Annotated in this window: 107 protein-coding genes and 1 riboswitch (1 of these 108 only partly in view); of the genes, 54 read left to right on the plus strand and 53 right to left on the minus strand. The window is 62.5% G+C overall.

The window, feature by feature from the left end; all coding sequences use genetic code 11:
• On the plus strand, positions 1 to 413 hold a 413-nt coding region (locus LNV08_RS03755; protein WP_263532331.1), incomplete at its 5' end, for a DUF488 family protein.
• A gap of 3 nt (positions 414 to 416) precedes the next feature.
• The gene (locus tag LNV08_RS03760; RefSeq protein WP_263532332.1) at positions 417 to 1,013 is read left to right on the plus strand and encodes a DUF4326 domain-containing protein; all 597 of its coding nucleotides are present in this window, start codon (positions 417 to 419) and stop codon (positions 1,011 to 1,013) included.
• 527 nt (positions 1,014 to 1,540) lie between these two features.
• On the opposite strand, the gene LNV08_RS03765 is transcribed toward LNV08_RS03760, so the two are convergent.
• Complete coding sequence (locus LNV08_RS03765) at positions 1,541 to 1,831, minus strand: hypothetical protein (protein ID WP_263532333.1); 291 nt, start codon at positions 1,829 to 1,831, stop codon at positions 1,541 to 1,543.
• 196 nt (positions 1,832 to 2,027) lie between these two features.
• On the opposite strand from LNV08_RS03765, the gene urtA reads away from it, so the two are divergent.
• From urtA to urtE, 5 genes are all read left to right on the plus strand, one after another.
• Positions 2,028 to 3,299 carry an urea ABC transporter substrate-binding protein gene (urtA, locus tag LNV08_RS03770; protein WP_263532945.1) on the plus strand — a complete coding sequence of 424 codons (1,272 nt, stop codon included), beginning with the start codon at positions 2,028 to 2,030 and terminating at the stop codon, positions 3,297 to 3,299.
• A 28-nt stretch (positions 3,300 to 3,327) separates the two neighbouring features.
• A complete protein-coding gene (gene urtB / locus LNV08_RS03775) occupies positions 3,328 to 4,926 on the plus strand; it encodes an urea ABC transporter permease subunit UrtB (protein WP_414858676.1) in 1,599 nt (532 codons plus the stop codon).
• A gap of 185 nt (positions 4,927 to 5,111) precedes the next feature.
• A complete protein-coding gene (urtC, locus tag LNV08_RS03780; protein ID WP_263532334.1) occupies positions 5,112 to 6,212 on the plus strand; it encodes an urea ABC transporter permease subunit UrtC in 1,101 nt (366 codons plus the stop codon).
• Positions 6,209 to 7,078, plus strand: a complete 870-nt coding sequence (gene urtD, locus LNV08_RS03785; RefSeq protein ID WP_263532335.1) for an urea ABC transporter ATP-binding protein UrtD — start codon at positions 6,209 to 6,211, stop codon at positions 7,076 to 7,078. Before urtC ends, urtD begins: the two co-directional genes overlap by 4 nt.
• Positions 7,079 to 7,083: 5 nt before the next feature.
• The gene (gene urtE / locus LNV08_RS03790) at positions 7,084 to 7,788 is read left to right on the plus strand and encodes an urea ABC transporter ATP-binding subunit UrtE (protein ID WP_263532336.1); all 705 of its coding nucleotides are present in this window, start codon (positions 7,084 to 7,086) and stop codon (positions 7,786 to 7,788) included.
• 20 nt (positions 7,789 to 7,808) lie between these two features.
• Here urtE and LNV08_RS03795 read toward each other — a convergent pair whose 3' ends face one another.
• Positions 7,809 to 8,687 (minus strand): urease accessory protein UreD, encoded by an 879-nt coding sequence (locus LNV08_RS03795; protein WP_263532337.1) that lies wholly within the window; start codon positions 8,685 to 8,687, stop codon positions 7,809 to 7,811.
• Positions 8,688 to 8,925: 238 nt separating this feature from the next.
• Between LNV08_RS03795 and LNV08_RS03800 the strand changes: the two genes are divergently transcribed.
• Complete coding sequence (locus LNV08_RS03800) at positions 8,926 to 10,287, plus strand: alpha/beta hydrolase family protein (protein WP_263532338.1); 1,362 nt, start codon at positions 8,926 to 8,928, stop codon at positions 10,285 to 10,287.
• 54 nt (positions 10,288 to 10,341) lie between these two features.
• Here the strand turns inward: LNV08_RS03800 and LNV08_RS03805 are convergent, their stop codons facing one another.
• On the minus strand, positions 10,342 to 11,145 hold the full coding sequence (locus LNV08_RS03805) for an SGNH/GDSL hydrolase family protein (RefSeq protein ID WP_263532339.1): 804 nt from the start codon (positions 11,143 to 11,145) through the stop codon (positions 10,342 to 10,344).
• 197 nt (positions 11,146 to 11,342) lie between these two features.
• Here LNV08_RS03805 and LNV08_RS03810 point away from each other — a divergent pair, with 197 nt between their 5' ends.
• Both LNV08_RS03810 and LNV08_RS03815 read left to right on the plus strand, forming a co-directional pair.
• Entirely contained in the window at positions 11,343 to 12,101 is a 759-nt protein-coding gene (locus tag LNV08_RS03810; RefSeq protein WP_263532340.1) for a tRNA-uridine aminocarboxypropyltransferase, read from the plus strand.
• Between the two features lie 166 nt (positions 12,102 to 12,267).
• On the plus strand, positions 12,268 to 15,003 hold the full coding sequence (locus LNV08_RS03815; protein WP_263532341.1) for a LuxR C-terminal-related transcriptional regulator: 2,736 nt from the start codon (positions 12,268 to 12,270) through the stop codon (positions 15,001 to 15,003).
• Positions 15,004 to 15,055: 52 nt separating this feature from the next.
• Here the strand turns inward: LNV08_RS03815 and LNV08_RS03820 are convergent, their stop codons facing one another.
• Positions 15,056 to 16,354, minus strand: coding sequence for a leucine-rich repeat-containing protein kinase family protein (locus LNV08_RS03820; RefSeq protein ID WP_263532342.1), 1,299 nt, complete (start codon positions 16,352 to 16,354; stop codon positions 15,056 to 15,058).
• A 193-nt stretch (positions 16,355 to 16,547) separates the two neighbouring features.
• On the opposite strand from LNV08_RS03820, the gene LNV08_RS03825 reads away from it, so the two are divergent.
• The 12 genes from LNV08_RS03825 (at position 16,548) to LNV08_RS03880 (ending at position 27,545) form a co-directional block, all read left to right on the plus strand.
• Entirely contained in the window at positions 16,548 to 17,618 is a 1,071-nt protein-coding gene (locus LNV08_RS03825) for an AraC family transcriptional regulator (RefSeq protein ID WP_263532343.1), read from the plus strand.
• Between the two features lie 294 nt (positions 17,619 to 17,912).
• Positions 17,913 to 18,548 (plus strand): DUF6160 family protein, encoded by a 636-nt coding sequence (locus LNV08_RS03830; protein ID WP_263532344.1) that lies wholly within the window; start codon positions 17,913 to 17,915, stop codon positions 18,546 to 18,548.
• 102 nt (positions 18,549 to 18,650) lie between these two features.
• The gene (locus tag LNV08_RS03835; protein WP_263532345.1) at positions 18,651 to 19,187 is read left to right on the plus strand and encodes a DUF6160 family protein; all 537 of its coding nucleotides are present in this window, start codon (positions 18,651 to 18,653) and stop codon (positions 19,185 to 19,187) included.
• Positions 19,184 to 20,026, plus strand: coding sequence for a hypothetical protein (locus LNV08_RS03840; protein ID WP_263532346.1), 843 nt, complete (start codon positions 19,184 to 19,186; stop codon positions 20,024 to 20,026). The genes LNV08_RS03835 and LNV08_RS03840 overlap by 4 nt, the downstream gene beginning before the upstream one ends.
• Before the next feature lie 5 nt (positions 20,027 to 20,031).
• Positions 20,032 to 20,958: a hypothetical protein gene (locus tag LNV08_RS03845; protein ID WP_263532347.1), complete on the plus strand. Its 927-nt coding sequence runs from the start codon at positions 20,032 to 20,034 to the stop codon at positions 20,956 to 20,958.
• A 33-nt stretch (positions 20,959 to 20,991) separates the two neighbouring features.
• The gene (locus LNV08_RS03850; protein WP_263532348.1) at positions 20,992 to 21,426 is read left to right on the plus strand and encodes a hypothetical protein; all 435 of its coding nucleotides are present in this window, start codon (positions 20,992 to 20,994) and stop codon (positions 21,424 to 21,426) included.
• A gap of 27 nt (positions 21,427 to 21,453) precedes the next feature.
• Positions 21,454 to 22,221: a C39 family peptidase gene (locus LNV08_RS03855; RefSeq protein WP_263532349.1), complete on the plus strand. Its 768-nt coding sequence runs from the start codon at positions 21,454 to 21,456 to the stop codon at positions 22,219 to 22,221.
• Positions 22,222 to 22,223: 2 nt separating this feature from the next.
• Positions 22,224 to 23,231, plus strand: coding sequence for a transporter (locus LNV08_RS03860; RefSeq protein ID WP_263532350.1), 1,008 nt, complete (start codon positions 22,224 to 22,226; stop codon positions 23,229 to 23,231).
• Between the two features lie 7 nt (positions 23,232 to 23,238).
• A complete protein-coding gene (locus LNV08_RS03865; protein ID WP_263532351.1) occupies positions 23,239 to 24,867 on the plus strand; it encodes an OmpP1/FadL family transporter in 1,629 nt (542 codons plus the stop codon).
• 42 nt (positions 24,868 to 24,909) lie between these two features.
• Entirely contained in the window at positions 24,910 to 25,470 is a 561-nt protein-coding gene (locus tag LNV08_RS03870; protein ID WP_263532352.1) for a DUF2059 domain-containing protein, read from the plus strand.
• A gap of 54 nt (positions 25,471 to 25,524) precedes the next feature.
• Positions 25,525 to 26,616: a carbohydrate kinase gene (locus tag LNV08_RS03875; protein ID WP_263532353.1), complete on the plus strand. Its 1,092-nt coding sequence runs from the start codon at positions 25,525 to 25,527 to the stop codon at positions 26,614 to 26,616.
• Positions 26,617 to 26,621: 5 nt separating this feature from the next.
• Complete coding sequence (locus LNV08_RS03880) at positions 26,622 to 27,545, plus strand: pseudouridine-5'-phosphate glycosidase (RefSeq protein WP_263532354.1); 924 nt, start codon at positions 26,622 to 26,624, stop codon at positions 27,543 to 27,545.
• A 17-nt stretch (positions 27,546 to 27,562) separates the two neighbouring features.
• On the opposite strand, the gene LNV08_RS03885 is transcribed toward LNV08_RS03880, so the two are convergent.
• A complete protein-coding gene (locus tag LNV08_RS03885; protein WP_263532355.1) occupies positions 27,563 to 28,105 on the minus strand; it encodes an MOSC domain-containing protein in 543 nt (180 codons plus the stop codon).
• 131 nt (positions 28,106 to 28,236) lie between these two features.
• Here LNV08_RS03885 and LNV08_RS03890 point away from each other — a divergent pair, with 131 nt between their 5' ends.
• Positions 28,237 to 29,487 carry an efflux RND transporter periplasmic adaptor subunit gene (locus LNV08_RS03890; protein ID WP_263532356.1) on the plus strand — a complete coding sequence of 417 codons (1,251 nt, stop codon included), beginning with the start codon at positions 28,237 to 28,239 and terminating at the stop codon, positions 29,485 to 29,487.
• A complete protein-coding gene (locus LNV08_RS03895) occupies positions 29,484 to 32,573 on the plus strand; it encodes an efflux RND transporter permease subunit (RefSeq protein ID WP_263532357.1) in 3,090 nt (1,029 codons plus the stop codon). The genes LNV08_RS03890 and LNV08_RS03895 overlap by 4 nt, the downstream gene beginning before the upstream one ends.
• On the opposite strand, the gene LNV08_RS03900 is transcribed toward LNV08_RS03895, so the two are convergent.
• The 4 genes from LNV08_RS03900 to LNV08_RS03915 are packed head-to-tail and all read right to left on the minus strand — an operon-like array spanning position 32,570 to position 36,277.
• A complete protein-coding gene (locus tag LNV08_RS03900; protein ID WP_263532358.1) occupies positions 32,570 to 33,370 on the minus strand; it encodes a ChbG/HpnK family deacetylase in 801 nt (266 codons plus the stop codon). The two genes, LNV08_RS03895 and LNV08_RS03900, sit on opposite strands and share 4 nt — an antisense overlap.
• A complete protein-coding gene (locus LNV08_RS03905) occupies positions 33,367 to 33,756 on the minus strand; it encodes a GtrA family protein (protein WP_263532359.1) in 390 nt (129 codons plus the stop codon). Before LNV08_RS03905 ends, LNV08_RS03900 begins: the two co-directional genes overlap by 4 nt.
• Positions 33,753 to 34,793: a glycosyltransferase family 2 protein gene (locus tag LNV08_RS03910; protein ID WP_263532360.1), complete on the minus strand. Its 1,041-nt coding sequence runs from the start codon at positions 34,791 to 34,793 to the stop codon at positions 33,753 to 33,755. The genes LNV08_RS03905 and LNV08_RS03910 overlap by 4 nt, the downstream gene beginning before the upstream one ends.
• Before the next feature lie 5 nt (positions 34,794 to 34,798).
• Positions 34,799 to 36,277, minus strand: a complete 1,479-nt coding sequence (locus LNV08_RS03915) for an ArnT family glycosyltransferase (RefSeq protein ID WP_263532361.1) — start codon at positions 36,275 to 36,277, stop codon at positions 34,799 to 34,801.
• Positions 36,278 to 36,545: 268 nt separating this feature from the next.
• Between LNV08_RS03915 and LNV08_RS03920 the strand changes: the two genes are divergently transcribed.
• On the plus strand, positions 36,546 to 37,412 hold the full coding sequence (locus LNV08_RS03920) for a hypothetical protein (protein WP_263532362.1): 867 nt from the start codon (positions 36,546 to 36,548) through the stop codon (positions 37,410 to 37,412).
• Between the two features lie 44 nt (positions 37,413 to 37,456).
• Entirely contained in the window at positions 37,457 to 38,572 is a 1,116-nt protein-coding gene (locus tag LNV08_RS03925) for a helix-turn-helix domain-containing protein (protein WP_263532363.1), read from the plus strand.
• 115 nt (positions 38,573 to 38,687) lie between these two features.
• Here LNV08_RS03925 and LNV08_RS03930 read toward each other — a convergent pair whose 3' ends face one another.
• Both LNV08_RS03930 and hemE read right to left on the minus strand, forming a co-directional pair.
• Entirely contained in the window at positions 38,688 to 40,805 is a 2,118-nt protein-coding gene (locus tag LNV08_RS03930; RefSeq protein ID WP_263532947.1) for a primosomal protein N', read from the minus strand.
• Positions 40,806 to 41,192: 387 nt separating this feature from the next.
• A complete protein-coding gene (gene hemE, locus LNV08_RS03935; protein WP_263532364.1) occupies positions 41,193 to 42,278 on the minus strand; it encodes a uroporphyrinogen decarboxylase in 1,086 nt (361 codons plus the stop codon).
• Between the two features lie 151 nt (positions 42,279 to 42,429).
• Between hemE and LNV08_RS03940 the strand changes: the two genes are divergently transcribed.
• The 4 genes from LNV08_RS03940 (at position 42,430) to LNV08_RS03955 (ending at position 45,458) form a co-directional block, all read left to right on the plus strand.
• Positions 42,430 to 43,248: a DNA ligase gene (locus LNV08_RS03940; RefSeq protein WP_263532365.1), complete on the plus strand. Its 819-nt coding sequence runs from the start codon at positions 42,430 to 42,432 to the stop codon at positions 43,246 to 43,248.
• 139 nt (positions 43,249 to 43,387) lie between these two features.
• Positions 43,388 to 44,008, plus strand: a complete 621-nt coding sequence (locus LNV08_RS03945; RefSeq protein ID WP_263532366.1) for a LemA family protein — start codon at positions 43,388 to 43,390, stop codon at positions 44,006 to 44,008.
• Between the two features lie 8 nt (positions 44,009 to 44,016).
• Positions 44,017 to 44,928, plus strand: a complete 912-nt coding sequence (locus LNV08_RS03950) for a TPM domain-containing protein (RefSeq protein ID WP_263532367.1) — start codon at positions 44,017 to 44,019, stop codon at positions 44,926 to 44,928.
• A gap of 2 nt (positions 44,929 to 44,930) precedes the next feature.
• The gene (locus tag LNV08_RS03955) at positions 44,931 to 45,458 is read left to right on the plus strand and encodes a TPM domain-containing protein (RefSeq protein WP_263532368.1); all 528 of its coding nucleotides are present in this window, start codon (positions 44,931 to 44,933) and stop codon (positions 45,456 to 45,458) included.
• Between the two features lie 16 nt (positions 45,459 to 45,474).
• Here the strand turns inward: LNV08_RS03955 and ppk2 are convergent, their stop codons facing one another.
• The 14 genes from ppk2 to LNV08_RS04025 form a co-directional block, all read right to left on the minus strand.
• Positions 45,475 to 46,293, minus strand: a complete 819-nt coding sequence (gene ppk2, locus LNV08_RS03960; RefSeq protein ID WP_263532369.1) for a polyphosphate kinase 2 — start codon at positions 46,291 to 46,293, stop codon at positions 45,475 to 45,477.
• Between the two features lie 65 nt (positions 46,294 to 46,358).
• Positions 46,359 to 47,216: a D-hexose-6-phosphate mutarotase gene (locus LNV08_RS03965; protein WP_263532370.1), complete on the minus strand. Its 858-nt coding sequence runs from the start codon at positions 47,214 to 47,216 to the stop codon at positions 46,359 to 46,361.
• 118 nt (positions 47,217 to 47,334) lie between these two features.
• Entirely contained in the window at positions 47,335 to 47,751 is a 417-nt protein-coding gene (locus tag LNV08_RS03970) for a F0F1 ATP synthase subunit epsilon (protein WP_263532371.1), read from the minus strand.
• 70 nt (positions 47,752 to 47,821) lie between these two features.
• Positions 47,822 to 49,246: a F0F1 ATP synthase subunit beta gene (gene atpD / locus LNV08_RS03975; protein WP_263532948.1), complete on the minus strand. Its 1,425-nt coding sequence runs from the start codon at positions 49,244 to 49,246 to the stop codon at positions 47,822 to 47,824.
• Between the two features lie 50 nt (positions 49,247 to 49,296).
• Positions 49,297 to 50,181 (minus strand): F0F1 ATP synthase subunit gamma, encoded by an 885-nt coding sequence (gene atpG, locus LNV08_RS03980; RefSeq protein WP_263532372.1) that lies wholly within the window; start codon positions 50,179 to 50,181, stop codon positions 49,297 to 49,299.
• 52 nt (positions 50,182 to 50,233) lie between these two features.
• On the minus strand, positions 50,234 to 51,787 hold the full coding sequence (gene atpA, locus LNV08_RS03985; protein WP_263532373.1) for a F0F1 ATP synthase subunit alpha: 1,554 nt from the start codon (positions 51,785 to 51,787) through the stop codon (positions 50,234 to 50,236).
• Positions 51,788 to 51,872: 85 nt separating this feature from the next.
• Positions 51,873 to 52,406 carry a F0F1 ATP synthase subunit delta gene (locus tag LNV08_RS03990; protein ID WP_263532374.1) on the minus strand — a complete coding sequence of 178 codons (534 nt, stop codon included), beginning with the start codon at positions 52,404 to 52,406 and terminating at the stop codon, positions 51,873 to 51,875.
• A gap of 2 nt (positions 52,407 to 52,408) precedes the next feature.
• Complete coding sequence (locus LNV08_RS03995) at positions 52,409 to 52,879, minus strand: F0F1 ATP synthase subunit B (protein ID WP_263532375.1); 471 nt, start codon at positions 52,877 to 52,879, stop codon at positions 52,409 to 52,411.
• Positions 52,880 to 52,921: 42 nt separating this feature from the next.
• Positions 52,922 to 53,167, minus strand: a complete 246-nt coding sequence (atpE, locus tag LNV08_RS04000) for a F0F1 ATP synthase subunit C (protein WP_263532376.1) — start codon at positions 53,165 to 53,167, stop codon at positions 52,922 to 52,924.
• A 79-nt stretch (positions 53,168 to 53,246) separates the two neighbouring features.
• Positions 53,247 to 54,143 (minus strand): F0F1 ATP synthase subunit A, encoded by an 897-nt coding sequence (gene atpB / locus LNV08_RS04005; protein WP_263532377.1) that lies wholly within the window; start codon positions 54,141 to 54,143, stop codon positions 53,247 to 53,249.
• Positions 54,144 to 54,168: 25 nt separating this feature from the next.
• On the minus strand, positions 54,169 to 54,732 hold the full coding sequence (locus tag LNV08_RS04010) for an ATP synthase subunit I (protein WP_263532378.1): 564 nt from the start codon (positions 54,730 to 54,732) through the stop codon (positions 54,169 to 54,171).
• A gap of 95 nt (positions 54,733 to 54,827) precedes the next feature.
• Complete coding sequence (locus LNV08_RS04015) at positions 54,828 to 55,742, minus strand: SMP-30/gluconolactonase/LRE family protein (protein WP_263532379.1); 915 nt, start codon at positions 55,740 to 55,742, stop codon at positions 54,828 to 54,830.
• A gap of 86 nt (positions 55,743 to 55,828) precedes the next feature.
• Complete coding sequence (locus LNV08_RS04020) at positions 55,829 to 56,320, minus strand: GNAT family N-acetyltransferase (protein ID WP_263532380.1); 492 nt, start codon at positions 56,318 to 56,320, stop codon at positions 55,829 to 55,831.
• Between the two features lie 46 nt (positions 56,321 to 56,366).
• Entirely contained in the window at positions 56,367 to 57,065 is a 699-nt protein-coding gene (locus tag LNV08_RS04025) for a cytochrome b/b6 domain-containing protein (RefSeq protein WP_263532381.1), read from the minus strand.
• A gap of 147 nt (positions 57,066 to 57,212) precedes the next feature.
• Here LNV08_RS04025 and LNV08_RS04030 point away from each other — a divergent pair, with 147 nt between their 5' ends.
• Positions 57,213 to 57,671 (plus strand): c-type cytochrome, encoded by a 459-nt coding sequence (locus tag LNV08_RS04030; protein ID WP_263532382.1) that lies wholly within the window; start codon positions 57,213 to 57,215, stop codon positions 57,669 to 57,671.
• Positions 57,672 to 57,698: 27 nt separating this feature from the next.
• On the opposite strand, the gene LNV08_RS04035 is transcribed toward LNV08_RS04030, so the two are convergent.
• The 7 genes from LNV08_RS04035 to LNV08_RS04065 form a co-directional block, all read right to left on the minus strand.
• The gene (locus LNV08_RS04035) at positions 57,699 to 58,331 is read right to left on the minus strand and encodes a glutathione S-transferase family protein (protein WP_263532949.1); all 633 of its coding nucleotides are present in this window, start codon (positions 58,329 to 58,331) and stop codon (positions 57,699 to 57,701) included.
• A 150-nt stretch (positions 58,332 to 58,481) separates the two neighbouring features.
• Positions 58,482 to 59,228: an alanyl-tRNA editing protein gene (locus LNV08_RS04040; protein WP_263532383.1), complete on the minus strand. Its 747-nt coding sequence runs from the start codon at positions 59,226 to 59,228 to the stop codon at positions 58,482 to 58,484.
• A 13-nt stretch (positions 59,229 to 59,241) separates the two neighbouring features.
• Positions 59,242 to 59,976 (minus strand): VOC family protein, encoded by a 735-nt coding sequence (locus tag LNV08_RS04045; protein ID WP_263532384.1) that lies wholly within the window; start codon positions 59,974 to 59,976, stop codon positions 59,242 to 59,244.
• Positions 59,973 to 60,824: a PhzF family phenazine biosynthesis protein gene (locus LNV08_RS04050; protein WP_263532950.1), complete on the minus strand. Its 852-nt coding sequence runs from the start codon at positions 60,822 to 60,824 to the stop codon at positions 59,973 to 59,975. The genes LNV08_RS04045 and LNV08_RS04050 overlap by 4 nt, the downstream gene beginning before the upstream one ends.
• Before the next feature lie 2 nt (positions 60,825 to 60,826).
• The gene (locus tag LNV08_RS04055; RefSeq protein WP_263532385.1) at positions 60,827 to 62,038 is read right to left on the minus strand and encodes a PLP-dependent aminotransferase family protein; all 1,212 of its coding nucleotides are present in this window, start codon (positions 62,036 to 62,038) and stop codon (positions 60,827 to 60,829) included.
• Between the two features lie 38 nt (positions 62,039 to 62,076).
• Complete coding sequence (locus LNV08_RS04060; protein ID WP_263532386.1) at positions 62,077 to 62,787, minus strand: aspartate/glutamate racemase family protein; 711 nt, start codon at positions 62,785 to 62,787, stop codon at positions 62,077 to 62,079.
• Between the two features lie 3 nt (positions 62,788 to 62,790).
• Positions 62,791 to 63,408 (minus strand): LysE family translocator, encoded by a 618-nt coding sequence (locus tag LNV08_RS04065; protein ID WP_263532387.1) that lies wholly within the window; start codon positions 63,406 to 63,408, stop codon positions 62,791 to 62,793.
• A 157-nt stretch (positions 63,409 to 63,565) separates the two neighbouring features.
• Here LNV08_RS04065 and LNV08_RS04070 point away from each other — a divergent pair, with 157 nt between their 5' ends.
• From LNV08_RS04070 to LNV08_RS04080, 3 genes are read left to right on the plus strand one after another with little or no spacing between them, the layout of a single operon-like run.
• Complete coding sequence (locus LNV08_RS04070) at positions 63,566 to 64,969, plus strand: PLP-dependent aminotransferase family protein (RefSeq protein WP_263532388.1); 1,404 nt, start codon at positions 63,566 to 63,568, stop codon at positions 64,967 to 64,969.
• Positions 64,970 to 65,021: 52 nt separating this feature from the next.
• Positions 65,022 to 65,651 carry a response regulator gene (locus LNV08_RS04075; RefSeq protein WP_263532389.1) on the plus strand — a complete coding sequence of 210 codons (630 nt, stop codon included), beginning with the start codon at positions 65,022 to 65,024 and terminating at the stop codon, positions 65,649 to 65,651.
• Positions 65,648 to 66,418, plus strand: a complete 771-nt coding sequence (locus tag LNV08_RS04080) for a fumarylacetoacetate hydrolase family protein (RefSeq protein ID WP_263532390.1) — start codon at positions 65,648 to 65,650, stop codon at positions 66,416 to 66,418. Before LNV08_RS04075 ends, LNV08_RS04080 begins: the two co-directional genes overlap by 4 nt.
• Before the next feature lie 36 nt (positions 66,419 to 66,454).
• On the opposite strand, the gene LNV08_RS04085 is transcribed toward LNV08_RS04080, so the two are convergent.
• The 3 genes from LNV08_RS04085 to LNV08_RS04095 all read right to left on the minus strand — a co-directional run bounded on the left by LNV08_RS04085 (position 66,455) and on the right by LNV08_RS04095 (position 69,939).
• Positions 66,455 to 68,356, minus strand: a complete 1,902-nt coding sequence (locus LNV08_RS04085; protein ID WP_263532391.1) for an ATP-binding cassette domain-containing protein — start codon at positions 68,354 to 68,356, stop codon at positions 66,455 to 66,457.
• 148 nt (positions 68,357 to 68,504) lie between these two features.
• On the minus strand, positions 68,505 to 68,825 hold the full coding sequence (locus LNV08_RS04090) for a hypothetical protein (protein WP_263532392.1): 321 nt from the start codon (positions 68,823 to 68,825) through the stop codon (positions 68,505 to 68,507).
• 160 nt (positions 68,826 to 68,985) lie between these two features.
• Positions 68,986 to 69,939 carry a helix-turn-helix domain-containing protein gene (locus LNV08_RS04095; RefSeq protein ID WP_263532393.1) on the minus strand — a complete coding sequence of 318 codons (954 nt, stop codon included), beginning with the start codon at positions 69,937 to 69,939 and terminating at the stop codon, positions 68,986 to 68,988.
• On the opposite strand from LNV08_RS04095, the gene LNV08_RS04100 reads away from it, so the two are divergent.
• Positions 69,938 to 71,341, plus strand: coding sequence for a cytochrome P450 (locus tag LNV08_RS04100; protein WP_263532394.1), 1,404 nt, complete (start codon positions 69,938 to 69,940; stop codon positions 71,339 to 71,341). The genes LNV08_RS04095 and LNV08_RS04100 overlap by 2 nt on opposite strands.
• Here the strand turns inward: LNV08_RS04100 and fghA are convergent.
• From fghA to LNV08_RS04120, 4 genes are read right to left on the minus strand one after another with little or no spacing between them, the layout of a single operon-like run.
• Positions 71,295 to 72,140: an S-formylglutathione hydrolase gene (gene fghA, locus LNV08_RS04105; RefSeq protein WP_263532395.1), complete on the minus strand. Its 846-nt coding sequence runs from the start codon at positions 72,138 to 72,140 to the stop codon at positions 71,295 to 71,297. The two genes, LNV08_RS04100 and fghA, sit on opposite strands and share 47 nt — an antisense overlap.
• A gap of 2 nt (positions 72,141 to 72,142) precedes the next feature.
• Positions 72,143 to 73,249, minus strand: coding sequence for an S-(hydroxymethyl)glutathione dehydrogenase/class III alcohol dehydrogenase (locus LNV08_RS04110; protein WP_263532951.1), 1,107 nt, complete (start codon positions 73,247 to 73,249; stop codon positions 72,143 to 72,145).
• On the minus strand, positions 73,249 to 74,211 hold the full coding sequence (gene gshB / locus LNV08_RS04115) for a glutathione synthase (RefSeq protein ID WP_263532396.1): 963 nt from the start codon (positions 74,209 to 74,211) through the stop codon (positions 73,249 to 73,251). The genes LNV08_RS04110 and gshB overlap by 1 nt, the downstream gene beginning before the upstream one ends.
• Before the next feature lie 14 nt (positions 74,212 to 74,225).
• On the minus strand, positions 74,226 to 75,392 hold the full coding sequence (locus LNV08_RS04120) for a benzoate/H(+) symporter BenE family transporter (RefSeq protein WP_263532397.1): 1,167 nt from the start codon (positions 75,390 to 75,392) through the stop codon (positions 74,226 to 74,228).
• Positions 75,393 to 75,481: 89 nt separating this feature from the next.
• Here LNV08_RS04120 and LNV08_RS04125 point away from each other — a divergent pair, with 89 nt between their 5' ends.
• Positions 75,482 to 76,267, plus strand: a complete 786-nt coding sequence (locus tag LNV08_RS04125; protein WP_263532398.1) for a class II glutamine amidotransferase — start codon at positions 75,482 to 75,484, stop codon at positions 76,265 to 76,267.
• A 15-nt stretch (positions 76,268 to 76,282) separates the two neighbouring features.
• Here the strand turns inward: LNV08_RS04125 and LNV08_RS04130 are convergent, their stop codons facing one another.
• The gene (locus tag LNV08_RS04130; protein WP_263532399.1) at positions 76,283 to 78,133 is read right to left on the minus strand and encodes a potassium transporter Kup; all 1,851 of its coding nucleotides are present in this window, start codon (positions 78,131 to 78,133) and stop codon (positions 76,283 to 76,285) included.
• A 152-nt stretch (positions 78,134 to 78,285) separates the two neighbouring features.
• Complete coding sequence (gene gshA / locus LNV08_RS04135) at positions 78,286 to 79,560, minus strand: glutamate--cysteine ligase (RefSeq protein ID WP_263532400.1); 1,275 nt, start codon at positions 79,558 to 79,560, stop codon at positions 78,286 to 78,288.
• Positions 79,561 to 79,684: 124 nt separating this feature from the next.
• On the opposite strand from gshA, the gene LNV08_RS04140 reads away from it, so the two are divergent.
• A complete protein-coding gene (locus LNV08_RS04140; RefSeq protein WP_263532401.1) occupies positions 79,685 to 80,086 on the plus strand; it encodes a response regulator transcription factor in 402 nt (133 codons plus the stop codon).
• Positions 80,087 to 80,181: 95 nt separating this feature from the next.
• Here LNV08_RS04140 and amt read toward each other — a convergent pair whose 3' ends face one another.
• From amt to LNV08_RS04155, 3 genes are read right to left on the minus strand one after another with little or no spacing between them, the layout of a single operon-like run.
• Positions 80,182 to 81,714 (minus strand): ammonium transporter, encoded by a 1,533-nt coding sequence (gene amt, locus LNV08_RS04145; protein WP_263532402.1) that lies wholly within the window; start codon positions 81,712 to 81,714, stop codon positions 80,182 to 80,184.
• Positions 81,715 to 81,740: 26 nt separating this feature from the next.
• Positions 81,741 to 82,079 carry a P-II family nitrogen regulator gene (gene glnK / locus LNV08_RS04150; protein WP_263532403.1) on the minus strand — a complete coding sequence of 113 codons (339 nt, stop codon included), beginning with the start codon at positions 82,077 to 82,079 and terminating at the stop codon, positions 81,741 to 81,743.
• Positions 82,080 to 82,115: 36 nt separating this feature from the next.
• The gene (locus LNV08_RS04155; RefSeq protein WP_263532404.1) at positions 82,116 to 82,868 is read right to left on the minus strand and encodes a TorF family putative porin; all 753 of its coding nucleotides are present in this window, start codon (positions 82,866 to 82,868) and stop codon (positions 82,116 to 82,118) included.
• 256 nt (positions 82,869 to 83,124) lie between these two features.
• Here LNV08_RS04155 and LNV08_RS04160 point away from each other — a divergent pair, with 256 nt between their 5' ends.
• Entirely contained in the window at positions 83,125 to 84,636 is a 1,512-nt protein-coding gene (locus LNV08_RS04160) for a YifB family Mg chelatase-like AAA ATPase (protein ID WP_263532405.1), read from the plus strand.
• Positions 84,637 to 84,737: 101 nt separating this feature from the next.
• Here the strand turns inward: LNV08_RS04160 and LNV08_RS04165 are convergent, their stop codons facing one another.
• Both LNV08_RS04165 and metH read right to left on the minus strand, forming a co-directional pair.
• Positions 84,738 to 85,109, minus strand: coding sequence for a hypothetical protein (locus LNV08_RS04165; RefSeq protein ID WP_263532406.1), 372 nt, complete (start codon positions 85,107 to 85,109; stop codon positions 84,738 to 84,740).
• A 4-nt stretch (positions 85,110 to 85,113) separates the two neighbouring features.
• The gene (metH, locus tag LNV08_RS04170; protein WP_263532407.1) at positions 85,114 to 87,858 is read right to left on the minus strand and encodes a methionine synthase; all 2,745 of its coding nucleotides are present in this window, start codon (positions 87,856 to 87,858) and stop codon (positions 85,114 to 85,116) included.
• Between the two features lie 54 nt (positions 87,859 to 87,912).
• Positions 87,913 to 88,031: riboswitch (S-adenosyl-L-homocysteine riboswitch) on the minus strand.
• 84 nt (positions 88,032 to 88,115) lie between these two features.
• Between metH and LNV08_RS04175 the strand changes: the two genes are divergently transcribed.
• Positions 88,116 to 89,309 carry a hypothetical protein gene (locus LNV08_RS04175; RefSeq protein ID WP_263532408.1) on the plus strand — a complete coding sequence of 398 codons (1,194 nt, stop codon included), beginning with the start codon at positions 88,116 to 88,118 and terminating at the stop codon, positions 89,307 to 89,309.
• Here LNV08_RS04175 and LNV08_RS04180 read toward each other — a convergent pair whose 3' ends face one another.
• The 4 genes from LNV08_RS04180 to LNV08_RS04195 all read right to left on the minus strand — a co-directional run bounded on the left by LNV08_RS04180 (position 89,310) and on the right by LNV08_RS04195 (position 92,980).
• A complete protein-coding gene (locus tag LNV08_RS04180; protein WP_263532409.1) occupies positions 89,310 to 90,368 on the minus strand; it encodes a homocysteine S-methyltransferase family protein in 1,059 nt (352 codons plus the stop codon).
• Positions 90,369 to 90,476: 108 nt separating this feature from the next.
• Positions 90,477 to 91,238 carry a ProQ/FinO family protein gene (locus LNV08_RS04185; protein ID WP_263532410.1) on the minus strand — a complete coding sequence of 254 codons (762 nt, stop codon included), beginning with the start codon at positions 91,236 to 91,238 and terminating at the stop codon, positions 90,477 to 90,479.
• 69 nt (positions 91,239 to 91,307) lie between these two features.
• Positions 91,308 to 91,988: a DUF4197 domain-containing protein gene (locus LNV08_RS04190; protein ID WP_414858677.1), complete on the minus strand. Its 681-nt coding sequence runs from the start codon at positions 91,986 to 91,988 to the stop codon at positions 91,308 to 91,310.
• A 26-nt stretch (positions 91,989 to 92,014) separates the two neighbouring features.
• Positions 92,015 to 92,980 carry a fumarylacetoacetate hydrolase family protein gene (locus tag LNV08_RS04195; protein ID WP_263532411.1) on the minus strand — a complete coding sequence of 322 codons (966 nt, stop codon included), beginning with the start codon at positions 92,978 to 92,980 and terminating at the stop codon, positions 92,015 to 92,017.
• Positions 92,981 to 93,146: 166 nt separating this feature from the next.
• Here LNV08_RS04195 and LNV08_RS04200 point away from each other — a divergent pair, with 166 nt between their 5' ends.
• From LNV08_RS04200 to glcF, 10 genes are all read left to right on the plus strand, one after another.
• The gene (locus tag LNV08_RS04200) at positions 93,147 to 94,046 is read left to right on the plus strand and encodes a DUF3108 domain-containing protein (protein WP_263532412.1); all 900 of its coding nucleotides are present in this window, start codon (positions 93,147 to 93,149) and stop codon (positions 94,044 to 94,046) included.
• A gap of 167 nt (positions 94,047 to 94,213) precedes the next feature.
• The gene (locus LNV08_RS04205; RefSeq protein ID WP_263532413.1) at positions 94,214 to 94,507 is read left to right on the plus strand and encodes a DUF3567 domain-containing protein; all 294 of its coding nucleotides are present in this window, start codon (positions 94,214 to 94,216) and stop codon (positions 94,505 to 94,507) included.
• A 110-nt stretch (positions 94,508 to 94,617) separates the two neighbouring features.
• Positions 94,618 to 96,918, plus strand: a complete 2,301-nt coding sequence (locus tag LNV08_RS04210; RefSeq protein WP_263532414.1) for an ATP-binding protein — start codon at positions 94,618 to 94,620, stop codon at positions 96,916 to 96,918.
• A 59-nt stretch (positions 96,919 to 96,977) separates the two neighbouring features.
• A complete protein-coding gene (locus tag LNV08_RS04215) occupies positions 96,978 to 97,481 on the plus strand; it encodes a TIGR02281 family clan AA aspartic protease (RefSeq protein ID WP_263532415.1) in 504 nt (167 codons plus the stop codon).
• Positions 97,478 to 98,431 (plus strand): TraB/GumN family protein, encoded by a 954-nt coding sequence (locus LNV08_RS04220; protein WP_263532416.1) that lies wholly within the window; start codon positions 97,478 to 97,480, stop codon positions 98,429 to 98,431. The genes LNV08_RS04215 and LNV08_RS04220 overlap by 4 nt, the downstream gene beginning before the upstream one ends.
• A 74-nt stretch (positions 98,432 to 98,505) precedes the next feature.
• The gene (locus LNV08_RS04225; RefSeq protein WP_263532417.1) at positions 98,506 to 99,270 is read left to right on the plus strand and encodes a PhaM family polyhydroxyalkanoate granule multifunctional regulatory protein; all 765 of its coding nucleotides are present in this window, start codon (positions 98,506 to 98,508) and stop codon (positions 99,268 to 99,270) included.
• A gap of 79 nt (positions 99,271 to 99,349) precedes the next feature.
• On the plus strand, positions 99,350 to 100,849 hold the full coding sequence (locus tag LNV08_RS04230; RefSeq protein ID WP_263532418.1) for an FAD-linked oxidase C-terminal domain-containing protein: 1,500 nt from the start codon (positions 99,350 to 99,352) through the stop codon (positions 100,847 to 100,849).
• A gap of 3 nt (positions 100,850 to 100,852) precedes the next feature.
• On the plus strand, positions 100,853 to 101,935 hold the full coding sequence (gene glcE, locus LNV08_RS04235; RefSeq protein ID WP_263532420.1) for a glycolate oxidase subunit GlcE: 1,083 nt from the start codon (positions 100,853 to 100,855) through the stop codon (positions 101,933 to 101,935).
• A complete protein-coding gene (locus tag LNV08_RS04240; RefSeq protein ID WP_263532421.1) occupies positions 101,922 to 102,614 on the plus strand; it encodes a class I SAM-dependent methyltransferase in 693 nt (230 codons plus the stop codon). The genes glcE and LNV08_RS04240 overlap by 14 nt, the downstream gene beginning before the upstream one ends.
• Positions 102,614 to 103,870 carry a glycolate oxidase subunit GlcF gene (gene glcF, locus LNV08_RS04245; RefSeq protein ID WP_263532422.1) on the plus strand — a complete coding sequence of 419 codons (1,257 nt, stop codon included), beginning with the start codon at positions 102,614 to 102,616 and terminating at the stop codon, positions 103,868 to 103,870. Before LNV08_RS04240 ends, glcF begins: the two co-directional genes overlap by 1 nt.
• Positions 103,871 to 104,071: 201 nt before the next feature.
• Here glcF and pssA read toward each other — a convergent pair whose 3' ends face one another.
• Together pssA and LNV08_RS04255 are read right to left on the minus strand one after the other, a co-directional pair.
• Positions 104,072 to 104,689, minus strand: a complete 618-nt coding sequence (gene pssA, locus LNV08_RS04250) for a CDP-diacylglycerol--serine O-phosphatidyltransferase (protein WP_263532423.1) — start codon at positions 104,687 to 104,689, stop codon at positions 104,072 to 104,074.
• 74 nt (positions 104,690 to 104,763) lie between these two features.
• Entirely contained in the window at positions 104,764 to 105,603 is an 840-nt protein-coding gene (locus LNV08_RS04255; RefSeq protein ID WP_263532424.1) for a Crp/Fnr family transcriptional regulator, read from the minus strand.
• A 371-nt stretch (positions 105,604 to 105,974) separates the two neighbouring features.
• On the opposite strand from LNV08_RS04255, the gene LNV08_RS04260 reads away from it, so the two are divergent.
• The 5 genes from LNV08_RS04260 (at position 105,975) to LNV08_RS04280 (ending at position 111,561) form a co-directional block, all read left to right on the plus strand.
• Complete coding sequence (locus LNV08_RS04260; protein WP_263532425.1) at positions 105,975 to 107,594, plus strand: PAS domain S-box protein; 1,620 nt, start codon at positions 105,975 to 105,977, stop codon at positions 107,592 to 107,594.
• Positions 107,591 to 108,271 (plus strand): response regulator, encoded by a 681-nt coding sequence (locus tag LNV08_RS04265; RefSeq protein WP_263532426.1) that lies wholly within the window; start codon positions 107,591 to 107,593, stop codon positions 108,269 to 108,271. Before LNV08_RS04260 ends, LNV08_RS04265 begins: the two co-directional genes overlap by 4 nt.
• A gap of 566 nt (positions 108,272 to 108,837) precedes the next feature.
• Positions 108,838 to 109,671 (plus strand): PEP-CTERM sorting domain-containing protein, encoded by an 834-nt coding sequence (locus tag LNV08_RS04270; RefSeq protein WP_263532427.1) that lies wholly within the window; start codon positions 108,838 to 108,840, stop codon positions 109,669 to 109,671.
• Positions 109,672 to 110,000: 329 nt separating this feature from the next.
• Complete coding sequence (locus tag LNV08_RS04275) at positions 110,001 to 110,660, plus strand: alpha/beta hydrolase (RefSeq protein WP_263532428.1); 660 nt, start codon at positions 110,001 to 110,003, stop codon at positions 110,658 to 110,660.
• Positions 110,661 to 110,748: 88 nt separating this feature from the next.
• Entirely contained in the window at positions 110,749 to 111,561 is an 813-nt protein-coding gene (locus tag LNV08_RS04280; RefSeq protein WP_263532429.1) for a substrate-binding periplasmic protein, read from the plus strand.
• Positions 111,562 to 111,570: 9 nt separating this feature from the next.
• On the opposite strand, the gene LNV08_RS04285 is transcribed toward LNV08_RS04280, so the two are convergent.
• Positions 111,571 to 112,016, minus strand: the 3' portion of a protein-coding gene (locus tag LNV08_RS04285; RefSeq protein WP_263532430.1) for a neutral zinc metallopeptidase. 445 nt of this gene lie beyond the right edge of the window; only the last 446 of its 891 coding nucleotides appear in the window; its start codon lies off the right edge, out of view; the stop codon is at positions 111,571 to 111,573.

Consider the following 112,016-nt stretch of genomic DNA (forward strand, 5'->3'; position numbering starts at 1 on the left):
CTCAGAAGCCTGCTGAACTTTTTTTCACTTTACTCAAACAGAGTGGGGTGCAACGCCTAGTAGACACGAGGCTCAACAATACTGGTCAACTTGCGGGATTTAGCAAACGCGATGACCTTAATTATTTCTGTAGAGAAATAGCCAATATTTCTTATATTCACTGGGAGGAGTCTGCCCCGCAAGAGGATGCACTCAAGGCCTTCAAAGGCAAAAATATATCGTGGGAGGTATATGCTGCCGAGTACGTTTCTACGCTTCAAAAAAGAAAAATTGAATTATCTTCAACTGCAGTACTTGGGGAGGGATCGTGCTTACTTTGCAGTGAAGCAAAGCCACATCATTGTCATCGAAGTTTGCTGGCCAAATATTTGACAGAAAGCAGTCACAAGCAATACAGGGTGATTCATTTGTAATCTATGGATATTATTTTTGCCGCCTCGCTGGGTATTAGACGCTTTGCGATTGCGCAATGCTTGAATTCCCTTGAGCCCAGAAACCCAGAGCATAACTACTCTTTTTTTAGTGGGAACGAAAGCCTTCGTGACGAAATGCGCTCTCGATGGCCAGACTCCGCTGAGGTCCAGATAAAGGGCAAGGCAGACATGCAAAAAAAGCTAAGGGATGCCGCGCATTTGGTACTAATGTGGGATGGTGAGGGGCTCACGGATGTTCTTTTTGAAGCTCGGTACGAGAAGATTCCCACCAAGCTTTTTTCATGCAAAGTAACCCGAATAGTCAACAAGAAATTGACTGACAAATATGACCTCTATATAGGGCGTGGATCGCTATGGGGAAATCCATTTGTGATATCCAGGGATGATGGTCCAGACAGAATGGAAGTCATTGAGCAGTATAAAAGTTATTTTTTACAGAAGCTGGCGACTGACCCCGCGTTTAAGAGAGGGGTGCTTGGATTGCGGGGGTTGCGTTTGGCTTGCCATTGCAAGCCAGATGCGTGTCACGGTGATGTTATTGCCGAGTATCTCGACGGCCCGGACTCGGTAAGTGATTAGCAAGTCTAATAAGGAGGGAAGGCGGGGCCATGCCTCAAAATACCTCCTCAGTTCGACTCTATTTTCCATGGGATAGCTTTAAAAGCCTGAGGGACTTTGGCTAGATGGGATTCAGAGCGAAATTTTTTACGTATAGGCTTCAACTGAGCCTCAATGCATCGACACACGGGGCTCTTGCGCGCAGCGCAGCACTCATCGAGGCGACGCGCAGCGAGCCGTGTTCTTTGGAATTCCCCTTCTGCATGGGCGAAGAGCGCAGAATTTGGCGGGCGTCGCGCAGCGACCTCAAAGACTGACTTCGCGCCCCCTGTCTGAACGGAGCGTAGCGCAGTGAGTTGGGCGCGGCCCGGCAAATTTGAGCACCGAGCGGACCCGCAGGGCCATGCGGCAGGGGCGCTTTCTTTGCCCTCTTTCTTGTGCGCACAAGAAAGAGGGTCGGCCGCCGGGCCGAACACCCGGCATCGTGCTGAATGAGCAATACACACGAAGCCAGCCCCGAAAACCGAGCCTGGCTCTGGACCGGACCATCAGTTCTCCGCAATCTTGCCGCCCTTCAGCACCACATCGCCACTCGCCTTGACGTCCACGGCCTCACTGGCCTCGAAGCTCAGCCTGCGTCCCTTGATGACGATGCTGCCGTCTTTCTTCATCAGCAAGCTCGCCTGACCCACCACCAGCTCCAGCGAATCGCCCGCCTCAATGCGCAGCTTCTTGCCGACCTGAATACTCAAGTCCTTGCCCACCGTCAAACGGTCTTGACCGTCGATCACGACAAGGCGATCAAGGGGCGGCGGCATGGCGGCTCGATCTCTGGACATGGCGAGGCTCCTCATCGTTAGCTTTGACTGGTGAAGGATAGCGGACGGACGGAACGCAGCCCGTGTACGCCATTCGCCGTATATCCCGTTCAGGCAGCGCTGCCTACATTGAGGACGTCCGCAATGCGATCGATTGCGGCAAGCCTGCCCCCCCCAACACCGACCAGACCCCCTTCCCAGGAGCACATCGACCATGATGCAACGCCGCAACTTCTCCCTCAAGACCTTGGCCGTCGCCAGCGCCGTCGCCGGCCTGAGCTTCACGGGCCTCAACGCGCAAGCCGCCGACACCATCAAGGTGGGCGTGCTGCACAGCCTGTCCGGCACGATGGCGATCTCGGAGACCGTCCTCAAGGACACCGTCTTGATGGCCATTGACGAAATCAATGCCAAGGGCGGCGTGCTGGGCAAAAAGCTCGAGCCCGTGGTCGTGGACCCCGCCTCTAACTGGCCGCTGTTCGCCGAGAAGACCAAGCAGCTGCTGACCCAAGACAAGGTGGCCGTGATCTTCGGCTGCTGGACCTCCGTGTCGCGCAAATCGGCGCTGCCGGTGCTGGAAGAACTCAACGGCCTGCTGTTCTACCCGGTGCAGTACGAAGGTGAAGAGCTGAGCAAGAACGTGTTCTACACCGGCGCCGCGCCCAACCAGCAGGCCATCCCTGCCGTCGACTACCTGATGAGCAAGGACGGCGGCGCGGCCAAGCGCTGGGTGCTGCTGGGCACCGACTATGTCTACCCCCGCACGACCAACAAGATCCTGCGCGCCTACCTGAACAGCAAGGGCGTGAAGGATTCGGACATCGACGAGAAGTACACCCCGTTCGGCCACAGCGATTACCAGACCATCGTCGCCGACATCAAGAAGTTCTCCGCCGGTGGCAAGACCGCCGTGGTGTCCACCATCAACGGCGACTCCAACGTGCCCTTCTACAAAGAGCTGGGCAATGCCGGCCTGAAGGCCAAGGATGTGCCGGTGGTGGCCTTCTCGGTCGGCGAGGAAGAGCTGCGCGGCGTGGACACGAAACCACTGGTCGGCCACCTGGCCGCCTGGAACTATTTCATGTCGCTGAAGAACCCGGCCAATGCCGACTTCATCAGCAAATGGACCGCCTACGCCAAGGCCAAGAACTTGCCCGGCCACAAGGACCGGCCGCTGACCAATGACCCGATGGAGGCCACTTACATCGGCATCAATATGTGGAAGCAGGCGGTTGAAAAAGCCAAGAGCACCGATGTGGACAAGGTCATCGCCGCCATGGCTGGCCAGACCTTCACCGCACCCAGCGGCATCACTTCCAAGATGGACGAGAAGAACCACCATCTGCACAAGTCGGTGTTCATCGGCGAAATCAAGTCCGACGGTCAGTTCAATGTGGTCTGGAAGACACCGGCCCCGGTCAAGGCCAAGCCTTGGAGCCCCTTCATCGCAGGCAATGACGTCAAGCCCGATGAGCCGGTGAAGAAGTAAGTAAGTCATTGAGAGAAGAGCTAGCCGTATGAAGCGCCTGCTGAATTCATTGTTATGTGGTCTGCTCTTGTGGCCTTGCGTCACACAGGCCTTGATGACGCCCCAGCAGGCGCTTGCGCTGGCGACTGGCGACGGCGACGAGCGCAGCGCCGCGCTGCAAGCGATCGTTGCCACGCCGGACGAACGCAGCACAAGGCTGCTGCTGGCCATGAAGGCCGAACAAGTGAAGCTGGACCCCGCCCGCCAACTTTTGCTCATCGTTGACGAGAAGGGCCAGATGCAGGACGCGCTGACCGGCCAAGTGCTAGCCCAGCCGCCAGCCGCGCTGGACGACGTGATGCTGAACAACCGGCTGCGCGGCGAGCTGGATCAGGCGCTGGCCGTTTTGCAGCTGTTCGCGCCGGCGACTACGGCTGAGCGACTGGCCGCCGCTCGATCCTTGCAGCAGGACGCCAAGATCGACTACCTGCCCATGCTGGACTTGGCGCTGTCAAAAGAAGCCGACGCTGCAGTCCGTAGCGAATTGACGCTGGCTAGAGCCGCAGCGCTCTCCTTCAGCCCTGACGTCGAACAGCGTCTGCTAGCGGCCAAACTGCTCGGTGCCTCGCGCAGCCCGGCCACCCAATTGCTGTTGAATCAGCGGCTGGCTGAGGAAACCGACCCTAGCGTCAAGAGCGCCTTGAAGAACTCGCTGCGCAGCCTGGAATCCACGCTGGCCCTGGGCGAACGCCTGGGCGCCTTGTTTACCGGCCTGAGCCTGGGCAGCATCTTGCTGCTGGTGGCGCTGGGCCTGGCCATCACCTACGGGCTGATGGGCGTCATCAATATGGCGCACGGCGAGCTGATGATGATTGGCGCCTACGCCACCTATCTGGTGCACCTGGCCTTTCGCCAATGGCTGCCGCCGAGCTGGTTTGACTATTACCTGGTGCTGGCATTGCCGGCCGCCTTCCTTGCTGCTGCTGCCGTGGGCGCGCTGATGGAGCGGCTGGTGCTGCGCTGGCTCTACGGACGGCCTTTGGAGTCGCTGCTGGCGACCTGGGGCCTGAGCCTGATGTTGATGCAGACAGTGCGCAGCCTGTTCGGCGCGCAAAACGTCGGCGTCGAGAACCCGGCCTGGATGAGCGGCGGCTGGCAGGTCTTGCCGAATCTGAGCCTGCCCTATAACCGCTTGATGATCATTCTCTTTGCCGGCCTGGTGCTGGGCGGCATGACGCTGCTGATCAAGCGCACGCGCTTAGGCCTGTTCGTGCGCGGCGTGACGCAGAACCGGCCCATGGCCTCTTGCATGGGCGTCAACACCGCCCGAGTCGACACCTATGCTTTTGCGCTGGGCTCAGGCATCGCGGGCCTGGCCGGCTGCGCCTTGAGCCAGGTCGGCAATGTCGGGCCGGACCTGGGCCAGAGCTATATCGTCGACGCCTTCATGGTGGTGGTGTTGGGCGGCGTCGGGCAACTGGCCGGCACCGTCTATGCCGCGCTGGGCCTGGGGATGCTGAACAAGCTGCTGGAAGGCTATGTCGGCGCCGTGCTGGCCAAGATCGCCGTGCTGGTTTTCATCATCATCTTCATCCAGAAGCGCCCGCAAGGCATCTTCGCGGTGAAGGGCCGGGCGGTGGAAGCATGACTGAGAGGCTGAGAACTTTTTACTGCGCGACCGCCATGCGTCGTTGGCCAGATGCTCGAAATCCTCACGTACAGGGAGTACGTTCCGGTTTCTGTGCTCCGCCCGCCTAGCCTGACGGCCGCTCGCTACAAAAGTTCTCAGCCTCTGACGCGTCGCACCCAAGTCCATCTGTCCAAGCAATCGACATGACACCGAATCCCCACACACAACTGCTCAGCCCCAAAGGCTGGCTCAGCTTCGCCACGGCGCTGCTGGTCATCTGCCTGCTGGCACCCATCCTCAACCTCTGGGTGCCAGAGGGTCAGGTCTTGCATCTGAGCGACTATGCGGTAGGCCTGCTCGGCAAGTTCATGTGCTACGCGATCTGCGCGCTGGCGATGGACCTGATCTGGGGCTTTGCCGGCATCCTGAGCCTGGGCCACGGCCTGTTCTTTGCGCTCGGCGGCTATGTGATGGGCATGTATCTGATGCGCCAGATCGGCAGCGACGGGCAGTACCAGAGCGCCCTGCCCGACTTCATGGTGTTTCTGGACTGGAAATCGCTGCCCTGGCATTGGACTTTGAGCGACAGCTTCGCGGCCACCCTTATCTTGATCGTGCTGGTGCCCGGGCTGGTGGCTTTTGTATTCGGCTTCTTTGCCTTTCGCTCGCGCATCAAGGGCGTTTACTTTTCCATCATCACGCAGGCGCTGACCTATGCGGCGATGCTGCTGTTCTTCCGCAACGAGACCGGCTTTGGCGGCAATAACGGCTTCACCGACTTCAAGCGCATTGCGGGCTTGACGATCGCGACACCGCAGATGCGCATGCTGCTGTTCGTCATGAGCGGGCTGGCCCTGCTGGGCTGCTATTTGCTGGCGCGCTGGCTGACGCGCAGCAAGTTCGGCCGCGTGCTGCAAGCGGTGCGTGACGCCGAATCTCGACTGATGTTCTGCGGCTACTCGCCGTTCGCCTACAAGCTGGCCATCTGGACGCTGTCTGCCGTGATGTGCGGCGTGGCCGGTGCGCTCTACGTGCCGCAGGTCGGCATCATCAACCCGAGCGAGATGAGCGTGGCCAATTCGATCGAGATCGCGGTGTGGGCGGCGGTCGGCGGGCGCGGCACGCTGCTAGGCCCCATCGTCGGCGCCTTCCTGGTCAACGGCGCCAAGAGCTGGTTGACGGTCAGCGCGCCGGAGATCTGGCTCTATTTTCTGGGCGCGCTGTTCATTGCGGTCACGCTGTTCCTGCCGCATGGCTTGGCCGGCCTGGTCGGGCAAATCAAATCCAAAGGCAAGACCTCATGACCCCCGAGCTGATGGAGCAAGGCAGCGAGCGGCTGCAGCACAAAAAGGAAGTGCAAGAACAGGGCAGCTCGGGCGGCCGCACCGCTGGCTATTCGCGTGTGCATGAGCCTGGCGCCTTGGATCTGGCGCATGGCCGCATCCTCTACCTGGAAGATGTCAGCGTGTCCTTCGACGGCTTTCGCGCCATCAACAAGCTGTCGCTGGACATCGCACCGGGCGAGCTGCGCTGCATCATCGGGCCCAATGGCGCCGGCAAGACCACGATGATGGACATCATCACCGGCAAGACCCGCCCCGATGCCGGGCAGGTTTTCTTCGGCAGCACCATAGACCTGCTGCGCCACAGCGAGGCCGAGATCGCCGGCCTGGGCATTGGCCGCAAGTTCCAAAAGCCGACGGTGTTCGAGGCGCTGAGCGTGTTCGAGAACCTGGAGCTGGCGCTCAAGTCGCCGCGCGGCGTGGCGTCGGCGCTGTGGCACCGGCTCAGCGGTGTGCAGCGCGACCGGCTCGGCGAAGTGTTGACCCTGATTCAGTTGAGCGATCAATGGCAGCGCCAGGCCGGCTTGCTCAGCCATGGCCAGAAACAATGGCTGGAGATCGGCATGCTCTTGATGCAAGAGCCCAAGCTGCTACTGCTGGACGAGCCGGTGGCGGGCATGACGGACCAGGAAACCGAACGCACGGCGGAGCTGTTTTTGTCACTGAAGGGCAAGCATTCGCTGATCGTGGTCGAGCACGACATGAGCTTCATCGCTCGCATCTCCGAGATCGTCACCGTGCTGTGCGAGGGCTCGGTGCTGGCCCAGGGCACGCTGGCCCAGGTGCAGGCGGATGAGCGGGTGATCGAGGTATACCTCGGGAGATGAGCGTTATGTTGCAAGCCAAGAACATTCACCAGTACTACAGCGGCTCGCACATCCTGCGCGATGTCAGCGTGAGCGCCAGCGCTGGCCGCATCACCGTGCTCTTGGGGCGCAACGGCGTGGGCAAGACCTCGCTGCTGAAGTCGCTGATGGGCCTGGTGCCGATCAAGAGCGGCGAAGTGCTGTTCGACGGGCGCAATATAAGCAAGCTGGCGCCCTATGAGCGCGCCCGCGCCGGCATCGGATATGTGCCGCAGGGCCGCGAAATTTTTGCCCGCTTGACGGTGGAAGAAAACCTGCGCATGGGCCTAGCGACGCTGCCCGGTGGCACGCCGATTCCGCCGCATTTGTTCGAGCTGTTCCCGGTGCTCAAGCAAATGCTGCAGCGGCGCGGCGGCGATCTGTCAGGCGGCCAGCAGCAGCAGTTGGCGATTGCACGCGCCTTGGCGGCTGGTCCCCAGCTCTTGATCCTGGATGAGCCGACCGAAGGCATACAGCCCAATATCATCAAAGACATCGGCCGCATCATTCGCCAACTCGCAGACCACGGATTGAACGGTCAGCGCATGGCGGTGCTGCTGTGCGAGCAGTATTACGACTTTGCCGAAGAGCTGGCCGATGACTATCTGGTGCTGGAGCGCGGCGCGGTGATCTCTCAAGGGACGCGCAGCGAGATGGTCAGCAAAGGTGTGCGGCAGATTGTGTCGATTTAGTTTCTTGTCTACATCGCCATTCACATGGACCACAGGCGCGGCGGCGCGGCCGCCATGCCCCAGAGCTCATGCCGCCACAGGGCCCATGCCTGCCGCAGCAAATCCAGGCTCGGTTCCGTCAGCTCGCTCAAGGCACGCAGGACCAGCACCTGCCCATGTGGCGCGGTGACGCCGGCAAACTCTCGCAAAGCATGGGTCTCGATCAGCTCACGCACCGCATCAAGCGCCCGCTCCTGACGAGTGCGACTAATCCCTGAGCCGGCCGCAAACACCAAGGTGGCCAGGCAACGCCGCCCCGCCAAACCGAGCAGGCCATTCATCAGCAAAGCGTCATCGGCCGCAATCACGCCTTGTTCCAGCCATACGCCCTCGACCTCCAGATGCTGAGCGAAGCGCCCGCGATCAAAGGCCTGGCCGGCAGCGGGCAGGCCTAAAGCGGTGATGTCCCAACACATCATCTCGGCCCCCGGCGCCAGCGCAAAACGCGCTTCGTTGCGCGCCTCGCAGCCGGGATAGGCCAAGGCCTCCAGCGGCAGCCACTCAAGCCGCGCGCCCGCAGCAAGCGTAGCGCGCACCGACTGCGTGGCGACGGCGCCCGCTTCGCTGCGATAAAAGCGTGTGGCACCCGGCGTGGTGACGAGGCCATGCGCGCCCTCGCCCACTTGCAAAGCAACCGCCAAGGTGTCGCCGCCGACCAGACCGCCAGGCGGATGAACCAAGACGTTATGGCAGACCGCCTCGCCTTCCGGGTAGAGGCTTTTGAGGATGCGCAGTGGCCCGCTGTGTTCATAGCGCGCCACGCTGCGGCCATGCTCGCAGGCATAAACAATCGACAAGTCGGCGCGCCAGTTCGAGCCGGCGGGCGAACTTGTCGGGGGGCAAGGGGTCAAACTGTTCATGGAATGCTTATATGCAAGATCCGCGCCCGGCCACCGGCAGAAAAATCAAGGGCCAGCGCGGCCTTGCGCCATTGTCGCTGGCGCTGCTGTACCAATGGTCCCAGGCAATATGCAGCCTGTCGTATGTGGCTGGTGTCGATCGAGCCAGGCGCTCAGCATGCGGGTTTTCACGACGACGAGGTTTTCGCCATAGGGCCTTAAGCCGCTCGTTCGCCAGATCAAAACCCAGGAGTTGGACATGCTGAGCTTTCTTACTGCGGCGCTCCTTGCTGCGGCAACTGTGACGACCGCTGCAACGGCAGCTGTCGCGCCGCTGGACGCACTGCCGCAAACCCGGCTGGATGCCGAATTGCGCTGCCTCTTGGGTATCTACGCCCTGCCAGCGGGCAAGGCCGTGACGATCACCGGTGTCGGGGGCCACCCTCGCGGCCTGCAATACACCCTCTCGAACGGCCAATTCGGGAACCTGCAGGAGGCAGAGGACGGCCCGTTCGCCGCTGCGGGCTTGAGGATCAAGTTCGAGCCTTGCAGCGCCGGCACGATGACCTTGGCCATGAAACAAGGTCAGGTCGCCGAGCAGGCGCTTCGTTTGCCCCTGCTCGAGAAAGAAACAAGTTTCTTCAGCGACGGCGTCAAGCTGCACGGCAAGCTGGTGCTGCCGCCGGGTGGTCAAGCTCAGTCGCTGGCCGTGTGGATCGAGGGTTCCAACAACGACCCTTCCACCGATGACAGCGTCTGGCAGTACGAGCTCGCTCGCCGGGGTATTGCCGTCTTTGTGTATGACAAGCGCGGGACCGGCGCGTCCGCTGGCGCCCCGCTGTCCGACTTCCAGGCCCGCGCACGCGACACTGCTGCCGCAGTCCAGGCGGCCCGGCGCCTGGCGCCGGACATCCGCTCGGTCGGCGTGATTGGCGCGAGCCAGGGCGGCTGGGTGGCGCCACTGACCGCGACCTTGGTCGATCTGGATTTCGTCATTGCCGCCTTCGCCATGGCCGAGGGCCCGATCGCCCAGGACCGGGCGCTGGTGGAGCAACAAGTCCGTGAGGCGGGCTTCGATGCTGCCGTGCTGGCCGAGGCCAAGGCGCTGACAGTGATCACCGAAAACATCGTGCGCTCCAATCTACGCGACGGCTTTGCGGAGCTGGACGCGTTCAAAGCCAAACATGCCGGCGCGCCCTGGTTGGAGGCCATACAGCCGCGCTCCTACACCGGCATCTTTATGAAATTCAGCTCCGAGGACATCAAGACCAAGGGCCCCGCCATGGCGCAGGGCTTGAGCTTCGACTATGAGCCCCGCCCCGTGATCGAGGCGGTCAAGTCGCGCCAGCTTTGGCTGTTGGGCGGCAGCGACCGGCAGGCGCCTAACGCCGGCACTCAAGCGATCTTGCGGCAGCTTCAGCTGCAACGACCAAACATCGCCGTAGTGCTCTTCCCGCAAGCCGACCATGGTTTGATCGAGCCGATCCAAACCGCCGACGGTGTGGCAATGGCCTACTCCGCGAAGCTGTTCGACGTGGCTGCGGACTGGATCAAAGCGCAGAAGCTTCCAGCGGCTGGGATGTTCATCGAGATGCCGACTGGGGGCAATCGAGGACCTTGAGCTGGGGGCGTCCCACCCATTCACCTAATGGGCTGGGCGCGCTTGCAGCGGCATTCAATGAGCAATAGCCGCTGCGCTGCAGGGCTCGAGGTCCGGGTGATGCCGTGAGGCAAGCTGCGCCGCCAGAATATGCTGGCTCAAGCCCTCGGCCCAGAGCGCATAACCGTCCGGGCTGGGGTGGAAGCCATCGGCGGCCATGCCGGCCGTGGTCGTCGTGCTGGGATGCCAATGCATGCTGCGCCCCACTTTTTCGATCAGCAGCGCGGCCAAGCTGAGGTTCATCTGTTGCGCCCAGCGGCCCATGAACCAGCGCAGCGGCTGCGGCAGCGCCAGGCAGGCATGCATGGGCGGCACGGCGCTGTGCATCAACAGCGCCGGCGCGAAGCGCAAGGCGATGAGATCGGCCAGGCGGCTCTGCCAGCACGCCCATTGCAAGGGCGCGCACAGGGCGGTGGCGTCATTGGCGCCCATGGACAGCACCACCACATCGAAGCTCGCCTTGGGTGCATCCAGCAGCAGTTGGTGCAGCCCCGGCGAGTCCAGCCCATTGACCGCCAGCACGCACCACTCGACTCGGTGATGCCGGCTCAGGCGGCGCACCAGTTGGCCACAGAGCGCTTGCTCCTGCGTCGGCGCGCCGACACCCGCAGCGCCTGAGTCACCCGCCACCAAGAGCCGGATCAGTGACCCCTGGCCGGCGCTACCGGCGCGCTGCCCCGGCGGCTCGGGCATGCGCGGCGTGATGCGACGCACATGCCGAGCCTGCAGCCACAGCAGCGGCCCCAGCAGCCAGAGCAACAGCAGGCGCTGCCAAGGGCCTAGATTTGCGGGCGGGCGGGTCTTGCGGTGTACGTGCATGGATGCGCCTCGTGCGTGAACCTCGCTGACAAGGTGGAAGCTGGAGCCTGAGCCCGCCGCGCGGCCGGGTCTGTGCGTTCTCGAACGGATGGCAGCGGCCGGGCGGGCAGGCCGCTCCGAGAATGGGGGAGATGCGACACTGCGCGCTCTGGCGCATGCGCGTCAGCGCTCGGACCTCCCGAACCCCCCACTTACCCATGCCCCACGCCGTCTCACTTTTGCGCGCCGCTCGCTTGGCGCGCAGCAGCAAACCTTTTCTCGCCCGTGGTGGCTTCAAGCGCGATCGCTGCGCCGACTGCCGGCTGAGCGTCACGCATTGCATGTGCGCACTGCGCCCTTCGGTGCCGACGCGTGCCGGCATGTGCCTCTTGATGGCCGACGTCGAGCCGCTCAAACCCAGCAATACCGGCTGGCTGATTGCCGATATGGTGGCCGACACCTTCGCCTTCGGCTGGGCCCGCACCGAGACCGATCCGGCCTTGCTGACGCTGTTGAAAGACCCGCAGTGGCAGCCTTTTGTGGTGTTCCCGGGCGAGTTTGTCGAGCCTGAGCGGGTGGTGCACAGCGTCAACTTGGACCATGCGGGCGACGCTCAGCCGCCCAAACGCCCGCTCTTCATCTTGCTGGACGGAACCTGGAGCGAGGCCCGCAAGATGTTCCGCAAGAGCCCCTATCTGGACGCATTGCCGGTGCTCAGCCTGGAGCTGGCGCAGATCTCGCAGTACAAGCTGCGACGCTCGCGCCGGGATGATCATTTCTGCACCAGCGAGGTCGCCTCGCTATGCCTGAGCTTGGCCGGCGAGGAGCTTGCCGCGCAGACGCTGGAGGTGTATCTGGACGTCTTCAGCCACCATTATTTGCAAGCCAAGAACCAGCAGCCTATCGACTGGGACGACGCTGCGCACCAGCGCCTGCGTGAGTTGGCAGGGCAGCCGCCGGCGCCCGTGCTGGCCTGAACCACAGCATCAGCCTCAACCCGCGACCCGCGAGCTGCGGCCCCGCTTCGGTCGATTCCTGCTGTGCAAGTACCGAGTCTCGGGACTTTCACGCAGCAGCGCCGGCACCAGAATCGGCTACGCTTGCCGCCGCTGCCACCACCCAACTCTCTGCTGCCCCGTTGACATGTCCCCTCTCGCCGCGCCCCAACTCAGTCGTCATCTGGTCGACAACCCCAATCTCGGTGCCTGGTTGGAGGAATGCGCCGAAGTGTCCTTGGTGCTGGCGATTGCCCCGGCCGGCTTCGGCAAAACCACCGCCATGCTGTGCCTGCATGAGCGCCTGCGGGCCAAGGGCTTTGCCACCGCCTGGCTGCAGCTGAGCGCCGACGACAACCATGTCGAGCGCCTGTGTGCGCTCTTGCAGTCGGCGCTGCCCAGCAGCAGCGCTGCCGACGGCCGACCGGGCGAGCCGGCGCCGAATTTGATGGATGCGCGCTACACCGGCTCGCGCCTGGGTCAAGACGTGCTCGACGCGGTTGCGGCGATCCAGCCGCCGACCGCTATTTTTCTGGACGACTTTGACCATTTGCGCGAGGCGCGTGCGGTCGACCTGATGCAGCGTTTGATAGAGCGCCTGCCCGCCCATTGCAAGCTCTTCATCACCGCACGCAACGCGCCGCTGCTGCGCCTGTACAAGCTCAAGGCGCAAGGGCGGCTGCTGCAGATCGGCATGGCCGAGCTGAGTTTCGATCTCGAGCAGGCCGAGCTGTTTTTGAACCAACGCCATCAGCTGCAGCTCGACGCGCCCAGCGTGCGCCGCCTGCTGCACGCCACCGAGGGCTGGCCGGCCGGCCTGCAGCTGGCCGCACTGGCGCTCAAAGGGCGCGGCGACAAACCCGGCTTCATCGAGAACTTCTGCGAGCAGACCGCCGACATTGGCCGCTACCTCTACGAAGAGGTGTTCTGGGATCAATCCGAAGAGATCAAGACCTTTTTGCTGCGCACCAGCTTCGTCAAGCAGCTCGGGCCCGGCATCTGCAATGCCGTGGGCCAGATTGCCAATGCGGCCACGCTCTTGCGCCAGCTGGAGGCGCAGAGCCTGTTCGTGCTGCGCATGGGCGCGGCCGGCACCGAGTTCCGCTACCACCCGCTGTTTGCCGAGTTCTTGCAGCGCAAGCTGCGCGAGGACTATCCCGAATGGCTGGCCGATCTGCACCAGCGCGCGGCCGACTGGTTTTTGCAAACCGGCGACGCCGACGCCGCGATCGAACATGCGCTGAATGCGGGCAACCACAGCCAGGCCTGCGACATCTTGACCGGCTATATCTGGCAGGCCCTGGCACGCGGCCACATCAGCAGCTGCAGGCATTGGCTGGGCCAGATACCCCAGGCCGTGCTGCAAGCTCATCCGAACCTGCAGGTCGCGCTGTGCTGGATCTATATCTTCAGCTACCAGTACAGCCAGGCCGGCCAATTGGCCGAGCAGCTGCGCCAAGTGCCTGCCGTGCAGAGCATGGCCGAGTACCGGATGCTGGGGCCGCTGTCCCTGGTCCTGATGGACAGGCTGGGTGAATGCGAACAGGCGCTCAAGCAGTATCAAGACCTGACCCTGAGCGGCCTCAGCGAGGCGACGTTTCGCAGTATCCACGCCTATGTCGACCTCTGCTCGCACCGTTTCGACGCGGCCTTGGAGAGTTCCGGCCGGGGCCTGGCACTGTTCAAACGCATAGGCAGCGTCTACGGCACCACCTTCAGCTACGGCATCAGCACCTACACCTTGCTGGCCCAGGGCCGCGCGCTGGAAGTGGTGGCCCAGCTGGAGCCGGCGCTGGCCGAGCTGAGCCGCCTCAGCGGCCGCCACAGCGCCAGTACTGCTTACGTGGGCGTTTACCTGGCCGGTGCGCTGTATGAGCTGGGCGAATTTGAGCGGGCCGAAAGTTTGGCGCGCGAATACCTGGACCTCTCGGCCGAGCTGGTGTTTCTGGACGCCATCGTCATCACGCACCGGATCTTGTCGCGCGCGCTGTGCCGGGCCGGCCAATATGCCGAAGCCGCGGCGCTGATCCATGCCGGCATCGAGTTGGGCCGCTCGCTTGGCCTGACGCGCATCGTGGCACCGATGCGGCTGGAGCAGCAGTACCAGGTGCTGCATCAGTTCGACCATGGCCACCCGATGGCGCCCGAACGCCTGAGCCTGCTGCCGGCGGCCTGGGACTTTGCCGCCGACCGCATGACGCCCATCAATGATGTGGAGGATCAGGCCTTGGCCGGCCTGCGCCTGGGCCTGCGCGAGGGCCGCGCCGAGCAGGTGCTGGAGGCCTGCTCGGTCAAACGCTTGAAGGCCAGAAGCCTGGGCCGGCGCCGGCGCCAGCTCAAACTCGGGCTTTTGCAGGCTCAGGCCTTGCACCGCCTAGGCCGCGACAGCGAGGCACTGGCCCTGCTCAGCGAGCTGCTCTTGAGCGAGGCCGAGTTGGGCCTGCGCGCCAGCTATCTGGAGGAAGGGCCGCAACTGGTGAGCATGTTGGAGGCGCTGCGCATCGGCGCCGCGCCGCGTTTGCAGGCGGTGCTGGAGCGGGTGCTTGGGAAGAATTTGCTGCAGGAGCTGAGCATGGCGGAAGCGCCCGCCGCCGAGCCAATGGCAGGCCAGGCCCAAATCCATACCGCCATGGTCACGGCGACGACAACACCAACAGCGACGACAGCGCCGATAGCTCCGCGTAGCGAATGCGCTTTGTCGCCGCGTGAGCTGCAAATCCTGCAATGCCTGTCGGCCGGCATGCCCAATAAACAGATTGCCAACAGCTTGCAGATTTCCGAGCCCACGGTGAAGTTCCATCTGCGCAACGTCAATCACAAGCTGGATGCGCGCAACCGCACACATGCCGTGTTCATCGCGCGCGAGCGCGGCTGGGTCAGCTAAGCGGCTGAAAACTCTCTGCTGCGCGGCCGCCAGCCGTCGTTGGCCGGCGCAATTACAAGGCTGCAGCCAGGTCCGCAAACAGGGGCCGCGCGGCAGCATCGGCCTGCACGCAAGCCGCTTGCAGCCGATGCAGATCGGGCGCCGCATCCGGGCAGCGATTCAGACACTCCTCGAGCAGGTGGCCAAAAGCCAAGACCTCAAGCCGCTCAAAGCGCTGGCGCTCGGCCCCGCTGAGATGTTCGGGCAGCAAGCTGGCGGCCCCAAAGTCGCCGAGATGGACCCCACCTCGGCCGTCCCAGAGCAGATTGTGGGCATAGAGGTCGCCATGCGAGATGCCGCGCCTATGCAGGTGGCGGGCCGCATCGACGACACCGCGTGCCATCTGCCGCAGGACTTCTTCGCCCATCTGCAGCGAAGCCGGGTAAACATCGCGGGTGCATGAGCTCAGGCTGGGCGGGCCGGCCAGGGTGCTGAACTCGGGGCCGATGCGCGGCATCACCAAGCCCTCGGCGCCTTGCGGATGGCCGAGCAAACGCGCGCTGGCTGCTATCAGATGCGGGTGCAGGCCGGCGGCCAGACTGGCCGCCCATTCGCTGTGTGGCCAGCCGTCGCTGGTGACGTCGCCCTTGAAGACCTTGACGGCCAATTCACGTTCATGTGCTGGCCCAGCCGGCCAATGCGCGGCATGGATCACGCCGGACGCGCCCTGGCCCAGCAGCGCCCCCATTTGCAGCGCCGCCCAGTCGAGATCGGGCAGCGCTGATCGCTCAAGCACATGCGATTCGCGTTGCGAGCCCCAAGGGTTGCCGCCCACCGCCAACCAGGCCAAATTGGGCAAGTCCAGCAGCCAGGGCGGGATTTGCTCGAAGTGATTGGCCGACATGCGCAAGAGGCCCAAGGCGCGGCATTGCGCCATCGACTCGGGCAAGTGACTCAGTTGATTGCCTGTCAGCGCCAGCTTTTGCAGCTGCCCCCGCTCGCCCAGCTCGGCCGGGAGTTCGCTCAGCTGGTTGTCGGTCAGGATCAACCAGCGCAACTGCGTCGGCAGGGAAGCAGCGGGCAGGCGGGTCAGCTGATTGGACTTGAAGCCGACCATGCTCAAGGCCGCGCAGGCGCCCAGCACCTCGGGCACCTCGGTGAAGCGGTTCTCCGCGCAGAAGATCACCTTGAGCTTGTGCAGGCGGGGCAGATCGTCTGGCAGGCTGCTGAGCGCGTTGCCACTTAGATTGAGCACCTCCAGGCTGTCGGCCAGGGCAAAGACTTCGGGCGGCAGTTCGGTCAGGCCGCAAGACAAATCAAGACGGGTGATGCCCGCAAGGTCGCCGTTGCGTAATTGGGCCAGGGTGTGCATGGGTGGGCGAGCAAGAAAAGCGTGGAAGGGCCGGATTGTCGCGCCTGCCCCGGCCCTTGAATCCGCCGCGACCCTATCCCTTCGGATAGCTAGCACTATCCCTTGGGCTAGCCCCTACCTAGACGGATGGACGGCGACAAGGGGCAGGCCGCCGCCTAGAGTGCGGGCTCCGCCCTATGGAGCCCCTGCCGCCATGCATAACGCCAGTCCCCTCGCCTCCTTGCTGCAGCGCCAAGATGCGGCCGCAGCCACGCCGCGAGCGCCCGAGCCCAAACCGGCAGGCGCGGCAGGGCTGACGAACAGCTGGCACAAGGCGATGGCGCAGGCCTTTGCCGGGCGCGGTCTGTGCTTGCAGAGCCTGCTCGACCAACAAGGCCTGGACCCCGCCGAGCCTGACCCCAGGGTCTTGTCAGACGCCTACAGCGGCGCCTGGGAATTGGCGGCCGCGCGCACCGGCGACGCCGCGATTGGCCTGAGCGTGCCGGCGCATCCGCTGGTGGCGCTGGGCCTGCTGTCGCACTTGGTGCTGGCCGCGCATGACCTGGGCGAAGCGCTGCAATACATCTTGCGGTTTTCGGCGCTCTTATCGCCGGCGGTCTGCATGGAGCTGGACCAGGCAGCTGGCCAAGCCCGGCTGCGCGTAGACATACTCAAGGGGCTGCGACCCACGCCGCTGCAGCGCTATGACTTCATCGCCAATGTGGTCTTGCAGTCGCTGAACTGGGCGACCGCCCGGCGAGTGCGCCCGCTCAGCATCAGCTACCCCTTTGCAGCGCCGCCGGATCTGGGGCGCTGGATCGAGGTCTTCGGCTGCGAACTTGAGTTCAATGCCGAACACTTCTGCATCGTCTTTGACAGCGCCGATCTGAGCACCCCCATCCCCACGGCCAATGCCAGCGTCGCGGCGCTGTGCGAGCGCAGCGCAGCCCAAGCCATGATGCAGCGCGGCGGCAGCATACAGGTGCGCGTGCGGCAACTGCTGACGCAGGAACTGCCCAAGGGCGACCCCAAACGCGAGGCCATTGCCACCTTGCTGCACATGAGCGAGCGCACGCTGCAGCGCCGACTGCTGGAGGAGAGCACCAGCTTCAACAAGCTGTTGGACGAAACCCGGCGCGAGCTGGCTGCGCGCTATTTAAGTCGCGGCAGCATCACCGCCACCGAGATGAGTTTCGCCCTGGGCTTTGCCGACCCGAGCAATTTCTACCGCGCCTGCAAGCGCTGGTTTGGGCAGTCGCCCAGCCATCTTCGCAGCCTGGCCTGAGCCGTGGCCATAACTTTCTATCAGGACAGCATAGAAACCCTGTCATGGTTCCTACTCCCCACCGAACGGAGGGCGCGCAAGGCCAAGAGCTTGGCTCGCAAAGTCACTGGTTTTTGCCAACTAATCCGCATCATTCGTCCACGCCGCTGACAACTCGGCGCAGCCAGGGAGCCCACAAGCACCCGCGCTGCAAAGGGCCAAACCCGTGACTGAAGACTGCGGGCGGCGCGTGCAAGAGACTGTTTCAAATAGCTTTATTTATTCAATCAACTAGTCAATTCTGGAGATATTCAAATGAACGCATTCAAACTTTCCGCCGTCGCAGCCCTGCTCGCCGCCTCCCTGTCGGCTTCCGCCATGACCGCTATTGACGACGGCGCGCTGGCGCAAGTCAGCGGCCAGGACGGTGTGTCTATCGCCGGTGACCTGAACATCAATATCGGTTCGTTCAAGTACACCGACACGGACACCAACGGTGGTTCGGTCTCCTTCAACAACATCGGCATCAAGGGCATGTTCGTGATGACGCTGGACATCCTGAACAAGAGCGCCTTCGTCAGCAATGTGGCTGATTCCATCGGCACCCACCTGGGCTTCACCCAAGCCGATGCCGACAACGGCAAGGCCTTGGCCGCCGGCGTCGCAGTGACCCCAACAGCCGGTGGCGGTGCCGTCGCTACACAACTGGGCAAGTTGACTGCAGCCACTTTTGACACCTTCGGCGCAGCCACCGGCGCAGCCATCTATGACGGCGCCAGCGACATCGTTCAGTTCGCCTTCCCTAACGCCAAGCTGGATTCCAAGCTGAGCCCAAGCGTCACCGTCGCCGGCATCACCCTGGGCAATAGCGTGGGCAACAAGTCTTTCGGCAGCATCGCCATCAACAACATGGACCTGCAAGGTTCCAAGTTCTGGATCTGGGCACATTGAGCCAAGGTTTGATTTGAACCCTTGAGCGCAAGTCTCGGCCCGGCGTCCTTTGCCGGGCCGATTTCTTCTGCGCTGCCAACTTTTTGCTAACAACTCATTCACATGCAACGTCTCTATCTGCTGATGCTCGCCGCATTCGCCCTGCTCTTGTTGAGCAGCGCGGCGCGAGCCATGAGCAGCATGGACGATGCAGACCTGGCCGATGTGCATGGCCGCGACGGCGTCACGCTGGCGGCCGACCTGGACATCAGAATAGGCTCCTTCAGCTACAGCAACAAAAGTGCCGGCAACCCCGACGGCGGCAGCATCTCCTTCAACAACATCACCCTGCGCGGCATGTTCGTGATGACGGTGGACCTGTTGAACTCGGCCAGCTTCACCGCGACCATGAGCAACGCAATGGCCGCTTACGGCGCCGATGGCACGGCCGGCATCAGCCGCCTGCTGAGCAGCGGCACCTACGACGGCCACAGCGATGTGATCCAGTTCGCGCTGCCGAACGCCGGGCTGGACCACAGACTGAGCCCCAGCCTGGCCATTGCGTCGGTAACCATGGGCAATAGCAGCGCCTCCTTCGGCAGCTTTGCCTTCACCAATATCGATCTGCAAGGCTCGAAGATCTGGATGTGGGCGCGATGATGAAGAGCATCCGGACCGCTAGCTTTCGAAGTTTGCTGCTCTGCCTGACGCTGCTCGGCAGCGCCGCCGCGCAAGCCCAACAAAGCCAGATGGCGCCGCTGCCGGACGCCGAGCTGGCCCGCGTCTGGGGTCAGGCAATGGTCGCTATCAGCAACACCAGCTTGAACGGCCTGGACTTCTCGCGCCTGACACTGAATGCCGACCTGAAGCTGAGCGCCAATTTTTCCAATCTGCGCTTGGGCGAATACAACTACGCCGCGCGCAATGGCAGCGGCGCCGATATCGACATCAGCCGGCTGCAGTTTGGCCGCAGCGATCTGTTTGAAGCGCAGCGCACTGTCGCCCTGAGCAACCCATTCTTCGAGTTGGTCTACCGTCCAGCCAGCGGCGCCGGCGAGCGCGAGATTGTCGGCATGCGCCTCGGATTTGAGGGCGTCAGCGGTGCCTTCGGTCTGAGTGCCAAAAACATCAGCGGCTCGCTCGCGATTGCCGACAGCCAAAGCGCCAATGTCCTCGACTCTCGCCAAGACCCCTTGGGCGGCAAGCGCTGGGACGGCGGCAATTGCGGCGCCGCCGCCTGCCCCTTCAGCCTGGCCCAGATCGGCAGCCTGCAGGCGGGCGATGCGGCCGGGCCGAGCCGAGATCTATTCCTGGCGGTGCTGAAAAGCGCGGTGCAGTTCCCGGCGGCCGTGGCCGGCATGGCCGCGCCCGATCCGGCGCAGGCAGGCATCTGGATGAATTGGCGCGACAAGCTCAGCGCCGGCAATCTGAACGCGGGCCTGCCGCCTAACTTGCCACCCGTCCTTCCACCGCCAATGACCAAGCCCGGCGGCGGCTGAAGACCATGCTGCGCCCCAACCGCCTTGAAAACACCAGAGTCTTGCAGGCTCTGTTGGCGCTTGTGGGCTGCACCTTGAGTTGGGCCGCATTGGCGCTAACGCCGATTTCCGATGAAGACTTGGCCCGCGTCCAAGGCCGCGACGGCTTTGCCTTCAATCTGCGCGGCTTTGCACTGCAAGGCCCGCTGACGCTGCGACTGGGCGCGGCGGATGGTTCCGGCCTGGCGCTGTCCAACTTTGCGCTGTCACGCTCGGACGATCTCGCCGCCACCTTCTCCGACCCCTATCAGCTGAGCCTGATCAAGGGCCCAAGCGGCATGCCAGACCGCGTGATCTTGAGCGAGCCGCTCAATCTCAACAGCGCCTTGCGCTGGCAGTTTGCCGCCGACCTGAGCTTGATCGACAAGAGCAGCAGCGCGGCGCCAAGCAGCTTCAACGCCGGCGCGCTCGTACTGCAAGACCTGCGCAGCTTCGGCGGCACGCTGAGCTTGGCGCCCAGCGCCGACCCGAATGAGCAGGGCATCGCCTTCGGCCTGGGTCTGCGACTGGATGTGGGCGCCCTGCTGCTGCGCCCGCGTGGGCGTGCTGACACGGCGTTGTTCGACAGCCCCGGCGCAGCCGAGCAATTCAGCCTGCGCGGCATTCATCTGGCTGCCGCGACAGCCGACGGGCAGCTCGGCAACAGCCTCTGGCGCCTGGCCGATCTGGACCGCCAGCCGCTGCTGCTGAACGCCGTCAGCAGCCCCGAGAGTGGCGGCTTTCTGCATCTGAACTTGGCCTGGCCGAGCCAAGGTCAGGCGCCGGCCGGCAGCTTGGCTATCGACAACATCGCCTTCAAAAGCGATGTCGGGCCTAGCCTCGATCTGGGCAGCAGTCGCATTGGCAGCATGCAGATCCAGTACCTCGATGTGCGCTTGAAGACGGGGCCCTGATCCATGCATCGCAGTCGCACCAGGGCCCCCGCCTTGCTGGCCATTTTCTTGTTGTTGCCCTCAGCGGCGCAGGCTGCCAATGCCCTGTCAGACGAAGAACTGGGCGGCGTGGCGGGGCGCGGCGGCATTGTCTTGAACGCGCATCTGGAGCTCAACACAGCGGCCACGTCCGACAACCGCGTCAGCCTCGGCTTTCGGGTCGCCGGCAACACCAGCTATTTGCTGCTGCACAAGCTCAGCGGCACGCTGGATTTGCTCGGCCTGACGCTGCAGGCGGTAGCCGGGCCGGCGGAGATCGGCGACGTGATTCAGCTGACGCTGCCGACCTTTGTGGGTTTCAAGGATTTCGGCGTCAAGGCGATCGGCGTGCAGAGCGATCCCTTGGCCCCGATCGCAGCCAGCCTCGGGCAGATCCAGCTGAACGGCAGCGTGCAAATGCAGGGTCAGGTCTTGCTCTGGGCCAAGTGATGTTGAAACCTTTGGGGACCTTCTGATATGTGGATGATTTTGCTCGGCGCAGTGGCGGCGCTGATTGGCGGCGCGACGGTCAACACCCAGCACCCCTTCCAGGACATGCCGGAGAACCAGTTCGAGCTGCCCATGACTCAGGTGGGCGGCGGCGTGGCGCCGCTGTCGGTGCGGATCGAACCGCTGTCGGAGATCAAGTTCCGCAACATCGTCCACCAGGCCTATGACTACAGCTGCGGCTCGGCTGCGCTGGTGACCGTCATCAACAACTACCTCGGCATCCAGGTCAATGAGCAGCAAGCGATGGAAGGCATGTTGGCCTTCGGCGAGCGCGACAAAATCATCGAGCGGCGCGGCTTCTCGCTGCTGGACATGAAGCGTTATGTGATCAGCCTGGGCGCAGAGGGGGCCGGCTTTCGCGCCTCGATGAAGGATCTGGCCGAGCTGACGCAACCGGCCATCGTGCCGATCGACTATGCCGGCTTCAAACATTTTGTGGTGTTTCGCGGCATCCGCGGTGGGCGGGTCTTTCTGGCCGACCCGGCCATGGGCCACATCGTCTTCTCGACCCAGGAGTTCGAGGAACTCTGGGACCGTAACACGCTATTTCTGCTGACACCGGGCAAAAGCCAAGGCCAGAAAACCCTTTCCCTGCTGGCGATTGGCGACGAAGAGCTGGGCGTCATCGACGACGACCTGGTGCGCCGCCACGCCAACCTTCCCCTGCCGGACAACAGCGAAGCCTTGCGCAACGCAGTCCAAGCCAACTTTGGCATTTTCAATCTCCGACGCTGACCATGAAATCCCTGCTGATCCTCTCCACTGCCCTGCTGTTCGCCGCTAGCTCCCAAGCCCAAAGTACCGAGAAAGCTGCCGCCCCGAGTAAAGACGCTGCCCGCGAGGCCTTGGCCAAGCAAGACGGCGACAGTGACCAAACCGCCGTCCTCAAGGCCGCGCTGAGCGCCCAAGACAAGCAGTATTCACTGATCCGCAAGGGCAAGATGGCGCTGACCTATGACTTCGGCTACGCCTATATCGGCGCGCAGCAAATCAATGCCCGCTTCGCCGACTCGACGCTGACCCTGTTCAATATCCAGAACACCCGCTCGCACACCGTCACCAACAGCTTCTCGGCCGACTACGGCCTGCGCGACAACATGACGGCCAATGTCGTCGTACCCCTGGTCAGCAAATTCTCCGAGTCGGAGACTTTTTCCGGCATGAGCAATGGCTTTGGCGACATCAGCCTAGGCATGCGCTGGCAGCCGCTGGCCCTGAGCCGCGACATGCCCTCCTTCACCACCTCGACCACCCTGCGCCTGCCGACCGGGCGCAGCCCCTTCAAGGTGACGGCCGGCCAGGGCTTGAGCACCGGCTCGGGTTACACCGCACTGAGCTTGGGCGCCAACACCTCCAAGGTGATGGACCCGGTCGCCCTGTTCGGCTCGGTCTCGCTGACGCTGGGCGCGCCGGTACGCCATCTGAGTCAGAAGTTGAACGACAACGCCACGCTGACCGGCGTCGACCCCGGCGCCAGCTTCGGCTTCGGCATGGGCTTTGCCTATGCGCTGTCCTACAAGGTCTCGACCACGGTCTCCTTCCAGGAAACGATCTCGGCCAAGACCCGGCTGATCCTGGCCGACGGCAAGACCAGCCAGACCTCGACCCAGACCTCGGGCCTGCTGAGCTTCGGCTTGGGCGTGCGGGCCGCGCCGCAGACAACCTTCAATGTGTCGGTCGGGGTCGGCCTGGGGCCGGATGCGCCGGCCTTCACCCTGGGGCTCAATATCCCGCTGAATTTCTGAGGCAAGCATGAGCTCCTTTGCAGTGGGCCACCGCCGGCCCGCGCGCCTCGTTGCGGCCGGTTTGGGCTGGGCCCTGCTGGGACTGGCACCGGCGCAGGCCGCCTTGACCGACAACCTCGGCGCCAGCGTTGTCGCGATGTCGCTGGGCAATGCGGTGGTGGCCGACCCACCGGGCATTGACGCCATCCATTTCAACCCGGCCGGTCTGACCCGGATCAAGCACGACCGCAAACAGGATTCGATCTTCGGCGCCAGCATCAAGCCTTATGCGAGCTTTCATCAGCCCGAAGGCTTTGATATTGGTGGTTTCAAGGAAGACCCGCTCAACAACACCCACACCGGTGACAACGTGCGCAGCTCGCTCTTCCTGCCCATCTACGGCCCGGTGCCCGTGCCCATGCCCAGCGCGATCGGCGCCGGCCTGGGCCTGGCCTTTCACGAGGCCGACTCGAAATGGACCTTCGGCACCGCCTCCTATGTGCCGATGGCGGTGGGCATTGACCGCACCAAAGACCCGAATGATCCGGCCCGCTTCGATGGCCGCAAGGTGGTGATGCAGCGTCTGGTCTATTTGTCGCCAACCGCCGCCTACAAGTTCAGCGATTCCCTGAGCTTCGGCCTGGGTGTGCCGATCGCGCACCAGGGCTTCGCCTTGAACACCGATATGCGCATGCCTAACGAGTTACTCGGCACCATAGGCAAGCTGCAAGATGCCTGGTGCGGCGACAACGGCAACCCGCTGGACGCACTGGCCTTTGGCCTGTGCGGCGGCGGCAAAGAGGGGCGTGTGCGGCCGTTTGGCAAGGCTGGCAATATGGACTTCGAGCTGACGGCGCCGGTTGACCCCACGCTCAATATCGGCATGCTGTGGGAGCCAAAGGACTGGTTCGCTTTTGGCGCCAGCTACCAGTTCGGCTCCAAGACCGCGATGACGGGGCGTTTCACTTTCAGCGCCGAACCCATGCTGCGCAAATTCGTCGAGGGCATGTATGCCAGTTTGCAAGGCCCCATCATGGCCGCCACCTTCGGCATGCCGACCTCCATTCCCGAGGTGCAAAGCGGCAACGTGACCCTGGTGCTGCCCTTCCCCGAACACGCGCAGGTCGGCATCAAGGTCAAGCCGCTGTCCTTCCTGCAGTTCAATATCGACGCGAACTGGACCAACTGGAAACGCTGGGACAAGATGACCTTCCAGTTCGACCAACAGATCGCCTTGCTGCAAATGGCGCGCCTGTTCGGTCAGGCCGACGCCAGCAAGCTGATCATTCCCCGCGACTACAAAAGCCCGGTGCACTTTGGCTATGGCATGGAGCTGAGCGTGGGCAAAAGCATCGTCGTTCGCGCCGGCTACGAGCCGCGCAAGAGTTCGATCCCGCGCTCGGCGCTGGATCTGATCGCGCCGATGCCGGACCTGGTCGTGCAAAGCCTGGGTCTGGGCTACACGACCAAGGGCGGCACCCGCTTCGACCTGGCAGCCAGCTATGCGCATGGCAAGTTCGACCTGCCGGCCAACACCAGTTGCAAGCTCAATTGCAATAACTTCTTCAACGTGATCTACAACCCCTATGCCGGCCTGGACATCAACGGCGGCATCCGCATCCGCTATGCCGGCGTGACGATGTCCCACGATTTTTAAGCAGCTCTTGCCTCTTGCTTCCCAATGAAAACTCTCTACAAAATGACTCGCCTGACCGCCCTCACAGCCCTCACCTTGAGCGCCAGCCTGCTGTGCAGCGCCGTACAGGCTCAGACCCAAACGCTAGCCAGCGCCGACAGTCGCCAAGCCTTGGTCGACAAATTGTTGTCGCTCTGGCATGTCGACGATGTCGCGGTGGTGATGGTGCAGCGCCCGGCCGCCAGCGCCATGGAGCAGGCCCGTATCGCGCTGCAGGGTCGCGTCAGCGCCGACAAGCGCGACCGCACGCTGAAGGACATCAGCAGCGATGTGCAGACCTATGTCGATGAGGCCACGCCCTTGGCGCGCCAGAGCGCGCAGCGCCTGCTCAAACCGACGCTGAGCCCTGTGCTGCTGCAGCAGTTCACCGACGAGGAGTTGCGCCAGATCATTGCGCTGCTGGAGTCGCCGGTGAAGAAGAAGTTCGAGAAGCTGGCGCCGGAGCTCGAGCGAAGCTTGGGCGAAAAAGTCGCCGAAGACAGCGGCCCGGCCATCAATCCCAAACTGCAAACGATGACGCAGGCGGTGGGCCTGAAGCTGCGCGCCGCATCGATTGCACCTTGACCCGCCCTCAAGACAAATGTTTAAACAAAAGGACATTTGTCTTATGATGCGCCGATGGACTCTAAAAAAGAGCAGTTGCTGGGCCTGGTTCAGCACAACCCCTTCATCAGCCAACAAGACCTAGCCGAGCGCCTGAGCTTGTCGCGCTCGGCGGTGGCCGGCCATATCGCAGCGCTGACGCGCGAGCGGCGCATCCTCGGCCGCGCCTATGTCTTGCCGCAGCGCAGGCCCATTGTCTGCATTGGCGGCAGCAATATCGACCGCAAGCTGCGCAGCCAAGCCGCCATCCAGATGGGCAACTCCAACCCGGCAGTCTCAAGCGAGAGTCCCGGCGGCGTGGCGCGCAATGTGGCCGAGAACCTGGCCCGCCTGGGCCTGCCCGTGCATCTGCTCAGCGCCTTTGGCGAGGACGCGGCCGGGCGCTCGCTACTGGCGCAGGCAGCAAGTTTGGGCGTGGACAGCAGCGCCAGCCTGATCACGGCCGACGCACCGACCGGCAGCTACACGGCGGTGCTCAACCCGGACGGCAGCCTGGCCCTGGGTTTGGCGCAAATGGATTTATGCGAGCGCATGACGCCGGACTTCCTTGACCAATGCACGGCGCAGCGCGCGCCAGCAAGTCTGATCCTGCTCGACCTCAACCTACCCGCCGAGAGCATTCAACAACTGCTGCTCGAGGCGCAAGCCGAGGGCAGCGCGCCCTTGATCGCAGTGGCGGTGTCGGCACCCAAGATGGCGCGACTGCCGGCTGATCTGCGCGGCTTGAACCTGCTGATGCTGAACCGCGATGAGCTCTCGGCCTGCGCTGGCATGGCCATCGACAGTGACGCCGATCTCGAACTGGCTCATCAAGGCCTCAGCGCGCGTGGCCTGCGGCGCTTGATCGTCACGCAAGGCGCCGATGCGATCTGGTTTGGCGCAGCCGGCGAGGCCTTGAAATCCCTCAAGCCCAAGCGCGCCAAGGTGGTCGACGTGACCGGCGCCGGTGACGCTTTCGCCGCCGGGGTCTGCGCGGGCTTGGGCCAAGCGCCCGATGACTTGGCAGCCGCATGCCGACTAGGTATGAGCTTAGCCCGACTGACCCTGCAATCCGAACACACCGTCTCGCCCGAACTCAGCCCTGCGCTTCTCTCACTGCAAAACTAGGCCCTATGAACAACGCTTCCGAATTCCTGAGCTTCTCCGCCGAGGTGGCCGCCGCCCGCGCCGCCGGGGCGCCCATCGTGGCACTGGAGAGCACCATCATTTCGCACGGCATGCCTTACCCGCAGAATGTGCAGACGGCACGCGAGGTCGAGGCCCTCATCCGCGCCGGCGGCGCCGTGCCGGCCACCATCGCGGTGCTGGAGGGCAAGATCCGCATCGGCCTGTCTGACGCCGAACTGGAACTGCTGGGCCAGTCGCCCGACGCGATGAAGGTCAGCCGGCGCGACCTCCCTTACGTCTTGTCGAGCGGAAAGATCGGCGCCACCACGGTCGCCGCGACGATGATTTGCGCGGCGCTGGCCGACATCCGCGTCTTTGTCACCGGCGGCATCGGCGGTGTGCACCGTGGCGCCGAGACCAGCTTCGACATCTCGGCCGACCTGCAGGAACTGGCACAAACATCGGTGGCGGTGGTCTGCGCCGGCGCCAAGTCGATCCTGGACATTGGCCTGACGCTGGAATACCTGGAGACGCAGGGCGTGCCGGTGCTCAGCATAGGCCAGGCCAACTTCGCCGCCTTCTACACGCCGGACAGCGGCTTCAAGGCGGACTTCCGCATCGATACGCCGGACGAGCAGGCAGCTTTTTTGCGTACGAAATGGGCCTTGGGACTGGCGGGCGGCGTGGTGATCAGCAACCCGGTGCCGACTGACGAGGCGATGCCGCGCGAGGAAATTGAGCGCATCACCGCCCAGGCCTTGCTCGAAGCCGCGAGCCAAGGTATCAGCGGCAAGGCGGTCACGCCGTTTTTGCTGGCCCGCATCAAGGCCTTGACCGAGGGCCGCAGCCTGGCCACCAATATCGCGCTGGTGAAAAACAATGCCAGGGCCGGCGCGCGTTTGGCTGCGGCCTTGAATCAGGCCCGCTGAGCCTAGGTTAAACCCGCTTAAACCCGTTCCAGCGGCCGCTGTTCGCCCTGCGGCAACGCGATCCGGATTTGATCCGAGGGCTTGACCTCGCCGCCCGCCAACACGACACCCATCACGCCAGCCTTGCGGATCAGCTGACCCTCGGGGCCACGATCCAGCACGGCGGCCAAGAGGCCGGTCAAGAAGTTTTCGATCTGCCCGCAGGGGTTGCGCAAGCCGGTCAGCTCGACGACGGCCTCGGCGCCTATCATCAGCTTGGTGCCTTGCGGCAGGCTCAACAGATCGATGCCCCGGGTCGTGATGTTCTCGCCCATCTGCCCCGGCGCGACGCTGAGGCCGCGACCGGCCAACTCGTCAAACAGCTCCGCCTGAAGCAGATGCACCTGGCGCAGATTGGGCTGGGTCGGGTCCACCGCCACGCGCGAGCGGTGCTGCACCGTCTCGCCGCAATGCGCGTCACCCTCGATGCCCTGACCTTTGATCAGGACCAGGCTCGGAGCAAGTTGTTTGCTGAAGCGATGGGCGTGGTCTTTGTGCAGGGCGAAGACAATCGGGGACATAGCGCGGGTCAGATGGCAAAGATCGCGCATCTTAGCCAGCCCTTGCGCAGCGCCGTCCTGGCAAGCCTATCCATTAAGCTCTGCATCTGCCGCCTCCAGGTCGCACCACATCAAACAAGAAAGTTGGATCCATGCTTCGCAAGTCGTCCCTTGCCCTGATCGTCGCTGCCCTGCTCGCCACCGGGGGCTGGTGGATCTGGCGTCAGCAAACTCGCGCTACTGGGCCTGAAAGCGCGTCGGGCGCCGCGCCGGCACAGGCGGCATCGGCTGCCCCCAAAGGCGGCCCACAGACGGTCGGCGTCTTCAGCGCCCTCAAACAGGATGTGCCGGTCACTTTAGAGGCCAGCGGCACCGTCGCGGCCCTGAATCTGCTGGACATCCGCGCGCAGACCACCAGCATCGTCAAGGACGTGTTGATCAAAGACGGTCAGACGGTGCGCAAGGGCGACTTGCTATTCCGCTTTGACGATCGCGCAGCCCGCGCCGACCTGGACAAGGCCCGCGCCCAACTGGCGCGTGACCGCAACAACCTGGCCGACCTGCAGCGCCAGCATCAGCGCGCGGTCGAATTGCGGGCGCAGAACTTCGTGGCTCAAAGCGCCGTCGACACCGCTTTGAGCAATCTGGAGGCGCAGCGCTCGCTGCTGCAACTGGACGAAGCCGCCGTGCAGGCCGCGCAAGTGGCGCTCAGCTATAACGAAATTCGCTCGCCCATGGCCGGCCGCGCCGGCAATGTCAATGTAGTGGCCGGCAGCCTGGTGCAGGCCAACTCGAGCGCCCTGCCCTTGGTCAGCATCGCGCAGATCAACCCGATTGCGGTCGGCTTCACCTTGCCCGAAACGCAGCTGAGCGCCTTGTTGCAAGCGACGCGCAATGCCAAGGCCGAGCCCTTGATGGCGCAAGTGCTGATGCCCGGCGCTCGCGCCGGGATGAAACCCGCCAAAGGCGAAGAGGCCGCTGCGCCCCCGCAAGGCCGCATCACCTTCGTCGACAACCTCGTGGATGCCGCCAGCGGCACCATCAAGGCCAAGGCCGAGTTCGACAATGAGCAGCAACTGCTTTGGCCCGGCCAATATGTGCGCGTGCGCCTGCAGCTGCGCGTCATCAAGGACGCGACCGTGATCCCAGTCGCCGCCATCATTCAGCGCGGCAATGAGCGCTCGGTCTTTGTCGTCGACGCCGACAAGCTGGCCCAGCAGCTGCCGGTGCAGATTCGCCACAGCTTCGGCGAGATGGCCGTCGTTGAAGGGGTCAAGCCCGGCGACAAGGTGGTGCTGGACGGCAAGCAGAATCTGCGACCCGGCACGGCGGTGAAGGAGCAAGCCGCCGCCTTGAACCCCGCAGCACCAAAACGTGCAGCTTCAGCGGCATCCGGCACATGAGTATTACCGAGCTTTTCATCCGCCGCCCGGTCATGACCGTGCTGCTGAACCTGGCCCTCATCATTGCCGGGCTGGCGGCCTGGAGCAAGATCCCGGTCGCGGCCCTGCCGTCTTACAACACGCCGGTCATCAATGTGCAGGCCTCGCTGCCCGGCGCTTCGCCCGAGACCATGGCGTCCTCGGTGGCCTTGCCGCTGGAAAAGCAGTTCTCCACGATTGCCGGCTTGGCGACGATTTCATCCACCAGCATTCTGGGCAGCACCTCGCTGACGCTGGAGTTCGAGTCTTCGCGCAATATCGATGCGGCGGCGGTCGACGTGCAGGCGGCGCTGTTCCGCGCCCTGCGCTCGCTGCCGACCGAGATGACCACGCCACCCAGCTATCGCAAGGTCAACCCGGCCGATGCGCCGGTGCTGCTGATCGCTCTAACTTCGCCGGCCATCAATCTGTCGGAGCTGAATGACTTCGCCGAGAACCTGCTGACGCCCAGCCTGTCCACCATAGACGGCGTCGCGCAAGTTGCCATCTATGGGCAAAAGCGCTATGCGGTGCGCATCAAGGTCAATAACGATTTGCTCGGCCAGCGCAATATCACACTGGAAGAACTACAGACGGCGATTCGCGGCGCCAACGCCAACACGCCGGTCGGCGTGCTGGACGGCAATCGTCAGACCCTCACCATCCAGGCGAACAAGCAGTTACGCAATGCCAAGGAATTCGGCAGCATTGTGATCGCCAGCCGCAACGGCTCGCCGATCTTTCTGCGCGATGTGGCCGAGGTGCAAGACAGCTTCGAGACCACCAAGTCTTTTTCCAATTTCAACGGCGAGCGCTCCATCGTGCTGGCCGTGCAGCGCCAGCCGGACGCCAACACGGTCAAGGTGGTCGATGCGGTGAAGGCCATGCTGCCGCGCTTTGCGGCGCAGTTGCCGGCCTCGGTGCAGATGACAACCTTGAACGACCGATCGGTATCGGTGCGCGAGTCGCTGCACGACGTGTACTTCACGCTGGCCTTGACCGTCGCCTTGGTAGTGCTGGTGATCTTCTTGTTCCTGCGCCGGGCGGTGGCGACGCTGATCCCGACCTTGTCGCTGCCGATCTCGCTGATTGGCGCGCTCACCCTCTTGTACGCGCTGGGCTACAGCCTGGACAATATTTCGCTGCTGGGCATCACCCTGGCCGTCGGCCTGGTGGTGGACGATGCGATCGTGATGCTGGAGAACATTCACCGTCATATCGAAGACGGCATGGAGCCCTTTTCGGCGGCGGTGCGGGGCGCGCGCGAGATGGCCTTCACGATTGTTTCGATCTCGATTTCGCTGGTCGCGGTCTTGATCCCTATCTTCTTCATGCCGGGCGTGATCGGCCTGTTGTTCCACGAGTTCGCGGTCATCGTCGGCCTCTCCATCCTGGTCTCGGCCGGGGTTTCTCTGAGTCTGGTGCCCATGCTGTGCAGCCGTTTCCTCAAGCCCCATGCTGAACATGAAGAAAGCGCCTTGGGCCGCAGCTTCGAGCGCGCTTTCAACGCCGTGCTGGGCAGCTACACCCGCAGCCTGGATCTGGCCTTGAAGCATCGCAATTGGGTGCTGGGCGTGGCCGTGGCCAGCTTCGCCGCCACCATCTGGCTCTATATCGCCATCCCCAAGGGCTTTTTCCCCGAAGAAGATATCGGCCAGATCCAGGCCAGCACCGAGGCGGCCGAGGATATTTCCTTCAACGCGATGACGGTCTTGCAAGAGCGCGCGGCTGCCATCGTCAAGGATCACCCGGCCGTCGCCAGCGTGTCGGCGGCGGTCGGCGGCGGTGGGGGCGGCGGCAATGCAGGCAACAGCGGCCGCATGTTCATCAACTTGAAGCCCCGCGACCAGCGCCCGCCTATGAAGGCCGTGCTGGAGAGCCTGCGCAAAGATCTGCGTGCGGTGCCGGGGCTGGCCGTCTATTTGCGCCCGGTGCAGAACCTGCAATTGGGCGGGCGCCAAAGCAAGAGTCGCTATCAGTACACGCTGCAATCGGTGGCCGCCGCCGACTTGAACCTTTGGGCGGGCAAGCTGCAGGAGAAGCTGCGCGCCGACCCGCTGTTTCGCGACGTCACCAGCGACTCGCAGCTGCGCGGCCTGCAGGCCAATTTGATCATCGACCGCGAACGCGCCGGCGTGTTGGGCGTGCAGATGCAAGACCTGCGCAGCGCACTCTACAACGCCTTCGGCGAACGCCAGGTGTCCAGCATCTATGCCGAGAGCAACACCTATCAAGTCATCATGGAGGCAGCCGACGGCGAGCGCCAGAGCGAAGACGCCTTCGCCAAAATCCAGCTGCGCGGCAAAGGCGGTGCGCTAGTGCCCCTGACGGCCTTTGCCACCGTGCAGCGCGGACTGGGGCCGACCTCGATCAACCACCAAGGCCAGTTGCAGGCCATCACCCTGGCCTTCAATCTGGCGCCCGATGTGCCGCTCGGTGACGCCACGGCCAAGCTAGACGGCTATGTCAAGCAGCTGCAACTGCCCGCCAGCATCATCACCAGCTATGGCGGCGATGCGGCGGTGTTCCAGGATTCGCAAGGCGGCCAGCTCTTGCTGATAGGCCTGGCCGTCGCAGTGATCTATGTGCTCTTGGGCGTCTTGTACGAGAGCTTTATCCACCCGCTGACGATTCTGGCGGGCCTGCCCTCGGCGGCCGTAGGCGCCTTGCTAACCCTGCAAATCTTCGGCATGGACCTGACCCTGATCGCCACCATCGGCATCCTGATGCTGATAGGCATCGTCAAGAAGAACGCCATCATGATGATCGACTTCGCGCTCGAAGCGCAGCGCCATCGCGGCATGACACCCGAGCAAGCGATCCGCGAGGCCTGCATTCTGCGCTTTCGGCCCATTTTGATGACGACGCTGGCGGCCTTGATGGGCGCTTTGCCGATCGCGCTGGGCCTAGGCGCCGGGGCTGAATTGCGCCAGCCGCTGGGCCTGGCGGTGGTGGGCGGGCTGATCCTGTCGCAGGCGGTGACGCTCTACATCACGCCGGTGATCTATCTGGCGCTGGACCGCTTCAGCGGCAAGGGGCCTGATATGCGGGTGGTTCAGCAGGCCTAAGCCTGCGGCCAGTCCTCGCAAAGCCCGAGCTGCACGCCCAGGCTGGCCAGCAACTCGCCGGCCTCGGCGCTGAGCCAGAAGGCGCGCTCCCGGGCACGCGCGGGGCCGATTGCATCCGGCCGGGTTTCAGTGCCTGCACTTCGGCCCGGGTGCGTCATCAGCAGGCCGCCGTCGGCCATGCTGGCCAGCCAGTCACCGACCAACTGGCCATAGTCGGCTGCCGGTGAAAAGCCATAGACCCCGGCGAAATCGCTATTCATACGCAAGCCCGCAGCCCTGGCCCGCTGACGCAGCGCGCCGGCGCCAAGAACCTCGATCACGGCGGCCTTGCTGCCGCGCCAGCTGCTGGCGCGCGTCGACCGCAGGGCGCAGCGCTGCCCATAACGCTCAATCAAGGCGGCAAGCAAGGCCTCGCGAATGACGGGCAGTTGATGCAGATGCTGGTGCCCGTCGACGAAATCGGGGGCGCTCTGCATCGCTGACTCGAACGCATCTAACTGCTGATTCACCCAGCTGCCCGCCACGCCTATGTCCAGCTTTCGCAGATAGCTGCAGCCTATCCAAAGGCCCAAGCTGCGGCCCTCAGCATAGGGCGCAAACTCATTCAGATCGAGGTGCAAGCCATAGTCGGCCATGCCTTTGCGCTCCCGCAAGGCCGACGCCCAGTTTGGCCAAGCGGGGGACAGCACCATGCAGCCGGTCGCGCTGATGCGGCCGGCATCTATGCATTCCAGGATGCCCTGGCTGATGGCCGCATCAAACCCGTAGTCATCGGCACAGATCTGGATTCGTTTCATAAAGGTGTGGGCGTTCGAGTCGTGCGAAAGGCCCAAAAGCGGCTCAGCAGCCAGGTCATCGCCGCTACCGCCAGCAAGACCAAAAACAGCGCCAAGCGGTAATCAAGACCGGCCGCCAAGAGTAAGGCATAAAGCAGCTCATTGGCGGCAAAACCAAGCAGTGCGACCAGGGCAAAGCGAGGCAAGGCCTGACTGGCCCGCGCCTGCTGGGCGCCAAAGCTGAGCCGGTGATGGCCGACAAAGCTCACGCCAAAGGCCAACACAAAGCCCAGCACATTGGCCACCAAGGCCGCCAGCTGCCACTGCGACACCAGCAACCAAACCACCGACAAATGCACGGCCGCCGCCGCAGCGCCGACCAGGCCGAACCAAGCCAAGGAGCTCACACCGGCTCCTTGCTGACTTCGGGCGGGTCGCTTGGCAAAGGCGGGGTCTGCAAAGGCGGGGTCAGGTCTTGCAACACATAGATAGGCCGGTGCTTGACCTCGTCGAACACCCGGCCCAAGTATTCCGCAATGATGCCCAGACAGAGCAGCTGCACGCCGGCCAAAAAGGTGATCGAGGCGGCCAAGGTGGTGAAGCCCGAGACCGGCTGGCCCAGCAAGGTCTTTTCCAGCACGACCCAGAGTCCAAACACCAAGGACAAGAGCGACACCACGAGCCCCAGCACGGACACCAGGCGCAGCGGGATTTTGGTAAAGGCTGTCAAGCCAACCAGCGCAAAAGACAGCAGCTGCGCCAACCCGTAGCTGGAGGCACCATGCTCGCGCCGATGCGGCACATAGTCGATCGCCCGCGCTCGGAAGCCAACCCAGGCGAACAAGCCCTTCATATAGCGGGCACGCTCGGGCAAGGCGCGCAAAGCCAGCACCACCCGCCTGTCCAGCAGGCGGAAGTCCCCGGCGTTGGGCGGCATATTGATGCGCGAGCCATGATGAATCAGCCAATAGAACAAGCCGGTGAAGCGACGCCTGAGCAAGGTCTGCGACTCGCTGCGGCCCGTCTGCACGCCGTACACCACATCAAAACCCTGGCGCCATTCGCTGATCATTTGCAGCGCCGTCGCGATCGGGTGTTGCCCGTCGGCGTCCATGATGATGACCGCATCACCGTCCGCCGCGTCAAGCCCCGCGCACAGCGCTGCCTCCTTGCCAAAGTTGCGCGACAAGCGCAGCAGCCGCACCGGCAGGCCCTGGTGAATCAGCGCTTGAACCGCCAGGGCGGTGTCATCGCTGCTGCCGTCGTCAACGACCAGCAACTCCACTTGCCTGGCTTGGTCTTTAAACGCAAGAGCGAGCGCGGGCAGCAGCTCGGTCAAATTGAGCGCCTCGTTGAAGGCCGGCAAAACGACGGACAGCAGACCGGGTCGCTCGCGCGGTGGCTGCGTGGGCGAGGCTGGAGGGGTGCAGTGTTCTCTTGTCAATTGATTCAACGAATTGAGTTGACGAGCGCGGCATCGGCATCAAGGTCACGCAACAGGCATTGATCTCTATTGCAAGCCAAGGCGTCGCTTCGCAAGGGATCGTCTTTTGCCAGATGAATAACCTTGAAGGCAGGCGCCGAAGCCTGCCCCGGCATGCCGGCATACAGCCGCCCGGCGGTGTAGAAATAGGCCGAGTAATCAGGCTTGCTCATATAGCTCAAGCGGCAGCTCTGCGAACCGCAAGCCTGCTCGTAGGCCGCTATCAGGGACTGATCGGAATGCTTGGCCGCCTCTTGCGGCAGCTTGAAAACAAAGGCCCAGGCGTACAGCAGCAGCAATGCCAGGCCCAGACCCCAACTGATGGTGCGTTCAAACCAGGCTTGCGGGCAGGCCATCACGGCAAGAATTGCCAAACCCGGCAAGGCGGTCATTGCATAGGTCCAGATCAGGTTGCTAGCGGCCGAAAACAGCAGCAGCGGTGCGAGCGCGATGCACAGCGCATAGCAGGCCAGATCCACCCCGCCGTCCGTTTGGTGGAACTGTGCGCGCAAGGCGCCGGCACCTTGGCGGATGCGCAAATAGGGCAGGCGCAGCAGCAAGATCAGCGCGGCCGGCAAGGCCGCCACAAAGGTGTAGGGCCAGATGATGCCCAGCGGCTGGGCATGCGCGAAGCCATAGCGATCGCCGCTCCAGCCGGGCTGCATGAAGCGCATCACATGCTCGCCCAAGACGAAGTACTCCATAAAGCCAGGCGTCTTGAGTTCGGCCGCCACATACCAAGGCAGCGCCACCCCCAGACAGATCAACCACACCCAAACATCGCTTGCCACTGCCCGAATGGCCGGCCAATGCCGCCGCCAGGCAGCGTGCATAAAGATTGGCAGCAAGGTCAAGACCACGGCGGCCGGCCCCTTGGTCAACAGCGCCAGGCCCGCCCCGAAACCCAGCCAGCGCGCCAGGCGCAGCCGCTCAGGCGCACTGTGAGAGCGCAAGACCCGCCACCAGGCGGCCTGCACGAAGAGCGTCGTGGCGGCCAGGGTGGCATCGGTCATCACCGCTCCCGCCGCAATAAAGAACAAGGGGCTCAGCGCCAGCGCCACCAAAACGACCAGCGTCTGCAGCCGGCTCAAGCTGCCCTTGAGCATCCAGCCCGCAGCACCCAAGGCGGCGCAACTCCACAGCACAGCGGGAAGGCGTGCCGCCCAGGGGCTGACGCCGAATACAGTCATGGACAAGGCCTGCGACCAGGTCGACAAAGGCGGCTTGGCCCAAAAAACTTCGGTGGGCGTGATGTGGGGGCTGATCCAGTCCTGCAGCTGCAACATCAGGCGCGCAATCTCGGCGTACCTAGCCTCGGTATGGTCGGTCAGCGGCAAGCTGGCCAGCGTCAACAAGCGCAGCAGCAGGATCAGCGCCAGCAGCCCGTACCAGACGCGCTGCGGACTGCCTTGGGGGTGACCGGGAGACTGGGGTAATTTCGGCACAGGGGATGCAAAGTAGATAGCGTTTCAATGATGCCACCGTACATCCGGGGGGACTGTGACAAGTTCCTTCGCAGTTGACAGAAGTCAATCCCTGCAACGTATGGGCAACAAACTGAGCCGGCGGGCGGCGCCTGCTACTGAATTTGTCATCTTCGGTCGAGACACACAGCTGCAGCGCCCTCGCCCAGCAAGATGAATGCGTCTTCTCACCGAGACAGACCGGCAGCAATGCCGCCCTTTCATTCATTCATTTCAAGCTGACTTCACCATGCCCATCCACACCATGCTTTTCTCTATGCCGCGCCGCGCTTTGCCGGCTTTTTTGTCCCTCGGCCTGCTCCTGCTCGGGTCAGCTTTGCCCGCCACTTCGGCGCAGGCCGAGGAGGCCATGTCCGCCCATGAAACCCTGTCCCGGGCCGGCCTGAGCGGCATGGATCTGAACCTGCAGATCGAAAAAGTGCTGCCGGCAGGCGCCAGCGGCGTGCCCAACCAGGGTGCAATCGTCAAACGCTATCTGCCGCGCGGCCAGTGGACCTCACAAGGCGCCGGAGGTAGCGGTCACCGGGTGGCCAGCGGCAGCTATCAGCTGAGCCACCGTGGCCACAACACCGTTGAAGATCGCTCGGTCGAAACCGGCGGCCAGCTGCAATCCACCACCCGCTACACCTTTGAATCGGCGCAGAGCGGCACATGGGTGCAGACCCTGAGCAACGGCAACCAGGTGCTCAGCGGCCACTTCACGGCCACACCCAGCCAGCCGAGCGCGGCTCAACTGCTGGCGCCGGCCAGCAATGCCGGCCTGCATGTGGCGCTGATCATCAAGTCGGCCGTCGCCCCGCAGCTGCCGCCGGGCGTCTACCCGACCGCAGGGCTGGTGCTGCAGACCTATGCGCAAGACGGCACTTTGACCTTGCAGGGTTTCGGGCCGGGCAATATCAACTCCAAAGCCACTTTCAGCTACAAACGCTTGTCGGCCAACACGGCGGTGGAGGAAGCCATCCAGACCAGCGACTTCTTCAGCTGGCCCTACACCATGGTCTACACCTTCAAGACACCCAACTCCGGCACCTGGTATCAAAGCTTGAACAACGGTCTGATCCAATTCTCGGGTACCTTCGATACCTTCCCACGCTGAAGGCAAGGCAAGCCAAGCAAGAGGCCAAACTCCGCAGCCCGTCCATGATTGATTCCATCGAAACGCAGAAAGCCTGGTTTTTGTTTTCCTTCAGCCTGGGCTGCTGGACCTTGCTGACCTTGCTGCTGAGCCGGCGCAGCGAGCGCCGCAGCCGGCTGACCATGGCCGCCTTTGTGGCGCTCTTGATGCTGCCGCCGCTGAATGCCTATCTGAGCCTGGCGCGCAGCGGCGTGCCCCTGCCCTGGCTGGAAGCCTTGCGCTATCAATTGACATGGGCCTGGGGGCCCTTGATGCTGATCAGTGTGCGCCAGGCCTTGCTGCTGGCACCGGCTTCAGCCCTGCCCACGGCGCTGCACTTCTTGCCCCTGGGCTTGAGCATCGCCGCTGCGGCGGGCGGGGCCAGTTGGCTGGGCGCCCCCGCCTTGGTGTGGGTCTTGCTCGTGCAGGTGCTGAGCTATTGCGGCTATTGCCTTTGGCTGCTGCGCCGGCACAAAAGCAAGCTGCAGCATTTGCTGCAAGACCATCGCAACACCAGCTACTACTGGCTGCTCTACCTGGCATTAGGCCTGTTCGCAGCCACTTGCTTCGATCTGGCGATTTACGCCTTGATCGGGCTGGATATGCTGCCGCCCCAAGCGCTGCTGCAGGGTTCGGCCATGGTGTTGGCGCTGTATGTCAATCTGATCGCCTTGTTCGCCGTCTATCAGCCCGAGACCTTCATTCGGCAAAGCGAAGACAAACAAACGGTGGCGCTCGCCACCGCCACCGAAGCCCAGCCCGCCTTGCGCGCGGTGGAGCTGTCGCCCACGGCAGCCCACGAACTCAGCGAGCGCTTGCAGCAAGTTGTCAGCCTGCACAAGCCGCACCAAGACGAGGCGATGTCGCTGGCCAAGCTGGCCGCCTTGCTGGACATCAGCTCGCACCAACTCTCCGAGCTGCTCAATCTTCATCTGGGCAGCAGCTTCTACGACTACCTGAACGAGCTACGTTACCAAGAAGCGCTGCAGATGTTGGACAGCCAAGACTCGCCGACCTTGACCGTGGCCGACATCGCCTACCGCGCCGGCTTCAACAACCGCAACAGCTTCTACAAGGTCTTCAAGGACAAAACCGGCGCCACGCCCGCTGAGTACCGAAAGACCCGGCGCCGCCAGGCTTGAGCCGCCCAAGCCGCAGTCACCGCGCGCCACATCAGGGCGATCACGCTCCTTCGCTCGCTGAGAGAGCCCCTGACTGGCAAGCGCTAAGGCGGGCGGTCTGTCACTCAAGAACTCGCTAAATAGCCAGCGGGTCCACATCAACTGCCCAGCGCATCAGCCCTTTGTGCTCGCGCTTGAGCGCATGTAGCTCGGGGTTCCACAGCCACAACAGTCGCTGCAAGGCGCTGCGGCTGGGAGCCTCGACCAGCATCTGCATGCGTTCGACGTTAGCAATGCGGGCCACGCTCATCGGGATACAGGGGTAGATCAAGACCTCGGCGGCCTCCGGCAAGGCTTGAGCCCAACGAGCGGCGGCATCCAGAAAAGCCTTGGCCACTTCAGGTGTGCGCGCCTCGGCGCGCAGCATCGCCAAATGCGCAAACGGGGGCAAGCCGGCCGACTCTCGCTCGGCCAGCTGGCTTTTGGCGAAGTCCTCGAAATCATGCTTGGCCAAGGCCTTGTAGAGCGCATGCTCGGGGTGCCAGGTCTGCACCCACATCTCGCTGCGAGCCGCTTGTTCCGCGTCGCGGCCAGCCCGCCCGCCCGCCTGCATCAACAGTGCAAAAAGACGCTCAGGCGCACGGAAGTCGCTGCTGAACAGCGCGCCGTCCGGGTTGACGGCCGCGACAAAAGTGATGCGGCGGAAGTCATGGCCCTTGGTGATCATCTGCGTGCCGACGACGATGTCGACCTCGCCCGCGTGGACGGCGCTCATATGCGCTTCCAGCTCACCCTTGAGCTTGGTCGAGTCGGCATCGATGCGCAGCACGCGCGCGCCGGGCAATTGCTCGCGCAGCTGCTCCTCGAGCCGCTCGGTGCCACGGCCCAAGGGTGCGATGTCCTGGTTGCCGCAGGTCGGGCAGGCACTCGGCACCCGCTCGCTGAAGCCGCAATGGTGGCAGCGCAAGCTGCGATCACCCTTATGGAACACACGCCAGGCGCTGCAATGCGGGCAGTCGCTCTTCCAATTGCATTCGCTGCAATGCAGCACCGGCGCATAGCCACGCCGGTTCAAGAAGATCAGGCTTTGCTCGCCGCGCTCCAGGCGAAGGCGCAAGGCATCCAGCAGCGGCCTTGTCAGCGCCGTCGTCACGCCTTTGCTCAGCGGCATCAAGCGCATATCAAACAGGCGTACGCGCGGCAGCGCACCGCCGCCGATGCGCTCCGGCAAGGCCAGGCGTTTGTAACGTCCCTGATTGGCGTGCTGCCAACTTTCGAGCGAAGGCGTGGCCGAGCCCAAGATGACCGGGATCTTCTCCAGATGCGCGCGGTAGACCGCCAGATCGCGGGCCGAGTAACGGGCACCGTCCTGCTGCTTGTAGGACGGGTCATGCTCTTCGTCGACGACGATCAGGCCCAGCCTGGGCATAGAGGCAAACACCGCCAGCCGCGTGCCCAAGACCAGCTCTGCCTGCCCCTCATGTGCGGCTAACCAGTTACGCAGGCGCTGCGCCGGTGTCAGGCCGCTGTGCAAGGAGACCAGCACGCGGCCGACAAAGCGCTCGGCAAAGCGGGCCTCCAACTGCGGCGTCAAGTTGATCTCTGGCACCAAGACCAAGACTTGGCGGCCCTGCTTCAAGGCGTGCTCGGCGGCGCGCAGATAGACCTCGGTTTTGCCGCTACCGGTAACGCCGTAGAGCAAGACCGGCGCTTGGGCGCCCTTGGCAGTAGCCAAGGCGGGCTCGGTCAGCAGCGCGTCCAGCTGGGCCAGCACTTCGGCCTGGGCGGGGCTCAGCGTGTGTCGGCTCGGGCTGGCTTGAACTGGCGCGGCAATCTGCTCGGCCACCCATTTGCGCATGCGTTTCAGGCGCAGCTGCAACTGCGGGCTCTCAAGTTCGCGCAACTGCGGCGGCAATACCGACAAAGCCACCTCGCCCACCCCGCGTTGGTAATAAGCGGCGGCAAATTCGAGCAGCCGGCACCAGCTCGGGCTCAGCGGCGTCAAACCCTCCAGTACGGCCAAAATGGCGCGCAATTTGCTGGGGTCGGCATACTCGGTCGGCTCAAGAGCCTGCGCGCCGCGCGGCCAAACAATACCCAGTAACTCGCGCTTGCCCAGTGGCACCCGCACCAAACTACCGGGGGCCAGGACCACCTCGGATACATAGTCGAGCGGCCCGCCGATGCCGCTGTGTTGGGGCGCGTCTACGGCCACTTTGATTCGCGGCAAATCTGCTCCGACCGGCGCCCTCATCAGCTGCTGCGCTGTATCAACCATAGGACCTGGCCCGCGCTGACTCAGGCTTTGATTGAACTTTTGCGCTTAAGTGCATGATTTCAAAGGACTCAGCGGCGAATCCACAAAATCTGTGGATAACTTTGTGGGGAAAGTTCTAAGAGTTGGTTTTTACTCAACTTGTCGTCGCCAGGACCCAGGCTTGACCGTTCCCAATATGCCGCAGACAGGCTCTTATAAATCAAGTACTTAGCTCGCAATCGGGAAAACACTTAGCTGCAGTGCAATATCGAAGCTCTTGTCTGCTCGCTCGCCTCAAACTGGGGATAAGTCCCGACCCTAAGTGCTCACTTCACATTCACAAAGCCATCTAATTGGGTTTGAGCGGGCTCAGCCCGCCCCGAATTAGGCCCTTATGCGGCGCGAATGCGCATGCACCTCATCCACCAGCACCGAAACTATTTCAGGCGGGGTGAATTGGCTGATGCCATGCCCCAAATTGAACACATGGCCGTCCCAAGTGCCATCGGCACGACGCGGGTTGCCGAAGCTGTCCAGTACCGCGCGTACCTGCTCGCGCACTGCGTCGGGCGGGGCGAACAAGACGTTCGGGTCCAGATTGCCTTGTAGCGCCACGCGGCTGCCGACTTGGGCGCGCGCACGGCCCAAATTGGCCGTCCAGTCCAGGCCCACCGCATCGGCGCCGGCATCGGCGATCTCGTCCAGCCAGAGCGCGCCACCCTTGGTGAACAGGATGCGCGGGATGCGCTGGCCTTCATGCTCGGTCTTGACCTGCGCCAGCACGCGGCGCGAATAGTCAAGGCTGAAGCGCTGGAACATGCCGTCGGCCAGCACGCCGCCCCAGCTGTCGAACAGCATCACCGCTTGCGCGCCGGCTTCGATCTGTGCGTTCAGGTAAGCGGCTACCGCATCGGCATTGATGCTGAGGATGCGGTGCATCAGATCGGGGCGCGCATACATCAGGCTCTTGACCTGGCGGTAGTCGTCCGAGCCGCCGCCCTCGACCATATAGCAGGCCAGCGTCCAGGGGCTGCCGGAGAAGCCGATCAGCGGCACGCGGCCATTGAGCGCCTTGCGGATCGACGCGACCGCGTCGAACACATAACGCAGTTTTTCCATATCTGGCACCGCCAAGGCATTGACGGCCGCCTCGTCACGCACCACTTTCGCGAATTTGGGGCCCTCCCCGATTTGGAAGGACAGGCCCAGGCCCATCGCGTCCGGCACGGTCAGGATGTCGCTGAACAAAATGGCGGCATCAAGGTCGTAGCGTTCCAACGGCTGCAGCGTCACCTCGGTGGCGTAATCGCGATTGGTGGCCAGGCCCATAAAGCTGCCGGCCTTGGCGCGGGTGGCGCGGTACTCGGGCAAGTAGCGCCCGGCCTGACGCATCAGCCAGACAGGGGTGTAGTCGGTGGGCTGGCGCAGGCAAGCGCGCAGAAAGGTGTCGTTCAGAAGAGGTGCATGCATAGTGCGGGGATTATCCAATGCGCCGCGCCTATTCTTGGGGCTGACGCCAGCGGCTTTGCGGCTAATCAATACAGCAGTACGCTCGCTCCTGGCAAATTGGAGGTTTCCCATGCACAGACGCCAGCTCCTCTGCGCTTCGGTTTTCGGTCTCTTGCTGCTGCGCCATGGCCGGCCAGCACTCGCCGCCGACAGCAACATCCTCCTCGCCAACGTCTATCGCGAAGGCATAGACCCCGCCGACTACTGGGTCAGCGAGAAGCTGGATGGCGTGCGCGGGATTTGGGATGGCCAGACCTTGCGTCATCGCAGCGGCAATCCGGTGCATGCGCCGAAGTGGTTCACCGATGCGCTGCCCCCGGTACCGCTGGACGGCGAGTTATCGATTGCGCGCCAGAGTTTCGACAAGCTTTCCGCCATCGTGCGAAGGGATGTGCCCATCGACGAGGAATGGCGGCAGGTGCAATACATGATCTTTGAAATGCCCGATGCGCCGGGCAGCTTTACCGAGCGCATCGCGCTGATGCACGCCACCATCAGCAAGGCCAATATCAATCACGGCGCGCCCTGGCTGCGGCCGGTCGAGCAATTTCGCGTCGCCGACCGCAGGGCGCTCGCGGCCAAGCTAAAAGAGCTCGTCAAGCTCGGTGCCGAAGGGCTGGTGCTGCACCGGGCCGAGGCAGCCTATGTGACCGGTCGCAGCGACGTGCTGCTGAAGCTCAAACCTATGCTGGACACCGAAGCGACCGTCGTTGGCCACATGCCCGGCAAGGGACGCCATTTGGGCAAGATGGGGGCCTTGCTGCTGGAGACGCCCGAGGGGCGGCGCTTTCGTCTCGGCAGCGGGTTTTCCGATGCCGATCGCGCCAATCCACCACCGATTGGTACCGTGGTGACCTATCGTTACCGTGATCTGACTTCGACGGGCTTGCCGAAGTTTGCAAGCTATCTGAGGGTGCGGGAAAGCTTCTGAGTCGGTACGAGGCAGGTCGGGAAGTAACGCGTTTCTTTGCAACACCACAAAGACGCTGCGATACTGCGCCCGATCTTGATTCTGATCAGGGCGACACCACCTGCGGGGTGGTTCCAATCACCGACCGGAGGATTTCAAAATGTTTTCATCATTGCTCAAACGTGGCGCCATTGCCGCCACCTTGCTGGCAAGCGCACTCACGCTGTCCGGCTGCGGCTACAACCAATTCCAGAGCCTGGACGAGCAGGTGAACGCAGGCTGGTCCGAGGTGCTGAATCAATATCAGCGCCGCGCCGACTTGATCCCGAACATCGTCAACACCGTCAAGGGCGAGGCCAACTTCGAGCAGGAAACCCTGACCAAGGTGGTCGAGGCGCGCGCCAAGGCAACCAGCATCCAGGTCACGCCCGAGCTGGCCAATGACCCCGAGGCGATGAAGAAGTTCCAGGCCGCGCAGGGCGAAGTTTCCAGCGCCCTGAGCCGCTTGATGATGATCACCGAGAACTACCCTAACTTGAAGGCCAATCAGGGCTTCCAGGATCTGCGCGTGCAGTTGGAAGGCACGGAAAACCGCATCACCGTGGCGCGCAATCGCTATATCAAGACGGTCACCGAGTACAACACCCACGCCCGCAGCTTCCCCAACAACCTGACCGCGATGGTGATGGGCTACAAGGTCAAGCCCAACTTCACGGTCGAGAATGAAGCCGCGATCAAGGTGGCGCCAACCGTCAGCTTTGACAAGCCAGCCGGCAAATAAGGTCAGCGATGCTCGCCCGACTGCTTTCGCTGGTCTTGGGTCTGTGCCTGAGCCTTTGCCTACCGGCATGGGCGCAAGAAGAAGTGAAAGTGCCGGCGCTAAGTGGCCGCGTGATCGACCAGACCGGCACACTCAGCGCGGAGCAGCAAGCGGCACTGAGTGCCAAGCTGGCCGCTTTTGAGGCCGAGGCTGGCTCGCAACTGGTGATTCTGATCGTGCCGACGGTGGCGCCGGAGGACATCACGTCCTATGCCCAGCGGGTCGGCGAGACCTGGAAGATCGGTCGCAAGGATGTGGGCGACGGCCTCTTGCTGCTGGTCGCCAAGAATGACCGCAAGGTCCGCATCGAGGTGGCCAAGACACTGGAGGGCGCTGTGCCCGACCTGGCGGCGCGGCAGATCATTCAAAACGCCATCACCCCGGCCTTCAAGAAGAATGACTACGCTGGCGGCCTGAATTTGGCCGTCGACCAGTTGGCGATGCGCATACGCGGGGAAGAATTGCCGGCGCCGAAGAAACAAGGCGGCCAGGGGCAGAAAAGCAATGGCTTCAGCTTCGAAGAGTTGGGCGCCTTGTTCTTCATCGGCGTGCCCGTCTTGGGTGGCATTCTGATCGGTATCTTTGGCCGCAAGCTCGGTAGCGTGCTAACCGGCGGCGCGGCAGGCGCGCTGGGCTGGTTCTATGCTTCCAGTCTCTTGGTCGCAGGTTTGGCCGGCATTGCGTCGATGATTCTTGTCGGCGTGATGGGCGTCGGCGCAGGCCGCGGAGTCGGTAGGCGCGGCGGTGGATCGGGTGGCCCGGTGATTTGGGGTGGCGGCGGCGGTGGAGGCGGCGGTTTTGGTGGCGGCGGTGGCGGAGGTGGTTTTTCTTCCGGTGGCGGCGGCGATTTTGGTGGCGGCGGCGCCTCGGGAGATTGGTGAATATGCCTCAACAACAGCTCAAGAAACCATTGCTGAGCCGGATGCTCAAGCATCGCTGGACCGATCAGACCGACCTGCGGCGCGCGCTACCTGCGGCTTCGATCGCCGGGCTGGAAGCCCGCATTCGTGCCAGCGAATCCAGGCACAGTGGCGAGATCTGCGTCTGTGTCGAAGCCGGCTTGCCAATGTCCTACCTGAGCAAGCGCCTGAGTGCTCGGCAAAGAGCGGTGACCTTGTTCGGCAAACTGCGCATCTGGGATACAGAGGCCAATAACGGCGTGCTGATTTATCTGCTGCTGGCCGACCGAGCGATTGAGATCGTGGCCGACCGAGGCCTCAATGCCCGCGTCAGCGAGGCTCAATGGGCCGGCATCGTTGCAACGCTGCGGAGCAGCTTGACTAAAGCTGAATTTGAGCAGGGTCTGCAAGCGGCGATTGACGCCGTCGATGCGCTGTTGCAGGCTGAATTCCCGTTGGCAGCCGGGCATAGCAATCCGAACGAATTGTCTGACGCGGTGGTAATTCTCTAGTTGGACGGCTTCGGCCCTACTTGATGGGCCGATGCTTGCTACCGAAGTGTTCAAGCAAGGGTGCGTGGCCCAAGGGGCCAAACTTCAGCTTGGGCTGCGGTACCGTTACGTCGGGCAGGTGATCCAATAGATGACGGATCAAGGCCAACCGGCCGCGCCGCTGGTCATTGAAGTCCACCAGCGCCCAAGGCGCTTGACGCGTGTGGGTGGCGTTCAGCATCACATCGCGTGCCTCGCCATACTGCTTGTACAGGCGCCTCGCCTCTAAGTCGATCGGTGATAGCTTCCAGCGCTTGAGCGGGTCGGCCAGGCGCTCGGCAAAGCGCAATTCCTGCTGCTCCTGGTCGACCGTCAGCCAATACTTGAACAGCAACACGCCGTCGTCAACCAGCATCTTTTCAAACACCGGCACCTGCTTCAAGAACGCCGCCGTCTGCGCTGGCGTGCAAAAGCCCATCACGGTCTCGACGCCGGCCCGGTTGTACCAGCTGCGGTCAAACAAGGCGATCTCGCCGGCTGCCGGCAAATGCGGCACATAGCGCTGGAAGTACCACTCACCGCGCTCGCGGTCGCTCGGTTTGCCCAGAGCCACCGTCCGGCATTGGCGCGGGTTGAGCGTCTCGGAGATCGCCGAAATAACACCGCCCTTGCCGGCGGTATCGCGCCCCTCCACCAGCACCACCAAGCGCTGCCCCTTGTGCTGCAGCCAATGCGCCATTGCATTGAGCTCCAGATGCAGGGGGATCAACTGTTCGAGATAGTCGCTCTTGCTGAGCTTGGCGACAGAATTGCCGTTGGAACTCGTCTTGCCCTTGCCTGCAGTTTTGCCAGCCATCTTGCTAACTCCCAAATGAGTTGCCAGCTTAAGTCAGGCTTGCACTTCAGGGCAAGAGAAAACGGTCAGAGCAGGGTCAGCGTTTGCATGCCGGCCCAGCTTTCACCCGCCGCCAGACGCAAGGGTGCCTCAATCGCTGCCGCCTCGACACACAGCATGTGCTTGTAGCCATCGGCCGGCATATCGGCCAGCGCCGCGCATTTCTCGGCACCCGGGTTCCACACCACGGCATCCTCAAAGCCTTGTTGCGCAATCTGCAGACGCCGCTCGCTTGTGGCCAAGCGCTCTTTCAGTGTCATGCTTTCGCGCACGCGGTGGTAGATGCGGTCGAGATCGCCGCCAGGTAGCAGCAGATCCACCCGCTGGACCTTCTCCATCTCATCGACCGAGTCCCAGTAGCGCATCGCGGTCAAGCCTTGCAGGCTGGTCGAGTCGATATCGGCGACGCGCAAGTAACTGTGCAGCGCGCTGGTGAATTCGAAGGCCTCTTCGCCCTTGTTTTCGCAGGCGAGCTCGATCTGGATCTCCCGCCCGCTGATGCGCACACTCAGTTCCAGCTCGAAGGCATGGGGCCAGAACATGCGCGTGGCCGCGTCGTCGCACAAGCGCAGCACGGCCAATGCATCATCCTTGCCCTGCTCGGCCATCACCAAGACCCAGGGCTTGGTGCGTGCAAAACCATGGCGCTGCAAGGGGCCGCGAGCGGCGAACTGCGGAAAAATCACCGGCACGCCGCCGCGAATCGCTTGGCCCGAGGCGAAGGCGGACTTGGGCGACATATAGAGCTGCTCATCTGCGCCGGCCGGTTGCCAAGAAACCAAGTGGCCGCCATGCAGCAGCACAGTGGCGCGGGCGCCATCGGGGGAAACAAGTTCGATGGCGTCCATGCCATGAACACGGGAAAGAGCAATGGGCTTGGACATGGCGTTTACTTCGGTTTGTCTATGAAAAACGCCCGCCCGACTTGCGTCGGCGGGCGTTGCCTAATCAGTTGAGGACAGAGCTACTCGCTTGCGCTCGGGCGGTCTGTCCCCAATACCATTAGTTCTTGCGGAACTTGCGCAGCGCAGCGATCTGGGCGGCCATCGCAGCGAATTCGCCTTGCGCCTTGGCAAAGTCGATATCTGTCTTGGCGTTCTTCATCGCTTCTTCGGCCAATGCCTTGGCTTCAACGGCCTTGGCTTCGTCCAGGTCCTTACCGCGAATCGCGGTGTCGGCCAGAACAGTGACACGGCCCGGCTGCACTTCCAGCAAGCCACCAGCCACGAAGACAAACTCTTCCTGGCCGTTGTCGGCGCGCTGGATGCGCACAGCACCCGGCTTGATGCGAGTGATCAGCGGCGCGTGGTTAGGCAAGATGCCCAACTCACCGCTTTCACCCGGCAGTGCAACAAACTTGGCTTCGCCGGAGAAGATTTGCTCTTCGGCGGAGACCACATCGACATGGATGGTTGCCATCTTGAATCTTCCTTAGCGTTGAGGTGGAGAACTGTGCTGAATCGGGGAGGTCTTGGTCTCCCCGCTTTGATCAGCCCAGCTTCTTCGCCTTTTCGAACGCTTCGTCGATGGTGCCCACCATGTAGAAGGCCTGCTCTGGCAGGTGATCGCATTCGCCGGCAACAATCATCTTGAAGCCGCGGATGGTTTCCTTCAAAGGCACGTACTTGCCAGGCGAGCCGGTGAAAACCTCGGCCACGTGGAAAGGCTGCGACAAGAAGCGCTGGATCTTGCGAGCGCGGGACACCGACAGCTTGTCTTCAGGCGACAGCTCGTCCATACCCAGAATCGCAATAATGTCGCGCAGTTCCTTGTAGCGCTGCAGCACTTGCTGAACGCCACGGGCGGTCAGGTAATGCTCTTCGCCGACCACGTTCGGGTCCAGCTGACGCGAGGTCGAGTCGAGCGGGTCCACGGCGGGGTAGATACCCAGCGAAGCGATGTCACGCGACAACACCACGGTGGAGTCCAAGTGGGCGAAAGTCGTCGCAGGCGATGGGTCGGTCAAGTCATCCGCTGGCACGTAAACGGCCTGGATGGACGTGATCGAACCGACCTTGGTCGAAGTGATCCGCTCTTGCAAGCGGCCCATTTCTTCGGCCAGCGTTGGCTGGTAACCCACGGCGGAAGGCATACGACCCAACAGCGCGGACACTTCGGTACCGGCCAAGGTGTAGCGATAGATGTTGTCCACGAAGAACAGCACATCCTTGCCTTCGTCACGGAAGGACTCGGCGATCGTCAGACCGGTCAAGGCCACGCGCAGACGGTTGCCTGGAGGCTCGTTCATCTGACCGTAAACCATCGCGACCTTGGAGTCCTCGAGCTTCTCGAGGTTCACCACGCCGGAGTCGGCCATCTCGTGATAGAAGTCGTTACCTTCACGAGTACGCTCGCCCACACCCGCAAACACCGACAGACCGCTGTGGGCCTTGGCGATGTTGTTGATGAGTTCCATCATGTTCACGGTCTTGCCCACACCGGCGCCACCGAACAGACCCACCTTGCCGCCCTTGGCGAACGGGCAGATCAAGTCGATCACCTTGATGCCGGTTTCCAACAGCTCTTGCGACGGGCTCAGCTCGTCGTAAGCAGGGGCTGCGCGGTGGATGGACGCGACTTGCGTCGCTGCCACAGGGCCGCGCTCGTCGATGGGCGCGCCCAGCACGTCCATGATGCGACCCAGGGTCGCCTTGCCGACTGGAACTTGAATGTTCTCGCCGGTATTGAAAACTTCGGTGCCGCGGCGCAGGCCGTCCGACGATCCCAAAGCGATGGTGCGCACGATCCCGTCGCCCAGCTGCTGCTGAACTTCCAGGGTCAGGGTGCTACCGTTCATCTTCAGCGCGTCATAGATCTTGGGCATCTGGCTGCGTGGGAATTCCACGTCCACCACGGCGCCAATGCACTGAACGATCTTGCCAACGGCGTTGGTTTGAGTGTTCGACATATCGATTCCTTAAAACAATCAGTATTCGTTGCGTATGGTTTGGCGATTGGCAGGCATCAGCCCACCGCAGCCGCTCCGCTGACAATCTCTGACAACTCTTTGGTGATGGCTGCTTGGCGGGTCTTGTTATAGATCAGCTTCAGCTCACCAATCAAGGTGCCGGCGTTGTCGGTCGCGGCCTTCATCGCCACCATGCGTGCCGATTGCTCGGACGCCATGTTTTCTGCCACGGCCTGGTAGACCAGCGCTTCGGCATAACGCACCAGCAACTCGTCAATCACCGCCGCCGCGTCGGGCTCGTACAGATAGTCCCAAGCGTGAGCTGGGGAACCATCGGCATTGGCCGTCTTCATGCTATCGGTCGTCAAAGGCAGCAACTGCTTGATGACGGTTTCCTGCTTCATCGTGTTGATGAATTGGGTGTAGCAGAGGTAGACGGCGCTCAACTTGCCTTCGGCGTACGCGTCGAGCAAAACCTTGACCGGTCCGACCAGCTTTTCGATGTGCGGCTTGTCGCCCAGATGAGTGACCTGAGCCACCACCTTCGCGCCGATGCGGTTCATGAAGCCCAAGCCCTTGTTGCCGATGGCAACGACTTCGGCTTTTTGACCGGCAGCCTCAAGATCTTTCAGCTTGGTCGTGGTCGCACGCAACAAGTTGGTGTTCAGACCGCCGCAAAGGCCTTTGTCCGTCGTCACCACCACGAAGCCGGCAACTTTCGCGCCGGGGTTGGCGGTCAAGAAGGCATGCTTGTACTCGGGGTTAGCCTGGGCGAGATTGGCGGCGATGTTGCCGATCTTCTCGCTGTAAGGGCGACCCGCACGCATGCGCTCCTGAGCCTTGCGCATCTTCGACACCGAGACCATTTCCATGGCCTTGGTGATCTTCTTGGTGCCTTCGACCGACTTGATCTTGCCGCGAATTTCCTTGCTTGATGCCATGATTTCTCCTTTTCAGATTGGGTGAATTTTCAAGCTCACCCAGTCAATGGCATTAAGCGAAGGACTTCTTGAACGCGGTGATTGCAGCGTTCAACTCGGCTTCGGCATCCTTGTCCATGGCCTTGTCGGCTTCCAGCTTGGCCAACAGAGCGGCGTGGCTGGTCTTCAGGAATTGATGCAGACCCGACTCGAAAGCCAGAACCTTGTTCACCGGCAGGCTGTCCATGAAGCCCTTGTTGACCGAGTACAGCGTCGCGCCCATCAGGCTGATGGTTTGCGGCGAGTACTGAGCCTGCTTGAGCAACTCGGTCACGCGAGCACCGCGGTCCAGCTGCTTGCGGGTGGACTCGTCCAGATCGGAAGCGAACTGCGCGAACGCAGCCAATTCACGGTACTGGGCCAGGTCGGTACGGATACCGCCGGACAGGTTCTTGACCAACTTGGTTTGCGCAGCGCCACCGACTCGCGACACCGAAATACCAGCGTTGATCGCAGGGCGGATACCAGCGTTGAACAGCGAGGTCTCCAAGAAGATCTGGCCGTCGGTGATCGAAATCACGTTGGTTGGCACGAAGGCAGACACGTCACCGGCTTGCGTTTCAATGATAGGCAGCGCGGTCAAAGAACCGGTCTTGCCCTTCACTTCGCCCTTGGTGAAGGCTTCGACGTAGTCGGCGTTCACGCGGGCAGCACGCTCCAGCAGACGGCTGTGGAGATAGAACACGTCGCCAGGATAGGCTTCACGGCCTGGTGGACGGCGCAGCAGCAACGACACCTGACGGTAAGCCACGGCTTGCTTTGACAGATCGTCATAAACGATCAGCGCGTCTTGACCGCGGTCGCGGAAGTACTCGCCCATCGTGCAGCCGGAGTAGGCCGAGACGTACTGCATCGCAGCCGATTCGGAGGCCGAGGCCGCCACGACGATGGTGTAAGCCATTGCGCCGTTGGCTTCCAGAGCGCGCACCACGTTCTTGATCGACGAAGCCTTCTGGCCGATCGCAACGTAGACGCAGGTCATGTTCTGACCCTTCTGGTTGATGATGGCGTCGATCGCGACAGCCGTCTTACCCGTCTGGCGGTCACCAATGATCAGCTCGCGCTGACCACGGCCAACCGGCACCATCGAGTCAATCGACTTCAGGCCGGTCTGCATTGGCTGGTCAACCGACTTACGGGCGATCACGCCTGGAGCGACCTTTTCGATCACGTCCGTCATCTTGGCGTTGATCGGGCCCTTGCCGTCGATCGGGTGACCCAAGGCATTGACCACACGGCCAATCAACTCAGGGCCGACCGGCACTTCCAGAATACGGCCCGTGCACTTGACGGTGTCGCCTTCGGAGATGTGCTCGTAGGCACCCAAAATCACGGCGCCGACCGAGTCGCGCTCGAGGTTCAAGGCCAGACCGAAGGTCTGGCTGCCGTCTGCAGCAGCCGGGAACTCCAGCATTTCGCCTTGCATCACCTCGGACAAACCGTGGATGCGGACGATGCCGTCGGACACAGACACCACGGTGCCCTGGTTGCGGACGTCCGTCGAAGTGCCAAGGCCCTCGATGCGGCTCTTGATCAATTCGGAAATTTCAGCAGGATTCAGATTCATTGCTATAGCTCCCAGCTGGCCTGCGCTCGGTTTCCAGAGCGCTCGGCACAGGGATGAATGAAGGGTGAAATTGCGCTCAAGGCCATCAGGCCGTGAGCGCTACTTTCATGCGTTCCAGACGGTACTTGACCGAGGTGTCCAGCACCTCATCGCCAACCACCACCCGAATGCCGCCAATCAGTGACGGCTCCAAGACGACCTGTGCGTCGAGCTTGCGTGCGAAACGCTTCTCCAGCGACACCATCACCTCGGCCAATTGGGCCGCATCGATGGGGTAAGCGCTGTAGATCAAAGCGTCCGCCACGCCGGCTGCGGCATTGGCCAAGACATGGAATTGCTGCACCACGGCGGGCAAAGCGCTCAAGCGGCCGTTCGCGATGACCGTGCGCAGAAAGTTCTGCACGCCTTCGGCCAGGTCGAGCTTGGCGGTTTGCGCGGTGACCGCGTAAACCTGCTCGGCCGTAGCCTTGGGGTGGTCAGCAAATGCGAGCAGCTCAGGCGCCTCGGCCACTTGGGCCAAGGCATCGAGCTGCAAGCCCCAAGCCTTGACGTCATGCTTGCGCGCTACTTGAAACAGCGCTTCGGCGTAAGGTCGTGCAATGGTTGCGAGCTCGGCCATGCTTACAGCTCCGTCTTCAAGCGACCCAGCAACTCAGCGTGCACAGAGGCATTGACCTCGCGCTGCAGAATTTGCTCGGCACCCTTGACGGCCAGCGCGGCGACTTGCTCGCGCAAGACCTCACGGGCACGCACGGATTGCGCTTCGGCTTCGGCTTGAGCGTCGGCCACGATCTTGGCGGCCTTCTCTTCGGCTTGGCCGGCTGCAGCTGCCACGATTGCTGCGGCACGCTTTTCAGCGTCGGCCAGCAGCTTGGTGGTTTCGCCACGGGTCAGCGCCAATTGCTCGTCGACCTTCTTGTTGGCGTTAGCCAACTCAGCCTTGGCCTTGTCGGCCGCAGCCAGACCTTCGGCGATTTTTGCGGCGCGCTCATCCAAGGCCTTCATCATTGGAGGCCAGATGAAGCGCATGGTGAACCATACAAGGATCGCAAAAACGATCGCTTGCAGGAACAGTGTTGCGTTGATATTCACAGAGCTATCCTTTCAACCGTGAACGGTTGGCGCATCAATTAATTAGATGGCGAAAGGCTTGGCGAATGCGAACAGCAGAGCGATAGCCACACCGATCAGGAACGCGGCGTCGATCAGACCAGCCAAGATGAACATCTTGGTTTGCAGTTCGTTCATCAGCTCAGGCTGGCGAGCCGAAGCTTCCAGGAACTTGCCGCCCATCAAAGCGATACCGATAGAAGCGCCCAATGCGCCCAGACCAACGATGAGACCGCAAGCCAGTGCTACGAGACCGAGAATGTTTTCCATGATTTGCTCCAGAAGGAAAGGTAAGTAAAAAGAAAAGGAAACGAGAGAAAAAACGAACTATCCGATGTTCGGTCGCAGATCAATGTTGATCGTGCGCCTGGCCCGTGTAGATCAAGGTCAGCATCATGAAGATGAAGGCCTGCAAGGTGATGATCAGGATGTGGAACAGCGTCCACACCGTACCAGCCACCAAATGGCCCAGACCCAGCCAGAAGCCACCCGACAGCGGGTTCAACTCCCAGGCCCAGACGCCACCCATCAGCGCGATCAGCATAAACACCAGCTCACCCGCAAACATATTGCCGAACAACCGCATGCCGTGCGAGACGGTCTTGGCAGCGAACTCGATCAGCTGCATCAGGAAGTTGATCGGATACAAGAACCATTTGTCGCCGAATGGAGCGGCCAGCAATTCATGTGTCCAGCCGCCAATACCCTTGATCTTGATGCTGTAGAAGAAGCACATGATCAGCACGCTGGTCGACAGGCCCAGCGTCGTCGACAAGTCGGCGGTTGGCACCACACGCATATAAGCGTGATGCGGATCGTGGCCCATGGAACCAAACACTTTGGCCCACAAGGCTGGCAGCAGGTCAACCGGCAGCATGTCCATGAAGTTCATCAGGAAGATCCAGACAAACACGGTCAATGCCAGAGGGCCGATCACCTTGCGGCTGGCGGCGTTGTGAATCACGCCCTTGGCCTGGTTCTCGACCATTTCGGACAAGATTTCGACCGCAGCCTGGAAGCGGCCAGGGACGCCGGAAGTCGCCTTGCGCGCAGCACGCCACAAGACGAAACAACCCAACACACCCAGGATCACTGCATAGATCAGCGAGTCCAGATTGAACAAGCTGAAGTCAACGATGCTGGTCTGCTTGACCAATTCACCCTTGAAATTCATCTGCATATGCTGCAGGTGATGCTGGATGTATTCCCCAGCGTTGGGTCCTTGCCCGTGTCCTTCGGCTGCCATCGTTAGTTTCCGTCCTGCGTATTTACTAAATTTGACTCGTCCGACCCTGCCAAAGCAGAGCCAACCAATTTACTTTCAAGCACCCGACCAATCCCGCCAGCATTGCCAGCCAATTCAAATCCGGCACCCAAACCGCTGCCACCGCCAAAATGGCAACAGCCGTCATGATCTTGATCAACTCCCAGAACATGAACCCCAGCACCGCAGCCGCCGGCATTCCTCTGAAGAGCCTGGTCATTCCCCACGCCATCAAGGCATTGGGAAAAACCACTGCAGCCGCCCCCCAAAGAGCCGACTGCGCTGTTTTGCTTTGCCCGGTCACCAGATAGGCAAGTACGGCAATCGCCACACCCGCCAAAGCCTGAATCCCGACCAATCGCCAAACCGAAATCGGCGGATGCTTTAGCCTCAAGGCCTGCGCTTGTTCTCGCGTCAGGGTCTTGAAAGGCAGCTCCTCGGCCTCATCCTCTTTGACATCGCCCCATGCATCTTTTTTGTCATCCCAATCAGCGCTGGCCGGAGAGACTTTGGATCTTTCCGCTTGCACTGGTCTGGTCATAAACGTCTGATGAATGTCGGCAAAACCCAAAGATTATATGTGGAAACCCGTAGGTTTCCGAGAAGACCCTTAGCGAAGGCTCAAGATGGACCCGTGACTTCCGACACAGGCGACCTGATCGAAGCTCAGAGCTTGAGTAGATTGGGGGCAAGCCCGGCCACTTCGACGCGCACTTTCAGCACACAACCCGCAAGGGGCTGCGCCGCCAATTCTTCGGCCGAGCGGCCCTCGCTGGCGGTGGTGATGTAGAGCGTGCGCAGGTCGACACCCCCGAAAGTGGGCATGGTCGGGCAGCGTACTGGCAGGCGCAGTTCACGCAAGACCTGACCCTGGGGCGACAACCTCAGCAGGCGCTGGCCCTCAAACATCGCCACCCAGTAGCAACCCTCGACATCCACGGCGGCGCCGTCGGGGCGGCCGCCATATTGATCCAAGGCTTCACCGGCCGTGCGCTGGGCGAACTTGGCGAACAATGTCCGCTCGCCGATGGCACCGGTCGCAAGGTCAAAATCCAAGACATAGATTTCATGCGCCTTGGTGTCAGACCAATACATCTTGCGCTGATCAGGGCTCCAGGCCACACCGTTGGAGGTCACGATGCCCTCGGCCATGGACTCGAAACACCCGCTCGCATAACGATATAGACCGGCGTGGGGAGCACGCGCGTCATCGATGGTGCCGATCCAGAAGCGGCCTTGCGCATCGGGCTTTCCATCGTTGAAACGCTGCTTTGTCCTGTCAAACGGCGCGGGCGCCAGCTGCCGGTGCGCGCCCGTCTCGGTGTTCAAATGCCACAGACCATTGCGTTGCGCCACGGCCAAGCCGCCGCCTTCCATCAAAGCGATGCAACCGGGCTCGCTGTCCAATTGCCAATGACGCAGCTCCGCCGTGGCTGGATCAAGTCGCAGAACCTGGCGCTTTGGGATATCGACGTAATAGAGGCATTGCTCGGCAACGCTCCAGAGTGGCGATTCGCCCAAAGCGGCAATAGCAGGGCCGGCGGCCTCGATTTGATAGAGCGTTGAGTCTGAAGCATTCATCTTGGCAAATTGGTCTGGCGGCGCGATCAGGTGCGCAAGCTGCGATGCTAAGGCTGTAACTCGACGTAACTCAAACCACGCCTCGATCAGCCCAAATCCACCTTCAAATAATGCGCACCCGGAATCGGATTGAAGTAATAAGGCGGCACCGACTCAAAGCCCAGACTTTCGTACAGCCCGCGCGCCGACTCCATATCGTCCAAGGTGTCCAGCAGCATAGACGAGTAGCCGGCCTGAGTCGCCGCATCAATCAAGCCCTGGGCCAATAAACGCCCGAGGCCAAAGCGGCGGAAAGCAGGACGCACAAACAGGCGCTTCATCTCGCAGGCATTCACGTAGTCGACATCGAGCAAGGGCCGAAAGCCGCCGCAGCCCGCGACCTGACCGTCCACCATGGCCAGCAGCATGATGCCGCCGGGCGCTTCGTACTGCCCCGGCAGACATTGCAGTTCCGCCTCAAAATCCTGAAAACACAGGTCGATATCCAGGCTGGCGGCATAGTCGCGCAGGATCCGGCGGGTCGATTCCCAATCGTCGGCCGAAGCGGGCGTAATGAGCGAAATGTCGGGGTTGTTCATGGGGAAAGATGTACGGCTGCTCGCAGTGTACTCAGGCGAATCGACATCAAACCGTCTCCAGGCTGACCAGCAAATACACCGCCGCGATACATGCCCCCAACAATGTCAGGGCAAACAGACGGGTTGCCAAACTGTCTATGGTCGCCGGCACAGCGCTAGGCAACTGTTTGTCGCCGCTGATCATCGGCCCGATCAAATCGTTGCGATGCCGCAAGCGGTAGAAGACGATCGCGGCCACATGCAGGCCGACCAAAGCGAACAAGCCCCATTGACCGTAGCTCTTGTGATACGAGGTCCAGGCCAGACTGAGTTCCCCCGATACAAAACGGATCAAGGGGCCGGTGCTGGCGATTTCGTCGTCGGCAATCAAACCCGAACCCACCTGCACCAGCAGCCATGCCAACATGGCCAAGACCGAATAAGCCCCCAGTGGGTTGTGACCGACCTCGAAGTGATCGTCCGCCTTGGGCCGGCCTTGCAAATAACGCAACAAGGCTGCCGGCGAATAGACAAAGCTGCTAAAACGCGACCAGCGCCCGCCGACCAAGCCCCAGAGAATCCGAAAAGCCACCAGCGCCAGCACCGCATAGCCCAGTCTCATATGCCAAGCCACGGCATTGCCGCCAACCTTGGCACTGATGACCGAGCCCAAAACACAAATTACCAAAGCCCAATGAAACAGCCGTGTCGGCAAGTCCCAAATCCTGACCGGACCCAACAAGTCTTTGCGCACGTTTTTTTGCATAACTACTCCGTGGCGTGGTGAGCAACCATAACCCAAGCGGCACGCCCTGCAAAGATAGAGTTTGCTGTCTACACTGCACCAAGCCGGCGGCTGAACGCGCCGGCTCAACCCGCCAGCTAAAGCACCACCAACCCCAAGGATGCCAGCATGAAGAGAAAACTCCTGATCGGCCTAACCTGCCTGACCGGCCTCTGCGCAGCCCTGCCCGCCAGCGCGCAGTTCGCCAAGCCAGAAGACGCCGTCAAATACCGCAAGGCCGCTTTCACCGTGATGGCCAATCACTTCGGCCGCATTTCCGCGATGGCCCAAGGCAAGGTGCCATTTGACGCTGCCGCGGCCAGCGCCAATGCCGAAATCGTGGCCACAATGGCCATGCTGCCTTTCTCGGCCTTCCCAGAAGGCACGCATGGCACAGACAAGGGCACACCCAAGGCCAGCGTGTGGAGCGAGCGCGCCAAGTTTGATGAAGGCGCAAAGGCCCTGCAAGCAGAGTCCGTCAAGCTTGTCGCCGCAGCCAAGTCGAACAATTTAGATGCGCTGAAGGCAGCTATGGGCAACACAGGCAAGACCTGCAAGTCCTGCCACGACAACTTCCGTAACGAGTGATTTAGGCGAGCAAAGAACAGGTCGGCTTCAAGGCATGCCGTTGCGGCCATGCATCATGAAGCCCGGCCTTGCCGCCAAACGCTCGCAATAGTCCGCGATGGCGGGCAATTCCGGACGGCCGTGCGCCTCCAAAGGCGCCATCAACCAACGCTGCGCCGACAAACCCAAGACCACATCCGCCAGGCTGAAGTTATCACCGGCCACAAAGGCGCCGGTCTGTTCCAGGCGCCGCGCCAGGATTTCGACATGGCGGTTCCAGCCCGCCACGCCGGCGGCCAACAAAGCGGCGTCCTGATGCGCCGGGCTTTGCCGCACCAGACTCATGAAGGCATAGCGCCATGAGTTATTGAACTCGCCGGCCTGCCAGTCCATCCACTGCTCGACGATGGCGCGCTCTTTAGGTGCTGCCGGCAGCAAATCAAACCGCTGCTCGCGGGCCGCCAAGTAACGGCATATGCTGTTGGACTCCCACAGCACAAAGTCGCCGTCGATCAAGACCGGCACCATGGCGTTCGGGTTCAAGGCCAGGAACTCGGGCGCATCGGTCGCTTGGAAGCCGGAGCCCCAGTCCTCACGCTCAAAGTCGAGGCCGAGTTCGGCGCAAGTCCAGAGCACTTTGCGAACGTTAATGGAGGTGGCTTTGCCAAGAATTTTCATGATGGTAGGAATGGCTAGGGAATAACAAAAACGCCTTCAACCTGAGGCTGACTCGGCGAAGCCGAGCGCAACCCTGCGGGTCGAGTTCGAGCTCTTCTGGTGATCACCCACTTCGGCTGCGCCGAAATGAGTGCTCCCCGAAGAAAAGCGCCTTCAGCCTTCGGCTGACTCGGCAAAGCCGAGCACGACCCTGCGGGTCGAGGCGCTTTTCTTTTCAATCTTCGTGACGAAGATGGGGCCGATTTCGGCGGTGTTGGCAATATGCGTGCCGCCACAAGGCTGGAGATCCACGCCTTCGATGTTCAATACCCGCACCCGCCCCATGCCGCGCGGCGGCTGCACACTCATGCTGCGCACCAGACCCGGATTGGCATCCAGCTCGGCCTCGCTGATCCAAGCTTGACTGACCGGGTGCGCCCCTTCGACCAAGCGGGCCAGCCCCGCTGTCAACTCTTCCTTGCTCAAGGCCTCGGTCATGTGAAAGTCCAGCCGCGCATAACTCGGCGTGATTGAGCAACCATCAACCGGATGCGGCACCAGCGCGCACAGCAGATGGGTGGCCGAATGAAAGCGCATCAAGGCATGGCGGCGCTGCCAGTCCAGGCGGGCCGTCACAGCAAGCCCCGCCTGCAGACCCGCCAGCAAGGCGTCCTGGCCGGGCGCCGGCAGGTGCAGGATCTCGCCCTCAGCGCCCTCTCCCTTGCCCTTGCGGGTGTCGGCAATGGCGATCACTCGGCCATCGGCCAAGAGCAGCTCGCCCGCATCGCCAGCCTGCCCGCCACCCAAGGGATAAAACACCGTCCGATCCAGGAGCAGGCCGCGCTCATCGATGCGCAGCAGTCTGGCTGCACATTCGCGCAAGGTGGAGTCCTCTCGAAACAGCTCTTCGGTTTGCGCCATCGTTGTTCAACCTTTAAGTCATCAATTGCAGCGAAACAAGCCCCAATGGCGTCTGCAGCTGAGCGTGCACATGCGCCTCTCCGGTCTCGACAAGCAAACCCGCCAGCAGCGCCGGCTGCGGCAAGCTCAGCTCGAATTTGCACAGGTTCACAGTCGCGCCGGCTAGCCCATCTGCCGGATGCACCTCGCCCCACTCGATCAGCAAAGGCAAAGCACCGCTCGAGAGCCGCTTGCCGTCACGCCGCAAAGCGATACGCCAGCGCAACTCGCCGAGCGGCGTCATGCGCGATGCCGCGACCGCCTCGCCCGCATCAACGCCCTGCTCACGCCAATGATTCAGTTGCGCGTCCAGATCGCCGTCAACCCTGGCCACCCAATGAATCAGGCCTGGCCCCTCGACCCGCAAACGCTCTTGCAAAGCCGGCGAATCGAGATCGAACCAGCGCGCCCGCCCGGGCGGCGGAGCATCCGGATCGATGGCGATGATCTCCAGATAACAGCGCGGGAAGGCCGGCCCACTCAGATTCAGCAAACGGTTATGCGTCCCCATCAAGCCATGCTTGCCGCCGCCAACAGGCCTCACCCCCAAGGTCGCCTCGCACCAGGCTTCGCCCTCGGCCAAGCTGGCAGCGCCAATCACCAGATGGTCGAGCAGTACTGAGCGCCCCCAGGCCGACGGGATACGTCGTCCGCCCCCCGAGGGGGTCAAGAAAGGTCGGGGTGGCCCATCCCTTTCTTGTGCACTCACAGCCGCACTTCTCCGTTGATCATCGGCGTTACGTCACCGCCTATCCAGACGTCGGCACCACTGCGCTGAACATGGATGCGCCCAGCGCGCCCGAGCATCTTGCCCTGCGCCACCACATAGTTGTCGCTGCACAAGCCGGCTTCGAGCATCCACAGCGCCAGGCCGGCATTCAAGCTGCCGGTGACCGGATCTTCGGGCACGCCCATGCCGGGCACAAAGGCGCGCACCTCGAACTGCTGTTTAGAGCCACTCGGGTAGGCGCCGACGACGCCGAGTTCGATGCCGGCCATGGCGTTGAAGTCTGGCGTTAAGGCCAAGACCGCCTCGGCGCTCTTCAGCCGGGCCGCAATCCAGGGTGGGCCGTTGTCCACCCACACCACATCCAGCACCTCTTCGGCGGCCAAACGCAGCGAGCGCAAAACCTGCTCATGCAGCGCGGCCGACACCGGGCCACCACGGCGCAGCGGTGGTGCCGCAAAGGCGAGCCGCTCCTTGCCACTGCGTTCAACCACGCGCTTGATGCGCACCAGGCCGATGCCACATTGCTGCAGCAACTCGCCCTTGTTGCGTGGCATGCCGCCAGCCGCCAGCCAGCAATGCGCCGAACCCAGCGTCGGATGACCGGCAAAGGGCAGTTCGCCTCCGGGCGTGAAGATACGCACGCGGTAATCGGCTTGAGGGTCGGTCGGCGGCAACAAAAACGTCGTTTCCGACAAATTGGTCCAGCGGGCAAAGCTGGCCATCGCCGCGTCACTCAGTCCCTCGGCGTCTATCACCACCGCCAAGGGATTGCCCAACAAGGGCATGGCGGTAAAAACATCAACCTGCGCGAATCGTCTGGTCTGCAAACTCATGGCGCTGATTCGGCACCGATATCATCCAGTGCAGCCCGCAAAACCCGACCGAGTATGGCAACGCCCTCTTCGATCTGCGGCGGCGTCAAGGTCACGAAGGACAAACGCATCGCGCGCGGGTCCGGCGTATGGGCATAGAAGGCCGCGCCGGGCACGAAGGCGATGCCCGCGTCAACCGCCTTGGGCAGCAAGTCCATCGCGTTCAAGCCCTCGGGCAGGCGGATCCAGAAGAACATGCCGCCCTTTGGCATTTGCCATTCGCAGCCCGGCGGCAGATGTTTCTTCAGCCCCTCGGCCATCGCGTCGCGGTTGGCCTTGTAACGGGCGCGGATCTTGGGCACATGCTCGTCCAGGAAACCGTTGCGCACCACCTCGTAAACAACACGCTGATTGAAGCCCGGCGTGTGCAAGTCGGCCGCTTGCTTGGCCTGCAAGAGCTTGGGATACAGCTCGGGCGGCGCGATCATGAAGCCCAGACGGAAACCCGGCGTCAAGACCTTGCTGAAGGAGCCAAGATAGATCACACCTTCGGGCCACATCGAGGCCAGCGATGGCAGCGGCGGCTCATCAAACCAAAGGTCACCGTAAGGGTTGTCTTCAATGATGGGCACACCGGCGGCCTTGGCCGCAGCGACCGCTGCTTGGCGCCGCTCCAAGCTCATCACGCGGCCGGTTGGGTTTTGATAATTGGGCAACAAATAGGCGAAGCGCGTGCCGGGCGCATCATGCGGCAGCTTGGCGATGGCAGCCGGGTCGACGCCTTGCTCGTCGCTGTCCAAGCTGGTGAAGATGGGCTCGAACGGCGTAAAGGCCTGCAGCGCTCCCAGATAGGTGGGCGTCTCGACGGCCACCGGTGCGCCGGCGTCACACAGAATTTTGCCCACCAGATCCAGGCCTTGTTGTGAGCCACTGGTGATCAACACCTGATCGGGCGTGACCTGCATGCCCAGACTCTGCACCCGTTGCGCCACCCATTCGCGTAGCGGCGCGAAACCCTCGCTGGCCGCGTATTGCAGTGCTTCTTTGGGGTTCTCGGTCAGCACCCGGTCACAAGCCGCTTTCAGCTCCGCCACAGGAAAGGTATCGGCCGAGGGCAGGCCACCGGCCATCGACAAGATGCCGGGCTTTTCGGTGACCTTGAGGATTTCGCGAATGATCGAGGGGTTCATGCGGGCGGCACGCCGCGCTTGGGTCCAGACTGAGCTCATGGGTGTCTCGCTTGATGTTTGCGGCTAAAAATTGCCGGCTAAGCCGACGTTGTACCACCCAACATCCAATCGACCGCCGCCTTGGCATGCAGGGCGGTGCCGTCGAACAAGGGCGTTTGGCTGTCGACGGACGGATCCAGCAACAAACAAATTTCGGTGCACCCCAGGACCACGCCTTCGGCGCCGGCTGCGCTCAAATGCTGGGCGATGCGCTGAAAGCGAGCGCGTGAAGTGTCGAGAATCTGCCCCCGGCACAGCTCCTCGAAGATCACACGGTGAACCTCGTCGCGGTCCTCGGGGCCGGGCACGATCAGCTCGATCCCATGCCTATCCTGCATGCGGCCACGGTAAAAATCTTGCTCCATCGTGTAGCGGGTAGCCAACAAACCGGCCCGTTTGATGCCGGCAGCCTTCAGCGCAGCCGCGGTCGCGTCAACGATATGGATCAAAGGCAGGCCGCTCAAGCGTTCGACCTCGTCGGCCACCTTGTGCATGGTGTTGGTCGCGATCAACAGACCCTGGGCACCGGCCGCCTTCAGCCCGCGCCCGGCCTCACCGAGCATTTGGCCGGCCGCGGCCCAGTCGCCGGCACGCTGCAGCGCCTCAATCTCGGCGAAGTCAACGCTGCGCAGAATCAAATCGGCGCTGTGCAGTCCACCCAGCCTGGCTGCCACGTCCTGGTTCAGCAGTTTGTATAAATGAGCGGTCGACTCCCAACTCATGCCACCCAGAATCCCCAAGGTCTTCATTTCTCAAGCTCCCAACATCGGCCAGATGCTGGCCAGCAATGACAAGGCCATCACCGCATTGAAGGCTCGGCGGCGCGAGGGCTCAGCCAGGAATCGGCTCAGCTTGGCGCCCGCCAAGGCCCACAAACCCACACAAGGCGCATTGACCAGCGCGCAGACCAAGGCCAGGCCCAGCATCGCCGTCCAGCCGCCGCCCGGCGCCGTGAAGCCCGCCACTGCGCCGATCGCAATCATCCAGGCCTTGGGATTGACCCACTGAAAAGCCGCCGCGCCCCAAAAGCCCATCAAGCCCGCCGCCGCTGGGCTGGCTTGATCACCATCAACCTCAGTCGGAGCCTCGGCATGCCAAAGCTTCCAAGCCAACCACACCATATAGGCGACGCCGAGCACCTTCAAAGCCAAATAGAGTTGCGGCCACTGCTGCAGCAGCGCGCCCAGCCCCAGCCCAGCCGCCAACAACAAGACCATCAAACCGATGCTGATGCCGGCGATATGCGGCAGCGTCTTTTTGAAGCCGTGATTCACACCCGAGGCCAGCAACATCATATTGTTGGGGCCCGGCGTGATCGAGGTGACCGTGGCAAACGCCATCACGGCCAAAAGAGTGGGCAAGGTCATCATCGTGGCAGCCCTCCGGCCAACTGAAAGAAGGGACCCAGTATCCCGCCCATAACCAATACAGCTGCAGTACACTTTTGCAGACAATTCATTCATCTGTATCGGCAAAATGACCTACACAGAAAGCCCGCAGCACGGACCGAAGCCCGGCCCACAGAGCATGCCGCTCATACGCAAAGCCAGCCAACCGCTGGCGCAGCAGCTGGCCGAGCGCTTTGCCGAGCGCATCCAGCAGCGCCTGCTTTTGCCCGGTGCGCGCCTGCCCTCGGTGCGGGAATGCGCGCGCCATCACGGCGTCAGCCCCTACACCGTGGTGGCGGCCTACGACCAACTGCTGGCCAGCGGCCTGCTGGAAGCACGCAAGCAACGCGGCTTTTTTGTTCGCGAGCGCCAAGCCGGGGCGACCAGTCGCCAGCCCACGCAGCCCGCGCCGCAATCGGTGCCGGTGGACGCCACCGCCTTGATACGCGGCATGTTCCTGGCCGATGCCAAGCGCGCACCGGGCCTGGGCACCTTGCCGGCGGAATGGCTGGATCTGCCCATGCTGCAAGCGGCCATGCGCCAAGTGCTCAAGGCCGGCGGCGGCAGCGAACAACTGGCCCTGCATTACGGCGAGCCAGCCGGCGATGCCCGCCTGCGCAGAGCCTTGGGCCTGCGTCTGGCCGATCTGGGTATCGCCTGCCCGGCCGAACAAATCGTCACCACCGTCGGCGCCACCCATGCGCTCGACCTGATCACCCGCACCCTGCTGCAGCCCGGCGATGCGGTGTTGGTGGATGACCCCGGCTGGGCAATCGAATTTGCCCGCCTGACGCAGGCCGGCATGCGCTTGCTGCCGGTGCCGCGCTGCGCCAATGGGCCTGACCTGGCGGTGATGGAGCGGCTGATCGAGCAGCATCGCCCTCGCATGTATGTGACGGTGTCGGTGCTGCACAACCCGACCGGCAACAGCCTGAGCTTGGCCAACGCACACCAGATCCTGCGCATGGCCGAGCAGGCCGACTTTCAGATTGTCGAGGACGACACCTATGCATTCTTGGCACCCAATCATGCGCCGCGCTTGTCGGCGCTGGACGGCTTGCGCCGCAGCATCTATGTTTCCGGCTTCTCCAAAATCCTGACGCCGGCCTGGCGGGTCGGCTATCTGGCGGCCAACCCGGCCTGGATCGAGAAGCTCACGAACCTGAAGCTGCTCAGCAGCCTGACGACCAGCCCGCTGCTGGAGCGCGCCGTCGCCCATTGCCTGGAGCAGGGCCAATTGCGCCGCCATGCCGACCGGGTGTTGACGCTTTTGGATGCCGCCCGCCAGCGCAGCATGAAGCTGGCCGAGGCCGCAGGCTGCCGCTTTATGGCGCCGCCGCAAGGCTTGTTTGGCTGGGTCGATGTGGGCATGGACACCGAGCGCCTGGCCCAGCTGATGTTGGATGAAGGCTGGCTGACGGCGCCCGGCATGCTGTTCAGCGCCAGCCGCCAAAGCAGCACGCTGATGCGCATCAACTTCGCGACTGCGCAAGATGCCCTGTTTTGGCGACGTTTGCAAACGCTGCGCGCGGCAGCGACCTGAACAAGCCGTTACCATCAGGCCCTCTTCATCAGCCAGCCGCTTTGCCTTGCCCATGTCCGCCGATCTTCGATTTCTAGTGGTAGATGGCCTTGCCGGCGTTCAAACCTTTGCTCGCCAAATGCTGGAAGGCTTCGGCCTGCCGGCCGAATGCATACGCAGCGCCAGCGATCCCGAGGCCGGTCTGGCCATAGGCCGGGACTTCAAGCCCGATTTCTTGATCACCGACTGGTTCCCCAAAGGCGCGATGACGGGCATCGCCTTGCACGAACGCTTGAATGAGCTCAACCCCGGCTGCCGGCTCGCCCTGCTGAGCTTCGAAGTGACGCCCCAGCATGAGGCCGACGCCATTGAAGCCGGCTCCAACTTCCTCTTGCGCAAGCCCTTCACCGCTGCGGAACTGAAGGCCACGATGTTGAAGGCACTCGAAGCGCTGGCCAAGGAGCGGCCCGAGTTGCATGCGCGACTCAGCGCCGTGATGAAAAGCGCTCAGCCGGCCGGTGTGAGCCGCCCCCCGCCAAAGATTGTGTTGCCGGTAATCCCCAGCCTGAAAGCAGGCGACAAGGTGAGCTATCTGGACAAGACGCAGACGGTTCAATACGTGGTCGTCAGCCAAGGGGAGTTGGTCGTGCAACTCAATGGCAACCCCGGCTTGATTCCGGCCTCCAAGCTGAAGAAGCTGTGAGCGCCGGCGAGCAAATTCAACTCAGCCAAGCCTTGGCGCAAGCCTGGCAGCAAGGCCTGCACCTTGCTGCTGCTGATTGGCTTGACGCCGTGCCCGATGCGGATTGCGCTTACGCGATTCAACAATCGGTCGCACAGACCTTGGGCTGGTTGCAGCCCGGCCGCCCGCAGTTTTGGAAGAGCGGCGGCGCCTCGCGCCAAGTGGCGCTGACGCACGCGGTGCTGGCGCCGACCGGCGTTCGCATCGGCCCGGCCAACTTCAGCGATCTGCGCTTGCAGCAAGCCGGTATCGAGGCCGAGATCGCGCTGCGCCTGGGCCGCGAAGTCACACCCGAATTGGCGGCGCACTTGAGCCTCGCGGATGCAAGCGACTTCATCGACGGCATGGCCGTCTCGGTGGAGCTGGTGGCCTCGCGTTGGCAGGAAGCGGGTGAAGCGCCCGCCTTGCTGCGACAGGCCGATTTCCTCTCGCATGGCGCACTGGCCCTGGGCGAGTGCTTGCCTTATCAAGCGCGCGACTGGTCGCAGCAGGCCTGCGAGCTGCGCGTCAACGACGGGCCCGCCTTGCACTGCGTCGGCGGCCACAGTCTGGGCGACCCGGCCTGGGGTCTATTAGCTTGGTTCAAGCATGCCTGCCGGCATGGCCAAAGTTTGCCGGCCGGCAGCGTGGTAACGACGGGGGCTTGGCTGTCGCAAGCAGGGCTGCAGCCGGGTGACCGCGCCACGGTCGGCTTTGCCGGCCTGGGCAGCGTGAGCGTGCAGCTCTAAAAAAGAGTGCTCGCATCCCGGCCGCGCCTGCTGGCTTCACTTCGCGTCGAGAGCTTCCCAGCGTTCCATCAGCGCCAGCAATTCGGCGTCGATCTGACCGCCGCGCTCGGTGACTTCGGCAATCCGCGCCGCACCCTGCGAGTAGAGCTCGGAGCCATTCAGCAAGGCATTGATCTGCACTTGCTCGGCTTCCAGCGCCGCCACCTTGGCCGGTAACTCATCGAGCTCACGCTGCTCCTTGTAGCTGAGCTTTTTCTTGTTGGCGACGACCGGCGCGGCAGCGGCGGCCACCGGTGCCGGCGCAGTTGCAGCAGCAGAAGAAGCAGCAGCAGCGGGCGCTTGCTTAGCCTTGGCTTCATTGATGGCCGCGGCTCGCTTGCTCTGCACCAACCAGTCCTGCACACCGCCCTCGTACTCGCGCCAGCGGCCATCGCCTTCGTTGACGATCGTCGACGTGACGACGTTGTCCAGGAAGCGCCGATCATGGCTGACCAGAAAGACCGTGCCGTCATAGTCGGCCAGCAGCTCTTCGAGCAGCTCCAGCGTTTCGATGTCCAGGTCATTGGTTGGCTCGTCCAGCACCAGCACATTGGCGGGCCTTGCGAACAAACGCGCTAGCAGCAGGCGGTTGCGCTCGCCGCCGGACAAGCTCTTGACCGGCGAATTGGCGCGCGCCGGCGAGAACAAGAAGTCGCCCAAGTAACTCTTTACATGCTTGCGCTGATTGCCGATCTCGATCCACTCGCTGCCGGGGCTGATGGTGTCGGCCAGCGTGGCCTCCAGGTCCAGCACATCGCGCATCTGGTCAAAGTAGGCGACATTGATCTTGGAACCCATATTGACGGTGCCGCTGTCCGGCGCCAACTGGCCCAGAATCATTTTCAGCAGCGTCGTCTTGCCGGCGCCGTTGGCACCGACCAAGCCGACTTTGTCGCCGCGCAAAATGGTGGCGGTGAAGTCGCGCACGATCATCCGGTCGCCATAGCTCTTGCACACATCTTCCAGCTCGGCCACGATCTTGCCGCTGGCGCCGCCGGTGTCGATGTCCAGCTTGACCTTGCCTTGCACATCACGGCGCGAGGCATGGGCCAAGCGCATGGTCTCCAGGCGCTGAATACGCGCCACGCTGCGGGTGCGGCGGGCTTCGACGCCCTTGCGGATCCAGACTTCTTCTTGGGCCAGGATCTTGTCGAAGCGGGCGTTGTAGAGCGCCTCGTTCTCCAGCTCATAGAGCTTGGCGGCGGTGAAGGCGGCGAAGTTGCCGGGATAGTTGCGCAGCTGGCCGCGGTCCAACTCAACGATGCGGTTGGCCACGTTGTCCAAGAAGCTGCGATCGTGGGTGATCAGGAGCAGGGAGCCCTTGAAATTGTTCAGCAACTCCTCCAGCCAGGTGATCGCGTCCAAGTCCAGATGGTTGGTCGGCTCGTCGAGCAGCAAGACATCGGGCTGAGCCACCAAGGCGCGACCCAGCGCCACGCGCTTTTTCAAACCACCCGAGAGCGAGCCGATCAGACGCGAGCCGTCCAGACCCAGACGCTGCAGCGACTCCTCGACGCGCTGCTCCCAGTTCCAGGCACCGATGTGCTCAATGCGCTCGGCCACCCATTCCAGATCGTCCTCGGGATCATGAATCTCATAGCGTGCGCGCAGCGCCTTGGCCTCGGCCACGCCCTCACTGACGGCGTCAAAAATCGTTGCCTCGGGGTCCATGATGGGCTCTTGCGGCACATAGACGCTGGTCAGACCTTGCTGCAATTGCAACAGGCCGTCGTCGAGCTTCTCCATCTGGGCGAGGATTTTCAGCAGCGACGATTTGCCGGTGCCGTTGCGGCCAATCAGGCCGACACGCTCACCCATTTCGAGCGAGAACGAAGCACCATCCAGCAAGGCAACATGGCCGTAAGCGAGATGGGCGTTGGAGATAGATAGGACTGCCATAGCCCGCCATTGTCGTTGACTGGCGACACATGCCAGTAAGCCGGGCCAATCTGCCGTCCTTGAATGGCGGAGGCGCCTTCGGCCAAGCCCCAAAGAAACAAGGGCGATGCTTAGCATCGCCCTTGTGAAAACCTGCTGGACCGGCGACTTACTTCTTAACGGCCTCGGCCGTCTTGGCAGCTGCGGCAGCAACAGGCTGCACCGGCGTCAGGGGGGCACTGGCGGCGGCTTCGGCTTTGGCCACTGGCTTGGTTTCAGCCTTGGCAGGCACGGCTTTGCTGCTTGCCGCAACGCTCGGCGTGGCCTTGGTGGCGGCTGCAGGCGTGGCAACCGGTGCTGCGGCAGTTGCAGCAGTTGCGATTGGCGCCGCAGCCACAGCCGCCTTGTCCTGAGCCATGCTGGCCTGGGCAGCAAACACAGCAATCACAGCACCAAGGACAGTCGAAGCAGCCACAGAAAACTTAGTCATCTCAGAACTCCAATCAAGGTCTTGCCATCCAGCGCTGAGGCAGCGTTCACCGTCTTGGGAATCTGCTGCTTTCAGTCGCCTGGCCCCTGCACAACGGGCGTTGGGTTCAAGCTGTTGACCATGCAATTGTGAGCAAATGCAAGCGAGCGCTTGGCGCGCGTCAAACCCAGACGCGATAGGCCCAGAACGCCTCGTCGGTCTCTATGCGCTGGCGCAGCTCATCGGGGCTGAAGCCGGTGACCCGGCGTGTTTCACGGCAGAGATGAGCTTGGTCGGCATAGCCAAGATCTTGTGCCAGCGCGCTCCACACCAACTCGCCCGCTTCGAGTTCACGCCGCACCTGAAAGAAGGTCTGCTCCGAGCGGCTGACCCGCCGCAAGGCACGCAGGCTCTGCCCACTCCACTGTTTGATGCGGCGCTCCACTTGACGCAGGCTGGCCCCGTGGCCAGCTGCCACGGCGCGGGTCGCTAACTGCTGCATCCAATCGCGGTAACGGCGCGGCGACGGCCCGCCGATATCGCGATGTGCGCGCCAACGCGGCAGCAAAAAGGCTTCAAAAATTTGCTGACATTGCGCTTCATCCTCAGCGGCGAGCAGCCGCGCATTCAGGGCCTGCCAGTCAGGCCCCAGCAGCGCGTCGATGCTGCCATGTCGATCGACCAAAAGGCTGAGATCCAAACCGGTCAGCGCATGCAGGGACTCCGGCAGTATGGCCACCATAAAAATACGCGCCCCGGCCGCCGAGCGAAACTGAACCGGGCTGCTGCGTGGGCCAAAAATCAGGCCGCCGCTGGGCAAGGCCTGCAGAGCGCCCTCACCCAGCACCTGCGAGCCGCAACCTTCTATCGTCCAGCTGAGACCACAAAAAGGCGTGGCCGGGAACCAGCCACTGCGCTGTTCCTCCGTCAAATGGGCGGCGCGCGTGGTGTCGCGCCAAATATAGGCATGCACGCAGCCGCTCAGGCCCAAACTTGGCGCCAGCAAGCGCGCCACCGTATCAGGATGCAAGTCCGAGTTACTCATGGCGGCAGTGTAGAACTCGCCAGCTGCCTGCTCGCTCATGTCGCTTTCGTTCAAGACGCCGCGCCGCGCAACACGCAAGATGGCCGCCATGCACAGTCAAACCATTGCAACTACCCCAGCCGCCCTGCCCCCAGGCCCGCCGTGCCGCTTCTTCGGCTTCCCCGAGCTGTTCAGGCTTGGGCGCGACTACCTGGGCCATCTCAGCCGCCTGCAGCGCCGCTATGGCGATGTCGTGTACATGCGATTTGGCAGTTACCGCGACTACAGCTTTTTCCATCCGGAGCATTTACGCGAGTTGCTGCTGGGCTCGCATGAGCAGATGATTCGCTGGGAGCGCGCCACCGAGGTCTTCGCCGCTGTGCATGGCCACAGCGTGCTGGTGGCCGAAGGCGCCGCCTGGAGTGAAAAGCGCCGCATGTTGCAGCCGGGCTTCGGGCCCAAGCGCGTGGTGGGCTTCGCGGCAGCGATGGTGGCGGCCGGCAGCGAGGGACTGGCCAGTTGGCACGAGCAGGCACAGTTGGATCTGGACTTCGAACAAGCGATGACGCACCTGACCATGGATGTGATTCTGCGCACGCTGTTCAGCAGCAGCGCCACCGCCGAGGCCAGGCTGGCCGAAGATGCCGTGAGGGTCTTGAGCATCGAGGGCATGCGCGAGATGTACTGGCCCAAGAGCGCGCCGCTGTGGGCGCCCTGGAAGGCGGGCAAGCGGCACGCAATGAAGGCGCTGGATGGGCTGATTCGCGGCCACATCGCCGCCCGGCGCGGTCTGAAGGGCGCTGCGCCCGATGACTTGCTGAACATGCTGATGCAGTTGCGCCATGAGGACGGTCAAGCGCTCAGCGACACCGAGTTGCGCGACGAGTGCATGACCATCTTCCTGGCAGGGCACGAGACCAGCGCGGCCGCACTGACCTGGTGGGGTTGGTGCATGGCCGCCAACCCCGCTGCGGCGGCCCTGGCCCGCGCGGAGGTCGACCGGGTGCTGACGGGGCGCACACCCTGCTTCGATGACTTGGCTGCTTTGCCTTATCTGACTCAAACCATCAAGGAAACGCTGCGGCTTTACCCGGCCGCCCCCGCCTTGATGAGCCGCCGAACGACGGCAGCCATCGAAATCGCCGGTCTGACGGTGCCGGCCGGCGCGCTGATCCGCTTGACGCCCGGGGTGACACAGCGCGATGCGCGCTGGTTCCCTGAGCCCGAATCCTTCAAACCCGAGCGCTTTGCCGCGGATGCCGCCGAGATTCCGCGCGGCGCCTACCTGCCCTTCGGCGCAGGCCCCCGGGTCTGCTTGGGCAGCCATTTTGCGCAAACCGAGATCAGCTTGATCGCGGCCCTCTTGCTGCAGCGCTTCGAGCTGCAGCGCATTCCAGGCAGCGCAGCACCCGAACCGGTGCTGCACATCACGCTACGGCCCAAGCAAGCGTTACGCTTGCGCCTGCTCAGGCGAGCAGATGGGCCGCGTGATGGCGAAGATGGTCGTTCATAAAGCTGGCGATGAAGTAATAGCCATGGTCATAGCCGGCATGCCGGCGCAGGGTCAGGTCTTGCCCGGCGGCCAAGCATGCGGCCTCGAAAGCCTCGGGCATCAGCTGCGTCGCCAGAAAGGGGTCGGCCAGGCCTTGGTCGATCAGGATGCAGGCGGGGAATGGCGGGCGAGTTTGGCTCAGCATCAAGGCACTGGCGTCATGCGCGGCATGGGCCGCATGATTTGCCCCCAGATAGCCGGCGAAGGCCTTTTGCCCCCAGGGGCATTGCATCGGCGCGCAAACCGGCGCGAACGCCGATACCGAGCGGAATGCGCCTGGATGACGCAGCGCCAGCGTCAGGGCGCCATGGCCGCCCATCGAGTGCCCGAACAGGCCGGTGCTTTGCGTACTGAGCCCGAGTTCCTTTTGTACGCCCGGCAGCAGCTCATGCAAGAGGTAACTCTCCATGCGCCAATGCTGGGCCCAGGGCTGCGCGCTGGCATCGAGATAAAAACCGGCACCGACGCCAAAGTCCCAGCTATCGGCTTCGCCCATCACGCCTGCCCCACGCGGGCTGGTGTCGGGCGTCAACAAGGCCAGGCCCAACTCGGAAGCCAGTCGCTGCGCACCGGCCTTGATCGCAAAAGTTTCCTCGTTGCAGGTCAGGCCAGCCAGATAGACCAACAAGGCGCGCGGCTGAGGCGGCACAAAAAGCCCGAAGCGCATGGGCAGGCCGATCTGGGCCGAGGCGTGGCGGTAAAAGCGCTGCTGGCCGCCAAAGCAGCCATGTTCCGCCAGCAACTCAAGCCCCTCCAACATGCTCAAAACTCCACCACCGCGCGGATCGACTCGCCACGCTTCATCAAGTCAAAGCCTTCGTTGATGCGCTCAAGTGGCAGCTTATGCGTGATCAAGTCATCGATATTGAGCTTGCCGTCCATATACCAATCAACGATTCTTGGCACATCGGTGCGGCCGCGCGCACCACCAAAGGCCGAGCCCTCCCATTTGCGCCCGGTTACCAGCTGGAATGGTCTTGTGCTGATCTCGGCGCCCGCCTCGGCCACGCCAATGATGATGCTGCGCCCCCAGCCCTTGTGTGTGCATTCCAGCGCATCGCGCATGACCTTGGTATTGCCTATGCACTCAAAACTGTAGTCGGCACCGCCATCGGTCAGTTGGACGATCTCGTCCACCACATTGGCGACGTTCTTCGGGTTGATGAAGTGCGTCATGCCGAACTTGCGCGCCATCGCCTCTCTGGCCGGGTTCAGATCGACGCCAATGATCTTGTCCGCACCGACCATTTTGGCGCCCTGGATCACGTTCAGGCCGATGCCGCCGAGACCGAACACCACCACATTGGCACCGGCCTCGACCTTGGCCGTGAACAGTACCGCGCCGACACCCGTGGTGACGCCACAGCCGATATAGCAAACCTTGTCAAAGGGCGCGTCCTCGCGAATCTTGGCCAGCGCAATGCCCGGCACAACGATGTGGTTCGAAAAAGTCGAGGTGCCCATGTAATGAAAGATCGGCTTGCCGTCGATCGAGAAGCGCGAGGTCGCGTCGGGCATCAAGCCCTTGCCCTGGGTCGAGCGGATCGCCTGGCACAGATTGGTCTTGCGCGAGAGGCAGAATTTGCACTGCCGGCATTCGGGCGTGTAGAGCGGGATCACATGGTCACCGGGCTTGAGCCAGGTGACGCCCTCGCCCACTTCGAGCACGATGCCCGCGCCTTCGTGACCAAGGATGGCCGGGAAGATGCCTTCCGGGTCGGCGCCGGACAGCGTGTAGTAGTCGGTGTGGCAAATGCCGGTGGCTTTGACCTCCACCAAGACCTCGCCGGCACGCGGGCCGTCGAGTTGCACCTCTTCAATCGTCAATGGGGCGCCGGCTTTCCAGGCGACGGCGGCGCGGGTCTTGATCATGCTGATTTCTCCTCGTTCAGCGCCTTCTCCAGGGCATCGATAAACATCTTGGCCACATCAAAGCCGGCCTGGTCGGTGATCTCCTGGAAGCAGGTCGGGCTGGTGACGTTGACCTCGGTGAGGCTGTCGCCGATCACATCCAGGCCCACCAGCAAGAGGCCGCGTGCGGCCAAGATGGGGCCGGCGTACTCGGCGATCTCGCGGTCGCGCTCACTGATGGGCCGGGCCACGCCTTTACCGCCGGCCGCCAAGTTGCCGCGCACCTCGCCGCCCTGCGGAATGCGCGCAAGGCAAAAGGGTACCGGCACGCCGCCGATCACCAGCACGCGCTTGTCGCCGTCTTTGATGGCGGGTAAGTAACGCTGCACCATGACGGTCTCGGCGCCACCCTTGTTGAGCGTCTCGATGATGGCGCCGAGGTTCATGCCATCGGCCCCGACGCGGAAGATGCCGGTGCCGCCCATGCCGTCCAGCGGCTTCAGGATGATGTCGCCATGCTCGGCGTGGAAGGCGCGGATCGCCGCTTCGCTGCGCGTCACCAAGGTCGGCGGGCAGTATTGCGGAAACTGCATCAGGGCCAGCTTCTCGGGATGGTCGCGCAGCGCCTGCGGCTTGTTGAAGACGCGCGCGCCCTCGCGCTCGGCCTGCTCCAGCAAATGGGTGGCGTAGAAGAACTCGCTGTCAAAGGGCGGGTCTTTGCGCATCAAGACCGCATCGATCTCGGCCACGACCAGATCCGCACGCTCGGTTTCGGTGAACCAGTTGTGCGCATCTCCGGTCAAGGTGATGGCGCGGGCCTGCTGCGCCATCACGCGCCCGCCCGAGCGCCAGATCAAGTCCTGCACCTCGCAGGCCCAGAGCTGATACCCGCGCTTGGCCGCCTCACGCATCATGGCAAAAGTGCTGTCCTTATAGGTTTTGAAGGAAGCTAAAGGGTCGGCAACGAAGAGCAGTTTCATAACAATCATTCCTCTTATTTCGAACGCAATTGATGCACGGACAAGGCCAGGCCACCCGCCACGGCGCCCCAAAAGGCCGAGCCGATGCCGGCTACCTGGAGGCCGGACAAGGTCACCAAAAAAGTCAGGCAGGCCGCGTCACGGTGTTTTTCTTCCTTCAAGGCGGTGGCCAAGCCGCCGGCGATGGTGGAGATCAAAGCCAAGCCCGCCACCGCCGCCACCAGCTCGCGCGGAAAGGCGACCAGCAGCCCGACGACCGCGCCGCCGGCCAGACCCACGGCAATGTACACAAGGCCGGCCGACATGGCTGCGGTGTAGCGCCGCGCGGGGTCGGCGTGCGCCTCGGGGCCGTTGCAGATCGCCGCCGTGATGGCCGCGAGGTTGAAGGCAAAGCCGCCAAAAGGGGCCAGCAACAGGCCGGTGAAGCCGGTCACGGCCAAGGTGGCAGAAACAGGTGTGCGGTAGCCGGCTGCGCGCTGCACCGCCACGCCGGGCAAATTCTGCGAGGCCATGGTGACCAAGAACAAGGGGATGGCCACACCCATCAAGGCAGCGAGGCTGAAACTCGGGGCGGTCCAGACCGGCTGCGCCCAAGCCCAGTCGACGGCTGCCATCTGAACCCGCCCCTGCCCAAAAGCAAGCGCCATGCCGGCCAGCAGCACCCCTGGCACTGCATAGCGCGGCCAGCAGCGCTTGCCCAAGAGGTAGGCGCCGGCCATCAGCAAAACCAAGGTTGGCGCCGACTTGACCGCCAGCACCGCATCAAGACCGAAGCGGGCCAGTACACCGGCCAGCAAGGCGGCGGCCACGGCCAGAGGGATGCGGTCCATCAGGCGCTCGAACCAACCGGTCAGCCCAAACAACAAGATCAGACCGGAGCTCAGCAAAAATGCGCCGATGGCCTCGGGCATGGAAACGCCGGCAGTGGCGGCGATCAAGGCGGCTCCCGGGGTAGACCACGCGGTCAGAATCGGCTGTCGGGTCCAGTACGACAAGCCTAGACTCGTGACCCCCATGCCCAGGCCCAAAGCCCAGATCCAGCTGCTGGTTTGAGCCGCTGTGGCGCCAAGCGCTTGTGCGGCCTGAAAAATAATCGCCACCGAGCTGGTGAAACCCACCAAGACCGCGACAAAACCGGCCACCATGCTTGAGACTGAGAGATCATTGAGGCAGCGCTGCATGTGCACAGCATAGCCGCACGGACGATGTGGTGCAGGCCAGTGCCACACCGCTGGGTTTGAGCGCTAGAGATTGAAAGGAACTTGCGCCGATGTGTAGATTTCTCGCCTATCTGGGGCCATCGATTTTCTTGGATGAGCTGGTGTGCAAACCGCAACATTCGCTGGTACGCCAATCCTTGCGGGCCGATCAGGCCAAGGCCGTCACCAATGGCGACGGCTTCGGCGTGGGCTGGTATGGCGAGCTGACTTCACCCGGGATTTACCGCGAGGTGATGCCGGCCTGGTCAGACGAGAACCTGCTGGCGCTGTGCAGCAATGTGCGCTCGCATCTGTTCTTCGCCCATGTGCGCGCCGCCACCGGCACCGGCATCGCCAGGCAGAACTGCCACCCGTTTCGCTACGGCCCCTATCTCTTCATGCACAACGGCCAGATTGGCGGTTATGGGCAAATCCGCCGGGCGATGGAAGCGCGGCTGCCGGATCATCTTTATGCCGAACGCCGAGGCGCCACCGACTCGGAGTTGCTGTTCTTGCTGATCATTGCGCGCATCGAGGCGGGCCAGCCCGTCACGCAGGCGGTCAGCCAGATCCTCAATGAGACGCTGGCGATGATGCATGTCTTGAACATCCACGAGCCCTTGCGCTTTGCCGGCGCCTTGGCCGATGGCCAGCAGGTGCATGCTTTTCGCTTCTCCAGCGACCATCGCGCACCGACGCTGTATCTGCGCCGGGATGGTGGCGAAGGCCTGGTGGTGGCCTCAGAGCCGCTGGCCGACGAGCAGGACGGCTGGACCCTGATCGCGCCCGGCAGCGTTGTACATCTGGCGGCAAACGGGGTGAGCAGCAGCGAGGTGCTGATGGAAACCATCAGCTGAGTCCTCGCCTGCGGCTTAGATTTCGACTTTAGACCCCAACTCCACAATCCGATTGGTCGGCAGATGCAGGAAGTCGGCCGCTGCGGCCGCGTTGCGGTGCATGCTGGCGAAGAGCTTTTCACGCCACATCGCCATGCCGCCATTGCCTATGGTCGGGATCACGATGTCGCGGGAAAGGAAGTAGCTGGTCTCCATGTCTTCCAGGATGACGCCGTTTTGCTCCAGCAGGCGCAGCGCATCGGGCACATCGGGCTCGTTCTTGAAGCCGAAATGCAGGCTCACCGCCCAGCACTGATTGCCCAGCGCGACCACTTGCACGCGCTTGTCAAAGCCCACCCAGGGCACCTCATGGTGCTTGACGGTAACGAACAGATTCTGCTCATGCAGCACCTTGTTGTGCTTCAAATTGTGCAGCAGGGCGTTGGGCGTGACACCGGCCTCGGCCGACAAAAACACGGCCGTGCCCTCGACCCGTACCGGCGGACTCAGGAACACCGCGTCGAGAAAACTCTTCAGGTCGATCGCATCCTCGCGCAGCTTGCTGCTGAGCATGCGCCGGCCTTGCTTCCAGGTCAGCATCAAGGTGAACATGCCGATGCCAATCATCAGCGGGAACCAGCCTCCCGCGACCAGCTTGAGCATGTTCGAGGCCAGGAAGGTCAGGTCGATGACGAAGAAGAAACCGGTCGCGGCCACGCACAAGGCCAGCGGGTACTTCCAGCCATAGCGAATGACGAAGAAGGTCATCACCGTGGTGATGGTCATGTCTATGGTGACCGCAATACCGTAGGCACCGGCCAGCTTGCTGCTGGAGCCGAACAAGACAACCGCCAAGATGATGAAGACAAACAGACCCCAGTTGACGAACGGCACATAGATCTGGCCGGTATCGCGCTCGGAGGTGTGCAAGATGCGCATGCGCGGCAAGATGCCCATTTGCACCGCCTGCTTGGTGACCGAGAAGGCCGCCGTGATCAAGGCCTGCGAGGCCACTACGGCCGCGGCGGTGGCGAGTAAAAAGAGCGGGATCTCCGCCCAGGCCGGCGCCAAATTGAAGAACGGGTTGACGACCGCTGCGGGCTGCGCCAGGAGCATTGCACCTTGGCCGAAATAATTGACCACCAAGGCGGGCATGACGATGCTGAACCAGGCCAGGCGAATAGGCTTTTTACCAAAATGGCCGAGGTCGGCATACAAGGCCTCGCCCCCGGTCACTACCAGAACAACCGCGCCCAGCGCCACAAATGCGGCCCATTTGTGCTCCAGGCAAAACGCCAGCGCATAGGCCGGGTTGACGGCTACCAACACATGCGGATTTTCCAGGATGTGCGGCAGGCCCAAGAGCACCAAGCTGCCGAACCAGGCCAACATGACAGGGCCGAAGGCCTTGCCGATGCCGCCCGTGCCCAGGCGCTGCACGGCGAACAGGCACGCCAACACGATCAGGGTCAAGGGCAGGATCAAATCATGCAGTTGCGGTGCATACACATCGATACCCTCAACGGCGCCTAACACCGTCATCGCCGGGGTAATGACCGCGTCGCCGTAAAAGATCGCCGTGCCGAACAAGCCCAGCAGCATCAACTTGCGGCGCAGCGCCGGCTGGTCATTGACGGCATTGGTGGCCAGCGCCAGCATCGCGATCAAGCCCCCTTCGCCGTTGTTGTCGGCGCGCAGGATCAGCAGCACATACTTGATCGAAACGATGATGGTCATCGTCCAGAACAACAGCGACAGCACGCCGAGGATGTTGTCATGCGTCGGCAAGATGTGGCCGCCATGGAACACTTCCTTCATCGCATAGAGCGGGCTGGTGCCGATGTCGCCGTAGACGACGCCCAAGGCACCGAGGGTCAATCCGGCCATCGCCGTGTTCGAATGACCCCCAGATGGGGCAGTGTTTGAAGAACTCACGTGGTGTTGCCGCGCGCGCTGCGCCGCCAAGCCAAAAGCGCTATTCTGCGCCCACTTTGCTGCACTGCGTCAAAACGAATGCGCAGTTTTTTCGGCCAAGCGGCTCAGGCGTAGACCTCGGCCTCCGGGTCGGTCACTTCCAGCTCGTAGCTGGCCGCCACCGCACCCAGGCGTGCGATCACGCCATACATATAGAAGCGATTCGGGCCGCTTGAGCCCGGCTTCTCGCCCAGACGCGGCAGTTGAGAGGCCTGCGCAAAGGCCAAAGGCACATAGCTGGCACCTGGGGCGCTGAGGTTTTCATCCACGCCGCGGTCAGCATGCACGCGGTAAAAACCGCCCACCACATAGCGGTCCATCATGTAGACCACCGGCTCGGCCACCGCATCATTGACCCGCTCATGCGTGACAACGCCCTCTTGCACCACGAGCTGCGTCAGCCCTTGCAGGCTTTGCGATGCGCTGAGCTTGGCGCTGAGCTCTTTGGCATCCCGCAAGGTGATCGGCCCCGAGCCTTGACTGCCAGCATCAGGCTTGATCACCACAAAAGGCTTTTCTTGGATGCCGTATTCCTTGTATTTGCGTCGGGTTTTGGTCAAGACCGCATCGACCTGCGTCTGCAAGGCTTCCAGGCCGGCACCGCTGCTCAGATCCTCGCCCGCCACCGCGACCGTCAGCGGATTGATCAGCCAGTGGTCCATGCCCAGCAGCTTGGAGAACTTCTTGGCCACTTCTTCATAGGCCTTGAAATGCTGACTCTTGCGACGCACCGTCCAACCCGCATGCAGGGGTGGCAGCAGATACTGCTCATGCAAATGCTCCAGCACGCGCGGCACACCGCTGGCCAAATCATTGTTGAGCAGCACGGTACAGGGGTCAAAGTCCTTCAACCCGAGCCGGCCCCGGCTGCGGATCAAGGGCTCCAGCGTCAAGCTGCTGCCGTCGGCCAGGTTCACAGCGGTCGGTTCGGTGATGTTCGGGTCCAGCGAGCCCAGGCGGACGTTCAAGCCGGCCTGGGTGAAGATGCGTTTGAGCGTCGCGATATTGCTCAGGTAAAAGCTGTTTTGCGTATTGCTCTCCGGAATCAAGAGCAAATTCTTGGCCTCGGGGCAGATTTTCTCGATCGCGGCCATGGCTGCCTGCACCGACAGCGGCAACATGTCTTGCGTCAGGTTGTTGAACCCGGACGGAAACAGATGCGTGTCGACCGGGGCCAATTTGAAGCCGGCGTTGCGCAGATCCACCGCGCTGTAAAAGGGCGGCGTGTGCTCCATCCATTCGAGCCTGAACCAGCGCTCAATGGCCGGCATCGACTCCAACACGCGCTGTTCCAACTCATTGATCGGGCCAGTCAGTGCAGTTATGAGGTGGGGAACCATGGATGTACTCGAAGCGGGATTGACTGATTCTAGAGACAAGTGCACATGGGGCCGTTGTTCTGAAAACCAAGGCCGGCCGAACAAGTCTATGCTTAGGGTCATTGCTTCCAGGGTCCGCCATCCGATGTCAAAAATACTCGTCGTTGAAGATCACGCCGACATCCGTCGTCTGGTTCGCTGGGCCTTGGAGGACAGTGGGCACACGCTCTATGAAGCGCCCAATGGCGCCTTGGGTCTGGAGCTGGCGCGCACCGTCCATCCGGACTTGGTCTATTTGGACGTGATGATGCCCGGCGGTTTGGACGGGATCGAGGTGTGCGCTCAGATCCGCAAGGATCCGGCCCTCGCACACACCTTGGTCGTGATGCTGACCGCCGACGCGGCGCAGCAGACAAAAGCCAAGTCCTTGGCGGCCGGCGCCAATTTCTTTTTGCCCAAGCCCTTCAGCCCGGCCAAGTTGCTGGAGCTGACCGAGGTCTTGCTCAAGGCCAGGCCCAAACCGGAGGCGCCCGCCGAACGCAGCTAGCGAACGGTCGCGAAAACAAAAAAAGGCTGCCCGAGGGCAGCCTTTTGCTTAAGCAGCGCAAGCTCAACCAAGCCGCGCCACCCTCTGCTTGCTTTTTACTTGTGATAAGCGGTCTCGCCGTGCGAGCTGATGTCCAGGCCTTCGCGCTCTTCTTCTTCCGTCACGCGCAGACCGATCACCAGATCCACCAGTTTGTAAGCCGCCAAAGAGACCACGGTCGACCAGATCACGGTCAAGCCAACGGCCTTGGCCTGAATCCAGACCTGACCCGCGATCGAGAACGCTTCTTGCGTCACCATCGTGACCGTGACCCAGTCGCCCACCAAGCTCGGGCCACCCAAGGCGGGTGAGTTGAAGACGCCGGTCAGCAAGGCGCCAACGATACCGCCCACACCGTGCACGCCGAACACATCCAGCGAGTCATCTGCACCGAGCAGCTTCTTCAGGCCGGTCACGCCCCATAGGCAGGCAAAACCGCCGATAAAACCGATCACCAATGCACCACCGATGCCGACGTTACCGGCTGCCGGCGTCACCGCCACCAAGCCCGCCACCGCACCGGAAGCCGCACCCAGCATCGACGCCTTGCCCTTGAGCAGCGCCTCGCCCAAGCACCAGGCCAAGACCGCAGCAGCCGCTGCCACCAGCGTATTGATAAAGGCCAGCGCGGCGAAGCCATTGGCTTCCAAGGCTGAGCCGGCATTGAAGCCGAACCAGCCGACCCACAGCAGCGAAGCACCGACCATGGTCAGCGTCAGGCTGTGTGGCGTGAAGGCCTCCTTGCCGTAGCCGACACGCTTGCCGATCATGTAGGCACCGACCAAGCCGGCCACCGCCGCATTGATGTGCACCACGGTGCCGCCGGCGAAGTCCAGGGCACCCATTTGCCAGAGGAAACCGGCCTTGGCGTTCATCTCGTCCACCACGCCTGCGGCCGTGTAGGCGTCCGGGCCCATCCAGAACCAGACCATGTGCGCGATCGGCAGGTAGCTGAAGGTGAACCACAGGGCCAGGAACATCAGCGCGGCCGAGAACTTGATGCGTTCGGCGAAGGCGCCAATGATCAAGCAAGCGGTGATGCCGGCAAAGGTAGCCTGGAAGGCGGCGAAGACGATCTCAGGGATGACCACGCCCTTGCTGAAGGTCGCCGCGTTAGCGAAGGTGCCGGCCGCGTTGTCCCAGATGCCCTTCATGAACAGGCGATCGGTGCCGCCGATAAAGGCGTTGCCTTCGGTGAACGCAAAGCTATAGCCGTACAGCACCCACAGCACGACGATCATCGAGAACGCGACCATCACTTGCATCAGCACCGATAGCATGTTTTTGCTGCGCACCAGGCCGCCATAGAACAGGGCCAGACCGGGCACCGTCATCATGATGACCAGGAGCGTGGACAACAACATCCACGAGGTGTCGCCCTTGTTGGGAACGAGTGCCGGCGCAGCGGCCGAAGCGGCTTCAGCGGCAGGTACAGCCGCTGCTGCAACAGCCGGCGCAGCGTCTGGCGCCGAAGCTGGGGCCATCACGGCGCTGGCCACAGCTGCCGGGGCGGCAGCATCTTGTTGGGCCCAGGCGGCAGGTGCGAGCACCGCTGCGGCCAGAGCGAGGCAGGCGAGAAGTTTTTTCATGTCTTGTTCTCCACGGAAATCTTGCGTCAGAGGGCTTCGTTGCCGGTCTCGCCGGTGCGAATGCGCACCACTTGGTCCAGCGGCGAGACAAAAATCTTGCCGTCACCGATCTTGCCGGTGCGGGCGGCGGCTTCAATGGCATCGATCACCTGCTCGACCACGGCGTCATCCACGGCGGCTTCGATCTTCACCTTGGGCAAAAAGTCCACGACATATTCGGCGCCGCGGTAGAGCTCGGTATGGCCTTTTTGGCGGCCAAAGCCCTTCACCTCGGTCACGGTCAGGCCCTGCACGCCGATGGCGCTGAGGGCTTCGCGAACTTCATCAAGCTTGAAGGGCTTGATGATGGCTGTAATCAGTTTCATGCTGTCTATCTCCGATTTCTATTGCTGGATACGAGCTCAGAAAGTCTTCTTCACCGACACGACCAGACCGTCTTTGCCCAGGTTCTTCATAGACGGGCCGCCCTTGTAAGCGTCCGTGTTGGTGCCCACCACGGACGCGCCAAAGGTGAAGCCGGCGTAGTCCTTGTTCAGCGTCAGCGAGTAGTCGGTATAGCTGCCCGCGCTGTTGTTCTTCACCTTTTGGTAGCCGACATGCGGCACCACGGTGAAACCGCCGCCGACGTCAAAGGTGGCCGACACATCCAGGTAGCCGCTGCCCTTGCTGTCGGCGGTGCCGAACAAATTGGTCACGCTGTGCGAGTACTTGGCCGTCATCGGGCCAAAGCTCAAAGCACCGTAGACCTCGGTGGTGTCGGCCTTGGGGTTCAGATCGTTGCTGGGGTAGATGTAAGTCAGCGCGCCCACATCCAGCGTCAAGCCGCTGGCGATCTCGGTCTTGTAGCCGCCGTAAACGTCGATTTCCACATTGGCGCCGCCGTTATAGGGCGCGTCCTTGATCCACTTGATGGTCGAGGCCCAGGTACCAATGTAAAAACCGTTGGCAAACGCGTAATCCGCGCCGCCTTGCAGCGCAGGGTTCAGGCGCGACTGCGACAGACCGCGGTAGCGGTAGTCCGAGGTCACACTGACGTTGAAGGACAAGGGGCTGGCAGCCTCGGGGGCGGCCTCGGTCTTCGCCGCTTCTTCGGCCTGGGCCATGGTGGCGCCCAGAGTCAGCGTGACAGCAAGCACAGCAAAAATCGACTTCATGGCAGGGTTCCTAGCTTTGGGATTAAAAAGGGGTGGATCAGAATTTCTACGGGACCTGCTCTCCCTTTGCAGCTTTCGTGCCAAGTCATATCGCCCCTAGCCATCAGCTTGCAGGCGCTTCGCACCAGAATGGACCTGCGCTGGGCACAACCCAAACTGGTGCACGCACCATGGCTGTGCAAATAGCTGCGCAGGCCCTCACAGCGTGCACAATTGCTGACAAGGTCCCGGCAAGACGGGGCCAGGGGAGCGCCCTATGTCATTGGCGATCGTTCAAAGCCGGGCTCTGGACGGCTTGAGTGCAGCGGCCGTCAGCGTCGAAGTGCATCTGGCCAATGGACTTCCTTCTTTCACGCTGGTTGGGCTCGCGGAGACCGAAGTCAAAGAATCACGTGAGCGGGTGCGTGCGGCGCTGCAAAACAGCGGCCTGAGCTTCCCCCACAATCGCCGCATCATCGTCAACCTCGCCCCTGCCGAACTCCCCAAAGAAGGCGGACGTTTCGACCTGCCGATTGCGCTGGGCCTGCTGGCTGCCAGCGAGCAGATCGATGCGGCGCGACTGGCCGAGTTTGAATGCGCCGGCGAGTTGTCGCTGGGCGGCGAATTGCGGCCGGTGCGCGGCGCGCTGGCCATGAGCCTGGCACTGCGCCAGGAGCAATCGACCCGCAGCCTGATCTTGCCCCCGACCAGCGCGGCCGAGGCGGCCTTGGTCTCGGGCATCAAAGTCTTGCAGGCCGACCATCTGCTGGATGTGGTCGCAGCCTTGGTGCCCGGCAGTGATGCGCCGCTGGCACCGGCCACGCCCTTGACCCGCGCCGAAGCGCCGGCCCCACCCGATCTCAGCGACATCAAAGGTCAGGCCGGCGCCAAACGCGCGCTAGAGATTGCTGCGATCGGCGAGCACAGTCTCTTGATGGTCGGCCCACCGGGCACCGGCAAGTCAATGCTGGCCCAGCGCATGGCCGGCTTGCTGCCGCCGCTGAGTGAGGAAGAGGCCTTGGCCTGCGCATCGGTGCTGAGCCTAGCCGGGCAGTTTGAGCCAGCACGCTGGGGCCAACGCAGCCTGCGCAGCCCACACCACAGCGCCTCCAGCGTGGCCCTGGTCGGCGGTGGCTCGCCGCCTCGCCCGGGTGAGATTTCGCTGGCTTTGCACGGCGTATTGTTTTTAGATGAGCTGGCCGAATTTAGCCGTAGCGCCTTGGAGGCGCTGCGCGAGCCGATGGAGACCGGCCGCATCCTGATTTCGCGCGCGGCCCGGCAGGCCGAGTTCCCTGCGCGTTTTCAATTGCTGGCCGCCATGAACCCCTGCCCCTGCGGGCATCTGGGCAATCCGCTGCGCGCCTGCTGCTGCAGCCCCGATCAAATAGCGCGTTACCAAGGCAGACTCAGCGGCCCATTTCTGGATCGACTGGATCTATTGATCGAAGTCCCGATGATACGGCCGAGTGAGCTGGCCGGCATGGCCGCTGGCGAGAGCAGCGCCGTCGTGGCGGCTCGAGTCGCGGCGGCACGCGAGCGCGCCATGGCTCGGCAAGGCTGTAGCAATGCACGGCTGGCAGCTCAGCAACTGGAGCAGCATATAGGGGCCGAGCCCGCCGCACAGGCCTTTTTGCTGAAGGCAGCCGGTCAACTCGGCCTGTCGGCACGCGCCTATCACCGCCTGCTGAGGGTCGCACGCAGCATCGCCGATCTCGAAGACAGCCCGAGGGTCACAACCCCGCAAATGGCGGAGGCGATTCAACTGCGGCGCGGCCTGCGCTCGATATAAGGCCACAGAAGGTAAAACCACAAAAAAGGGCGTGTCCTTAGACACGCCCCTGGTAAGCTATCGGCAGCCAAGGCTGCCGTCATATCTCAGTCACGCCCGCCCTAACGCCTGCGCTTGCTGAGCTGGCCCAAGATCCAGTAGGGCACGGCGACCAGCATGATCAAGGGCAACAGCGGGAACATCATGAAGCGAGGCATCCTCGACCCACTGGGGATATTCATATCGGCCGCCACGAACAAGAGCGTCAGCACCAAAGCAAAACCGGCGATCACCCACAAGGCCGTGCTCGCCGAGATCAAACCGAAATAGGCGAAGGGCAGTGGCGCTGCCAGCAGCAAGGCCAGTTGACCGAGCAGGGCCGCACAGCCGCGCTTGCCCGACGAAGCGTCGGCAACAACGCAAGTGGTCAGAAGCACGATCAGATAGGCCACCAGACCCAGCAACCAGGGCGATACATCCATATAGGCCTTCATCGCTTTACAGCAGCGGCGCCAAGGCACGCTGGGCGGCCTCTTGGTTCAGCTGCATGCGCTCGGCCCAGTCCTGCACCTGGTCCTCGCCAATCCGACCCACATTGAAGTAGGCCGCGTCCGGGTGAGCAAAATAAAAGCCAGAAACGCTCGCCGCTGGCGTCATCGCCATGCTGTCGGTCAGACCCATGCCGATTTCTTCCGGCGCCAAGGCCTTGAACAAGGCGCGCTTGACCAAATGATCGGGGCAGGCCGGATAGCCGGGTGCCGGCCGGATGCCGCGGTACTGTTCCTTGATCAATTCCTCACTGCTCAGCGCTTCGTCCGCCGCATAACCCCAGAACTCGGTGCGCACGCGCTGGTGCAGGCGCTCGGCAAAGGCCTCGGCCAAGCGGTCGGCGATGGCCTTGAACATGATGGACGAGTAGTCATCCAAGTCGGCGACGAACTGCGCTTCTTTCTTCTCGGCGCCTAGGCCTGCGGTGACCGCAAACAGGCCGATGTAATCCGGCACCGCACCCTTGGGTGCAACAAAGTCCGACAAGCAGCGGTTCGGGCGCCGCACGCCGTCCACCACCGGACGCTCCGACTGCATGCGCAGGCCATGCCAGGTCATCAAGACCTCGCTGCGGCTCTCGTCGGTGTAGATCTCGATGTCGTCGTCATTCACCTGTGCGGCCGGATACAAGCCGAACACGCCGCTGGCCGTCAACCAACGCCCGGCGATCAGGCGCTGCAACATGCGCTTGCCATCGCTGAACACGCGCTGAGCTTCCGTGCCGACGATCTCGTCCTTCAAGATCGCAGGGAAGGGCCCGGCCAGATCCCAGGTCTGGAAGAACGGCGCCCAGTCGATGTAATCGGCCAGTTCGGCCAGGTCGTAATTGCGGATCACCCGGCGGCCAATGAACTGCGGCACCGGCGGGGCGTAACTTGCCCAATCCACGGCATGCTTGTTGGCCCGCGCCTGGCTCAGGCTGACCATAGGCGTCTGCTTCTTGTTGGCATGCAGATGGCGCACCTGGTCGTAATCGGTCTTTAGCTCGGCAATGAACTTGGCGGCTCGGTCGTCGCTGAGCAAATCACTGCAGACACCGACGCTGCGCGAGGCATCCGGCACATAAACGACCGGCCCCTCGTAATGCGGCGAAATCTTCACCGCCGTATGCACCCGGCTGCAGGTTGCGCCGCCAATCAACAAGGGCGTGCCGCGCGAGCGGAAATGCTCGTCCCGCTGCATCTCGGCCGCCACATGCTGCATCTCTTCCAGGCTTGGCGTGATCAGGCCGGACAGGCCGATGATGTCGGCGCCCTCTTCCTTGGCCTTGGCCAGAATGTCCTGGCAGGCCACCATCACGCCCATATTGACGACTTCGAAGTTATTGCACTGCAAGACCACGGTGACGATGTTCTTGCCGATGTCATGCACATCACCCTTGACGGTCGCGATGACGATCTTGCCCTTGGGTTTGGCTTCGCCGCCGGCGTCGATCAAGGCTTTTTTCTCGGCTTCGATATAGGGCAGCAAATGCGCGACCGCCGCCTTCATCACCCGCGCCGACTTGACGACCTGGGGCAAGAACATCTTGCCGGCCCCGAAGCGGTCACCGACCACATTCATGCCGGCCATCAAAGGGCCTTCGATCACATGCAGAGGGCGCCCGCCACTGGCTTGTATCGCTTGCCAAGCTTCTTCGGTATCGGCGGTGATGAACTCGGTGATGCCGTGCACCAGCGAGTGACTGAGTCGCTCGTTGACATCACCGGCACGCCAGGCGAGGCGCGCCGTGTCATCGATCGACATGCCCTTGGCGCGCTCGGCCACTTCGATCAGGCGCTCGCCGGAATCGGGACGGCGGTTCAAGACGACATCCTCAACCCGTTCACGCAACTCGGCGTCGAGGTCGTCGTACACACCCACCATGCCGGCATTGACGATGCCCATGTCCATGCCCGCCTTGATCGCGTGATACAGGAACACGGTGTGGATGGCCTCGCGCACCGGGTCATTGCCGCGGAAGCTGAAGCTCACATTGGAGACGCCGCCCGAGACCTTGGCGCCGGGCAGGTTCTGCTTGATCCAGCGCGTTGCCTCGATGAAGTCGACCGCGTAGTTGTTGTGCTCCTCGATGCCGGTCGCGATGGCGAAGATATTCGGGTCGAAGACGATGTCCTCGGGCGGGAAACCGACCTCATCCACCAGCAGCCGGTAAGCGCGCTCGCAGATCTCGATCTTGCGCGCAAAGGTGTCGGCCTGGCCCTGTTCGTCAAAGGCCATCACGACCGCCGCGGCGCCGTAACGCCGCACCAGCTTGGCCTGGCGCTTGAACTCGGCCTCGCCTTCCTTCATCGAGATCGAGTTGACGATGCCCTTGCCCTGTATGCACTTCAGCCCGGCCTCGATGACGCTCCATTTGCTGCTGTCAATCATGATGGGCACGCGCGCGATCTCGGGCTCGCCGGCGATCAGATTCAGAAAGCGCACCATGGCCGCCTGGCTGTCCAGCATGGCCTCGTCCATATTGATGTCGATCACCTGCGCGCCGTTCTCGACCTGCTGGCGGGCGACGGCCAAGGCGTCCTCGAACTGACCATTCAGAATCAGCCGGGCGAAGGCCTTGGAGCCGGTCACATTGGTGCGCTCGCCGATATTGACGAACAGCGTGCCGGCATCAACCTGCACCGGCTCCAAACCGGAGAGCTTCATCGCCGGTGGCGTTGAAGAAAAGGTGCTGGCGGAATTTGTGTTCATGGCGGCCTCGAGAAAACATCGGGCCGCGAACTCACCGCGGCCACGAAAAGCATGGATCGGTGAGCGTCGTTATCAGCAGCCCAGATCGGCGTGGACTGCCTGTTCAAGCCTGGCGAGCCTCCGCCGATCTCGCGATCGATGCGGGTGGACTGGTCGCAACGCTCCTTGAACCGTGCGCGATTTTACGCACAGCGCGGCTTTGCCCTGAATTTAGCGCCTGGGCGGCCGACAATCAGGCAGCGAAAACTGCAAAGCCCATGGACTTGATACAGCTCCCCCCCAACAGCCTGCGCGTCGGCCAGGTTTTGACGTTTTCCCTGCGCGACGCGAGCGGCAAGCTGCTGGTTGCCAGCGGCCAGACCCTCAGCAATGCGCCGCAAATGCAGGCCTTGCTGGCCAGCGGCGTCTGGGTGTTGGCGCATGAAACCAAGGAATACCAGCGCGCCATGGCGCACAAGATGGACACCTTGATGCATCAAGGCGCCAATCTGGGCGACATCGTCAAGGTGCAGGCCGACTTCGTCAAACCCGATCGCAATAAAAAAGTCGATCTGGGCGAGCAGGCGGCCTGGGCCGATCTGCAAATGCACGCGCACAGCCTGCTGCGCGACCCGCGTACCGATGACTTCCGGGGTCGCTTCCAGCAACTGCACAACGATGCGGTGGCGCGCCTGAACAACAAGCCCGATGCGATCCTGATGTTGTTGATTTATGACGCCGCCCAAGGCTTCGAAAAGTACAGCGGTCGCCACGCCCTGCTCTGCCTGGCGCTGGCCGAACTCTGCGCGGCCAAGCTCGGCTGGCCCGATGACTGGCGCCTGGCACTGACGCAAGCGGCACTGAGCATGAACATCAGCATCAGCGCCCAGCAAGACCGCCTGGCCTCTCAGGTCGAAGAACCCTCCTACAGCCAAAAGCAAGCCTTGGTTTCGCACGGCGACCGCTCGGCCGCCTTGTTGAGCGAGTTGGGTGCCAGCTCCGAGCTGTGGCTCAAGACCGTTTGCCTGCACCATGACGCCGGCCCTGGCCCTTTGGCGGGGCGCGCCCCGGCCGAGCAACTGGCGCGTCTGTTACGGCGCATCGACATCTTCGCCTCGCGCATCAGCCCACGCGGCTCCCGCAAGGCACAACCCGGCGCGATGGCCGCGCGGGCGGTTTTTCTGGATGAACTGAAGCAACCCGACGAGGCCGGTGCGGCCATCGTCAAGACCCTGGGCCTCTACCCGCTGGGCAGCTTGGTGCGCTTGGCCAACGGCGAGGTCGGCATCGTCTTCAAGCGCGGCCATAGCGCCACCGAACCTATGGTGGCCAGCCTTTTAGGCAAGAGCGGCAACCCCTTGAGTGAGCCGGTGCCGCGCGACACGCGATTGGCCAGCCAGGCCGTCAGCGCCAGCCTGGCGCCGCATGAGCTGAAGCTGAGGGTGTCGATGGAGAAGTTGTTGAAACTCTGATTAGCCTGCCACCAACTCGCTGAAGAACTTCTGGCCGCTGGCCCGCGGTTTGTAGGCCGAGACCTGGCGCGCAATCGCCGCGATATGGTCGGGTGTCGTGCCGCAGCAGCCGCCCGCGATATTCAAGAAGCCGCTACGGGCAAACTCTTCCATCAGGCGGCCGGTCACATCCGGCGTCTCGTCAAAGCCGGTGTCGCTCATCGGGTTGGGCAGGCCGGCGTTCGGGTAGCAGCTGATCGCTGTCGCACCGGCCGCCTTGGACAGCTCCTCGATATAGGGGCGCATCAGCGTGGCACCCAAGGCGCAGTTCAGGCCAATCGCCAAGGGGCGGGCGTGACGCACCGAATGCCAGAAGGCGGTCACCGTCTGGCCCGACAGAATGCGGCCGGACGCATCGGTGACGGTGCCGGAGACGATCACCGGCAGGCGCTCACCGGTGTCTTCCATCAACTCGTCCAAGGCAAAGATGGCGGCCTTAGCGTTCAAAGTGTCAAAAATGGTCTCGACCAGGAACAGATCAACCCCGCCTTCCAGCAGCCCCTTGGCCTGCTCGTAGTAGGCTGCGCGCAAGGTGTCGAAATCGACATTGCGGGCGCCGGGGTCGTTGACGTCGGGGCTGATGCTGGCGGTGCGCGGCGTGGGCCCGAGCGCTCCGGCGGCGAAGCGGGGTTTGTCGGGCGTGCTGTATTTGTCGCAGGCGGCGCGGGCAATGCGGGCTGCCGCCACATTCATTTCAAAAGCATAGGCTTCGAGGCCGTAATCCTCTTGCGCGACCAAGGTGGTGCCGAAGGTATTGGTCTCGATGATGTCGGAGCCGGCCGCGAGGTATTGCTCGTGGATCTCGCTGATCACATCGGGCCTTGTCAGCACGAGCAAATCGTTATTGCCCTTCAGGTCCTTGGGGTGGTCGGCAAAGAGCTCGCCCCGGAAATCGGCCTCAGTCAGTTTGTAGCGCTGGATCATCGTGCCCATGGCGCCGTCGAGAATCGCGATGCGTTGCTGCAGGATGGCGGGCAGGGCCGCGCCGCGCGTGTAGGTGATGTTGGAGGCGGTATTCATGCCGCCATTGTAGAAAGCCGCTGAAGCTGTGCAAAAAACGGCTTGAAATAACAAAGACGCCCGCTGGAAGGCGGGCGTTCACATCAATAGATCGGCAACTCAGGCAGCTTAGGTGCGCGGGCGGCCTTGCGCACCACCGCGCCGGCCGCCGCGACCGGCGTCGCGCTCTTGCGTGCGCTCGCGGCTGCGAGGTGCATGCTGCGGGCGGCCGTCGCGCGGCTCACGCGCCTCGCGTGCCGGAGGCCGCGCGGCCGCTTCTTGGCGGGCAATCTCCAACAGGCCCGGCAACTCCTCGGGCGTCACGCCCTTGAGTGCGCAGAAGTTCGGCAGGGTCAGTGTGGTGCGCTCGAAATCATGCAAGAGCCCGGCACGGTTGCGCGCCTGCGCCTGTTCCAGCTCGAGTCGCTCTTGCTGCAGCCCACGACGGCGAGTCAATTCTTCGACCGCTGCCGCTCGGTGTTCGTCGCTCAAATCACCGGCTGGCTGGCCGTCCAAGTCAAAGCGGGTGCGTGCCTTGCTGATGGCCATCAGATAGCTGGTGCTGCCGGTATGGCGGCGCAAAAAGGCCGACAAGGCTGCCTTGGTGAACACGCCCGGGGCACGCTCTTGAATATCGGCCTGAACGCGCAGCTTCAGCGGCTTGACACCGCCACCGACGAAAAGCGCTGGGAACAGCTCCTTGAGCTTGGCCGCACAGGCGGCCGGGCTCATCTCCTTGGCGGCAAGCACGGCGGCGGTCGCTGCCTCGGCCGTTGCTTCAGGCGCAGGGACTGCGGCCTCGGCCTGCACGGCGCCGGCTGAGGCTTCCACAGGGGCTTCGGCCGGGATGTCCAATGCCGGGATTGGCGCGGGGGTAAGAGCTTCGTTCATGGGCGGGCGCTGAAAAACTTCAAAAGGAATCAAGCCCGTATTGTCCACTGGACCGGACTTGACCCGAAATCAGCCGCCAAACACCTTTTTCAGCAAGGCGCTGCCGCTGGCCAGCGGGTCTTTGCGGATCTTGCGTTCCTCCTCGGCAATCATCAAAAACAAGCCGTCCAGCGCCCGCTTGGTCACGTATTGCTGAATATTGGCGTCCTCACTCTTGACCAGCCCGAAGCCGACACCTTTGCCGGCCACCGCGTTGTATTTGTCGGCCAGCGCGACCTTTTCGGTCGCGTGCGTCACGATGGGCAAAAATTGCGCCGTCAAGGGCTCACGCGTCTTGCCGGCAAAGAAGCGCGTCACCGAGTCGTCATCGCCCTTCACGATCTGCAGCGCGTCTTCAACGCTCATGGACTTGACCGCGTTGAGCAACAAGGGCCGCGCCGCCGGCACTGCGGCTTCGGCGGCGCGGTTCATGGCCAGCAACAAGTCGTCGACCTGCTTGCTTTGACCCGTCATCTTCAGCAGCTTGGCGCCGTCTTTCAGGTAACCGGGCAGCTCGATCTTGACGGCCGGGTTGCCCATAAAGCCATCCGTTTTGCCCAAAGTCGCAATCGCCGCTTCGGCACCACGTTCAAGTGCCAGTCGGATGCCGGAGGCTGCGTCGCTCTCGGTGGCCGCCGCCCAGGTCATCGCTGAGGGCGCCAGCATGCCGCCACCCATGGCCGCCCAAATCATCATCTGTCTGCGTTGCATCTTGTTAGCTCCCGTTTTGGAAAAACTCAGGCCTTGATCGCTTCGGAGGCTACCTCGGCAGCTGCCTCAAACAAGGCCCCGACGTCCTGATCAATCGCGCCGAACACGCTCAGGCCATCGCGGCCCTTTATTTCTATGCGAATGCTATCGCCGAATTGCATGTACTCGGTCTTGGCTTGGCCGGCTTCCAAGGCTTCGAGCGCGCGCTTTTCGGCAATGCTGGCGAAGCCCCGGGACGCATCCTTGTTGGCAACATAGCCCGAACCGATGACGCTGCCGGCACGCAAGCGGCGCGTCTTGGCGGCATGCGCGATCAGCTGGCCGAAGTGAAAGCTCATGTCGGACCCGGCTTCGCACAAGCCCACCTTGCGGCCGTTCCACATCACCTGCAGCGGCAGATCAACCCGGCCGGCGCTCCAGGCCCCGCCCAGCTCATCGGGCGTGACGGCGACCGGGCCGAAGGCACTGAGCGCTTGGCTGTGCAGCTCGCCCGAGCGCACATTGCGCAAGCGCCAGTCATTGACCAGCGCCAGCAGGCGAACACCCTCCAGCGCTTGCGCCGGCTGCGTGCCGCAAGCGATGTCGCCGGTGATGACGGCCAAACCGGCTTCAAAATCAATGCCCATTGCCTCGGATGCGAACAAGGCTGGCTCGCAAGGACCCAAAAAATCATCGCTGACGCCGCGCGCCATTGCCGGCTCGCTGAGCTGGCTGGCGGCCGTGCTTGGATAAGCGCCGCCGCTCACCCGTTGATAGGCGCGCGGCAGCGGCGCCATGCATTGCTTGGGCTCGAAGTTGAACGCATGGCGCAGCTTGCCATGGTTCAGCTGGGTGTAAAGCTCCTCCAGCTGTGGCGACAAAAAGCCCCAATCGTCCAGCACCTGCTGCAGCCGCGTAGCGATGCCGTTGGCGTAGTGCGCCTGACTCATATCGCGCGACACAACGATCAGTTGGCCGTCGCGCGACCCATCTCTATAGCTGGCAAGTTTCATCGGGGGTTTGAAAGCGGCAAAGCGTTAAACAAAAAGCTGGCAGCATTGTCCAATGCGCAGCGTACCAAGGATCAAACCAACTCGGCTTTTAGGGCCCGGGGCCGCCGGCTCGCTGCGCCCTTGGGTTTGGGGAACAGTGCTGAGCCTGGGTCTGCACTTTCTGCTGATGGCACCTCGGCACAAGCCTGCTCATCCCGTCCAGGCCCACGCGCCGGCCATCAAGCTCAGCCTGCCAAGCGGCACAGCAGCGACCGAGCCGCCCAAGACAACGGAGAGGCCCCCCACCGCCGCTGCAGCCAAGCCCGCGCCGGTAAAGCAGCAGATAGAGAAACCCTTTGTCGCACAACCCTTGCCCGAGGCTGTGGCCTCAGACTTGCCGGCTTCAACTGCAGTTGCAGTCGCGGTCGCACCGGCCGTCGATTGGCGCTATTTGCTGCTGCAGAACGACGCCCGAGGCCAGGCCAGACTGAGTTGGCAGCCGGGTGGCGCCGTCTATACCCTGCGCCTGGAACGGGAGCTGGAAGGACGGCCACTCCCAGGCTCAAACAGCCAGGGCCGCCTGGATACGCAGGGCCTGAGCCCCGAGCGCTTCACCCAGCAGCGACCGGGGCGCCAGGGTCAGGCGCCGCGCGATGCAGCCGCGACCAATTTCCGGCAGGGTGAAAGGCAAGACCAAATCAGCTTTTCCGCCAGCACCGAGCAAGTTCCCATGCCAGGCGGCGTACAAGACCGCATCAGCTGGTGGCTGCAGCTGGCCGCCATCGTTGCCGCGACGCCGCAGCAGTTTGTGCCCGGCCGGGAATTGCGCATGATGGTGGCGGGCCTGCGCGGCGAAGCCCGCGAGTGGATCTTTGAGGTGCTGGATCGCCAAGACCTGGCCTTGCCGGTGGGCCCGATACCCCAAGCCGTGCACCTGCGCCGCGCTGCACTGGGGCCGTACAGCGGCGAAATCGAGCTTTGGCTAGACCCCGCCCGCCACCACCTGCCGGTGCGCCTGCTCGTCAAGCTGCCCGACGAACGAGACTGGGAACTGCAGCTGCTGGATGAGGGTTTGCCTCAACCCTGATTCAGGGGGGAGATCGATAATTTTTGACGCTTTGAACATGAATATCTGTCTTCGATGCGCCGAAATGAACCGAGTTCTGACATTATTTGTGCACGGTCAGGTGCTTTTCTGCCGATAAGGCTTGAAACAGGCGCCGCTGGCCGCAGTTGACGCTGAAAGGAGCCACCATGCACATGCTTTACAACTCCCCCAGTTTCAGTGTCGTCAAGTTCGACATTCAAGTAACTGAGCCTTTGCCGGGCGAATTTTTGCTGGCCAACCCCGACCTGCAGCTGAACCGCGGCGGATTCGAGATCGTCGACAAATTCAGCCGCAAAGAAATCTTCATCGAAGGCGCGCTGGCCCAGCAGTTTCAGGACGGCGTCGAGGCCTTGATCGAGCAAGATCCGAGTGAAGAAGATCTGGATGACTTCATCGAGGGCTACGCCAAGATGGGCCATCAACCGGTGGTCATGCACTGAAAAGGGCTGAAAAACAGCGCCTGACCCACTTGTCCTCGGCGCGCGGCTGAGACAAGATCGGGCAGCGCCGCGCAGTCTGTGGTGCACAAGACTGCAAGGAGCTGTCCATCATGGTCAAGCGTTTGACTGACGCGCGTGTCCTACCGTCACCGGGCCTCAAGGAGGCGCCGGTGATGGATCGGATGTGCACGCAGTTCGTGCTGACGCTGACCGTCAAGCATGCCGGACGCTTCAATCTCCGCCGCGACTTCAACGGCCTCTTGTCCTTCACCGGCCGCCACTTGGTCTGGCCAACGCGTGTCTTGGGCCGGCTGCGCGACTACCTGAATCAACGCTGCGTGGCCAATGAGTTATGGAGCGGCCATGAGGCGCTGAGCGATGAGGCCTTTTTGCAGCGCCACGGCGTTTGGAGTGGGCCGTTTTCGGAGTCCACGCTGTTCTTCTACCTCGACGAATATGTCAAGGACGCGCCCAAGGACATGATGGCCTTGCTGGCCACCACCAGCGAATGGCTGGACCGCCAACTCAGGCGCGAGTCAACCTTGGTGGAGAAAAATATCGAGGCGCTGGGTGCGCTCTTGCAGCTCAATCCGGCCGAAAGAGCGCTGCTGCTTTATGGCACGCTGGCGCGTTACCAGCGCGAGTTGCGCGGTGCGCTCGTCGAGTTCAAGGTCAACACCGCGCAGGAAGCTTTTGCGGCGATTGCGGCGGTGGCCGGCGTCAACGCGCAAGAGGTGGCCGAAGCCTTGCGCGCAGGCTCCCGGCTCGAGCGCATCGGCATGGTCGAGAACCTGATCTCCGAGCACAACATCACCGACCTGGCCGACCTGATGAAGGTCAGCGATCAGCTGCCGCCGGTCCTGATGCGGGAGTACAAAGGGCCGCACGATTTGATGGCGGTGTTCACCCGGCCGGCCGCGCGCAGCCTCTTGAGCGCCGAGGATTTTCAGTTCGTTGCCGACGACCTCGCCGTCTTGAACCGCCTGCTGGGCAACGCGGTGAAGCGCCACGAAGCCGGCGTCAACGTATTGCTGTATGGCCCGCCAGGCACCGGCAAAACTGAATTGGCCAAGGTCGCGGCGCAAGCCGCAGGGCTGGATCTCTATGAAGTCGAATATGCCGACCGCGAAGGCAATTCGCTGTCCGGCCGCGACCGCTACCGCTCGCTGCAAATCAGCCAGGTTTTCCTCAAGGCCAGCGAGAACGTGGCCTTGCTGTTCGACGAGGTGGAGGACGTGTTCCCGCCCTTGTCCAGCGACACCGCGCAGCTGATTGCACGCATGGACTCGGCCTTGGACGCGCCGACCTCGGGTTCGGTCAGCGGCAAGGCATGGGTGAATCAGATTTTGGAGACCAACCCGGTGCCGGTGATCTGGATCACCAACCGCATCGAGCAAATCGATCCAGCCTTTCGGCGCCGTTTTCAGTACCACCTGGAGCTGAAGTCGCCGCCGCCGGGCGCACGCCTGGGCCTGGTCACCAAGGCCTTGGCCGATGTGCAGGTGAGTGCAGACTTCACCGCCAAGCTTGCCGAACGGCGCGGCCTGACGCCGGCGCAGATCCGCACGGCCGTGCGCTTCGCCCAACTGGCTGGGCAAGGCGACGAGTGCGAGCGCATGATAGAGCGCCAACTCGAAAACGCCGACAAGGCGCTGGGCCAGCGCAGCCGCGAGCGCTTGGCGCGGCCGGTCGTCACCCAGTATGCGCTGGACTTGTTGAACTGCGAATCTCGCTTTGAGATCCCGCGCATCGTGAGTGCGCTGGAGAAGCGCGGCTGCGGCAATCTGTGTTTTTATGGCCCGCCCGGCAGCGGCAAAACCGCGTTGGCCGAACATATCGCCCAGACCCTAGGCCGGCCCTTGATGATCAAGCAGGCGAGTGATTTGTCCAGCAAGTTTGTCGGCGAGACCGAACAGAATATGGCGCGCATGTTCGAAGCCGCAGCGGCCGAGAACGCCGTGTTGCTGCTCGACGAGGCCGACAGCTTTTTGCGCAGCCGCCGCATGGCCGAGCGCAATTACGAGGTGTCCGAGGTCAATGAAATGCTGGCCGGCATGGAGCGCTTTGCCGGCATTTTCATTTGCACGACCAATTTGTTTGAAGATCTCGACGAAGCGGCGCTGCGCCGCTTTGCCTTCAAAATCGGCTTCAAAGCGTTGACGCCGGCTCAGCGCGAGCGGATGTTTCTGCGCGAGGCGCTGGGCGACGAAGGCGCAAGGCTCGATGACGATCAAATGCAACGTTTGGCTGCCTTGGATGCCTTGACGCCGGGCGACTTTGCAGCTGTGCGCCAGCAGGTCGAGATTCTCGGCGAGCCCTTGACGGCGGACGAGTTCTTGGCACAGTTGGAGGCCGAGCATCGCATCAAGCCGCAGGTGCGCAATCGACGCGCGATGGGTTTCAATCACTGAGCGGAGCAAATTCCGGCTTCAGTTCATGGCAAGCCAATGTGGTGTTGCACACTAAGGCCATGAACAAAGAATTGCCACAAGGCTTGAAACTGCTGACGATCTGGCTGCTGATCCTGCTCGTGGTCTTCATGGGCTTCAAGGCCTGGGAGCATCAGCGCGCGCAGAGCCTCATCACCGTTGACGGCGGCGCCATCACCCTCAAACGCGGCCCGGACGGCCATTTCCATTGGCCGGGCCTGGTCAACGGCGTCGCAGTGGAGTTTTTGGTCGATACCGGCGCCACCAGCACCGCCCTGCCCCAGGCTTTGGCGGAGCAAGCCGGTTTGGTGGCCGAAGCCGACGTCAGCTCGCACACGGCCGCCGGCCTGGCGCGAGGCTACCGGGCGCGCGCCGACATCGCCTTGAAAGGCGGCGTTCAGGCCGAGCGCCTGGCGGTGACCGTATTGCCGGCCTTGGGCGCGCCGCTGCTGGGCATGGACATCTTGTCCAAGCTTGATTTCAAGCAGCAAGACGGTGCTTTGCATATCCAGCGTAGCCCGCATCTTCGGGCCGGGCGCCCATGAGCTGGCTGAGACTCGCCTGCACCCTGCTTCTCGGCTTGTCGCTTGGCGGCCCAGCTTTCGCAGCTGCGGCTTGCCCGCCGGCGCCAACGCAAGCCAGCCCCGAGCAATCCGCGGCCTGGGGCCGGCAGGCGCAGGACCGCGGCCTGCTTTACCGCATCAGCCGGGACGGCCGGGACTCTTTTGTTTACGGCACCATGCATATAGGCCGGCCGGAATGGGCCTATCCGGGGCCCAAGCTGCTGGCGACGCTGAAGCGCGTGGATGTCTTGGCGCTTGAACTGGACCTCAGCGATGCGGCCACGCTACAGGTCTTGAGCCGACCGCCCGCGCATGCGCCGGACCTCAAGCTCCCGCCCGCGCTGCGCAAACGGCTCGACGCGCAGGCCCGCTTGGCCTGCTTGCCCGCCGGCGCCTTGGACGGCCAGCATCCGTTGATGGAACTGAGTACTTACACGGTGTTGGCCGCGCGCTGGGATGGCCTTGACCCCAGTTTCGGGCAAGAGCTGCTGCTGAGCCTGTGGGCGCGCGAGCAAGGCCTGCCCATCATTGGGCTTGAAGATGCGGCCAGCCAGCAGCGGGCCCTGATTCCCGGCGATGCGAAACTGGCCTTGCTCAGCCTGCAAAAAGGCTTGAACCAGCTTGAGCAAGGTCGTGTGCGCCCCCTGATGAAGCGGCTGGCCCAGGCTTGGGCACAGGGCGATCTGGCGACGATGCAGGACTACGCTCGCTGGTGTGACTGCATCGAAGACGCACAGGACCGGGCCGATTTCATACGGCTCAATGATGAGCGCAACCCGACGCTGGCCGCCGGCATAGAGGCGAAGCACGCCCAGGGGAAGTCGGTGCTGGCGGCGGTGGGTGCCCTGCATCTGAGCGGACAAGCGTCGCTGCTGAAGCAGTTGCGCCAACGCGGCTTTGTTGTTGAGCAACTGCACCCCGGCCCGCGCTGACAAGAACTGCAGCACGCCGCGCCAAGTTGGGGCAAACTTGGCCGCGAACAACAACATCGCTTCACGGAGACCCCATGGCCGACAACAGCTTCAGCAAATTCGTTCCAGGTTTTGACTTTCTGCAAGGGCTGGTCAAGGGCGCCGGCGCCGCCATGCCCGGCGTCGGCCAATGGGTCGCACCGACCCTGAACCCCGAGGAGTTGGGCAAGCGCATTGATGAATTGCGCACCGTGCAATTCTGGCTGGAGCAAAACGCTCGCATGCTGGGCGCAACGATCCAAGCGCTGGAAGTCCAAAAGATGACGCTGGCGACCCTGAAGTCCATGAATGTGCCGCTAGAGCAATTGAGCGAAGCCTTGCAAGCGCCGGCTGCCACCTTGGTGAACCCACTCGCAGCGGCTTGGCCGGGCTTGACGCCGGAGGTGAAGACGCCCGCCGCTCCTCAAGCAGCGCCCCCCGTCGCACCTCCCGTCGCACCTCCCGCAGCAGCTGCCGCGCCAGCCGCCGCAGACGCTACGGGCGCAGAAAAACCTCTCGTGCCCCCCATCGTTGACCCCCTGCAATGGTGGGGCGCTCTGAGCCAGCAGTTCACGCAGTTGGCGGCCAGCGCCATGAAGGACGGCGCCAGCGACAGTGCCAAGAATCTGGCCGGCAATATCGTCAAGCAGTCTCTCGACGTCGCCGGCGACACCTTGCGCAAGGCCGGTGCCATGCCGGGCGCCGTGGCGGAGCAAATGGCCAAAACCTTGGTTCCCACAGCTTCGACCAAGGCGGCCGCCAAAGCTGCGACGCCTCCCGCGACTCCCAAGCCGACCCCGGCCCGCAAACGCAAGCTCTGAGCCCATTTGCCTGTTGCTGACATTCAGCGGGCAGCAAGCAAGGCTGCGCTACAGTGTTTCGCAGCCCAGGAGACCTTGCTTGATTGCAGCAGACCCCAACACCAGTGACCCCGCCCAGCGTGCCCAGCTCCAAGCGCGGGTGGTGCAGGCCTTGGCGGACGAACTGCCCGCTCATGCACTGCTCTGGCACGGCGAAGACACCACGCCCTATGAATGCGACGGGCTGAGCGCCTACCGCCAGCGCCCCTTGGTGGTGGCGTTGCCGGAGACGCAGGCGCAGGTCGCCGCCGTCTTGCGCACCTGCCATGCACTGCAAGTGCCCGTCGTGGCGCGCGGCGCCGGGACGGGCTTGTCGGGCGGCGCGATGCCACATGCTTTGGGCGTGACGCTGGGCCTGGCGAAGTTCAAACAGATCATCCAGATCAACCCACTCGCGCGCACCGCGACCGTGCAATGCGGCGTGCGCAACTTGGCCATTTCCGAGGCCGCCGCGCACCACGGCCTCTACTACGCGCCCGACCCGAGCAGCCAGATTGCCTGCACCATAGGCGGTAATGTGGCCGAGAACTCAGGCGGCGTACATTGCCTCAAATACGGCCTCACCTTGCATAACGTCTTACGTGTGCGCGGTTTCACGATGGACGGCGAGGCGGTCGAATTCGGCTCCGAAGCACTGGATGCAGCCGGACTGGACTTGCTCAGCCTGATCGTCGGCAGCGAAGGCATGTTGGCCGTCATCACCGAAGTGACGGTCAAATTGATCCCCAAGCCCAGCTTGGCCCGCTGCGTGATGGCCAGCTTCGATGATGTGCGCAAGGCGGGCCTGGGCGTCGCCAACATCATTGCCGCCGGCATCATTCCGGCCGGGCTGGAGATGATGGACAAGGCGATGACGGCCGCCGTGGAAGACTTTGTCCATGCCGGCTACGACCTCAGCGCAGCGGCGATTTTGCTGTGCGAAAGCGACGGCACGCCCGAAGAAGTGGCCGAGGAGATCGCGCAGATGCAAGCGGTTTTGATGGCCAGCGGCGCCAGCCATTGCGAAGTCAGTGCCGATGAAGCTCAGCGGCTGAAATTCTGGAGCGGCCGCAAGAACGCGTTCCCGGCCTCGGGCCGGATCAGCCCGGACTATATGTGCATGGACTCGACCATACCGCGTAAAAACCTGGCCGACATCTTGTTGGCGATTCAGGAGATGGAGAAGAAGTACCAGCTGCGCTGCGCCAATGTCTTCCACGCCGGCGACGGCAACCTGCACCCGCTGATCATGTTTGACGCCAAAGACCCGGATCAGATGCGGCGCTGCGAGGAATTTGGCGCCGAGATTCTGGAGACCAGCGTCGCCATGGGCGGCACGGTGACGGGTGAGCATGGTGTCGGCATTGAGAAGCTGAACTCGATGTGCGTGCAATTCTCTGCCGCCGAGTTGGCGCAAATGCATGCCGTCAAACTGGCCTTTGATCCGCAAGGCCTGCTCAACCCCGGCAAGGTGATCCCGACCCTGCATCGCTGCGCCGAATACGGGCGCATGCATGTCAGCCGCGGCCTGCTGGCGCACCCTGATTTGCCGAGGTTCTGATTGATGCTCAAGCAACTGCAGGACCGAATCCAAGCCGCCAGCGCCAGCAACACAGCATTGGAAATACGCGGCCACGGCAGCAAGGCCTTTTACGGCCAGACCCCAAAAGGCGAGTTGCTTGATATGTCGGGCTACGTCGGCATCAGCAGTTATGAGCCGAGCGAGCTGGTCGTCAGCGTCAAGGCGGGTACGTCGATTGTCGAGTTGGAGCGGGTCTTGGCCGAGCAGGGCCAGTATCTGGCCTTTGAGCCTCCACGCTTTGGCGGACAAGGCCGGGGCACCGTGGGCGGCATGGTGGCCACGGGCCTGAGCGGCCCGGCCCGGGCCAGCATGGGCGCCCTGCGTGAGCATGTCTTGGGCGTGACCATGTTGAATGGTCGGGGCGAGGCCATGAGCTTCGGCGGCACGGTAATCAAGAACGTCGCCGGTTATGACCTTTCGCGCTTGATGGCCGGCTCCATGGGCATTCTGGGTTTGTTGCTGGAGGTCTCGCTGAAAGTGCTGCCCTTTCCCACGGCCAGGGCGACCTTGCGTTTCGAGCTGAGCCAGGAGCAGGCCTTGAATCAGCTCAATCGCTGGGGCGGTCAGCCCCTGCCCATCAATGCCAGTGCCTGGTGGGATGGCGCGCTGGTGCTGCGCCTGGCCGGGGCACGGGCGGCGGTGCAGGCGGCCTGCGCAAGCCTAGGGGGCGATTTGATTGAGGACGAGCTGGCCACGCCGTTTTGGACCGGTTTGCGCGACCACAGCGATGAATACTTTGTAGGCGCGGCGCGCGCGGTCGAAGGCGGCGCCAAGCTGTGGCGGCTGTCACTTCCGCAAACGGCGCCTGCCTTGACCCTGCACGGCGAGCAACTGCTCGAATGGGGCGGGGCGCAACGCTGGGTCGCAACGCCGATGGCGGCTGACGCTGTGCGCGAGGCGGCAGCCAAGGCCGGCGGTCACGCCACGCTGATGCGCGGCGCCGATAAGCGCTGCGGTGTCTTCGCACCTTTGTCGGCGCCGCTGCTGCGCATTCATCGCGAGTTGAAGAAATCGTTCGACCCGCAAGGTATTTTCAATCCGGGCAGGCTTTATGGCGAGCTCTGAAATCAGTGCTGAACGTTCGACGACCGAGCAGATGCCGCGTTACTACGCGCAGCGTGCTCGCGAGTACGAGCAGGTCTTCGACCGCCCGCATCGGCAGGCTGATATCACCACCCTGAAGCGCTGGCTGGGTGAGCAGTTCAGAGCACGCCATGTGCTGGAGGTGGCCACCGGCACCGGCTTTTGGCTGCCCGCCGCAACGGCAGGCGCTTTGAGCTGGCAAGGCACCGACATCAATGCCGAGGTGCTGGAAGTCGCCAAGTCCAAGCCACTCGACTTTGACAAGGTGAGTTTTCGCTTGGCCGACGCCTACGCGCTCGACCTGGTGCCCGCCGGCCATGCTTCGCCCTTTGATGCCGCTTTCGCTGGATTGTGGTTTTCGCATGTACCGATGCTGCGCAGAGCTGGCTGGTTAGCTCAGCTGCATGCGCAACTGGCACCGGGGGCCTTGGTGGTTTTGATGGACAACCGCTTCGTGGCGGGCGACAGCACGCCGATTGCACGAGTCGATGCCGAGGGCAATGGCTACCAAGTTCGCAGCCTCAGCGATGGCAGCCAGCATGAGGTGATGAAGAACTTCCCTACGCTTGAGCAAATGCAGGCCTTGTTGGCCCCGCAGGCGCAGGACATCGAGTGGCAGGAGCTCGATTATTTCTGGACCCTCAAGTACCGGCTGCGCTGATGCAAACCCAACTCGCCCCCGAATTCCAAGGCACGCCCGAAGGGGCTGAGGCCGAGGCCATCCTGAGCCGCTGTGTGCATTGCGGCTTTTGCACCGCCACCTGCCCCACCTACCAACTGCTGGGCGACGAGTTGGATGGGCCGCGCGGGCGCATCTATTTGATCAAGCAAGTCTTGGAAGGTGCGGCGCCGACACGCAGCACGCAACTGCATCTGGACCGCTGCCTGACTTGCCGTAACTGCGAAACCACATGCCCGTCGGGCGTGCAGTATGCCCAACTCCTGGAGATCGGGCGCGGCATCGTCGAGGCCAAGGTGGCGCGGCCCAAGCAAGAACAGGCGGTGCGTTGGCTGTTGAAGGAGGGGCTGACCTCGCCGGCCTTCAAGCCCGCAATGAAGCTGGGGCAGCTCGTGCGGCCGCTGCTGCCGACTCGCTTGAAGGACAAGGTGCCCGCCCCCAGCAGCGCCCGGGCGCACGACTGGCCGACCCGCGTCCACGCGCGCAAGGTTGGCCTGCTGCTGGGCTGCGTACAGCCCAGCATGGCGCCCAATATCAACAGCGCCACTGCCCGCGTGCTGGACGCAGCAGGCATCCAAACTTTGGTGGCCGAGAGCGCCGGCTGCTGCGGCGCCATTCGCAGCCATCTGAACGACCATGCGGGCGGCCTGGCCGATATGCGGCGCAATATCGATGCCTGGTGGCCGCTGGTCGAAGGGATGACCGAGGCCGGCAAGATCGAAGCGCTGGTGATGAACGCCTCAGGCTGCGGTGTGACTGTCAAAGAATACGGTCACGCCTTGCGCGACGACCCCGATTACGCCGTCAAGGCGGCCAAGATCAGCGCCCTCACGCGCGACCTGAGTGAGTTGCTGCCAGACTTGCTGCCCGCACTGAAGCCGCTGCTGAAAGGCAAAGCACCGCACAAATTGGCCTATCACCCTCCTTGTACCTTGCAGCATGGTCAGCAACTTCGAGGCGGCGTCGAGGCAGGCCTGCGCGAGCTGGGTTTTGAGGTCCAGTTGGCCAGCTGTGACAGCCACCTTTGCTGCGGCTCTGCAGGCACTTATTCGGTCTTGCAAGCCAAGCTGTCCAAGCAACTCCGAGATCAAAAGCTGCAAGCACTCGCGCCCTTGCATGCCCAAACCATCGTCTCGGGCAATATTGGCTGCATTCAACATCTGCAAAGCGGCACAACGACGCCGGTACGGCATTGGGTCGAAGTGCTGGATCAAGCACTGAGCGAAGCCCCGCAATAGCTCGTGCGTATACCGCACAAGCAAGGGCAAATACTAAGACCACTGTAGAACCAAATTCCCATAATTGGGCACAAATACAGGAGGGGGAAGCCAACGAGGGCCCCAAGCCAGCCAGTCCAGGCCAAGCCGGACCAGCCAGCCAAAGCGATCAGCCCGGATGCCGTGAACGGTATCCGGGCTTTTCTTTTTGTGCCTGCCGGCTCAGAACTTGGGAACGCGAATTCGGCTGACCATCAAGGAGCCGGAGACAGCGTAGAGCAAGACCAAAGGGTGCAAGTAGAACCCGGCGATTTCAAGCCTACCCAGCCACAGCTGATCGCCGATCGCCCCAAGAGCCGCCGCGATCCACATCACGATCACCAGCACCAGAGACGTTGGTATTGGGGTGCCCTCAAAGTACTTGACCTTGTCGCCCCCCTCGCTGAGAGCTTCCGCCGTGACGTTGAAGCGCGCCAGCCGAGACACCCCGCAGGCAACAAAGAAGACCAGCACGATCCGGTCAAACAGACCCTGCATGCCGCAGGCATAGGCAATCGCGGCGGGCGCCACGCCAAAGGAGATAACGTCGGCCAAGGAATCCAACTCGCGGCCCATGGTCGACGACTGCTGGCGCCAGCGCGCCACGCTGCCGTCCAGCACATCGAACACAAAGGCCAATGGGATCAAGGCGCAGGCGTAGTAGATATGTTTGACATCGCCCGTCTGCAAGAACGTCATCACCGAAAACAGCGCCCCCATGCCAGCAAACGAGTTCGCCAAGGTGAACCAGTCGGCGAGGTGGAACTCGCGGATCATGGAGAAGGGTTTGGGTTTATTCATAGGCGCAGCATAAACCAGCCCGTCAAGACCCCGCGCGCGACGCTCCCCCGCCCCGGGCAATGCTCAAGATCCCTTTAGGCACCGGCGCTTGCGCGGATACGAGCCGCTGATTTACCCACTGGAAACGAGGCCTGCCCTGCGTCTTTCGACAATGCTTTCAAGGCTGCAAGTGCCTCGGACTCTCGACCCATTGCGCCCGCTGTACCCACCTCATCTGCCTTGCTGACCCGGCATCTGGCCTGATTCATCAAGTCCTCACTGGAGCCTCGCGTGCTGCGCGCGAACTCGATCAAGGCGGGAAGGTAGAGGATCTCGACTTCGCGATTTCTGACCTGCAGATAGCCTAGATCTGCCAAGGCCGTGAAAGACCGGCTAACGGTTTCATGCGCGACACCGAGATGGCTGGCGATGTCACGACGGCACATACGCAACAACAAACGGCGAGGCGACTGACCACGCGCCTGCATGCGCGCCGACAAGTTCAATAAAAACCGCGCCAAGCGCACTTCGGCGGCGACGGCCGCCATCACATCCGTCACTTCGCCATGCCGCGTCAACTGCCTGCTGACGGCAAGATGCAACATACGGTCAAAAGCCGGTGTGGCCTGACCCAGGGCAAAAAGCTCATGCAAAGGGACTACGCAAACGCGCGAGTCCTCCAGGGCTAGCGCTTCGGTTGGATGACTGTGTGTGCACAGTGCGTCGTAACCGAGCAACTCCGCAGCGCCGACAAAGCACAGCACTTGCTCGTAGCCATCCTCGGCGGTACGGAACACCTTGAACGAGCCCATGCTGACGAAGTAGATCGCATCGGCCACGCAAGACTGTCGAAAGAGTGTTGCGCCGGCCTTCACCGCACGGCTAGCCACCGGGACACGGTCACTTGCGGGGCTGGTCTCTGCGCGGGGGTCCATCAACAAAAGCAAGTCCGACAGTGTATGCAGAGCTGGTGCGTTAGCTCGCGAACCTGCGGTCCACGCCGCTCGAGTGGACTGCAGCACTGTTGCTCCAAAACCTAGTTCCATGGTTAGCCTCCTCAGCTGTCCTAATACCGGATTCACGATGACCGAAGCATGCGCGGATTGGCCGGCCCTTTCCATCGGCGCTCCGGCAGACTATTTGTCGGAACAAGCCCAGGGGTCGCAACGCTTTCCGGGTCAAATTAGAGAAAATTCCTACGCCAAGGAGTAGGACAGTTGCCGCTAAGATGGATTGAGGCGAGCCAGGCCGCAAGGCGGCCTTGGTTGATCGCCACTTGCAGCCGGATGATCAATAAGTTGCCCCCATGAACGAGATCAAATCCCCACGGCCCCTGCGGAAGAAGCGCCTCGGCAAGGTCAAAGCTTGCGACTCACTGAGCAGCAAGCTTGATCAGGTCGACGCGAACCGAAGCGCCGTACATGCTGCCTGCGAGGGCATCATCAGCGTCAACGCCAAGCAACAAATCGTCATGGTCAATCCGGCGGCGGTGCAAATGTTTGGCTTTGCTGAGGCCCAGGTGATTGGCCAGGACTTGCAGATGCTGATACCTCCGGAGCAACGCGCCCATCATGCCGAGATGGTCCGGGCTTTTTTACTCTCGGATCAAAGCGAACAGGCCGTCACGGATCAAGACGGACTGCTGGGCTTACGCGCCAATGGAGATGTGTTTCCCATTTCGCTGATCCTCTCCAAGAGCCATTCGATGGTCGAGCGCGGCCAAGCCAAACCCCTGTTCACCGCCTTGGTGCGCGACCTGAGCGTGGAGCAAGGGCTCCGATCAGAGTTGGCAGGAATTAAAAATCAGTTCCGACGGCTTTTTGAGTTAGCCCCGGTGGCCATGCTCATCACTGAGGAGGAAATCATCGTCTTCGCCAATCGAAGCTGCCTCGGTCTGCTGGGCGCAAAAAGTTTGGACCAAGTGATTGGCAAGCCGGTCTATCACCTGATCCACTCGGACTCGCACGCCGTCATGAATCAGCAGATCAAGCGTGCGGTTGGCGTTGCGGCGGGCAGTTTGTGCACGATGACAGAGAAGGTGACGCGCATGGACGGCAGCCATCGCCTGGTCGAGATCGCGATCGCCACCATGCCCGGCCTGGAAAAATCGACCGTGCAAATGGTACTCAGCGATGTCACTCTTCAGGAACAAGAAAGCCTGGAGTTGCAACAGTCCCGTCATGAGCTGCGCCGCTTATCTGCGAGCTTGATCGACGCGCGCGAGGAAGAGCGCCGACGCATAGCGCGCGAGCTGCATGACGAACTGGGGCAACGCTTGAGCGCGTTGAAAATGGACCTCTCCGAAGTCGGGGCCGAACTGCACGGCCGAGCCAGCCAGACGCGTGTGGTCAGCATGCTGGATATGCTGGATGCGACCATGGCCTCGGTCCGGCATATTGCCGCTGATCTGCGCCCTTTGATGCTCGATGACCTTGGGCTTTACGCCGCCATCGAATGGCTGGCCCGCGAGTTTGAACGTCGCATGGGCTTGAAAGTGACCGTTCGCCTCGGCCACGATGAACCACAGATGGATCCCCGCACTTCCACCGCGCTGTATCGCATGGTTCAGGAGTCCCTCACCAATGTGGCGCGCCATGCGCACGCCACCACCGTAGAAATAGACCTCGGGGTTGAGGGTAAAGAGTTGGTGCTCACCGTGCAGGACAACGGCGTCGGATTCGCGGCCAAGGCTTTGCGCAAGGAAGGCTCTTTTGGCTTGCTGGGTATGCGGGAGCGTGCGCTGCTGCTGGAGGGGCAGATGCAGGCCGACAACACCTTGTTCGGCGGGCGCATCCGAGTGCGCTTGCCGCTACCGCGTCAATTGCCACGCAGCCAGCTCCAAATGCCGACCATGCCCTGGGAACAACAAGCCGAGGAGCAACCCGCTTTCGCTGCCAATGCTGACGCCTCCAAGGAGATGCTATGACCGCAATCCGCACTGAGGGCAGTTTGCATATGCTGCTGGTAGATGACCATTCGATCGTGCGCGAAGGCGTGCGCCGGATCTTGCAAGCGCATAACGCTCAGTGGCTGATCGATGAAGCCGGATCGGGATTTGACGCCTTGGATTTCTTGCGAACGCGCCCCTCTGATCTTGTGATCGCTGATCTGTCGATGCCGGGGCTGAACGGCGTCGATTTGATCCAACGCGTTCGCGCGCAGCGCCCCGCCATTCGCATTCTGGTGCTGAGCATGCATGCGGAGGAGCAATACGCGATGCGCTCCTTCAAGGCCGGCGCGAACGGCTATCTGACCAAGGACAGTGCTGCCAAGGAGTTGTTGGCGGCCGTCAACAAGCTGCTCAGCGGCGGCTCATATGTCAGTGCGGCGCTGGCAGAGAAAGTGGTGCAGCAGCTCAACGGCGGCGCGGCCATGGCCAGCCACGCCAAGCTCTCCAACCGCGAGCTGGAAGTGTTACGCCGTTTGGTGGACGGGCACCGCCTGACGGACATTGCCGAGCAATTGCATCTGTCGATCAAAACCGTCAGCACCCACAAGACTCGCATTCAAGAAAAGCTCCAACTCCCCAACCTCGCGGCGATTGTTCGTTACGGCATAGAGAACCAGTTGGGTGAACAAGCCAGCGCCTCGCTGGCAGGGTAAGCGAGCGCAGCGTAGCCGCCTGAGCGCGAAGCGGCAGCAGGCTGCGCCCCCCTTCAGGCTTGGGATGAAGCCCTGAAACAGGCACGCGTGCAAGTCTGCGCCCCGCCAACGCATGAATTTGCAGCCCGATCGGCCTGCTGCACTTGCCCATCCATCCAGCACCGACGCGCTGTTCTGGTTCCACCGCCTTGTTCGGCCACCGATATTCCGGCTCAGGCCCGCGCATTGCCGTGACTGCGTAAAACTAGCCGCTGCCCCATACCGCTGCAGCGGCTGCCTTGTAAATCCCCCACTTGAATTGTCAGCCGGCCTGAAAAATGTTCGGCGCTTGCGTGCGCTCAATTTTTTTATCTCTTGAAACGGTCTACTGACGTCAGGAGATCAAACGGTGCGGCCCAAATCACGAAAGCAATTGACTCTTGCTCAGTGACCACGGTCATATTCAGTTTATCAAGCCGGAGGCTCCTGATTGAGGTACGCATGTCATGACGCCCAGAGGCACTTAAAAATAATTGGTGCCGACAGGTTTATTTTTCTCATCAATCAATTTAACTTAGGGAAACATCATGAAATTCAAACTCTTGGCTACGGCCGCTTTGTTCGCCTCCACCATCGGCATGGCGAATGCAACCGTGGCGATCAGCAGCGCCGGTGGCGATTTGAAGGCTTGGGTAGACAACGCTGGCAACTTTGACAATACCGCACCAGGCATGCTGCAGTACAAGGGCAAGGAGTACATCAAGTGGGGAGTTGAGAGCAGCTGGTATTGGTTCGATGAATCGGGCAACTCCCACGTCGCCAATTTTGGCTCTAACCCACTCGGCGGCACTACCTACGCCGTTGGCCCAGGTGCAGCTGCGACCACCATCGCAAGCGCCGGCTGGACCTTTAGCCAAGTCATCCATGCTGTCGCTGAAAACAAGTTGGCAGTGACATTGAATCTCACCAACAACACCGGCGCCGATGCAACAAAAGCAGCTTGGACGATTGGTTTTGACCCCGACCAAGGCCAGCCAAGCAATGGCCCCAAAACTCGCAATACAGTCTTGGACGTGGGTGCCAAATCGTCCGTCAGCGCTTGGGCTGGCGGTTATGGCGTGACTTTGCAAAACGACACCAGCGCAGCAGCATTCTCGATCTTCCCCTATATCAACATGGGTGATTGCTGCACTCCAGTAAATCCTCACACCGCTATTGCTGCCAATCAGACTATCGGCACATCCTCCTTCGCTGATGATTCCATCAATCTCGCCTATGACTTGGGCAACATCAAGGCAGGACAAACTGTCAGCATTGGTTACTCCTATGTTATGGCCGTGCCAGAACCACAAACCTATGCCTTGATGCTGGCTGGCTTGGGTGCAATCGGCTGGCTGTCGGCTCGCCGTCGCCGCAGCTGATTGAAAGACAAATCCTTGGGGGGGTTTGAAAAGGTGCTCAGGCACCTTTTTTTATTTTATTTTTTGGCTGCGCAAGCATTTGCGCCCCGAAGAGTTATTGATGATGGATTCATCATCAATAACTCTCTCCATGCGCGAAAATCCAAATCCCAGCTCAAATCTCGAAGAGCAGCGCGACTCAAAAAAATCTCCACGCCATATTGCGACTGATTTTAATCAACGCGCTCGACCAGAATTACTGAAGAATGAAACCCAATTCATTGGATATTGCTGCCGGGCCTTCTTGCTCGAAATATTGCTCCAGCCGCGCGGATTGAAAGGACGTCGCCATGTTTGGCACTTCACAGATTTCGATAGGAGAACATGGCCTGACTGGGGATTTGTACATTGGCGCGCGCGCTCGCGGCTTGGTTGTCTTCCCACATGGGCGGGACAGCAGCCGAAGTAGCCGACGCAGTCAGCAGGTAGCACAGAGTTTTCGACGCCAAGGTCTGGGCACACTGCTGCTGGATTTGTTGACCGACCAGGAGCGTGCAGCGCAGGGGGGAGATGGGGTCAGCGGGGTCGATGAGGAGGGGCTAGCTGTCGAATCTCTTGCCCAGCGACTGCTGGAAGTGCCCGCTGCCTTGCCGTCTGAAGCTCGCGTGATGCCGCAGGCCTTGTTCAGCGGCGGCACGGGCGCAGCGGCGGCCTTTGTGGCTGCTGCGCGCCAGCCAGAAACTTGGCGCGCTCTGGTCTCTCGCGGCGGCCGGCCCGATCTGGCAAGCAACTATCTGACGCAGGTGCGTGCCGCCAGTCTGCTGATTGTCGGCGCCGAAGACACCGAAGTCTTGGCGCTGAACCGGGCCGCTTTCATCCAACTCCACTGTGAAAAACGTATCGAGATCGTGCCAAGAGTTCATCATTTGCTCGAAGAATCGCGCAGCCTACAGGCGGTCTCGCTGCTAGCCGGCAACTGGTTTCTCAACCATCTGGCCGTGGTGGCCTGAAGCCATCGCCCCAGCATCAAGAGGCGGCAGGCTGGGCCCGGGCAACAATGCCCCGACAATTGACCCATCAATCACCGATGGTCACCCCATGTCGATACAGGCCTGCAAGCAGATTGTTCTGCAATTCCTGCTCAGCGTTAGCACCCTGCTAGCGGGCGCCCAGCCCGCCTTGGCGCAGTCCACCCAAGCGAGCGCCACAAGCCTCAATGTGCTTCTGGAGCCGGTCCCGCCTTATTCCTTTCTCGATGACAAAGGTAATCCGGCCGGCTATGCGGTCGAGCTGATGGAGGAGATGCTCAAGCGCAGCGGTTTGAGCCATCAGACTGAGTTCAACTCCTGGGCGCGGATTTACCAGCGCGCCATCTCCCAGCCCTTGACGCTGATCGTCAGCATGGCGCGTTTGCCGGAGCGGGAGGCGCAGTTTCATTGGATAGGACCAACCGCCGCCAGGCGCGCTTACTTGTACCGACTGAGGTCCAGGCCTGATGTCCAGGCTCCGACGCTGGACGCCGCCAAGGCCTACAAGATTGCAGTCGTGCGCGATGACGCGGCCGAACGTGCCCTGTTGGCCCATGGCTTTGAGTTTGGCAAACAACTCGACCGCAGCCCCGACCACGTGGCCATGCTGCGCAAACTTTTTGTCGAGCGCGACGAATTGATCGCCGCCAACAGCGTCGTGCTTGCCGCCATGATGGGGAAAATGGGCTATGACCCTCAAAAAATCGAGCCTCAAGCCAAGCTGTCCGAAGTCAGCCTGTACATGGGCCTGAGCAAGGGGGAGGGTAGCCCGGCCATCTATCTCAAACTGCAAACCGCCTGGGACAGCATGCGCCGGGACGGCACGGTGGCGGCGATCGCCGCACGCCACCCCTATATCGTGCTTGCAGGCAAGACCGACTGACCCCGCCCTTTAAACCGGGCCGCTCTTGAAGGTGTCACAGGCCTTCAAGTCCCCCGACTCCAAGCCGCGCTTGAACCAGCGGGTGCGCTGCTCGCTGCTGCCATGAGTGAAGCTCTCCGGCACCACCGTGCCCTGCGACTTGCGCTGCAAGGTGTCATCACCGATTTGCGCCGCAGCGTTCAGGCCTTCTTCAATATCGCCTTTTTCCAGCCAGCCCTTGCCTTGCTGCGAATGGAAGGCCCAGACGCCGGCATAGCAGTCGGCCTGCAGCTCTAAACGCACGCTCAGCGCGTTGTAGTCGCGCTCGGACACGCGCTGGCGCGCCGCGTCCATCTTGGCCGTCGTGCCCTGCAAGTTCTGCAGGTGATGGCCCACCTCATGGGCAATCACATAGGCTTGCGCAAAGTCACCCGGCGCGCCGAGTCGGTCGCGCAGCGTGTCATAAAAAGCCAGGT

It is taken from the genome of Paucibacter sp. TC2R-5, from assembly GCF_025717605.1.
Taxonomy (GTDB): Bacteria; Pseudomonadota; Gammaproteobacteria; order Burkholderiales; family Burkholderiaceae_C; genus Paucibacter_A; species Paucibacter_A albus.

Excerpts from the sequence above, each read along its gene's own strand:
- LNV08_RS03760 (WP_263532332.1), top strand. The coding sequence starts at position 417 with ATGGATATTATTTTTGCCGCCTCGCTGGGTATTAGACGCTTTGCGATT.
- LNV08_RS03765 (WP_263532333.1), bottom strand. The coding sequence starts at position 1,831 with ATGTCCAGAGATCGAGCCGCCATGCCGCCGCCCCTTGATCGCCTTGTC.
- urtA (WP_263532945.1), top strand. The coding sequence starts at position 2,028 with ATGCAACGCCGCAACTTCTCCCTCAAGACCTTGGCCGTCGCCAGCGCC.
- urtB (WP_414858676.1), top strand. The coding sequence starts at position 3,328 with ATGAAGCGCCTGCTGAATTCATTGTTATGTGGTCTGCTCTTGTGGCCT.
- urtC (WP_263532334.1), top strand. The coding sequence starts at position 5,112 with ATGACACCGAATCCCCACACACAACTGCTCAGCCCCAAAGGCTGGCTC.
- urtD (WP_263532335.1), top strand. The coding sequence starts at position 6,209 with ATGACCCCCGAGCTGATGGAGCAAGGCAGCGAGCGGCTGCAGCACAAA.
- urtE (WP_263532336.1), top strand. The coding sequence starts at position 7,084 with ATGTTGCAAGCCAAGAACATTCACCAGTACTACAGCGGCTCGCACATC.
- LNV08_RS03795 (WP_263532337.1), bottom strand. The coding sequence starts at position 8,687 with ATGAACAGTTTGACCCCTTGCCCCCCGACAAGTTCGCCCGCCGGCTCG.
- LNV08_RS03800 (WP_263532338.1), top strand. The coding sequence starts at position 8,926 with ATGCTGAGCTTTCTTACTGCGGCGCTCCTTGCTGCGGCAACTGTGACG.
- LNV08_RS03805 (WP_263532339.1), bottom strand. The coding sequence starts at position 11,145 with ATGCACGTACACCGCAAGACCCGCCCGCCCGCAAATCTAGGCCCTTGG.
- LNV08_RS03810 (WP_263532340.1), top strand. The coding sequence starts at position 11,343 with ATGCCCCACGCCGTCTCACTTTTGCGCGCCGCTCGCTTGGCGCGCAGC.
- LNV08_RS03815 (WP_263532341.1), top strand. The coding sequence starts at position 12,268 with ATGTCCCCTCTCGCCGCGCCCCAACTCAGTCGTCATCTGGTCGACAAC.
- LNV08_RS03820 (WP_263532342.1), bottom strand. The coding sequence starts at position 16,354 with ATGCACACCCTGGCCCAATTACGCAACGGCGACCTTGCGGGCATCACC.
- LNV08_RS03825 (WP_263532343.1), top strand. The coding sequence starts at position 16,548 with ATGCATAACGCCAGTCCCCTCGCCTCCTTGCTGCAGCGCCAAGATGCG.
- LNV08_RS03830 (WP_263532344.1), top strand. The coding sequence starts at position 17,913 with ATGAACGCATTCAAACTTTCCGCCGTCGCAGCCCTGCTCGCCGCCTCC.
- LNV08_RS03835 (WP_263532345.1), top strand. The coding sequence starts at position 18,651 with ATGCAACGTCTCTATCTGCTGATGCTCGCCGCATTCGCCCTGCTCTTG.
- LNV08_RS03840 (WP_263532346.1), top strand. The coding sequence starts at position 19,184 with ATGATGAAGAGCATCCGGACCGCTAGCTTTCGAAGTTTGCTGCTCTGC.
- LNV08_RS03845 (WP_263532347.1), top strand. The coding sequence starts at position 20,032 with ATGCTGCGCCCCAACCGCCTTGAAAACACCAGAGTCTTGCAGGCTCTG.
- LNV08_RS03855 (WP_263532349.1), top strand. The coding sequence starts at position 21,454 with ATGTGGATGATTTTGCTCGGCGCAGTGGCGGCGCTGATTGGCGGCGCG.
- LNV08_RS03860 (WP_263532350.1), top strand. The coding sequence starts at position 22,224 with ATGAAATCCCTGCTGATCCTCTCCACTGCCCTGCTGTTCGCCGCTAGC.
- LNV08_RS03865 (WP_263532351.1), top strand. The coding sequence starts at position 23,239 with ATGAGCTCCTTTGCAGTGGGCCACCGCCGGCCCGCGCGCCTCGTTGCG.
- LNV08_RS03870 (WP_263532352.1), top strand. The coding sequence starts at position 24,910 with ATGACTCGCCTGACCGCCCTCACAGCCCTCACCTTGAGCGCCAGCCTG.
- LNV08_RS03875 (WP_263532353.1), top strand. The coding sequence starts at position 25,525 with ATGGACTCTAAAAAAGAGCAGTTGCTGGGCCTGGTTCAGCACAACCCC.
- LNV08_RS03880 (WP_263532354.1), top strand. The coding sequence starts at position 26,622 with ATGAACAACGCTTCCGAATTCCTGAGCTTCTCCGCCGAGGTGGCCGCC.
- LNV08_RS03885 (WP_263532355.1), bottom strand. The coding sequence starts at position 28,105 with ATGTCCCCGATTGTCTTCGCCCTGCACAAAGACCACGCCCATCGCTTC.
- LNV08_RS03890 (WP_263532356.1), top strand. The coding sequence starts at position 28,237 with ATGCTTCGCAAGTCGTCCCTTGCCCTGATCGTCGCTGCCCTGCTCGCC.
- LNV08_RS03895 (WP_263532357.1), top strand. The coding sequence starts at position 29,484 with ATGAGTATTACCGAGCTTTTCATCCGCCGCCCGGTCATGACCGTGCTG.
- LNV08_RS03900 (WP_263532358.1), bottom strand. The coding sequence starts at position 33,370 with ATGAAACGAATCCAGATCTGTGCCGATGACTACGGGTTTGATGCGGCC.
- LNV08_RS03920 (WP_263532362.1), top strand. The coding sequence starts at position 36,546 with ATGCCCATCCACACCATGCTTTTCTCTATGCCGCGCCGCGCTTTGCCG.
- LNV08_RS03925 (WP_263532363.1), top strand. The coding sequence starts at position 37,457 with ATGATTGATTCCATCGAAACGCAGAAAGCCTGGTTTTTGTTTTCCTTC.
- LNV08_RS03930 (WP_263532947.1), bottom strand. The coding sequence starts at position 40,805 with ATGAGGGCGCCGGTCGGAGCAGATTTGCCGCGAATCAAAGTGGCCGTA.
- hemE (WP_263532364.1), bottom strand. The coding sequence starts at position 42,278 with ATGCATGCACCTCTTCTGAACGACACCTTTCTGCGCGCTTGCCTGCGC.
- LNV08_RS03945 (WP_263532366.1), top strand. The coding sequence starts at position 43,388 with ATGTTTTCATCATTGCTCAAACGTGGCGCCATTGCCGCCACCTTGCTG.
- LNV08_RS03950 (WP_263532367.1), top strand. The coding sequence starts at position 44,017 with ATGCTCGCCCGACTGCTTTCGCTGGTCTTGGGTCTGTGCCTGAGCCTT.
- LNV08_RS03955 (WP_263532368.1), top strand. The coding sequence starts at position 44,931 with ATGCCTCAACAACAGCTCAAGAAACCATTGCTGAGCCGGATGCTCAAG.
- ppk2 (WP_263532369.1), bottom strand. The coding sequence starts at position 46,293 with ATGGCTGGCAAAACTGCAGGCAAGGGCAAGACGAGTTCCAACGGCAAT.
- LNV08_RS03965 (WP_263532370.1), bottom strand. The coding sequence starts at position 47,216 with ATGTCCAAGCCCATTGCTCTTTCCCGTGTTCATGGCATGGACGCCATC.
- LNV08_RS03970 (WP_263532371.1), bottom strand. The coding sequence starts at position 47,751 with ATGGCAACCATCCATGTCGATGTGGTCTCCGCCGAAGAGCAAATCTTC.
- atpG (WP_263532372.1), bottom strand. The coding sequence starts at position 50,181 with ATGGCATCAAGCAAGGAAATTCGCGGCAAGATCAAGTCGGTCGAAGGC.
- atpA (WP_263532373.1), bottom strand. The coding sequence starts at position 51,787 with ATGAATCTGAATCCTGCTGAAATTTCCGAATTGATCAAGAGCCGCATC.
- LNV08_RS03990 (WP_263532374.1), bottom strand. The coding sequence starts at position 52,406 with ATGGCCGAGCTCGCAACCATTGCACGACCTTACGCCGAAGCGCTGTTT.
- atpE (WP_263532376.1), bottom strand. The coding sequence starts at position 53,167 with ATGGAAAACATTCTCGGTCTCGTAGCACTGGCTTGCGGTCTCATCGTT.
- atpB (WP_263532377.1), bottom strand. The coding sequence starts at position 54,143 with ATGGCAGCCGAAGGACACGGGCAAGGACCCAACGCTGGGGAATACATC.
- LNV08_RS04015 (WP_263532379.1), bottom strand. The coding sequence starts at position 55,742 with ATGAATGCTTCAGACTCAACGCTCTATCAAATCGAGGCCGCCGGCCCT.
- LNV08_RS04020 (WP_263532380.1), bottom strand. The coding sequence starts at position 56,320 with ATGAACAACCCCGACATTTCGCTCATTACGCCCGCTTCGGCCGACGAT.
- LNV08_RS04025 (WP_263532381.1), bottom strand. The coding sequence starts at position 57,065 with ATGCAAAAAAACGTGCGCAAAGACTTGTTGGGTCCGGTCAGGATTTGG.
- LNV08_RS04030 (WP_263532382.1), top strand. The coding sequence starts at position 57,213 with ATGAAGAGAAAACTCCTGATCGGCCTAACCTGCCTGACCGGCCTCTGC.
- LNV08_RS04040 (WP_263532383.1), bottom strand. The coding sequence starts at position 59,228 with ATGGCGCAAACCGAAGAGCTGTTTCGAGAGGACTCCACCTTGCGCGAA.
- LNV08_RS04055 (WP_263532385.1), bottom strand. The coding sequence starts at position 62,038 with ATGAGCTCAGTCTGGACCCAAGCGCGGCGTGCCGCCCGCATGAACCCC.
- LNV08_RS04060 (WP_263532386.1), bottom strand. The coding sequence starts at position 62,787 with ATGAAGACCTTGGGGATTCTGGGTGGCATGAGTTGGGAGTCGACCGCT.
- LNV08_RS04065 (WP_263532387.1), bottom strand. The coding sequence starts at position 63,408 with ATGATGACCTTGCCCACTCTTTTGGCCGTGATGGCGTTTGCCACGGTC.
- LNV08_RS04070 (WP_263532388.1), top strand. The coding sequence starts at position 63,566 with ATGCCGCTCATACGCAAAGCCAGCCAACCGCTGGCGCAGCAGCTGGCC.
- LNV08_RS04075 (WP_263532389.1), top strand. The coding sequence starts at position 65,022 with ATGTCCGCCGATCTTCGATTTCTAGTGGTAGATGGCCTTGCCGGCGTT.
- LNV08_RS04085 (WP_263532391.1), bottom strand. The coding sequence starts at position 68,356 with ATGGCAGTCCTATCTATCTCCAACGCCCATCTCGCTTACGGCCATGTT.
- LNV08_RS04090 (WP_263532392.1), bottom strand. The coding sequence starts at position 68,825 with ATGACTAAGTTTTCTGTGGCTGCTTCGACTGTCCTTGGTGCTGTGATT.
- LNV08_RS04100 (WP_263532394.1), top strand. The coding sequence starts at position 69,938 with ATGCACAGTCAAACCATTGCAACTACCCCAGCCGCCCTGCCCCCAGGC.
- LNV08_RS04095 (WP_263532393.1), bottom strand. The coding sequence starts at position 69,939 with ATGGCGGCCATCTTGCGTGTTGCGCGGCGCGGCGTCTTGAACGAAAGC.
- fghA (WP_263532395.1), bottom strand. The coding sequence starts at position 72,140 with ATGTTGGAGGGGCTTGAGTTGCTGGCGGAACATGGCTGCTTTGGCGGC.
- gshB (WP_263532396.1), bottom strand. The coding sequence starts at position 74,211 with ATGAAACTGCTCTTCGTTGCCGACCCTTTAGCTTCCTTCAAAACCTAT.
- LNV08_RS04120 (WP_263532397.1), bottom strand. The coding sequence starts at position 75,392 with ATGCAGCGCTGCCTCAATGATCTCTCAGTCTCAAGCATGGTGGCCGGT.
- LNV08_RS04125 (WP_263532398.1), top strand. The coding sequence starts at position 75,482 with ATGTGTAGATTTCTCGCCTATCTGGGGCCATCGATTTTCTTGGATGAG.
- LNV08_RS04130 (WP_263532399.1), bottom strand. The coding sequence starts at position 78,133 with ATGGCCGGATTGACCCTCGGTGCCTTGGGCGTCGTCTACGGCGACATC.
- gshA (WP_263532400.1), bottom strand. The coding sequence starts at position 79,560 with ATGGTTCCCCACCTCATAACTGCACTGACTGGCCCGATCAATGAGTTG.
- LNV08_RS04140 (WP_263532401.1), top strand. The coding sequence starts at position 79,685 with ATGTCAAAAATACTCGTCGTTGAAGATCACGCCGACATCCGTCGTCTG.
- amt (WP_263532402.1), bottom strand. The coding sequence starts at position 81,714 with ATGAAAAAACTTCTCGCCTGCCTCGCTCTGGCCGCAGCGGTGCTCGCA.
- glnK (WP_263532403.1), bottom strand. The coding sequence starts at position 82,079 with ATGAAACTGATTACAGCCATCATCAAGCCCTTCAAGCTTGATGAAGTT.
- LNV08_RS04155 (WP_263532404.1), bottom strand. The coding sequence starts at position 82,868 with ATGAAGTCGATTTTTGCTGTGCTTGCTGTCACGCTGACTCTGGGCGCC.
- LNV08_RS04160 (WP_263532405.1), top strand. The coding sequence starts at position 83,125 with ATGTCATTGGCGATCGTTCAAAGCCGGGCTCTGGACGGCTTGAGTGCA.
- LNV08_RS04165 (WP_263532406.1), bottom strand. The coding sequence starts at position 85,109 with ATGAAGGCCTATATGGATGTATCGCCCTGGTTGCTGGGTCTGGTGGCC.
- metH (WP_263532407.1), bottom strand. The coding sequence starts at position 87,858 with ATGAACACAAATTCCGCCAGCACCTTTTCTTCAACGCCACCGGCGATG.
- LNV08_RS04175 (WP_263532408.1), top strand. The coding sequence starts at position 88,116 with ATGGACTTGATACAGCTCCCCCCCAACAGCCTGCGCGTCGGCCAGGTT.
- LNV08_RS04180 (WP_263532409.1), bottom strand. The coding sequence starts at position 90,368 with ATGAATACCGCCTCCAACATCACCTACACGCGCGGCGCGGCCCTGCCC.
- LNV08_RS04185 (WP_263532410.1), bottom strand. The coding sequence starts at position 91,238 with ATGAACGAAGCTCTTACCCCCGCGCCAATCCCGGCATTGGACATCCCG.
- LNV08_RS04190 (WP_414858677.1), bottom strand. The coding sequence starts at position 91,988 with ATGCAACGCAGACAGATGATGATTTGGGCGGCCATGGGTGGCGGCATG.
- LNV08_RS04195 (WP_263532411.1), bottom strand. The coding sequence starts at position 92,980 with ATGAAACTTGCCAGCTATAGAGATGGGTCGCGCGACGGCCAACTGATC.
- LNV08_RS04200 (WP_263532412.1), top strand. The coding sequence starts at position 93,147 with ATGGCACCTCGGCACAAGCCTGCTCATCCCGTCCAGGCCCACGCGCCG.
- LNV08_RS04205 (WP_263532413.1), top strand. The coding sequence starts at position 94,214 with ATGCACATGCTTTACAACTCCCCCAGTTTCAGTGTCGTCAAGTTCGAC.
- LNV08_RS04210 (WP_263532414.1), top strand. The coding sequence starts at position 94,618 with ATGGTCAAGCGTTTGACTGACGCGCGTGTCCTACCGTCACCGGGCCTC.
- LNV08_RS04215 (WP_263532415.1), top strand. The coding sequence starts at position 96,978 with ATGAACAAAGAATTGCCACAAGGCTTGAAACTGCTGACGATCTGGCTG.
- LNV08_RS04220 (WP_263532416.1), top strand. The coding sequence starts at position 97,478 with ATGAGCTGGCTGAGACTCGCCTGCACCCTGCTTCTCGGCTTGTCGCTT.
- LNV08_RS04225 (WP_263532417.1), top strand. The coding sequence starts at position 98,506 with ATGGCCGACAACAGCTTCAGCAAATTCGTTCCAGGTTTTGACTTTCTG.
- glcE (WP_263532420.1), top strand. The coding sequence starts at position 100,853 with ATGCTCAAGCAACTGCAGGACCGAATCCAAGCCGCCAGCGCCAGCAAC.
- LNV08_RS04240 (WP_263532421.1), top strand. The coding sequence starts at position 101,922 with ATGGCGAGCTCTGAAATCAGTGCTGAACGTTCGACGACCGAGCAGATG.
- glcF (WP_263532422.1), top strand. The coding sequence starts at position 102,614 with ATGCAAACCCAACTCGCCCCCGAATTCCAAGGCACGCCCGAAGGGGCT.
- pssA (WP_263532423.1), bottom strand. The coding sequence starts at position 104,689 with ATGAATAAACCCAAACCCTTCTCCATGATCCGCGAGTTCCACCTCGCC.
- LNV08_RS04255 (WP_263532424.1), bottom strand. The coding sequence starts at position 105,603 with ATGGACCCCCGCGCAGAGACCAGCCCCGCAAGTGACCGTGTCCCGGTG.
- LNV08_RS04260 (WP_263532425.1), top strand. The coding sequence starts at position 105,975 with ATGAACGAGATCAAATCCCCACGGCCCCTGCGGAAGAAGCGCCTCGGC.
- LNV08_RS04265 (WP_263532426.1), top strand. The coding sequence starts at position 107,591 with ATGACCGCAATCCGCACTGAGGGCAGTTTGCATATGCTGCTGGTAGAT.
- LNV08_RS04270 (WP_263532427.1), top strand. The coding sequence starts at position 108,838 with ATGAAATTCAAACTCTTGGCTACGGCCGCTTTGTTCGCCTCCACCATC.
- LNV08_RS04275 (WP_263532428.1), top strand. The coding sequence starts at position 110,001 with ATGTTTGGCACTTCACAGATTTCGATAGGAGAACATGGCCTGACTGGG.
- LNV08_RS04280 (WP_263532429.1), top strand. The coding sequence starts at position 110,749 with ATGTCGATACAGGCCTGCAAGCAGATTGTTCTGCAATTCCTGCTCAGC.